Origin of the sequence: Mycobacterium sp. 94-17 (genome assembly GCF_035617725.1) — a bacterium.
Classification (GTDB): domain Bacteria; phylum Actinomycetota; class Actinomycetes; order Mycobacteriales; family Mycobacteriaceae; genus Mycobacterium.
Map to the genome: position 1 here is coordinate 1 of NZ_JAPIYN010000019.1, position 114,386 is coordinate 114,386.

Annotated in this window: 81 protein-coding genes, 5 tRNA genes and 3 pseudogenes; 64 read left to right on the forward strand and 25 right to left on the reverse strand. The window is 66.2% G+C overall.

Features of this window, described 5'->3' with window-relative positions; all coding sequences use genetic code 11:
- A pseudogene (locus OQ789_RS26040) lies at positions 1-154 on the forward strand (hypothetical protein); the annotation flags it as partial.
- Positions 155-378: 224 nt separating this feature from the next.
- Here the strand turns inward: OQ789_RS26040 and OQ789_RS19825 are convergent.
- Positions 379-1,845 (reverse strand): aldehyde dehydrogenase, encoded by a 1,467-nt coding sequence (locus tag OQ789_RS19825; RefSeq protein WP_324687822.1) that lies wholly within the window; start codon positions 1,843-1,845, stop codon positions 379-381.
- An 86-nt stretch (positions 1,846-1,931) separates the two neighbouring features.
- On the opposite strand from OQ789_RS19825, the gene OQ789_RS19830 reads away from it, so the two are divergent.
- Entirely contained in the window at positions 1,932-3,281 is a 1,350-nt protein-coding gene (locus OQ789_RS19830) for a secreted hydrolase (protein ID WP_324687823.1), read from the forward strand.
- On the opposite strand, the gene OQ789_RS19835 is transcribed toward OQ789_RS19830, so the two are convergent.
- Complete coding sequence (locus OQ789_RS19835) at positions 3,264-4,415, reverse strand: aromatic ring-hydroxylating oxygenase subunit alpha (protein WP_324687824.1); 1,152 nt, start codon at positions 4,413-4,415, stop codon at positions 3,264-3,266. The genes OQ789_RS19830 and OQ789_RS19835 overlap by 18 nt on opposite strands.
- Before the next feature lie 40 nt (positions 4,416-4,455).
- Here OQ789_RS19835 and OQ789_RS19840 point away from each other — a divergent pair, with 40 nt between their 5' ends.
- From OQ789_RS19840 to OQ789_RS19890, 11 genes are all read left to right on the forward strand, one after another.
- Positions 4,456-5,358, forward strand: coding sequence for a MerR family transcriptional regulator (locus tag OQ789_RS19840; RefSeq protein WP_324687825.1), 903 nt, complete (start codon positions 4,456-4,458; stop codon positions 5,356-5,358).
- A 60-nt stretch (positions 5,359-5,418) separates the two neighbouring features.
- Positions 5,419-6,141 carry a DUF1906 domain-containing protein gene (locus OQ789_RS19845; RefSeq protein WP_324687827.1) on the forward strand — a complete coding sequence of 241 codons (723 nt, stop codon included), beginning with the start codon at positions 5,419-5,421 and terminating at the stop codon, positions 6,139-6,141.
- 531 nt (positions 6,142-6,672) lie between these two features.
- Entirely contained in the window at positions 6,673-15,933 is a 9,261-nt protein-coding gene (locus OQ789_RS19850; protein WP_324687828.1) for a polyketide synthase, read from the forward strand.
- 127 nt (positions 15,934-16,060) lie between these two features.
- Complete coding sequence (locus OQ789_RS19855; RefSeq protein ID WP_324687829.1) at positions 16,061-16,459, forward strand: holo-ACP synthase; 399 nt, start codon at positions 16,061-16,063, stop codon at positions 16,457-16,459.
- A 63-nt stretch (positions 16,460-16,522) separates the two neighbouring features.
- Positions 16,523-17,848 (forward strand): dipeptidase, encoded by a 1,326-nt coding sequence (locus tag OQ789_RS19860; RefSeq protein WP_324687831.1) that lies wholly within the window; start codon positions 16,523-16,525, stop codon positions 17,846-17,848.
- 253 nt (positions 17,849-18,101) lie between these two features.
- The gene (locus tag OQ789_RS19865; RefSeq protein WP_324687832.1) at positions 18,102-19,868 is read left to right on the forward strand and encodes an NAD(P)/FAD-dependent oxidoreductase; all 1,767 of its coding nucleotides are present in this window, start codon (positions 18,102-18,104) and stop codon (positions 19,866-19,868) included.
- Positions 19,869-20,033: 165 nt separating this feature from the next.
- The gene (locus OQ789_RS19870; protein ID WP_324687833.1) at positions 20,034-25,583 is read left to right on the forward strand and encodes a type I polyketide synthase; all 5,550 of its coding nucleotides are present in this window, start codon (positions 20,034-20,036) and stop codon (positions 25,581-25,583) included.
- Positions 25,580-26,428, forward strand: coding sequence for an ABC transporter ATP-binding protein (locus tag OQ789_RS19875; protein ID WP_324687834.1), 849 nt, complete (start codon positions 25,580-25,582; stop codon positions 26,426-26,428). Before OQ789_RS19870 ends, OQ789_RS19875 begins: the two co-directional genes overlap by 4 nt.
- Positions 26,429-26,472: 44 nt before the next feature.
- The gene (locus OQ789_RS19880; RefSeq protein WP_324687909.1) at positions 26,473-27,291 is read left to right on the forward strand and encodes an ABC transporter permease; all 819 of its coding nucleotides are present in this window, start codon (positions 26,473-26,475) and stop codon (positions 27,289-27,291) included.
- Positions 27,292-27,300: 9 nt separating this feature from the next.
- Positions 27,301-28,656 carry a cation:proton antiporter gene (locus tag OQ789_RS19885; protein WP_324687835.1) on the forward strand — a complete coding sequence of 452 codons (1,356 nt, stop codon included), beginning with the start codon at positions 27,301-27,303 and terminating at the stop codon, positions 28,654-28,656.
- A gap of 237 nt (positions 28,657-28,893) precedes the next feature.
- Complete coding sequence (locus tag OQ789_RS19890; RefSeq protein WP_324687837.1) at positions 28,894-30,270, forward strand: cytochrome P450; 1,377 nt, start codon at positions 28,894-28,896, stop codon at positions 30,268-30,270.
- Between the two features lie 23 nt (positions 30,271-30,293).
- Here OQ789_RS19890 and OQ789_RS19895 read toward each other — a convergent pair.
- Positions 30,294-30,356, reverse strand: a pseudogene (locus tag OQ789_RS19895) (peroxiredoxin); the annotation flags it as partial.
- A 15-nt stretch (positions 30,357-30,371) separates the two neighbouring features.
- On the opposite strand from OQ789_RS19895, the gene OQ789_RS19900 reads away from it, so the two are divergent.
- Positions 30,372-32,018 (forward strand): recombinase family protein, encoded by a 1,647-nt coding sequence (locus OQ789_RS19900; RefSeq protein ID WP_324687838.1) that lies wholly within the window; start codon positions 30,372-30,374, stop codon positions 32,016-32,018.
- A 145-nt stretch (positions 32,019-32,163) separates the two neighbouring features.
- A complete protein-coding gene (locus OQ789_RS19905; RefSeq protein WP_324687839.1) occupies positions 32,164-33,141 on the forward strand; it encodes an AAA family ATPase in 978 nt (325 codons plus the stop codon).
- Between the two features lie 1,200 nt (positions 33,142-34,341).
- Here the strand turns inward: OQ789_RS19905 and OQ789_RS19910 are convergent.
- On the reverse strand, positions 34,342-34,932 hold the full coding sequence (locus OQ789_RS19910) for a recombinase family protein (protein ID WP_324687840.1): 591 nt from the start codon (positions 34,930-34,932) through the stop codon (positions 34,342-34,344).
- A 361-nt stretch (positions 34,933-35,293) separates the two neighbouring features.
- On the opposite strand from OQ789_RS19910, the gene OQ789_RS19915 reads away from it, so the two are divergent.
- The 5 genes from OQ789_RS19915 (at position 35,294) to OQ789_RS19935 (ending at position 42,750) form a co-directional block, all read left to right on the forward strand.
- Positions 35,294-35,995: a hypothetical protein gene (locus OQ789_RS19915; protein ID WP_324687841.1), complete on the forward strand. Its 702-nt coding sequence runs from the start codon at positions 35,294-35,296 to the stop codon at positions 35,993-35,995.
- A 636-nt stretch (positions 35,996-36,631) separates the two neighbouring features.
- The gene (locus OQ789_RS19920) at positions 36,632-39,226 is read left to right on the forward strand and encodes a type I restriction-modification enzyme R subunit C-terminal domain-containing protein (RefSeq protein ID WP_324687842.1); all 2,595 of its coding nucleotides are present in this window, start codon (positions 36,632-36,634) and stop codon (positions 39,224-39,226) included.
- Positions 39,223-40,665 (forward strand): class I SAM-dependent DNA methyltransferase, encoded by a 1,443-nt coding sequence (locus OQ789_RS19925; protein ID WP_324687843.1) that lies wholly within the window; start codon positions 39,223-39,225, stop codon positions 40,663-40,665. The genes OQ789_RS19920 and OQ789_RS19925 overlap by 4 nt, the downstream gene beginning before the upstream one ends.
- Positions 40,666-41,060: 395 nt before the next feature.
- Positions 41,061-42,038, forward strand: a complete 978-nt coding sequence (locus tag OQ789_RS19930; RefSeq protein ID WP_324687844.1) for a restriction endonuclease subunit S — start codon at positions 41,061-41,063, stop codon at positions 42,036-42,038.
- Positions 42,039-42,141: 103 nt separating this feature from the next.
- A complete protein-coding gene (locus OQ789_RS19935) occupies positions 42,142-42,750 on the forward strand; it encodes a hypothetical protein (RefSeq protein ID WP_324687845.1) in 609 nt (202 codons plus the stop codon).
- A 1,010-nt stretch (positions 42,751-43,760) separates the two neighbouring features.
- On the opposite strand, the gene OQ789_RS19940 is transcribed toward OQ789_RS19935, so the two are convergent.
- Positions 43,761-45,224, reverse strand: a complete 1,464-nt coding sequence (locus OQ789_RS19940; protein ID WP_324687846.1) for a metallophosphoesterase — start codon at positions 45,222-45,224, stop codon at positions 43,761-43,763.
- Positions 45,225-45,574: 350 nt separating this feature from the next.
- Here OQ789_RS19940 and OQ789_RS19945 point away from each other — a divergent pair, with 350 nt between their 5' ends.
- The gene (locus OQ789_RS19945; RefSeq protein WP_324687847.1) at positions 45,575-46,135 is read left to right on the forward strand and encodes a hypothetical protein; all 561 of its coding nucleotides are present in this window, start codon (positions 45,575-45,577) and stop codon (positions 46,133-46,135) included.
- Positions 46,136-46,165: 30 nt separating this feature from the next.
- The gene (locus OQ789_RS19950; protein WP_324687848.1) at positions 46,166-46,540 is read left to right on the forward strand and encodes a hypothetical protein; all 375 of its coding nucleotides are present in this window, start codon (positions 46,166-46,168) and stop codon (positions 46,538-46,540) included.
- 187 nt (positions 46,541-46,727) lie between these two features.
- On the opposite strand, the gene bcp is transcribed toward OQ789_RS19950, so the two are convergent.
- The gene (bcp, locus tag OQ789_RS19955) at positions 46,728-47,207 is read right to left on the reverse strand and encodes a thioredoxin-dependent thiol peroxidase (RefSeq protein WP_324687849.1); all 480 of its coding nucleotides are present in this window, start codon (positions 47,205-47,207) and stop codon (positions 46,728-46,730) included.
- 104 nt (positions 47,208-47,311) lie between these two features.
- Here bcp and OQ789_RS19960 point away from each other — a divergent pair, with 104 nt between their 5' ends.
- The gene (locus OQ789_RS19960; protein WP_324687910.1) at positions 47,312-47,539 is read left to right on the forward strand and encodes a DUF3618 domain-containing protein; all 228 of its coding nucleotides are present in this window, start codon (positions 47,312-47,314) and stop codon (positions 47,537-47,539) included.
- Here OQ789_RS19960 and OQ789_RS19965 read toward each other — a convergent pair.
- The 3 genes from OQ789_RS19965 to OQ789_RS19975 all read right to left on the reverse strand — a co-directional run bounded on the left by OQ789_RS19965 (position 47,526) and on the right by OQ789_RS19975 (position 51,307).
- Positions 47,526-49,265: a DUF3556 domain-containing protein gene (locus OQ789_RS19965; protein WP_324687850.1), complete on the reverse strand. Its 1,740-nt coding sequence runs from the start codon at positions 49,263-49,265 to the stop codon at positions 47,526-47,528. The genes OQ789_RS19960 and OQ789_RS19965 overlap by 14 nt on opposite strands.
- Before the next feature lie 490 nt (positions 49,266-49,755).
- Positions 49,756-49,828 (reverse strand) — tRNA-Lys (locus tag OQ789_RS19970).
- Between the two features lie 234 nt (positions 49,829-50,062).
- Complete coding sequence (locus tag OQ789_RS19975; RefSeq protein WP_324687851.1) at positions 50,063-51,307, reverse strand: GNAT family N-acetyltransferase; 1,245 nt, start codon at positions 51,305-51,307, stop codon at positions 50,063-50,065.
- Between the two features lie 329 nt (positions 51,308-51,636).
- Between OQ789_RS19975 and OQ789_RS19980 the strand changes: the two genes are divergently transcribed.
- The 4 genes from OQ789_RS19980 to OQ789_RS19995 all read left to right on the forward strand — a co-directional run bounded on the left by OQ789_RS19980 (position 51,637) and on the right by OQ789_RS19995 (position 54,680).
- Complete coding sequence (locus OQ789_RS19980; RefSeq protein ID WP_324687852.1) at positions 51,637-52,539, forward strand: DMT family transporter; 903 nt, start codon at positions 51,637-51,639, stop codon at positions 52,537-52,539.
- A gap of 187 nt (positions 52,540-52,726) precedes the next feature.
- Positions 52,727-53,923 (forward strand): L,D-transpeptidase, encoded by a 1,197-nt coding sequence (locus OQ789_RS19985; RefSeq protein ID WP_420716157.1) that lies wholly within the window; start codon positions 52,727-52,729, stop codon positions 53,921-53,923.
- Between the two features lie 130 nt (positions 53,924-54,053).
- The gene (locus tag OQ789_RS19990) at positions 54,054-54,179 is read left to right on the forward strand and encodes a hypothetical protein (protein WP_324687853.1); all 126 of its coding nucleotides are present in this window, start codon (positions 54,054-54,056) and stop codon (positions 54,177-54,179) included.
- Positions 54,180-54,362: 183 nt separating this feature from the next.
- Positions 54,363-54,680, forward strand: coding sequence for a CDGP domain-containing protein (locus tag OQ789_RS19995; protein ID WP_324687854.1), 318 nt, complete (start codon positions 54,363-54,365; stop codon positions 54,678-54,680).
- 65 nt (positions 54,681-54,745) lie between these two features.
- On the opposite strand, the gene OQ789_RS20000 is transcribed toward OQ789_RS19995, so the two are convergent.
- The 4 genes from OQ789_RS20000 to orn all read right to left on the reverse strand — a co-directional run bounded on the left by OQ789_RS20000 (position 54,746) and on the right by orn (position 56,883).
- Complete coding sequence (locus tag OQ789_RS20000; protein ID WP_324687855.1) at positions 54,746-55,084, reverse strand: DUF732 domain-containing protein; 339 nt, start codon at positions 55,082-55,084, stop codon at positions 54,746-54,748.
- Positions 55,085-55,600: 516 nt separating this feature from the next.
- Complete coding sequence (locus tag OQ789_RS20005; RefSeq protein WP_324687857.1) at positions 55,601-55,999, reverse strand: hypothetical protein; 399 nt, start codon at positions 55,997-55,999, stop codon at positions 55,601-55,603.
- A 105-nt stretch (positions 56,000-56,104) separates the two neighbouring features.
- Positions 56,105-56,180: transfer RNA gene (locus tag OQ789_RS20010), tRNA-His, on the reverse strand.
- Positions 56,181-56,235: 55 nt separating this feature from the next.
- Entirely contained in the window at positions 56,236-56,883 is a 648-nt protein-coding gene (gene orn, locus OQ789_RS20015; protein ID WP_324687859.1) for an oligoribonuclease, read from the reverse strand.
- Positions 56,884-57,054: 171 nt separating this feature from the next.
- On the opposite strand from orn, the gene OQ789_RS20020 reads away from it, so the two are divergent.
- Positions 57,055-58,602: a helicase HerA-like domain-containing protein gene (locus OQ789_RS20020; protein WP_324687860.1), complete on the forward strand. Its 1,548-nt coding sequence runs from the start codon at positions 57,055-57,057 to the stop codon at positions 58,600-58,602.
- A gap of 3 nt (positions 58,603-58,605) precedes the next feature.
- Here the strand turns inward: OQ789_RS20020 and cmrA are convergent, their stop codons facing one another.
- On the reverse strand, positions 58,606-59,412 hold the full coding sequence (gene cmrA, locus OQ789_RS20025; protein ID WP_324687861.1) for a mycolate reductase: 807 nt from the start codon (positions 59,410-59,412) through the stop codon (positions 58,606-58,608).
- Positions 59,413-59,481: 69 nt separating this feature from the next.
- Between cmrA and OQ789_RS20030 the strand changes: the two genes are divergently transcribed.
- Positions 59,482-60,831 (forward strand): MFS transporter, encoded by a 1,350-nt coding sequence (locus OQ789_RS20030; protein ID WP_324687862.1) that lies wholly within the window; start codon positions 59,482-59,484, stop codon positions 60,829-60,831.
- 4 nt (positions 60,832-60,835) lie between these two features.
- On the opposite strand, the gene OQ789_RS20035 is transcribed toward OQ789_RS20030, so the two are convergent.
- On the reverse strand, positions 60,836-61,615 hold the full coding sequence (locus tag OQ789_RS20035) for an MmpS family transport accessory protein (RefSeq protein WP_324687863.1): 780 nt from the start codon (positions 61,613-61,615) through the stop codon (positions 60,836-60,838).
- Between the two features lie 63 nt (positions 61,616-61,678).
- Positions 61,679-62,335, reverse strand: a complete 657-nt coding sequence (locus OQ789_RS20040; RefSeq protein WP_324687864.1) for a TetR/AcrR family transcriptional regulator — start codon at positions 62,333-62,335, stop codon at positions 61,679-61,681.
- A 186-nt stretch (positions 62,336-62,521) separates the two neighbouring features.
- On the opposite strand from OQ789_RS20040, the gene OQ789_RS20045 reads away from it, so the two are divergent.
- From OQ789_RS20045 to OQ789_RS20080, 8 genes are all read left to right on the forward strand, one after another.
- On the forward strand, positions 62,522-64,120 hold the full coding sequence (locus tag OQ789_RS20045; protein WP_420716158.1) for a carboxyl transferase domain-containing protein: 1,599 nt from the start codon (positions 62,522-62,524) through the stop codon (positions 64,118-64,120).
- A gap of 5 nt (positions 64,121-64,125) precedes the next feature.
- On the forward strand, positions 64,126-66,141 hold the full coding sequence (locus tag OQ789_RS20050; protein WP_324687865.1) for an acetyl/propionyl/methylcrotonyl-CoA carboxylase subunit alpha: 2,016 nt from the start codon (positions 64,126-64,128) through the stop codon (positions 66,139-66,141).
- Positions 66,138-67,304 carry an acyl-CoA dehydrogenase family protein gene (locus OQ789_RS20055; protein ID WP_324687866.1) on the forward strand — a complete coding sequence of 389 codons (1,167 nt, stop codon included), beginning with the start codon at positions 66,138-66,140 and terminating at the stop codon, positions 67,302-67,304. Before OQ789_RS20050 ends, OQ789_RS20055 begins: the two co-directional genes overlap by 4 nt.
- Entirely contained in the window at positions 67,301-67,810 is a 510-nt protein-coding gene (locus OQ789_RS20060; protein ID WP_324687868.1) for a MaoC family dehydratase, read from the forward strand. Before OQ789_RS20055 ends, OQ789_RS20060 begins: the two co-directional genes overlap by 4 nt.
- On the forward strand, positions 67,807-68,628 hold the full coding sequence (locus OQ789_RS20065) for a CoA ester lyase (protein WP_324687870.1): 822 nt from the start codon (positions 67,807-67,809) through the stop codon (positions 68,626-68,628). Before OQ789_RS20060 ends, OQ789_RS20065 begins: the two co-directional genes overlap by 4 nt.
- 253 nt (positions 68,629-68,881) lie before the next feature.
- Positions 68,882-69,955: a pyruvate dehydrogenase (acetyl-transferring) E1 component subunit alpha gene (gene pdhA, locus OQ789_RS20070; RefSeq protein ID WP_324687872.1), complete on the forward strand. Its 1,074-nt coding sequence runs from the start codon at positions 68,882-68,884 to the stop codon at positions 69,953-69,955.
- Positions 69,956-69,964: 9 nt separating this feature from the next.
- On the forward strand, positions 69,965-71,020 hold the full coding sequence (gene bkdB / locus OQ789_RS20075) for a 3-methyl-2-oxobutanoate dehydrogenase subunit beta (RefSeq protein WP_324687873.1): 1,056 nt from the start codon (positions 69,965-69,967) through the stop codon (positions 71,018-71,020).
- Complete coding sequence (locus OQ789_RS20080) at positions 71,017-72,183, forward strand: dihydrolipoamide acetyltransferase family protein (RefSeq protein WP_324687874.1); 1,167 nt, start codon at positions 71,017-71,019, stop codon at positions 72,181-72,183. The genes bkdB and OQ789_RS20080 overlap by 4 nt, the downstream gene beginning before the upstream one ends.
- A 111-nt stretch (positions 72,184-72,294) precedes the next feature.
- Here the strand turns inward: OQ789_RS20080 and OQ789_RS20085 are convergent, their stop codons facing one another.
- From OQ789_RS20085 to OQ789_RS20095, 3 genes are all read right to left on the reverse strand, one after another.
- Complete coding sequence (locus OQ789_RS20085; RefSeq protein WP_324687875.1) at positions 72,295-73,065, reverse strand: enoyl-CoA hydratase; 771 nt, start codon at positions 73,063-73,065, stop codon at positions 72,295-72,297.
- A gap of 218 nt (positions 73,066-73,283) precedes the next feature.
- Positions 73,284-73,967 carry a cutinase family protein gene (locus OQ789_RS20090; RefSeq protein ID WP_324687876.1) on the reverse strand — a complete coding sequence of 228 codons (684 nt, stop codon included), beginning with the start codon at positions 73,965-73,967 and terminating at the stop codon, positions 73,284-73,286.
- A gap of 76 nt (positions 73,968-74,043) precedes the next feature.
- Positions 74,044-74,117: transfer RNA gene (locus OQ789_RS20095), tRNA-Arg, on the reverse strand.
- 186 nt (positions 74,118-74,303) lie between these two features.
- Between OQ789_RS20095 and OQ789_RS20100 the strand changes: the two genes are divergently transcribed.
- The 10 genes from OQ789_RS20100 to OQ789_RS20145 all read left to right on the forward strand — a co-directional run bounded on the left by OQ789_RS20100 (position 74,304) and on the right by OQ789_RS20145 (position 91,766).
- On the forward strand, positions 74,304-75,551 hold the full coding sequence (locus tag OQ789_RS20100; RefSeq protein ID WP_324687877.1) for an alpha/beta hydrolase: 1,248 nt from the start codon (positions 74,304-74,306) through the stop codon (positions 75,549-75,551).
- A 136-nt stretch (positions 75,552-75,687) separates the two neighbouring features.
- The gene (locus OQ789_RS20105) at positions 75,688-77,157 is read left to right on the forward strand and encodes a wax ester/triacylglycerol synthase family O-acyltransferase (RefSeq protein WP_324687879.1); all 1,470 of its coding nucleotides are present in this window, start codon (positions 75,688-75,690) and stop codon (positions 77,155-77,157) included.
- Positions 77,158-77,210: 53 nt separating this feature from the next.
- A complete protein-coding gene (locus tag OQ789_RS20110) occupies positions 77,211-78,947 on the forward strand; it encodes an HAD-IB family hydrolase (RefSeq protein ID WP_420716159.1) in 1,737 nt (578 codons plus the stop codon).
- The gene (locus OQ789_RS20115) at positions 78,944-81,298 is read left to right on the forward strand and encodes a glycerol-3-phosphate 1-O-acyltransferase (protein WP_324687882.1); all 2,355 of its coding nucleotides are present in this window, start codon (positions 78,944-78,946) and stop codon (positions 81,296-81,298) included. Before OQ789_RS20110 ends, OQ789_RS20115 begins: the two co-directional genes overlap by 4 nt.
- Positions 81,299-81,326: 28 nt before the next feature.
- Entirely contained in the window at positions 81,327-83,393 is a 2,067-nt protein-coding gene (locus OQ789_RS20120; protein ID WP_324687884.1) for a cytochrome c oxidase assembly protein, read from the forward strand.
- A gap of 135 nt (positions 83,394-83,528) precedes the next feature.
- Positions 83,529-84,011: a single-stranded DNA-binding protein gene (locus OQ789_RS20125; protein ID WP_324687885.1), complete on the forward strand. Its 483-nt coding sequence runs from the start codon at positions 83,529-83,531 to the stop codon at positions 84,009-84,011.
- 80 nt (positions 84,012-84,091) lie between these two features.
- Positions 84,092-85,768 carry an energy-dependent translational throttle protein EttA gene (ettA, locus tag OQ789_RS20130; RefSeq protein ID WP_324687886.1) on the forward strand — a complete coding sequence of 559 codons (1,677 nt, stop codon included), beginning with the start codon at positions 84,092-84,094 and terminating at the stop codon, positions 85,766-85,768.
- A gap of 78 nt (positions 85,769-85,846) precedes the next feature.
- Positions 85,847-90,697 (forward strand): NAD-glutamate dehydrogenase, encoded by a 4,851-nt coding sequence (locus OQ789_RS20135; protein WP_324687887.1) that lies wholly within the window; start codon positions 85,847-85,849, stop codon positions 90,695-90,697.
- Positions 90,694-91,107 carry a thioesterase family protein gene (locus tag OQ789_RS20140; protein ID WP_324687888.1) on the forward strand — a complete coding sequence of 138 codons (414 nt, stop codon included), beginning with the start codon at positions 90,694-90,696 and terminating at the stop codon, positions 91,105-91,107. The genes OQ789_RS20135 and OQ789_RS20140 overlap by 4 nt, the downstream gene beginning before the upstream one ends.
- Positions 91,095-91,766: a hypothetical protein gene (locus OQ789_RS20145; RefSeq protein ID WP_324687890.1), complete on the forward strand. Its 672-nt coding sequence runs from the start codon at positions 91,095-91,097 to the stop codon at positions 91,764-91,766. Before OQ789_RS20140 ends, OQ789_RS20145 begins: the two co-directional genes overlap by 13 nt.
- Before the next feature lie 81 nt (positions 91,767-91,847).
- On the opposite strand, the gene OQ789_RS20150 is transcribed toward OQ789_RS20145, so the two are convergent.
- The 3 genes from OQ789_RS20150 to OQ789_RS20160 form a co-directional block, all read right to left on the reverse strand.
- A complete protein-coding gene (locus OQ789_RS20150) occupies positions 91,848-92,864 on the reverse strand; it encodes a pyridine nucleotide-disulfide oxidoreductase (RefSeq protein WP_324687913.1) in 1,017 nt (338 codons plus the stop codon).
- An 86-nt stretch (positions 92,865-92,950) separates the two neighbouring features.
- Positions 92,951-94,516, reverse strand: a complete 1,566-nt coding sequence (locus OQ789_RS20155) for a glycoside hydrolase family 13 protein (protein WP_324687891.1) — start codon at positions 94,514-94,516, stop codon at positions 92,951-92,953.
- 39 nt (positions 94,517-94,555) lie between these two features.
- Entirely contained in the window at positions 94,556-94,951 is a 396-nt protein-coding gene (locus OQ789_RS20160) for a globin (protein ID WP_324687893.1), read from the reverse strand.
- Positions 94,952-95,094: 143 nt separating this feature from the next.
- Here OQ789_RS20160 and OQ789_RS20165 point away from each other — a divergent pair, with 143 nt between their 5' ends.
- The 3 genes from OQ789_RS20165 to OQ789_RS20175 all read left to right on the forward strand — a co-directional run bounded on the left by OQ789_RS20165 (position 95,095) and on the right by OQ789_RS20175 (position 96,491).
- Positions 95,095-95,742, forward strand: a complete 648-nt coding sequence (locus tag OQ789_RS20165; protein ID WP_324687894.1) for an HNH endonuclease — start codon at positions 95,095-95,097, stop codon at positions 95,740-95,742.
- A 67-nt stretch (positions 95,743-95,809) separates the two neighbouring features.
- The gene (locus OQ789_RS20170; RefSeq protein ID WP_324687914.1) at positions 95,810-96,037 is read left to right on the forward strand and encodes a hypothetical protein; all 228 of its coding nucleotides are present in this window, start codon (positions 95,810-95,812) and stop codon (positions 96,035-96,037) included.
- Positions 96,024-96,491, forward strand: coding sequence for a DUF5130 domain-containing protein (locus OQ789_RS20175; RefSeq protein ID WP_324687895.1), 468 nt, complete (start codon positions 96,024-96,026; stop codon positions 96,489-96,491). The genes OQ789_RS20170 and OQ789_RS20175 overlap by 14 nt, the downstream gene beginning before the upstream one ends.
- A 27-nt stretch (positions 96,492-96,518) precedes the next feature.
- Here the strand turns inward: OQ789_RS20175 and pepN are convergent, their stop codons facing one another.
- On the reverse strand, positions 96,519-99,107 hold the full coding sequence (gene pepN / locus OQ789_RS20180) for an aminopeptidase N (protein ID WP_324687896.1): 2,589 nt from the start codon (positions 99,105-99,107) through the stop codon (positions 96,519-96,521).
- A 99-nt stretch (positions 99,108-99,206) separates the two neighbouring features.
- On the opposite strand from pepN, the gene OQ789_RS20185 reads away from it, so the two are divergent.
- From OQ789_RS20185 to OQ789_RS20200, 4 genes are all read left to right on the forward strand, one after another.
- Positions 99,207-99,830 carry a DsbA family protein gene (locus OQ789_RS20185; RefSeq protein WP_324687897.1) on the forward strand — a complete coding sequence of 208 codons (624 nt, stop codon included), beginning with the start codon at positions 99,207-99,209 and terminating at the stop codon, positions 99,828-99,830.
- Positions 99,831-99,898: 68 nt separating this feature from the next.
- On the forward strand, positions 99,899-100,378 hold the full coding sequence (locus OQ789_RS20190) for a ribose-5-phosphate isomerase (RefSeq protein ID WP_324687899.1): 480 nt from the start codon (positions 99,899-99,901) through the stop codon (positions 100,376-100,378).
- Positions 100,379-100,395: 17 nt separating this feature from the next.
- Complete coding sequence (locus OQ789_RS20195) at positions 100,396-101,202, forward strand: Fpg/Nei family DNA glycosylase (protein ID WP_324687900.1); 807 nt, start codon at positions 100,396-100,398, stop codon at positions 101,200-101,202.
- 129 nt (positions 101,203-101,331) lie between these two features.
- The gene (locus OQ789_RS20200) at positions 101,332-101,646 is read left to right on the forward strand and encodes a hypothetical protein (RefSeq protein WP_324687901.1); all 315 of its coding nucleotides are present in this window, start codon (positions 101,332-101,334) and stop codon (positions 101,644-101,646) included.
- 66 nt (positions 101,647-101,712) lie between these two features.
- Here the strand turns inward: OQ789_RS20200 and OQ789_RS20205 are convergent, their stop codons facing one another.
- Positions 101,713-102,903, reverse strand: coding sequence for a serine hydrolase domain-containing protein (locus OQ789_RS20205; RefSeq protein ID WP_324687902.1), 1,191 nt, complete (start codon positions 102,901-102,903; stop codon positions 101,713-101,715).
- A gap of 32 nt (positions 102,904-102,935) precedes the next feature.
- Positions 102,936-103,006 (reverse strand) — tRNA-Gly (locus OQ789_RS20210).
- Positions 103,007-103,154: 148 nt separating this feature from the next.
- Between OQ789_RS20210 and OQ789_RS20215 the strand changes: the two genes are divergently transcribed.
- The 10 genes and pseudogenes from OQ789_RS20215 to OQ789_RS20260 form a co-directional block, all read left to right on the forward strand.
- Positions 103,155-103,231: transfer RNA gene (locus OQ789_RS20215), tRNA-Pro, on the forward strand.
- 67 nt (positions 103,232-103,298) lie between these two features.
- The gene (tig, locus tag OQ789_RS20220) at positions 103,299-104,711 is read left to right on the forward strand and encodes a trigger factor (RefSeq protein WP_324687903.1); all 1,413 of its coding nucleotides are present in this window, start codon (positions 103,299-103,301) and stop codon (positions 104,709-104,711) included.
- A gap of 126 nt (positions 104,712-104,837) precedes the next feature.
- Positions 104,838-105,428, forward strand: a complete 591-nt coding sequence (locus OQ789_RS20225) for an ATP-dependent Clp protease proteolytic subunit (RefSeq protein WP_324687916.1) — start codon at positions 104,838-104,840, stop codon at positions 105,426-105,428.
- Positions 105,425-106,069 carry an ATP-dependent CLP protease proteolytic subunit ClpP2 gene (gene clpP2 / locus OQ789_RS20230; protein WP_324687904.1) on the forward strand — a complete coding sequence of 215 codons (645 nt, stop codon included), beginning with the start codon at positions 105,425-105,427 and terminating at the stop codon, positions 106,067-106,069. Before OQ789_RS20225 ends, clpP2 begins: the two co-directional genes overlap by 4 nt.
- Positions 106,070-106,538: 469 nt before the next feature.
- Entirely contained in the window at positions 106,539-107,819 is a 1,281-nt protein-coding gene (gene clpX, locus OQ789_RS20235; RefSeq protein ID WP_064953001.1) for an ATP-dependent Clp protease ATP-binding subunit ClpX, read from the forward strand.
- Between the two features lie 22 nt (positions 107,820-107,841).
- A complete protein-coding gene (locus OQ789_RS20240) occupies positions 107,842-109,062 on the forward strand; it encodes an MFS transporter (protein ID WP_324687918.1) in 1,221 nt (406 codons plus the stop codon).
- Between the two features lie 292 nt (positions 109,063-109,354).
- On the forward strand, positions 109,355-111,310 hold the full coding sequence (locus OQ789_RS20245; RefSeq protein WP_324687919.1) for a 2-oxoacid:acceptor oxidoreductase subunit alpha: 1,956 nt from the start codon (positions 109,355-109,357) through the stop codon (positions 111,308-111,310).
- Positions 111,311-111,362: 52 nt separating this feature from the next.
- Positions 111,363-112,454 carry a 2-oxoacid:ferredoxin oxidoreductase subunit beta gene (locus OQ789_RS20250; RefSeq protein ID WP_324687907.1) on the forward strand — a complete coding sequence of 364 codons (1,092 nt, stop codon included), beginning with the start codon at positions 111,363-111,365 and terminating at the stop codon, positions 112,452-112,454.
- 1 nt (position 112,455) lies between these two features.
- The gene (mobA, locus tag OQ789_RS20255) at positions 112,456-113,073 is read left to right on the forward strand and encodes a molybdenum cofactor guanylyltransferase (RefSeq protein WP_324687908.1); all 618 of its coding nucleotides are present in this window, start codon (positions 112,456-112,458) and stop codon (positions 113,071-113,073) included.
- 1,075 nt (positions 113,074-114,148) lie between these two features.
- Positions 114,149-114,386 (forward strand): annotated as a pseudogene (locus OQ789_RS20260) (resuscitation-promoting factor rpfE); the annotation flags it as partial.

A 114,386-nucleotide genomic window follows, 5' to 3' on the forward strand; every position in this document is an offset into this window, starting at 1 on the left:
GCTGGTGACCGACGATGACGGCCGGGTGCTGAGCCCGGGATCGCTGGCGCGTCCACCCACCCAGCCCCCGCCCGCGGGGGCGCCGTGCCCGGGGCCTACCGGCGAACGCGCCCAATGGTGGTGGTATCAACCCTTCCAACCCCAACCGCCCCCGCTAGCGGGCACTACCGCCACCGCATCGATGTCCAAACATGGCGGGGCACTGAAGAATTCGAGATGGCAGTCATACCCCGCGAGCCCCCAAGACCGCTCATCAACACCCACCGTGGCGTTGCCTCCGAAATATTCGATGCGCCGGTGAGGGTGAACAACGAAAGCGACTCGCCGGCAATGCTTTTGGCGGCGCAGGGCCGTGACCCACCGTCGACAGCGGAAACGCTACAGCGGCGGGAGCTGGCCCCTGCAGATCAGCGTCTGCAACTCGACGTATTCGTCCAGTCCTTCGGGGCCGAACTCGCGGCCGATGCCGGACTGCTTGAAGCCGCCGAACGGTGCGCCGATGTCGAGGGTGTACATGTTGATGCCATAGGTTCCGGTGCGGACGGCGGCAGCGACATCCAGGCCGTGCTGGATATCGGCCGTCCACACCGAACCGGCCAGGCCGTAGTCGGTCTCGTTCGCGATGCGGATCGCGTCGTCCTCGTCGCGGTAACGCAGCACCGTCAGCACCGGACCGAAGATCTCCTCCCGGGCAATCCGCATCTCGTTGGTGGCGTCGGCGAACAGCGTCGGCTGCACATACCAGCCGCGCTCGGACGGACTCTGTTCCCCACCGAGGACCACGCGGGCGCCCTCGCTGCGGCCCGACTTGATGTAGTCCTGGACGCGGCGCTGTTGCCGTTGCGCCACAAGGGGTCCGATGTCCGTCGACTCGTCGGCCGGGTCACCGACATTCAGCGCCGACATCATGCCGGCCAGCGCATCGACGAACTCGTCGTGCTTGCGGTCGCTGACCAGTATCCGGGTCTGCGCGACGCAGGCCTGCCCGTTGTTCATCAGCCCGGCGGACTTCAGGCCGGCGACCGTCTTGTTGATGTCGGCGTCGTCGAGGATGATCGCCGCGGACTTGCCGCCCAGCTCCAGGCTCACCCGTTTGAGCTGCTCGCCGCACAGGGCGGCGATCCGCCGGCCGACGGCACTGGAACCGGTGAACGCGATCTTGTCCACCCCTCGGTGGCGCACCAGCGCCTCGCCGATCTCGGCGCCGCCGGGCAGCACCGACACCACGCCTTCGGGCAGCCCGATCTGCTCGATCATCTCGGCCAACCACAAAGCGTCCAAAGGTGTTTCGGGGGCGGGCTTGATAATCACCGTGCAGCCCGCGATCAGCGCCGGGATCAGCTTGGGCATGATCAAAAACTGGGGCACGTTCCACGGCACGATCGCCCCCACCACCCCGACGGGGGCCCTGCGCAGATGCACTTCTCCGAGCGCACCCTGGCGGCGTTCCTCCCACGGGAACTCGCGGGCGGCGGCCAGCGTGAGGTGGATCAGCGCCGCGGCGGCGGCCCCCTGGCCCATCCGGCTGAAGCTGCGCGGCGACCCCATCTCGTCGGTGATGAGATCGGCCATCTCGTCGGCGTGACCACCGTAGATCCCGGCGAGCTGTTCGACCTTTTCCATCCGCTCGGCATGGCTCAGCCGTGGCCACGGACCGTGATCGAAGGCGCGTCGCGCGGCGGCCACGGCGGCCTCGACGTCCTCGGGGCCGGCGACCTGGACATGCCCGACCGGTTCTTCGGAGTGCGGGGAGATCACGGCGAGCTGCTGGGGATTGGCGGGCTTGCGCCACTGGCCCCCGACGAACAGCTCGTTGTAGGAGCGATGGCGGGAAGTCTCTGTCATCGGGGCGCTTCCTCGGGGGGGATCGGACCGTGACCGCGAATTTGCTATTCACGCTAACATAGCGAAAAAAGCAGCGAAGGCCCGATATGACCAGCGATTGGCGCAGTTACCCGTTTCAGTTGGTGCCCGGGGACACCCAATTGGATTTTCCCGCGGCCGAGGGCGAACATCCCGGCCAGGAGTCGGACACCTGGTTCATCGCGGGGCAGCTCGATGCCGCCGAGACCGATCGATCGTTTGCCTTCCTGACCATCTTCAACAAGAACCGGCCCGGGGGGACGTTCGTTGCGGACTTCTACACGATGGCCCTGTTCGATCTCGACACCGGTGATTACGGCACCTTCACCGATTACGACATGCCGCCGGCGAACATGGAGCCGGGTGCCCAGCGCAAGCTGACGATGGCGCTGGGCCATCTCGACATCAGCTACCACAGCAGCGCGGGCACCGCCTCGTGGACGACCAGCCGCGGCGGTGACGGCGAGCTGCTGCCCTACACCTACCGGGTCAGCCTGGTCGGAACAGATCACTCCGGGCTGTCCATGCGGCTGGATCTCGCCGTAACACCAACGCGCGCACCGACACCGGTGGGCGCCTCGACGTACAACGGCAAGATCGTCTGCTTCGGCCAGAGCGACACCTATTCGTATTTCCAGACGGGCATGGCGATGACCGGCACCCTGCGCTGGGGAGACGTGATCCAGCAGGTGTCCGGGACCAGCGGGCACGTCGATCGGCAGTGGTTCCCCAAGTACGCCGGCGGCGGGGGATCCGGCGGCGACCCGCGGGCCAGGTCACACGAATGGCGCACGATCAACTTCGACAACGGTGTCGACTTGAGCATCTGGCGCCAGTTCGACCGCGCCAACGGCAATGCGCTGCAGCCGTTTACCGGTATCACGACAAGCCACCCGGACCCCGCGATCGCGCCGGAATGCGCCGAGGACCTCGAGGTCACGGTCAGCAGCTACGTGCGATGGCCGGAGGCCGTCCGGCCCCTGGTGCGACCCCCCGCATCGGCCAGATACCTGCCCGACCGACACCGAATAACCTGTCCCACACTGCAACTGGACCTCGTCGGGGAGCCGCTGGTGCCCGCGCCGGCCCACGGGCTGCCGATCGAGTACATGGAGGGCCCGTATCGCTACCACGGCACCATGTGGGGGAAACCGGTGACGGGCTTCGCGTTCAACGAACGCTCGCTGGCCCTGTACCGGGATTGGGAACTCGTCGACGTGCTTTGCACCATCGTCGGGAACCTGACCCCGCCGCAGCCCGAGTTGCAGACCAGGGTGGATCGGGTCGCGCCGCTGCTCGCGGCCGGCCGGCGCGCGGATGCCGTCGACCTGCTGCTCGGCTTGGCGCGCGTCGAAAACGACACGCTGGCACAACTTGTCGACGATCTGATCGCGGTGCTGTCAGCCGACGCCGGCTGACTGTTCCAGCGCCCGGGTCCACGTGATGTGGCGATGCTGCAAGCCGGGCTCGTTGCGGCCGAACACCAGGTGGTCGCGGACCCCGGACTCGAGACTGGCCTGCAGCCCCTCGACCAGTCGGTAGTCCTCGTCGCGCACGGTGGCGTGCGCGTAGTCGAACACGGCCTGGGCCCCGGCGGCCATCGATTCGTCGGTGAGGTCCTGCGGGGTTGCGTTCTGATGCACGGTGATTGACCTGCCGGGCCGGTCCGCCGGGTAGACCCGGAACAGCTCGCCGTTGGCGATGGTCACCGACAGCACGATGTTGGGGAACAACGCATAGATCACCACCATGTTGTGGAATGGATTCCACTGGTCCTCGGGCGCGTCGTCGAGCTCGCGGATGGTGTTGAGCGGGAAGATCAGCCGGTGGTGCGGGCCATAGGAGTCGAACACCGTGCAGTTGCTGCGTGCGATCGTGGCGAAGGTCTGCTGATGGACGGTGGCGAAATGGTAGTTCTCGGCGAAGGTGTCGATCGCCAGCTTCCAGTTGATGGGGGAGTCCAGCACCTTCTCGCCGAGCGGGGACCAGCGCCCGACGCCCCACGAGTCGAGTTCCTCGGCGAGCGGGCCCAGGTGTGTGGCCACGTCCAGCGTCGCGCCGGGATCCAATGCCACCCAGAGGAATCCAGCGAATTCGGTGGCCGGCAGTTCGGTCAGGCCGTCGGACTTGACGGCCACGTCCGGGAATCCCTCGCGTCCCGGCAGCGAGACCAGGCGTCCGGTGTTGTCGTACGTCCAGGCATGGTAGGGGCAGGTGAACCGTTTGGCGGTGCCGCATCCCGTCACCACTTGCGACTGGCGGTGCAGGCAGACGTTGTCGAACGCTTTGACCGTTCCCGCTGCCGTTCTGGTCAGCAGGATGGACCGTCCCATCACCGTCTTGGTGCAATACGCACCCGGGGCGGGTAGTTCGGAGACGTAGCCAACCAACTGCGGGCTGGCCAGCAGCATGGCCCGATCCCGGTGATGCCGCTCGACATCCGTGTAGTCGCGCGCGTCGACCGTGTGCTGGGCCGGAGCGAGGTCGGTGGTCTTGTCGCGCGCCAACTTCAATGCGCGCCGCGTCAGGTCGATGAGCTGCTCGTGTTCCATGTGCCCAGTACAGACCTTGCGATAGTTGTAAGGTCAAGGGGTGGCTGAGCAGTTGCTGATCGGCGACGTCACCGCCTTGACCGGCATCGCCTCCGGCCGCATTCGCCATTACGAGAAAATCGGATTGCTGCGCGCGCAACACCTTTCCAACGGCTATCGGGTGTTCGGCGTCGAGCAGGTGCTCGACTTGTTGCGCATCGACCTGATGCGCAGCCTCGGGGTGGGCATCAACGACATCCAGCGGCTGATCGAAGGCGGCCACGGCACCCTGGCCGGCCTGCTCGACGAGCACCGCGCTCTGCTGGCGCAGCAACGGGACCGGCTCGACCGGCTGATCCAAGCCTTGGACCAAGCCCGCGCCGCCACCGCGTGCGGCGACGCGGACCTGAACGAAGACATCCTGCGCCGGCTGGCGACGACGCACCGCGACAGCATCGGCTTGATCGGGCGGCTCAGCGCCCCGCTGCCGGCGCCTCTCGCCGCGATGTACGCCGAATTGTTCGACGAGTGGCACCTGCCGGTCCCCGTATTGTTCGGGCAGATGGTGTTGCCGACCGCCGCCAGCACCCTGCTGTCGCAACTGGCCGAGACCCCGGGCCGCGAGGAGCTGTTCGGCCGGCTGCGCAGCCTGGCCGCCGAGGTGACCGCGCTGGGCGAAGACGATTCCGCGGCTCGAGAGCTCGCGTGCGGGTGGATCGACCAGCAGTTGGCGGACCCGTTGCCCGACGACGTGGTCGGCGTGCTGCGGGAAGTGCAACCGCTACTGCAGTATGACCCGGTGATCGTGCAGGGATTTCGCGCCTGGGCGGAATCGATCAGCCCGGCGGCCGCCCACTTCATCGAGGAGATCGGCGTCCAGACCGCTCGGCGCGGATTGGAAGCCCTGAGCGTCATCGTGCTGCCCGAGGTGAAGCCGCTTCAAACGGACGATGCGGCACTGTGATGCACATGTAACCGATGTGGCCAATGTGTCATATGAGGTTTCTGTCGTACCCTGTGGCTTGTGCCATCCGTTTCGCGACGTGAACTGCTCAAATTCGCGGCCGCGACCCCGGGCCTGCTCGGTCTGGGCGTCGCCGGCGCCTCGGTGAGCGCCGCGCCGGCGTCGGCGTCGCTCGGCACCCTGCTCGACTATGCGGCAGGCGTCATTCCGGCCAGCCAGATCAGGGCCGCCGGTGCCGTGGGTTCTATCCGGTACGTGTCGGACCGCCGTCCCGGTGGCAACTGGATGCTGGGCAAGCCGATTCAAGTCTCCGAGGCGCGCGACCTCAACAGCAGCGGGCTGAAGATCGTGTCCTGCTACCAGTACGGCAAGGCCAGCAGCGCGGACTGGCTGGGCGGCGCCAAAGCCGGCCTGCAGCACGCGCAGCGCGGGATGCAGCTGCACGCCGCCGCCGGCGGGCCGGCCACTGCGCCCATTTACGCCTCGATCGACGACGACCCCTCCTACGAGCAGTACAAAAGCCAGGTGGCGCCCTACCTGCGCTCCTGGGAATCGGTGATCGGTCATCAGCGCACAGGCGTGTACGCCAATTCGAAGACAATCGACTGGGCGCTGCACGACGGATTGGGCGCCTATTTCTGGCAGCACAACTGGGGCTCACCCAAGGGATACGCCCACCCGGCGGCCAATTTGCACCAGGTTGAGATCGACAAACGCAGCGTCGGGGGGGTCGGCGTGGACATCAACGAGATCCTCAAGCCCCAGTTCGGCCAGTGGGCGTAGTGGCCGGTGCCGTCTGGCCGTCCCGTCGGGACGCGGACTCTTAAAAACTCCAGCAAACACTTGTTCGCTCGTTGTCCGGCTGCGCCCTGGCGGGCGATCGCCGTCAGTAGCGGTCGGCGTTGCCGCGACGGCGCTCACCGACCAAAAATTTTTATATAACGATTCGATAACAAGACTGCCTTGATCTGCGCAGTTATAGCTACTCGACCGTAACCACCTGCACGCAGCGGGTTTGTGAATCGGGTCCGTGCCGCGGATGAAACCGGGTGTTACCCAGGACACGGTTACCCATGCGTAGAACTCACCAGTAACCGATCAGCACGCAAAACAACGGCCGATCCTTATGACACTCTTAGTACAGCCGATGGGGTTCGTCGCGCCGCACAACAGCGCCCGAGCGGTCTGACGACGACACACCGGCCAGCCGTTTCCCGGCTGTGATTCGACGCGGAATCGACAGAACCCCGCCCGGCGGTGGTGACCCCGCCAGACGAACGAGACCTGAAGACGCATACAGGGGAGATAGACAAAGTGACGATTCACGAGCACGACCGGGTGTCCGCCGACCGCGGCGGGCAGGGTCCGCACGGGGGTAGGGGCCCGCAAGCCGGAGACACCCACGCTCTTGTCGACCGCCTGACGTCCGGCGAACCCTACGCGGTGGCCTTCGGCGGCCAGGGCAGCGCCTGGCTGGAGACCCTCGAAGAACTGGTGTCGGCGGCCGGCGTCGAGTCCGAACTGGCAACGCTCGTCGGCGAGGTCAGCCTGCTGCTCGAGCCGGTGGCCAACGAGCTCGTCGTGGTGCGCCCGATCGGCTTCGAGCCGCTGTCGTGGGTGCGCGCGCTGGCGGCCGAAGACCCGGTCCCTTCGGACAAGCACCTGACGTCGGCCGCCGTGTCGATTCCGGGCGTGCTGCTCACCCAGATCGCGGCCGTGCGGGCGCTGGCACGCCAGGGCATGGACCTCAAGGCGACACCGCCGGTGGCCGTCGCCGGACACTCCCAGGGCGTGCTCGCCGTCGAGGCGCTGAAGGCGGGGGGTGCGCGCGACGTCGAGCTGCTCGCGATGGCCCAGCTGATCGGTGCGGCCGGGACGCTGGTGGCCCGTCGGCGCGGCATCTCGGTGCTTGGCGACCGCCCGCCCATGGTGTCGGTCACCAACGCCGATCCCGACCGCATCGGCCGGCTGCTCGACGAGTTCGCGCTGGACGTGCGCACCGTGCTGCCGCCCGTCTTGTCCATCCGCAACGGCCGCCGCTCGGTGGTCATCACCGGCACCCCGGAGCAGCTGTCCCGCTTCGAGCTCTACTGCCAGCAGATCTCTGAGAAGGAAGAAGCCGACCGCAAGAGCAAGCTGCGCGGCGGCGACGTCTTTGCGCCGGTGTTCGATCCGGTGCAGGTCGAGGTGGGCTTCCACACGCCCCGGTTGGCCGACGGTATCGGCATCGTCGGCGGCTGGGCCGAGAAGGTCGGCCTGGACGTCGAGTTGGCCCGGCAACTGACCGAGTCGATCCTGGTGCGCCCGGTGGACTGGGTGGAGGAGATCAGCCGAGTCAACGACGCAGGCGCTCGCTGGATCCTCGATCTGGGACCTGGCGACATCCTGACCCGGCTGACCGCGCCGGTGATCCGCGGCCTCGGTGTGGGCATCGTGCCCGCGGCGACCCGCGGCGGGCAGCGCAACCTCTTCACCGTCGGCGCCGTCCCGGAGGTGGCGCGGGCGTGGTCCGGCTACGCGCCGACGCTGGTTCGGCTGCCCGACGGCAGGGTCAAGCTCTCCACGAAGTTCACCAGGCTGACCGGCCGCTCGCCGATCCTGCTGGCCGGCATGACGCCGACCACCGTCGATGCCGCGATCGTCGCCGCGGCGGCCAACGCCGGGCACTGGGCCGAACTCGCCGGCGGCGGGCAGGTCACCGAGGAGATCTTCGCCGACCGCGTCACCCAGCTGGACGGCCTGCTCGAGGACGGACGTACCTACCAGTTCAACGCGCTGTTCCTGGACCCGTACCTGTGGAAGCTGCAGGTCGGCGGCAAGCGCCTGGTCCAGAAGGCGCGCCAGTCGGGCGCGGCCATCGACGGTCTGGTGATCAGCGCAGGCATTCCCGACCTGGAGGAGGCCGTCGAGCTGATCGAGGAGCTGGGCGAGGTCGGCATCAGTCACGTCGTCTTCAAGCCCGGCACCGTCGAGCAGATCCGCTCGGTCATCCGCATCGCGACCGAGGTGTCCACCAAGCCGGTGATCGCGCACATCGAGGGTGGACGCGCCGGCGGCCACCACTCCTGGGAAGACCTCGACGACCTGCTGCTGGCGACCTACTCCGAGTTGCGGTCGCGCTCCAACATCACCGTCTGCGTCGGTGGCGGCATCGGCACCCCCGAGCGTGCGGCCGAATACCTTTCCGGGCGTTGGGCTCAGGCCTACGGCTTCCCGTTGATGCCTATCGACGGCATCCTGGTCGGCACCGCGGCGATGGCGACGCTGGAGTCCACCACGTCGCCGTCGGTCAAGCAGATGCTGGTCGAGACCCAAGGCACCGAGCATTGGATCGGCGCCGGAAAAGCCGTGGGCGGCATGGCTTCCAGCCGCAGCCAGCTGGGTGCGGACATCCACGAGATCGACAACAGCGCCTCGCGTTGCGGCCGGCTGCTCGACGAGGTCGCCGGTGACGCGGACGCCGTCGCGGAGCGTCGCGACGAGATCATCGCGGCGATGGCCAACACCGCCAAGCCGTACTTCGGCGACGTCGCGGAGATGACCTACCTGCAGTGGCTGCGGCGCTACGTCGAATTGTGCATCGGCGACGGCGATTCCACTGCGGACACCGCGTCGCCGGGCAGCCCGTGGCTGGCCGACACCTGGCGTGACCGTTTCCAACAGATGTTGCAGCGCGCCGAAGCGCGGCTGGCTGCACAGGATTTCGGTCCCGTCGAGACGCTGTACGACGACGACGGGCTGCTGGAGAACCCCGAGGCGGCAATCGATCTGCTGCTGGACCGCTATCCCGACGCCGAGACCGTGCAGCTGCACCCCGCGGACGTCCCGTTCTTCGTTACGCTGTGCAAGACGCTGGGCAAGCCGGTCAACTTCGTGCCGGTGATCGACAAGGACGTAAGGCGTTGGTGGCGCAGCGATTCGCTGTGGCAGGCGCACGATGCCCGTTACGACGCCGATCAGGTGTGCATCATTCCGGGTACCGCGGCCGTGGCCGGCATTACCCGGATGGACGAGCCCGTCGGTGAACTGCTGGACCGCTTCGAGCAGGCGGCCATCGACGAGGCGCTCGCCGCCGGACTGGAGCCGGTGGCCGTCGCGTCACGCCGGACCGGCCGCGCCGACGTCACCGGGCCGCTGGCCATCGTGCTGGATGCCCCGGATGTCCGGTGGGCCGGCCGCACCGCGACCAACCCGGTCCACCGCATCGCCGACCCCTCGGACTGGCTGGTGCACGACGGGCCCGAGAGCCGTCGCGCCACGCATTCGTCCACCGGGGCCCAGCTTCGGCTCGACGGCGACCGCGTCGTGCTCAGCGTCCCCGTGTCAGGCACCTGGATCGATATCCCATTCACGTTGCCGCCCAACACCGTTGACGGTGCCACCCCGGTGGTCTCCACCGAGGACGCCGCCACGGCCATGCGTGCGGTGCTGGCCATCGCCGCCGGGGCCGACGGGCCGGAGTTCCTCCCTGCGGTCACCGACGGGACGGCCACGGTCACGGTGGATTTCGACCCCGAGCGGGTCGCGGACCACACCGGTGTCACGGCCACCTTCGGAGAACCGTTGGCGCCCAGCCTCACCACCGTGCCCGACGCGCTCGTCGGGGCGTGCTGGCCCGCCGTCTTCTCGGCGATCGGCGCGGCCGCCACCGACGCCGGCGTTCCGGTCGTCGAGGGCCTGCTGAGCCTGGTGCATCTCGACCACGCCGCGCACATGACCGGCACGCTGCCGAAGGTGCGGTCGCAATTGCGAATCTTCGCAACGGCTTCGGTGGCCATCGACACGGACATGGGGCGCGTCGTCCCGGTCTCGGTCACGATCACCGACACCGACGGTCAGGTGATCGCCACGCTCGACGAGCGTTTCGCCATCCTGGGGCGCACCGGCGGCGCCGAACTCGGGGACCCGGTGCGCGCCGGCGGTGCGGTTTCGCAGAACGCGACCGATACCCCGCGTCGGCGCCGCCGTGACGTCACGCTCACCGCGCCGGTCGACATGCGTCCGTTCGCGGTGGTCTCCGGCGACCACAACCCCATCCACACCGACCGGGTCGCCGCGTTGTTGGCCGGCCTGGAATCGCCGATCGTGCACGGCATGTGGCTGTCGGCCGCCGCCCAGCACGCGGTGACCGCCACCGACGGTCAGGCCCGCCCGCCGGCGCGGCTGATCGGCTGGACCGCGCGCTTCCTGGGCATGGTGCGTCCCGGCGACGAGGTCGCGTTCCGCGTCGACCGGGTCGGAATCGACCAGGGCGCCGAGGTTTTGGAGGTCGCCGCCCGGATCGGATCGGATCTGGTGATGTCGGCGACGGCACGCCTGGCGGCCCCGCACACCGTCTACGCATTCCCCGGGCAGGGCATTCAGCACAAGGGCATGGGCATGGACGTCCGGGCCCGGTCCAAGGCCGCCCGCAAGGTGTGGGACAAAGCCGACAAGTTCACCCGCGACACCCTGGGCTTCTCGGTTCTGCACGTGGTGCGCGACAACCCGACCAGCATCATCGCCAGCGGGGTGCACTACAACCACCCCGAGGGTGTGCTGTACCTGACGCAGTTCACCCAGGTCGCGATGGCCACGGTGGCCGCGGCGCAGGTCGCCGAGATGCGCGAGCAGGGTGCCTTCGTCGAAGACGCGATCGCCTGCGGTCACTCCGTCGGCGAGTACACCGCGCTGGCCTGCGTGACCGGCATCTACGAGCTGGAAGCCTTGCTGGAGACGGTGTTTCACCGCGGATCGAAGATGCACGACATCGTGCCCCGCGACGAGCTGGGCCGGTCCAACTATCGGCTGGCGGCCATTCGGCCCTCGCAGATCGACCTGCCCGACGACGAGGTTCCCGGGTTTGTGGCCGGAATCGCCGCGAGCACCGGAGAATTCCTGGAGATCGTCAACTTCAACCTGCGCGGGTCGCAGTACGCGATCGCCGGCACGGTGCGCGGCCTCGACGCTCTCGAGGAAGAGGTGGAGCGGCGGCGCAAGATCACCGGCGGCAAGCGCTCGTTCATCCTGGTACCCGGCATCGACGTGCCGTTCCACTCGCGCGTCCTGCGCGTCGGTGTGGCGGAGTTCCGGCGGTCGCTCGATCGAGTCATGCCGCGCGACAAGGACCCTGACGTCATCATCGGGCGCTACATCCCCAACCTGGTGCCGCGTCCGTTCAACCTGGACCGCGACTTCATCCAGGAGATCCGCGACCTGGTGCCGGCCGAGCCGCTCGACCCGATCCTCGCCGACTACGACACCTGGCTCGCCGAGCGCCGGATCGAGCTGGCCCGCACCGTCCTCATCGAGCTGCTGGCATGGCAATTCGCCAGCCCGGTGCGCTGGATCGAAACCCAGGACCTGCTGTTCACCGAAGAGGCCGCCGGCGGCCTGGGTGTGGAGCGGTTCGTCGAGATCGGGGTGAAGTCCGCACCGACCGTCGCGGGCCTGGCCACCAACACGCTCAAGCTACCCGAATACGCCCATAGCACAGTGGAAGTGCTCAACACCGAACGCGACGCGGCGGTGTTGTTCGCCACCGACACCGACCCCGAGCCGGAGCCTGAGGAGGAGCCGGAAGCACCCGCGGAAAGCGCATCGGCGCCGGAAGCGGCGGCGGCCACCCCGGCTCCCGCCGCCGCGCCCGCCGCGCCGTCGGGGGCGGCCCGGCCGGACGACATCGGATTCGACGCCGCGGATGCCACGCTGGCGCTGGTTGCACTGTCGGCCAAGATGCGTATCGATCAAATCGAGGAGCTGGACTCCATCGAATCCATCACCGACGGGGCGTCGTCGCGGCGCAACCAGTTGCTGGTGGACCTGGGCTCGGAGCTGAACCTGGGCGCCATCGACGGCGCCGCCGAAGCCGACCTGGCCGGGCTGCGCGCGCAGGTGACCAAGCTGGCACGCACCTATAAACCTTATGGCCCAGTGCTTTCCGACGCGATCAACGACCAGCTGCGTACGGTGCTGGGGCCCTCGGGTAAGCGGCCCGCGGCCATCGCCGAGCGGGTGAAGAAGACCTGGGAGCTCGGCGAGGGTTGGGCCAAGCACGTCACGGTCGAGGTCGCGCTGGGAACCCGGGAGGGGGCCAGTGTGCGGGGCGGCGTCATGGGCCACCTGCACGAGGGCGCGCTGGCCGACGCGGCCTCCGTCGACAAGGTGATCGACGCCGCGGTGGCGTCCGTGGCCGCGCGTCATGGCATCGCGGTGGCGCTGCCGTCGGCGGGCGGCGGTGGCGGAGGCGCGACCGTCGACGCCGCCGCACTCGGCGAATTCACCGAACAGATCACCGGCCGCGACGGCGTGCTGGCCTCGGCGGCCCGCCTGGTGCTCAACCAGCTGGGCCTCGACGACCCGGTGGGCGTCTCGCCGGCGGCGACCGATGCCGAGCTCATCGACCTGGTCACCGCCGAGCTCGGCGCCGACTGGCCCCGTCTGGTCTCGCCGGTGTTCGAGCCGAAGCAGGCCGTGCTGTTCGACGACCGGTGGGCCAGCGCGCGTGAAGACCTGGTCAGGCTCTGGCTCACCGACGAGGGCGACATCGACGCCCGCTGGCTGGAGCTGTCCGAAAGGTTCGAGGGCGCAGGCCATGTCGTGGCCACGCAGGCCACCTGGTGGCAGGGCAAGGCCCTGTCCGCGGGCCGGCAGATCCACGCGTCGCTGTACGGTCGCATCGCGGCCGGCGCCGAGAACCCGGACCCGGGCCCGTGCAGCAGCGAAGTCGCCGTGGTGACGGGTGCATCCAAGGGCTCGATCGCCGCGTCGGTCGTGGCGCGACTGCTCGACGGCGGCGCCACCGTCATCGCCACGACGTCCAAGCTGGACGACGAGCGGCTGGCGTTCTACCGCGGGCTCTACCGCGACCACGCCCGATTCGGGGCGGCGCTGTGGGTGGTCGCGGCCAACATGGCGTCCTACTCCGACATCGACGCACTGGTCGAGTGGGTGGGCACGGAGCAGACGGAAAGCCTTGGGCCACAGTCGATTCACATCAAGGACGCGCAGACTCCGACGCTGCTGTTCCCGTTTGCCGCACCGCGGGTCGCGGGCGACCTGTCCGACGCGGGCTCTCGCTCCGAGATGGAGATGAAGGTGCTGCTGTGGGCGGTGCAGCGGTTGATCGGCGGCCTGTCGAAGATCGGTGCCGAGCGAGACATCGCGTCGCGGCTGCACGTGGTGCTGCCGGGTTCGCCGAACCGTGGAATGTTCGGCGGTGACGGAGCTTACGGGGAAGCGAAGTCGGCGCTGGACGCCCTGGTGAGCCGCTGGCACGCCGAATCGTCGTGGGCGTCCCGGGTCAGCCTGGCGCACGCGCTGATCGGGTGGACCCGCGGCACCGGGCTGATGGGCCACAACGACGCCATCGTCGACGCGGTCGAGGAGGCCGGCGTCACGACGTACTCAACCGAGGAGATGGCGGCAATGTTGCTGTCGCTCTGCGACATCGAGTCCAAGGTCGCCGCCGCCAACGCTCCGATCAAGGCCGACCTGACCGGCGGGCTGGCCGAGGCCAACCTCGACATGGCCGAGCTGGCCGCCAGGGCCCGCGAGCAAGCCGCGTCGACATCGGACGACGAGGCCGAGGCCGGTGCGACCGAGGGCACCATCGCCGCGCTGCCGTCCCCGCCGCGTGGCTTCTCCCCGGCACCACCGCCGGCGTGGGCGGACCTCGACGTCGACCCGGCCGACCTGGTGGTGATCGTCGGCGGCGCCGAACTCGGGCCGTGCGGCTCGTCGCGCACCCGGTTCGAGATGGAGGTGGACAACGAACTCTCGGCGGCGGGTGTCCTGGAGCTGGCCTGGACCACCGGCCTGATCCGCTGGGAGGACGACCCCCAACCCGGTTGGTACGACGTCGAATCCGGCGATCTGGTCGACGAGTCCGAACTGGTCGAGCGCTACCACGACATCGTGGTCGAGCGGGTGGGCGTCCGCGAGTTCGTCGACGACGGCGCGATCGATCCCGATCACGCGTCGCCGCTGCTGGTTTCGGTGTACCTGGAGAAGGACTTCGCCTTCGTGGTGTCCTCGGAGGCCGACGCGCGCGCCTTCGTCGAGTTCGATCCGGAGCACACGGTCATCCGGCCGGTGCCCGACTCCAGCGACTGGCAGGTGATCCGCAAGGCGGGTACCGAGATCCGGGTGCCGCGAAAGACCAAGCTGTCGCGTGTCGTCGGTGCGCAGATCCCCACCGGGTTCGATCCGACCGTCTTCGGCATCAGCCAGGACATGGCCAGCTCGATCGACCGGGTGGCGCTGTGGAACATCGTCGCGACCGTCGACGCGTTCCTGTCCTCGGGATTCACGCCGGCCGAGTTGATGCGGTGGGTGCACCCGGGCCTGGTGGCCAGCACCCAGGGCACCGGTATGGGCGGCATGACGTCAATGCAGACGATGTACCACGGCAACCTGCTCGGCCGCAGTAAGCCCAACGACATCCTGCAGGAAGTTCTGCCGAATGTTGTTGCCGCACATGTTATTCAGAGCTATGTCGGAAGCTACGGCGCGATGATCCACCCGGTCGGCGCGTGCGCGACGGCGGCGGTGTCGGTCGAGGAGGGCGTCGACAAGATCCGCCTCGGCAAGGCCGAGCTGGTGGTGGCGGGCGGCTTCGACGACCTGACGCTGGAGGCCATCATCGGTTTCGGTGATATGGCGGCCACCGCCGACACCGGCATGATGCGCGGCCGGGGCATCCACGACTCGAAGTTCTCCCGGCCCAACGACCGCCGTCGGCTCGGGTTCGTCGAAGCTCAGGGCGGCGGCACCATCCTGCTGGCGCGCGGCGACCTGGCCCTCAAGATGGGCCTGCCGGTGCTGGCCGTGGTGGCCTACGCGCAGTCGTTCGCCGACGGCGTGCACACCTCGATCCCGGCTCCGGGACTGGGCGCGCTGGGCGCCGCTCGTGGCGGGAAGGATTCGGTGCTGGCGCGGTCGCTGGCCAGGCTCGGGGTGGGCGCCGACGACGTCGCGGTGATCTCCAAGCACGACACCTCGACGCTGGCCAACGACCCCAACGAGACCGAACTGCACGAGCGGCTCGCCGACTCGCTCGGCCGTTCCGAGGGCGCTCCGCTGTTCGTGGTATCGCAGAAGAGCCTCACCGGGCACGCCAAGGGCGGCGCGGCGGTCTTCCAGATGATGGGGCTGTGCCAGATGCTGCGCGACGGGGTGATCCCGCCCAACCGCAGCCTGGACTGCGTCGACGACGAACTGGCCGGCTCGGCCCACTTCGTGTGGGTGCGCGACACCCTGCGGCTGGGGGAGAAGTTCCCGCTCAAGGCGGGACTGCTGACCAGCCTTGGGTTCGGTCACGTTTCCGGGTTGGTCGCGCTGGTGCACCCGCAGGCCTTCGTCGCGGCGCTCGATCCGGAGCAGCGTGCGGACTACCGGCGGCGCGCGGACGCTCGCCTGCTGGCCGGTCAGCGACGGCTCGCCTCGGCGATCGCCGGCGGCGCGCCGATGTACGAGCGGCCGCCGAGCCGTCGCTTCGACACAGAGGTGCCGGAGAAGCGTCAGGAGGCGGCGATGCTGCTGAACCCGGGTTCGCGCCTGGGCGAAGGCGGCGCCTACCAGGTCCCCGCCGGATGACCTCGGCCAATGGGCGGCCTTGCCCGGGCAGGCGGGAGGCGGCCCGGCCCCGGACCGTTTCCCGCGACCGGGCGTCGGCGCGGACCGCATCGTTGCCGGCCGCGGCCATCCGTTAGCCTGGCGACCCATGGGGATTGTCGGTGTGGGGATCGATCTCGTCTCCATTCCTGATTTCGCCGAGCAGGTCGACCAGCCGGGCACCGTCTTCTCCGAGACGTTCACCCCGGGCGAGCGCCGCGACGCCTCGGACAAGAGTTCGTCGGCGGCGCGTCACCTGGCGGCCCGCTGGGCCGCGAAGGAGGCCGTGATCAAGGCCTGGTCGGGATCGCGGTTCGCTCAGCGTCCGGTGCTGCCGGAGGACATCCACCGCGACATCGAGGTGGTCACCGACATGTGGGGGCGCCCACGGGTCCGGCTGAGCGGCGACATCGCCAAACACCTGGCCGACGTGATCATTCACGTGTCGCTGACGCACGAAGGGGAAATGGCCGCCGCGGTGGCCATTTTGGAGACGACGACCGAATAGCCTGGCGGCCCGCGTCCGTCGCGCCGGCGGGACGCTCGACGCGAAGGGATTAGCCTCGAGGGCATGAGCGAGCTGGTTGAGCGCGTGCGCGAGGTGCTGCCGTCGGTGCGCCGTGATTTGGAAGACCTGGTGCGCATCGAATCGGTGTGGGCCGATCCCCACCGCCGCGACGAGGTTCATCGCAGCGCGCGGGCCGTCGCGGATCTGTTGTCGCAGGCCGGTTTCGGTGACGTGCAGATCGTCAGCGAAGGGGGAGCCCCGGCGGTCATCGCCCGCCATCCCGCGCCCCCCGGTGCGCCGACCGTGCTGCTCTACGCACACCACGATGTGCAGCCCGAAGGCGACCGCAGCCAATGGGTATCGCCGCCCTTCGAGCCCACCGAGCGCGACGGCCGGCTCTACGGGCGCGGGGCCGCCGACGACAAGGCTGGTATCGCAACACATTTGGCCGCGTTTCGGGCGCACGGCGGTGCGCCGCCGGTGGGCGTGACGGTCTTCGTCGAGGGGGAGGAGGAGTCCGGGTCGCCGTCTCTTGGCCGACTGCTGGCCGCCCACCGCGACGCGCTCGCCGCCGACGTGATCGTCATCGCCGATTCGGACAACTGGAGCACCGAGGTTCCGGCCCTGACGGTGACGCTGCGCGGCCTGGTCGACTGCGTCGTCGAGGTCGCCACGCTCGACCACGGTCTGCACTCGGGCATTTGGGGCGGCGTGGTGCCCGACGCGCTGAGCGCCCTGGTGCGACTGTTGGCCGGCCTGCACGACGACGACGGCAACGTGGCGGTCGCGGGATTACACGAAAGCAGTTCCGCGGCAGTCGATTATCCGCCCGAACGGGTGCGCGCCGACTCCGGCCTGCTGGACGGGGTGTCCGAGATCGGCTCGGGTTCGGCGCCGCAGCGGCTGTGGGCCAAACCCGCGATCACGGTGATCGGTATCGACACCACACCCGTCGAGAAAGCGTCGAACACCCTCATCCCGCGGGCCAGGGCCAAGATCAGCATGCGCGTCGCGCCGGGAGGTGACGCCGCCGCGCACCTGGACGCCTTGACCGACCACCTGCACCGGCACGCACCCTGGGGTGCACACGTACGCGTCACCCGCGGCGACATCGGGGAGTCGTACGCCATCGACGCCACCGGCAGCGTCTACGACGCCGCGCGGGACGCGTTCCGGCGGGGCTGGGGCACCGATCCGATCGACATGGGCATGGGCGGGTCGATCCCGTTCATCGCCGAGTTCGCTGAGGCGTTCCCCCAGGCGAAGATCCTCGTCACCGGCGTGGAGGATCCCGCGACCCAGGCCCACAGCATCAACGAGAGCCTGCATCTGGGCGTGCTGGAACGGGCGGCCGTCGCCGAAGCGCTGCTGCTGGCCAACCTGGCCTGAAACGCAAGACCGGAGAATTCAGCGGCATTTCATACCTAGACAGACCAGGATAGCCGGACAATAGCGTGGGCGTCTGGCCACGACGTTCGATAGTACATGAAATGTACTCTGCAGCAAAGCATTTGACCGCTCACTTAACCAGCGGCCCTCGTTGCCGAAGCGCTATCCCGATCCGCTTGCCAGCCCTCCCATTTAGTGTAACCTGCTTAATTATTAAGTAAGTGAATCGTTGGGCGTTGCAAGGGGTGGACGTGTGGACGTGCGGGCGCAGCTGTCGCAGTTGAGCTCGGACGCGCGCGAGAGCGTGGCGGCCAGGATCAAGAGCCGGCTGGAAGACGAGAGCCCCGCCACCGATCACGACGTCGCAATACTGGGCGGCGGCGTCGCGGGCCTCACGCTGGCGCTGGAAATTCGCGGCGCACGCCCGCAGACGCGAGTCCTCGTCGTTTCGCCGAGGTCGCATCCGGTGCCGGAGATCACCCACACGGTCGGCGAGTCGACGGTGGAGGTTTCCGCCCACTACCTGCGGGATCGGCTCGGGTTGGGCGACCATCTGCAGAACGCGCAAATTCGCAAGATGGGTTTGCGAATGTTTTTCTCGGCCGAGGGAAATACGGACATCGCCCGACGTCCGGAGCTCGGCAGTTCGGTCTTCATACCTCAGGTGACGTATCAGATCGACCGCGGCAGGCTGGAGAACGAGCTACACCGGCGGTGCCGTTCCGCGGGCATCGAAATCGTCTGCGGGCGAGCGGTATCCCTTGACGGCGAACCCGGGGTCCGCCCACACGTCGTTTCCGTGCAAAGCGGTGGCACGGTCGGGCCCACGACGGCTCGTTGGGTCGTCGACGCATCGGGACGAAACCGGATCCTGCCGCGGCGGTTGGGCCTGACACGGCCCAACGAGCATCACTGCAATGCGGTGTGGCTGCGCGTTGCGGCTGAATTGGACATCGGCCAGTGGAGCGACGAACCGGGCTGGCAAGCGCGCCTGTTGGAGGGCGATCGTGCGCTATCGACGAATCACCTTATGGGTGAAGGCTATTGGGTTTGGCTGATCCGGCTCCCGTCGGGGTCTACCAGCGTCGGCATCGTTGCCGACCCCGCTTCCCACGAGTTCGGCCGCTTCAACACACTGGCCAGAGCCCGGTCGTGGCTCGCCGAACACGAGCCACAGTGCGCCGCGGTCCTGACAGAGCACGAAGACCTGATCAAAGACTTCAAGGTGATGAAGAACTACAGCCACGGCGTGGCAAAAGCTTTCGACGGCCGTGAGCGGTGGTGCCTCACCGGGGATTCCGGAGTATTTCTCGATCCGTTGTATTCGTCGGGACTCGATCTCATCGCGATAGGCAACGGCCTGATCACCGACCTCGTCACCCGCGACCTCGACGGTGAAGACGTTGTGGCACGAGCCGGCATCAGCGACTCGCTGTTTCGCAGCCTGACCGACATGTGGCTTGCCGTGTACTGCAACCAGTACCCCCTGATGGGCTCGCCCACCGTGATGTCGGCCAAGGTGATCTGGGATATCGCCTTCTATTGGGGATTCATCGGACTGCTCTACAGAAACGGTCGCTTCGTCAGCGTCGCCGACGACTCGCAGGTCGTGCCACACCTGAAAGGCCTGATCAGCCTGAGCAATCGCACGCAGAAATTCTTCCGGGAATGGGCCGTCGTCGAAACGCCGCAGCCGTCAAGGGGATTCCTCGACTTGTACTCACCGTTTAATTTCATGGCGACCCTCCACACCGCGATGATGTTCGAAACCCCGGATTTCGCCGCACAATTCGACGCGAACACGCGGCTGCTGCGTCAGCTGGCGGGCCAGCTGGTGGAGACGGTGATCTCGGAAAAGTGCGATGACTTCGCCGACGATGCCGCCATGAGGCAGGTGCAGGCCTGGCAACGCGACGATCTCCTGCGCGAGCTCCGATCGATTTACCGTCACGAGCAGACCACCAACCCGATTCGCCATGACTGGATTCTTGGCGCGGCACCCGCACTAGAAGCAACTTGACCCGAAGCAGAATGGTCCGCGGCCGGTGCTGACTGTCGAAATTCACGAACTCACCGGCGCGGCGTCGTTCGAGCATCCCTCGGTGACGTGCCCGAGGGGCCGAGACTTTGGGCGCGGCGCGCACCGACATGCGCCCGTGCGGCGCGGCCGGGCGAAAGGATGAACATGGGCGACGCACACGCAACCCGCGAGCCCTTGGCGATCGTCGGAATCGGGTGCCACTTTCCGGGCGGGGCCTACACGCCGCAAGGCTATTGGGACCTGCTGTCCGGTGAAATCGACGCCACGGGCACAGTGCCTGAGACGCGATGGAACGCCATGAAATACTACGACCCCAACCCGTCGAAAGTCGGCAAGATGGTCACCCGCCGGGGCGGGTTCCTGGCCAAGATCGATCAATTCGACCCGCAGTTCTTCGGTATCTCGCCGCGCGAGGCGAACCTGATCGATCCGCAGCAGCGCCTGTTGCTGCAGACCACGTGGGAGGCGCTGGAAGACGGTGGGATTCCCGCGGACAGCCTCGCCGGGACGGACGTCGGCGTCTTCGTCGGGGGCTTCACCCTCGACTACCAACTTCTGCAAAACCGGGGCCGCGCCAGCCGTTACCAATTCAAAAGCCATTCCGCCACCGGGATGATGATGACGATGCTGGCCAACCGGATCTCGTTCGCCTTCGACTTCCGCGGCCCGAGTATGACCGTCGACACGGCGTGCTCGAGTTCGCTTGTCGCGGTGCACCTTGCGGCGCTGAGCATTTGGAACGGTGAGTGCGGATTGGCGCTGGCCGGCGGCGTCAACATCATGATCGGACCCAACACGACCATCGCCGAATCGAAGAGCGGATTTCTCAGCCCGGACGGGCGCTGCAAGGCCTTTGACGACGCCGCTGACGGTTACGCGCGCGGGGAAGGTGGCGCGGTCGTCGTCATCAAGCCGCTGGCGCGGGCGCTGGCCGACGGCGATGACATCTACGCCGAGATTCTCGGCACCGCGGTGTCACAGGACGGGCACACCGACGGCATCACCGTTCCGAGTGCCGACGCGCAAGAGGCGGCAATCCGTACGGCGCTGCGCAGAGCGCGCGTCCGGCCCGATGACGTCGGCTACGTGGAGGCGCACGGCACCGGAACGCCGCTGGGCGATCCGATCGAGGTCCGCGCGCTGGCCAATGCACTCGCCACGGACCGCCCGGCTACCGATCCGCTGCTGATCGGATCGGTGAAAACCAACATCGGCCATCTCGAGGCCGGCGCGGGCATCGCCGGACTGATCAAAGCGGCGCTGGTGCTCAAACACGCCTACATCCCGGCCAATCTGCATCTGCGGAATCCGATTCCCTTGCCCACCCAGGGAATTGAGATTCCAGGCGCGGGTCGGCCGTTTCCCGACGGCAAGCGGCGCATCGCGGGGGTCAACTCCTTCGGCTTCGGTGGCACCAACGCCCACGTCGTGCTGGCCGAGCCACCGGAGGTCGGTCGCGACGATACGCCGGATACCAGTCAGTCGCTGCCGCTGGCGGTGCTGCCGATCTCGGCGCGCACCGAAGAGGCGCTGGCGGCGGCGGCCGGCCGATTGGCCGAGCACGTGAGCGCCAACCCCGGCCTCACACTGCGCGACCTCGGCTATACCCTCGGCCGGCGGCGCTCGCACCTGAATTTTCGTCGTGCGGTCGTCGCGGGCGGCGTTGCCGAAGCGCGAGACCGGCTCAAGGCCCTCGCCGACAGCGACCGCACCCCCGCGGGCCGGACCCCACAGACCGCGCCCAAGTTGGCATTCGTCTGTACCGGGATGGGCCCGCAGTGGTGGAAGATGTGCCGAGGACTGCTCGACGTCTATCCCGCCTTCACCGACAGCATCGTGCGCAGTGATCGCGAGCTGTCCCGCCACACGGACTGGTCGTTGCTCGACGAGCTCCGCACCGACGAAACCCGTTCTCGGATGGCGGAAACGAACGTCGCGCAGCCGGCCAACTTCGCCGTTCAGATAGCGCTTGCGGAGCAGCTCAAAGAGTTCGGCGTCCGCCCGGACGCCGTCGTCGGGCACAGCGCCGGTGAGGTGGCCGCCCACTATCTGGCCGATCTGCTGACGTTCGAACAGGCGATCCAGGTCATCTATCACCGGAGTCGCCTGCAGCAGCGCACCAGCGGACTGGGCCGCATGCTTGCCGTCGGCCTGGGCGCCGCAGAGCTCATCGAGGCGCTCGGCGACGAAACGTTGGACGGCGGAGGGGTATCCATCGCCGCCGTCAACAGCCCGTCGGCCGTTACCGTCGCGGGCGACAGCGAGGCGCTGAGCGACATCGCCCGCCAACTCCACGAACTCGGGGTTTTCCACCGCTTCCTCGCCGGGACGGTGCCATACCACACGCATTACATGGACATGGTCCGCGACGACCTGCACGACGCGCTGCAGGGGCTCTCGTCCCGGGCCGCGACGATCCCGCTTTATTCCACCGTGACCGGCGAACGGCTCGACAGATACGCCGCCGGTGCCGCCTACTGGTGGCAAAACACCCGCACAACAGTACTTTTCGAGCCCGCGATCAGCCGGATGGTCGAGGAGGGCTACACCCACTTCGTCGAGCTGGGGCCGCATCCCGTGCTGGCAGCGTCCATTGCCGAGACCGCGGTGGCTCACCAGGCCGACGTGGTCACCGTGGCGACCCAGCGCCGCGGCGATGACGACAGCCGCACCCTGATGAATTGCGTTGCCGCACTGCACTGTCACGGCCACCCGGTGCAGTGGGATGCCCTATACCCCCCACGGGAGGCACGACTGCTCAAGCTCCCGACATACCCCTGGCAGTCCAAGAGATATTGGAACGAGACCCAGGAGGCCGCGGAGGACCTGCATTACAGTCCGGTGCATCCGCTGCTTGGACAACCGGTGAGCACGGTGCATCCCACCTGGGAAGTCGAGCTGAGCACCGCCGGCATCCCCTTCCTCGCCGATCACCAGGTGCAGGGCAGCGTGCTGGTGCCCGGGGCGGTGTACATCGAAATGGCCCTGGCGGCCGGGCAAGAGGCCTACGGGTCAACCGCCCACCGGGTGGACAATCTGACGCTGCGACGCGCCCTCATCCTCGAAGACACCTGCGACCCCATCCTCAGGACGACGCTGAACCAGGACACCGGCGCGCTCGAATTCGCCGCATTCACCGCAACAGCCGACGGGGATCTGAAGTGGACGATAACGGCGACCGCAGAACTCAACGCGCTGCCGCCCGGCCCGCCCGGCCCGCCCGGCCCCGGGGATGTCCCGGATGGTGGGGGAGACGTCACCACGATCGACGGCGAAGGCTTCTATGCCCGCACCCGGGCCGTCGGCCTGGCGTACGGCGACGCGTTCCAGACCGTCACCGGGGTCGCCGCCGGATCCGGGTGGGCGACGGCCCGCATCGCGATCCCCGCGAAGCTCGCCGGTGACGTCGACGGGTACCGCTTCCACCCCGCACTCATCGACGGTGCCTTTCAAACACTGCTCGGCACACCACGGTTCGGGCACGACACCAACCAAAGCCCCTACCTTCCTGTGCGGGTCCGGCAATGCGCCGTATACCGCCCGCCGGAAGACGGCATGACCGTCCACGTGCGCGTCGTATCGGCCGGCGATGAGGAGATCGAAAGCGACATCACGATTTCGGACCAGGACGGGCGGCCGCTGGTCGTCATCAACGGCTTCGTGGTGCAATCCCTCAGCGCGGCAACGCGCATGTCGCCCGAGCGGGTCGACAAGGGACTCTACGAAATCGACTGGGTCTCCCATGCGCACGCCCAGCAGGATCAACGGGACAAGCCCACCGCGGCCGACGGGTCGTCGTGGCTCATCTTCGTCGATGCCACCGGCACCGGGGCGGCGCTCGCACAGACGATGCGCCGCACCGGTCAGCGAGTCCGAACGGTCGAGCATCGAGCCGTTGACGTCCTGACAGAGGTCGACGGCGGGTACACGCTGAACCCGCGACGCCCCGAGCAACTGCATCAGCTGCTCCGAACCAACCTGGAAAGCGGCCTCACCGGCATCATCGACTGCTGGCCGATCGACATGTGCCGGTCCGCTAGCCCGGATGACGATGAAACGAACGACCGCATAGGCCTTTTCACGGCCCTGCATCTGGCGAAGGCCCTTGCGGACACCGACAACGCTCAGCCGCGCCTCTACCTGGTCACCGCCAACGCGCAACCGGTGCTTCGAACCGAAGCGCTTGCCGTCGAGCAGGCGGCCATCTGGGGGCTCGGCCGGGTGATAGGCCACCAGGAACTGGTCAAGTGCTGGGGCGGACTCATCGACATCGACGGCGGCGACCGCCTGGAAACGGCCGCGCGCATCTGCGGGCACGTCCTCGGCGACGAACCCGAAGACCAGATCGCCATCCGCGGCCGCACCACGTTTGTCCCGCGGCTCCGCCCGAGCGCCGGCCTCACGAAAGCGTTCCCCACTAAGCTCACCCCTGACGCCACCTACGTCGTGACCGGCGGTGCGGGTGCCCTGGGCCGCACGGTCGCGACGTACCTTGCCGAACGGGGCGCGCGGCACATCACCTTGCTGTGCCGAAGCGGAATCCCGCCGCGGGACCACTGGGCATCCCTACCTCGCGAACACAGGCATCACCCAACCGTTGACACGATCCGGCAGATCGAACAGCTGGGTGCGTGCGTGAGCACCGCCAATGTGGACATCACCGACGCCGACCAGGTGCAGACCTGGTTGTGCAACCACCTCCGGGAAGGGGGCCGACCGGTTCGTGGAATCATCCACGCCGCCGGTTTGGTCGACGATCAACTTCTGGTGAACATGAACGAAGCCGCCTTCAGCAACGTGCTGGCACCCAAGATCGCCGGAACCCGCGTGCTGCACGACACGTTCCGGGACCAGGAGTTGGAATTCTTCGTCATGTTCGGCTCGGCCGGATCTGTCATCGCATCGCCCGGTCAGGCGAACTACGCCGCGGCCAACGCCTTCCTGGACGCCTTCGCACATTACCGGCAGGCCGAGGGACTGCCCGCCCTCACGATCGGGTGGGGTCCCTGGTCGGTGGGCATGGTCGAAGAACTCAAGCTGGAAAAGATCTACGCCCAGCGGGGGATAGAACTGATCACGCCCGCGGCCGGAACCCAGATCCTCGACCGGCTCATCAACCAGGCGCCGCCCCACGTCGTCGCCATCAGCGCCGACTGGACGCTGGCCCGCCGCGTCGGACTCGTCGGGCAGTTGCCGCCGATGTTCTGCGAACTCGGAACCGCCGACGCGTCGTCGGATGACACCGATGCGCCACCGTCCATACTCGACACGCTCGCCCAATGCCCGGAGGGCGAGAGGCTCGACATGGTCGGGCGCCTCGTCCGCCAGATCGTCTCCGGGGTCTTCGAGGTTGGCGCTTCCGAAATCGGGCCCGACGAGGCGCTCGACGATCTCGGCCTGGACTCAATGATGGCAATGGATTTCAGGGCCAGAATCGGTGCGATCTTCGCGATAGACCTGCCGGTGCTGGAACTGCTCAGGGGCGTCAGCGTCAACTCGCTGGCCGCCCGGATACTCGGCGAGCTGCAACCCGGCGGCGACCCGCCCCCGTCCGTCGAACGTCGATCGGAACCCGCCGCAGGTGAAGAGCTCGACCTATTGCTGGAGCAGGCGTCCGATGCCGACCTCCGCGAAGTGCTGGCCGATCTGGAAAGTCCGGTGGGCGAGCGGGAAAGCAGGGGGGCGCAGTCTTGAGTCCGGATCCACCCGGCGCGGTGCACGTTCGAGGTTTGTCGAAGGCCTACGGACAGCTGCGTGCGGTGCGGGACCTGGACCTCGACGTCGAGGACGGTGAGATTTTCGCGATCCTCGGGCCGAACGGTGCGGGCAAGTCGACGACCATCGAAATCCTCGAGGGCCACCGGAAACGCGATTCCGGGCACGTGCGGGTGCTGGGCGAGGACCCCGGCGTGGCGGGGCGGAGCTGGCGCGCCAAGATCGGCATAGTGCTGCAGGAGGCCAGCGACTCCGGCATGCTGACGGTGTCGGAGACCGTGCAGATCTTCACGAAATGCTATGGGAAATCACGTGTTCCGGAGGAAACGCTCGAACTTGTGGGGCTCGTCGCTGTTTCCGGAACGAGGGTGAAGAGCCTTTCGGGGGGGCAGCGACGCAGGCTGGACGTCGCTCTCGGCATCATCGGCATGCCCGAACTGCTCTTCTTGGACGAGCCGACGACAGGCTTCGATCCAGACGCCAGACGCCGATTCTGGGACCTCATCAGGCTGTTGGCACGCGACGGCACCACCATCCTGTTGACCACCCACTACCTGGACGAAGCCGCCGCGCTGGCCGACCGGGTGGCAGTCCTCGCCGGCGGCAGCGTGGTGGCGGTGGACTCGCCGGCAAGACTCACCGAATACGTGAACTCCGCCGCGACGGTCCGCTGGGTAGAGGGAGGCCGGGTCCACGTGGAGCAGACGGATCACCCCACCGAGCTGATCCGGCGGCGGTCGGGGGACGGGGCGGAACTGGCTCAGCTCACGGTCTCCCGCCCGACACTCGAAGACGCGTATCTTCAGCTGATCGGCCACACATGATGGGCGTGCATCGCGGCGAAAGCGCCTCAGCCGCACCGCCGCCCATCGAAGCCGCCGACGTGGAGCCGGCGCTCCCGTCCCCGTTGCGGATCGGGTTGTCGCGAGTGGTGCCCGAGCTGAAGATGTTCTACCGCCGGCCGGAACAGGTGGTGCTCACGTTTTCGATGCCTGCGGTGATCGGCATTCTGCTGGGTTCGATCTTTTCGGCGAAACTGCCGAATAGCGAGACCAGCACCGGCGCCGTGATCGCGGCGAGCATCCTGGCTTACGGGATTCTCTCGACGTCATTCATCAACCTGGGTATCAGCATCGCCGCCGACCGCGAAAGCGGCGCGCTGCGACGGCTGCGCGGGACGCCGACAGCCGCGTCGTCGTACTTCATCGGAAAGATCGCCCTGGTTGCCGTCGCCAGCCTCGCCGAGGCGGTTGTTCTCTTGTCGGCGGGCGTGTTTGTCTTCAAACTGCATTTGCCGACAACGGGATTCGGATGGTTCATCCTGGCCTGGGTGTTCATCCTGGGCATCGTCAGCTGCTCATTGCTGGGCATCTTCGTCAGCAACTTGGCGAGTAACGCGGTGTCGGCCGCGGTCATCACCAACGGACCGGGGGTGGCCCTGCAATTCGTTTCGGGCACATACGTTCCGCTCGTCGCGTTGCCTACGTGGATGTTGACCCTCGGCTCGGTGTTCCCGGTCAAGTGGATGGCCCAGGGGTTCCGGTCGGTGCTGCTGCCGCCGGACATGGCCGCGTTCGAACCGGCCGGCAGCTGGGAACACTGGCAGACGTTTTTGATCCTGACGGCGTGGAGCATCGGTGGATTGATCGCCTGCCTCACGGTTTTTCGTTGGTCGGACACGAAGTAGGAAGCCACGATGCCTTCCCTGCTCGCCATCACGTCGCACTTCTTCCTTCAGGTCGCGTTCATCCTGCTCACCTATCGCCTGCTCTGGCCGTTGTTTCGCCGGTTGGGTCAGGTGCAGGTGGTCGCGATCATGGTGGCCGGATTCGTGCTCGGCCCTTCGGTTCTGGGGTGGATATGGCCGGCGGGGCAGCGGTGGCTGTTCCCCACGAAGCTGACGATCGGCGCCGAGAGTTTCACCCATCCGAACCTCACGGCGATCTACGTCGTCGGCCAACTCGGGCTGGTGCTCTACATGTTTCTGGTGGGCGCGTCGTTGAAGCTGGACATCCTGGGCGCACATCTGCGGCAGGCCGGTGCCACGTCGGCCGCCGGGATCGGTATTCCCCTGATCCTCGGGGGTATCACCGGATGGTTGATGGTCAGCCTCGGCGGCTATTTCACCGGCAAGGTCGCGCACTGGCAAGGTGGCCTGTTCGTCGCCTCCGCCGTAGCCATTACGGCATTTCCCATGTTGGCGTGGATTGTCTACGACTCCGGATTACTCAACACCCGACTGGGCACGATGTCGTTGTCATGCGCCGCCATTGACGACGCATGCTCGTGGATCCTGTTGGCCACACTGGTGGCCACGGCGAAGGGAAGTGTGTCCGGTGCGGTGCTGGCCATCGGCGGCGGGTTCGCCTACCTGCTGTTCATGGTCGTCATCGGTCGCCCGCTGCTCGCCAGATTGGAAACGTGGACGCCGCGCGGCTCCGCCGTCGAGCGCACCGGCGGAGTGCCGATCGCGCATCTGTCCATGGTCCTTCTGGTGGTGCTGACCGCGAGCTGGTTCACCGACCTGGTCGGAATCTATTCCGTTTTCGGCGCTTTCGTGGCCGGTGCCGTGATGCCCCGCGGCGCCCTGCTCGATGCGCTCCGAGATCGGTTCGAGCCGCTGGTGGCATACCTGTTGGTTCCGGCGTTCTTCATCTACTCGGGACTGAATACTCAGCTCAGCCTGATCCTCGACGGACCGACGCTCGTCATGGCGATCGCCGTGCTCGTGGTCTCGTTCGCCGCGAAGTTCGCGGCCATCGGACTGACCGCGCGTTGGCAGGGCATGAGCTGGAACGAATCCGGCGCGATGGGCGCGCTCGCGAACGCGCGCGGCCTGATGGAGCTGATTCTGATCAACATCGGATTGACGGCGGGACTGATCACCGGCAAGACCTACACCATCCTGGCGCTCATGACGATCATCACCACGTTCGTCGCCACCCCGCTGCAGCGGGTGTTCGAGCGCCGCCTGAAAAGGTCGGGATCCGTGTTCGGGCCCTCGGGCGAGGAACCATACCGCGACGTGATTGGCAGTCCCGGGCCGCAGTGACCGGTCAGACCGACGGGTCGCGGCGCAGCTTGGCGACGTGGCCGGTCGCCTCACGCGAGTCTCACCAACGAGGGCCTGCATCAGGGCGTGCCCGAACGCGCGCCACCGCCGAAGCACTGCGGCTGGCCGGCAAACCTGGGCTGGAGCGAAACTCGACCCCCAGATTGCCTATGTAGACCGGTCGTCTCGCCGCATACTGCTTTTACGCGCATCCACTCGTCAGCGGGAGACGCCACTGTGAGCACGGAGAACACCCTCACCGGCAAGGCAGCTGAGGCCGGCAGGACCAACCGCTACCACTTTGATCGCCACACCCCGGAGTACCGCGAGCGGTTCACCGCGATCACCGAGGAAATGCACGCCAGGTGCCCGGTGGCGTGGACCGACACCTACAACGGGCACTGGGTGGCCGCGGGCAACCGGGAAGTCTTTGAGCTCGCTCGATGTCCGCACGTATCCAACGACCACGACGTCACCGGTGAAGGCACCGGTTATAAGGGCATCACGATCCCCACGTTGCCGCAGGGCACCGGAGTCCGTGGCGGCATGCTCGAGATGGACGAACCCGAGCACTCCGCCTACCGCAGCATTCTCAACCCCTACCTGTCGCCGGCAGCCGTCAAGCGCTGGAAGCCATTTGTCGACGAGATCGTGCGGGCAAGCATCGACGAGAAGATCGAAGTCGGGCGGATCGACTTCGTCGACGACCTCGCGAACGTCGTGCCCGCCGTCCTGACTCTGGCGATGATGGGCGTTCCGTTGAAGAAGTGGCAGCTCTATTGCGAGCCGGCCCACGCCGGTGTTTATACCCCGGCCGATTCCCCAGACGCCCCAAGGGTTTTGGAGCAGACGTTGGCGATGGGGATGGACCTGTTCAACCACCTTCTCGAGATTCGGCAGAACCCGCGCCCCGGCATAGTCGACGCATTGGCAAGGTTGAAGATTGATGGCGAACCCGCGCCCGACGCCGAACTGCTCGGAATGCTCGGCCTGATCATCGGCGGAGGTTTCGACACGACGACCGCGCTGACCGCGCACGCGCTCGAATGGCTGGCCGAAAACCCGGAGCAGCGTGAACTGCTGACGCGCGAATCGGAAACGCTGCTCGATTCGGCGACCGAGGAATTTCTGCGTTACTTCACGCCTGCTCCCGGCGACGGGCGCACGATCGCCGCCGACCTCGAAATTGCGGGCACCCAGTTCAGGGAGGGCGATCGCCTGTGGCTGTCGTGGGCCATGGCGAACCGCGACCCCGCGGTGTTCCCCGATCCGAATCGACTCGACCTAGGCCGAAAGAACAACCGGCACTTCAGCTTCGGGCTCGGCATCCACCGCTGTATCGGCTCCAACGTCGCGCGTGTGGTGTTCAAGTCGATGCTGATGGCGGTGCTCGAGCGGATGCCCGACTACCGCTGCGACCCCGAGGGCACCGTGCACTATCCGACGATCGGCGTAATCCAGGGCATGCAGCACCTTCCGGCCACTTTCACACCCGGCGGACGGCTCGGACCGGGGATCGACGAGACGCTGGAGAAGCTGCAGCGGGTTTGCGACGAACAAGGAATAGCCCGGCCAATCACCGAATACCACCAGGCAGCCGTCATCGGTGACTGACGCGTTCGGTCGGTCCTGCGCGGCTACACCGAAAGGTCGCGCCGCAGTTTAGCGACGTGACCGGTCGCCTTCACGTTGTACTGGGCTGTACTTTAGACAACATGCCAAAGCCGCTCCGCGCTGTCGTCGGCGCCCGCGTCTCCCACCTGGACGACGACAAAGACAACACCCGCAAGGTATCCCACCTGGCGCAGACGGAAGAGGGGGAGCGGTGGGCGCAGGCCCACGGCTATACCATCGTTGGGCGATTCGAGGACTTGGGAATCTCTGCCGGGAAGACGACGCCGTTCGAGCGTCCAGACCTGGGCAAGTGGCTTGCCCCGGAGCGTTTGCACGAATGGGACGTACTGGTGTTCTCAAAGATTGACCGAGCGTTTCGCTCGACTAATGACTGTGTCGAGTTCGCCAAGTGGACGAAAGCCAACCGCAAGATTCTGGCGTTCGCCGGGGATGGTGTGGTTCTGGATTACCTGCACCCGAAGAAGGACTCGCTGGACCAGATGATGTCCGAGTTCTTCATCTACGTAGGGTCGTTCTTCGCGGCGATAGAGCTGTCACGGTTCAAGACACGAGCGACGGACCGGCTCGACTATCTGCGGATGACCGACCGGGTGAGCCACGGCGTACCACCGCTGGGCTATCGGACCGCTCCGCATCCCAGCGGCAAGGGGAAGGCGCTAGAGCGCGACCCCGAAGGGTACAAACTCCTGCACGAGATTAAGGCCAAGCTCGTAGACGAGCACGAGTCGTTGACCAGCATTGTCAGGTGGCTGAATGAGCAGGGTAGGTTCTCGAACGTCTCGAAGGCCCGAGGCGGTGGGAAGCGGTGGTCTGTCACCACGCTCAAGCGGACGTTAATGTCGCAGCGGACACAGGGATTTCGGGTGATGGCGGTCTTCGAGCCTGCCCCCACCGAAGTCAACCCCGACCGAAAGTTACGGACGGGGGAGAAGCTGGTCCTCGATACCGAGGGTCAGCCCATACGGATGGCCGAACCAACGTTCTCCGACGAGGATTGGAGACGCATACAAGCGGCTCTCGGAGACCGCACCGCTAGCGGTAAAGCACGCCAGATGACGCCGAATCCTCTTGCGGGTATCGGGTACTGCGTATGTGGACGCGCGCTGGCCCTGCACCGAAGGAGATCGTCCAGCGGGAAGCTGCACACCTACGTCCGTTGTGGAGGCGGTTCGCTGGACGGCTGCCGTGGTGCGATACGGCTCGACGAAGTCGAAGCAGTGCTCGAAGACCAGTTCCTGGAAGCTTACGGCGACCGCGAGATGACCAAGCTTGTGTTCATTCCAGGGGAGGATCGCAGCGTAGAACTGGCGCAGTCAGAGCAATCCCTTGAACGGCTGCGTTGGGAGTCGGATAACGGTCTGGTGGATGACGAGGACCTTTACAGGTCCCGGTTGACCGCGCTGGTCACCCGTAAGAAGGAACTGACCGCCGAGACTGTCATCCCGGCTCGTTGGGAGCCAATCGGCACCGGGAGGACGTACCGGGAGCTGTGGAGCGACCCTGAGACTGACCGCAGACAGGTTCTACGGGACTCGAAGATCCGATTCGTTTTGCACTGTCTGCCGCCCGGATCGACCGGCCAGACGAAGGTGTTGTTCAAAGAGATCCAGGTCCCGAACGGCTGGCCCGAGCCGGTTCTTACCGAGGAGCAGCAGCAGATCAGGGATGCGCTGGCCCACGGTGGCGGAGCGAGGTGGACGGCGGAGGGTTGGGTTCCGACGACATGACGGCCAATGACGTTTAAGGCATAACCTTTGCGCGGGACCGCTCACTTGACGACTCGAGAGAACATCCTCACCGCGAATCCGAGTTGCTGAAAGGCAGTTGGCCTCTTGATTGAATCGAGTGGATCGACACGACAGGACGGACACATTGAACCGCTACATCGATGACGATGGCTACCTGACCCCTGAGGGGGAGATGAGCTATCTCCGCTTCCGCGCAGGTGCAAGAACGATCAGGGAAGTACTTGAGTCGGCAGGGCCGGACTGGCTCATCGATGAGTGGCTAGTCTCGTCGGCCACTATGGTCACCGGCCAACCAGAGTGCGGAAAATCCTCCCTAGTAGCCAGCATGGCGGCAGCGGTATCACGACGCGATGCGTGGCTTGGCGCAGAGGTTTCGACCTCCAGGACCGGTCCTGTGGCAATCGTGGTAACGGATCCGTCCGATGAGATCCAGTGGGCCAAGAAGGCCGTCGAACTTGGCGTAGATAACTGGGAGATCATCAGATTTTCGCCAGAGCGATGGGGAGCAATCGAGGAGCTAGCCACATCCATGGAGTGCCCCCTGCTGGTGTTCGACAACATCACCGGTGCAATCGAGGAGGGAACGATCAATGAAGCGGATCCAAATGCGATCCTTCGGCCACTGGGGCTGATCATCGCGGAAGGCACTCCGGTCGTGGTCATTCACCACAGCGACAAAAGTGGTCGCAGAGACCCGATGGGGCCGACCGCTTACAAAGCTTGGCGGCGGCACGGTATTCACATAACCGGTAGCGGGGAGCGTCGGACACTCACCCGTGAAGGTAACTTCGGTCGCTTTCCCGATGTAGTCGTCCACGGCACCGCTCGCGGGGCCGCCGTTGAGTACAAGCTGGCAGAGGTCCAACCCACGCCGAAGTCGAACAGGTCACCCGATCGGCTCGACGACAACGCAGAGATTGCCCACTGGGTGGTCGACAAATGCCAGGGCGTAAGCATGAACCAAGTAGCGGATCGGATCGCGAGAGAGTTTCCCGGGATTAAGGCTTCCACCCGGCGCCAACACTTGCTCAAAGGACCGTTGTCCAAGATGCTCAGCCGGGCCTCAAAAGGTGGTAGCACCGTATGGTCGCTGAAAAGGTAACTGCAGGTCAGGGGTGGTAGTGTGCTACTACCACTTAGCCATGTTTCTGCTGGTCAAGGTGGTAGTGGTAGCCCCCTATAGAACCTCCCTATCGGTCGGTTCTTACCCCCACTCGACCCGTATCGGCAGATGCGGGGAGAGAAAGAGACCAAGGGACGACGGAGGAGGGAGTGAATCGACCGACCGACCGAGGACCGATAGATCGAGCGCCTGGGCGGGCGCTCTCCAACTCCAAGAGGGCCTGGAGGCCCCACACCGGAAGGCCCTCGCCTGGTGGCTCGGTCCTTCTCTCGGAGGGCGGGGCCGGAAGAGCCCCGACCCGACCAGAAGAGGTCGGAAACCTCGCTTCGGGCTCGGTCTCCTATTTCGGAGAGGTCGTAGACCTCGCGATTGGCTCGGTCTTTCCCTAGAGGGATCGCTCATATAGCGATCCCGACAAAGAGCCGCCAGAAGCGGCTCATAACCCATTCGGGATCGCGAACGCGATCCTGGGGCGAGCCCCAGTCGGAGGGGGCTCGCAACCGGTAGAGGTCAAAGGCCTCGCCCTGGCGGGCTCGGTCTTCTCCTGAGGGGGGAGAAGGGACTCCGAAAGCGTCCCGACGACCCCGGCCCCTGTTCTCTATCGAAGACAGGTACATCTTCTCAGCGAACACGAACCGGAAGCGAGCCCCCATGAGAGGGGCTCGCAACAGTCGGCAGCGCCATGGGAGGCGCTGCCTTCTAAGGGGAGAGCGGTCTTTTGTGGACTTCGTCCCGACAAAGGCTAGCTACGAAGGGGAAGAACTCATGCGTCAGTTGGGTTCGATCTAGCTGATCATGTGCCGCACGACTGGGCACTCGATTATGCAAATCTAGAGGGCCGGGAAGGGGCTCGTTGACCAGATACAGTCTGGGGCATGGGGTATCTATGCGACCTCGACAAGCCCAACCTCACAGAGCAACGGTTGTTCGAGTACCTACGCTACGACGAAGAAGTTCCGGTGACCCGGCGCTCTATCAAGTACGCCGTAATGCGACGTGAAATTGTTCCCACGAAAATCGGTCGATGCAATTACTTCTCGAAGCGTGACGGACTCGACTGGATTAGATCCCGCAGGCGCTGTTAAGTCACTCGACTCGAAGGCAGTTCCAGAAGTTGTCGTCTCGCGGTTGCTGCGTCGAGATCTGAGGTATGGGCTGTAATCAGCGCTCCTTGGTGACCTAGCCTGCGAGCACGCGGTAGATGGTCGCCCTGCTAACCCCCATTGTCGCTGCAATCGTTCCTGCTGATTCGCCGCTGGCGTGCATGCGTTGGGCTAGGGCGGATTTCTTGTCGTCGAGCGCCCTGGGCCGTCCGATGTTTTGGCCACGCGCCCGCCGCGCCTCACGGGCCGCCGCACGGCGTTCGCGACCTAACTCAAGTTCTAACTCGGCCAAGCTCGCCAGCACTCCTGCCACCATCCGGCCTGTAGCGTTCGAGGTGTCGATGCCTTCACGGAGGGACCGGAGAACGATTCCGCGCTCGCCGAGTTCGCGAATAGTCGTCATAACCTCAGCCGCGTTGCGGCCCAAGCGGTCTATGCCGACTACGACAATGGCATCACCTTCGCGGGCGTAGTCCAGGAGCGCAGCTAGACCGGGTCGATGCTCACGCGTCGAGGTTCCCGAGAGTTTGTCTGAGTAGACCCGGCTGGCGTCGACACCCGCTGCGATTAATGCATCGACTTGTTGGTCGAGCGACTGATGACCCGTACTGACTCGGGCGTAGCCGAGTTGGGTTCCGGTCGCGGCGGGAGCGGTGATCGTTGCCATGCAATAAGTGTCTCATAAGTCTCATAACGTGTAAATTTGAGATGGCGCTTTTGAGGCATATTTTGAGACATGGCGGGCTGGCAGTTTATAAGCGGCAGTCAACCTCAGCCATCCTGTCTCAAATCATTAGATCTGAGATTGCGTCGAGAAGCAGCGTGCTGTCGGGCGGCTTGACGGCTACGAGCCGTGGTGTTGCAGCCAGTCAGCGAAGGTCCTCTGGCTCCGGCCACGATTATCTTCTCGATTACAGCCCGCTTGTCGACCCACCGACGCACAATACGAGCCGACATTGGGTGGCCCCACACTGGAAGGAGTTGACCATGCAAGATTTCCGCGCGGCAGCGCACGGATTCAGGCTGCGATGACGGCGACCGAACTAGCCGCCGTGCTATTCGGCGATGATGGGCCGCCCGACCGTGAAGAGCTACTCGATCAGGGATTCACTCGCGACCCGTCGATCATCAAGAACGCACTGCCTGATAGCCGCTTATGGCCTCAGGAATTCGACGCTTTACCAATTAGTCACGGGCGCATCAGGATTGACCGGAGGCTAGTGTTCACCACCGCCGAGCGCGCTGTCCTCAACCCAAACGATGATTGGGCGGCAGCACAACTTCACGCCGCGGCAGCTGTGTGGGGAGCGAAACCCGGCGCGATCACATACCGTGCGTTTAGGCCGCTCTCAAACAGTGAAGCCCCTGAACGGCTCAAAAAGGCCTTGGCGCTCGTTCGAGGCGAGGGCGCGCTCAGCGCATACAAGGCGATGTTGGGGCCAAAGGGGCGACTGAATCTTCCTTACCTAGCCTCATCCTTTTTTACCAAGTTTCTGTACTTCGCCGGATGGGATGCCAAATCGCACAGGTTGATGCCTCAACCCCTGATCATGGACGACGACGTCATTGAAGCTCTCAACACGCTGACGGAAGAACCTTGGCAGAGGGAATCGGTCGCTGATTACGAGCGGTACATCGAACTTGCGCGGCAAGTCGCGTACGAAGCCAACACATCTGCAGATGTTGTTGAATGGCGCTTGTGGGGGTGGGGCCGTGGCCAGCTCAGATGACCATGCCACCTCAGATGATGGGGATACAGAGGACACTCGGCAAGCGAGTAGATGGTGTGTCGGAGCCGCAGCATCCTCAGTCCGCCTCACTAGCTGGCGCCGTGCGGAGTGCCAGTTCGTCGGACACCACTGTTCCAGGCAGCGCCCGCCGCGTCCGGCACGCGCCCGCTGCACCCCCACGGGGGTATACCCCCGCCGCCGCCTGATTGACCGGCTCGTTATGTGGGTGCCCGATCATGTACGGGTTTTGGGGTTCGCGACCCCCACTCGGTTCCGCTCCGGCTCCAAAGACCAAGCTGGTCACCTGAGGAGCTTGCTAGGACTGTGCCCTCCATCTCACTTCTATGCGATCGGGTTGTGCGAACATCCTTCGCGCGAAGGCTCAGCAATCCACTCCGAGCGGTAGTCTGCTTCATTTAGGCTCGCATTCGTGGCCGACCACACCTGCTTCCTTCTCGAGACTTTTGCTGCGTACGTGTGTTCCTGCGCCATCTAATCGACGACGACTATTAGCAATGAAGGTGACCTTGCTGCACTCCAAGGCAACAGATGGAGACTGAGTCAAATACTCGGAAGCAACGTATTGATCCGAGGCTAACCGCAGCGGGATGGACCGTCACGCCCTTCGACTCTTCGATGCTTAACACCATCTCAGCGGAGAAGGCGGTAGAGGAGTGGCCTACTGAATTAGGTCCCGCCGACTACGTTCTCACCGGACGGGGGCGTCTTGTTGGTGTCGTGGAGGCTAAGAAGGTCGCGAGTGGTCCGCAGGGGGTACTGCCCCAGGCGGAGCGTTATGCCCGGGCCATCCCAAGCGATGTGCGGTATCAGGGAAAATTCGGAGTGCCGTTCCTCTACTCGACCAACGGCGAGGAAATTTGGTTTCACGATGTCCGGGAGCCGCTGAATCGCTCGCGAATAGTGTCAGGGTTTCACACCCCCGAAGCTTTGCGGGAGCTCGTGAAGCGAGATGTCGACGCTGAGATGTCGGCGTTGCGGAGGATCCCGGTGCGCGAGGGGATTCGTCCCTACCAGGTCGAGGCGAACACGGCCATCGAACAGGCGATCGCCGATCGGCACCGCAAGATGCTGGTGACGATGGCGACAGGCACCGGCAAGACCTTAATGACCGTCAACGAGATCTACCGGCTGATGAAGTCCGGTGTGGCACGACGGGTGCTGTTCCTCGTCGACCGCCGCGCGCTGGCCGCTCAGACGGTTCGCGCGTTCGCCAGCTTCGAGGCCGAGCCAGGACTGAAGTTCGACAAGATCTATCCGGTTTACTCTCAACACTTCCAGCAGAACGACTTCGGCAAGGACGAAAAGTTTGACCCGAGCGTCATGCCGAACTCGCTACTCACTGATCCGAAGCTCGGGGACGCATTCGTCTACGTGTCGACCATCCAGCGCATGAGCATTAACCTCTTCGGACGCGAGGCCGGAATTCGCTTCGGCGAAGTTGACGGTGGCGATGAGGATGCCGACGCGCTCAACATCCCAATTCACTCTTTCGACCTGATCGTCGCCGACGAGTGCCACCGCGGTTATTCAGCTAAGGAGTTTTCAGTCTGGCGCAATACGCTTGACTGGTTCGATGCCGTCAAGATCGGCCTGACCGCCACACCGGCGGCGCATACGATGGCCTACTTCGAACATCTTGTTTATCGGTATGACTACGAACGAGCTGTCCGCGAGGGCTACCTGGTTGATTACGACGTGGTCCGGATCTACAGCGACGTACGGATGAACGGCCTATTCCTCAACGAGGGGGAGCAGGTTGACCAAGTGGACCCGGATACCGGAGTACGACAGCTAGATCTCTTGGAAGACGAGCGAGCCTTCGATGCTTCGCAGGTGGAGCGCAGCATCACCGCCCCCGACTCGAACCGTAAAATTCTGGAGGAGATCAGGCGCTACGCCGAAGCGCATGAAGCCGAAACGGGCCGATTCCCAAAGACACTCGTCTTCGCAGCCAACGACCTGCCCCACACGTCCCACGCCGACCAGCTCGTAGCTCTCGGGCGCGACATCTTTGGCCGCGGTGAGGCGTTGGTTGCAAAGATTACCGGCCGTGTAGACCGCCCATTGCAGAAGATCCGCGAATTTCGTAACCGGCCGAATCCGAAAATTGTTGTCACCGTGGATCTTCTCACTACGGGAGTTGATATTCCGGACCTTGAGTTTCTGGTATTCCTGCGACCGGTTAAGTCCCGCATCCTGTTCGAGCAGATGCTAGGCCGTGGCACGCGCCGCTCGACCGACCTACTGCCGCCCAAAACGAACTTCGTTGTGTTCGACTGCTTTGACGGCACCCTGATTGAATATTTCCGCAAGACGACTGGGATGACCGTCGAGCCGCCCGAGGGTGACGGCAAACCGATCCGCCAGATCATCGAGGAGATCTGGCAGAACCGAGATCGCGATTACAACACCCGAAGGTTGGTCAAGCGACTGCAGCGCATCGACAAGAACATGAGCGGTGACGCCCGGGACTTGTTCGCCCGTTTCATTGCGGATGGCGACATTGGCCGCTTGGCTGAGGAGCTGCCCGCCAAGCTGCGCGGCGACTTCGGTAGTACGTTGAAGATCCTCCGCGATGAGGACTTCCTCAGGCTCCTCACTGATTACCCCCGCGCCGAGCGCACCTTCATCGTGGCTCCAGGTGTAAGTGACCGCGTTGGGTCGGAATGGCTCATTAAGGCGGGTATCGGCAAGGAATACCGGCCTGAAGACTACCTACAGCTGTTCCAACAATTCATCGAGGAGCACTCGGAGGAGATCCGAGCTGTTGGAATCTTGCTATCGCGTCCCCAGGACTGGGGCGCCGATGCGTTGCGTGAGTTACGCGAAAAGCTCGCTCTAGCACCGGAACACTTCACTGAGGCTAACTTGCAACGAGCGTTCCAGACCGCACACCACAAGGCACTTGTCGACATCATATCGATGGTCAAAAGAGCCGCCATGGAAACGGCACCACTGCTAACCGCCGAAGAGCGGGTTGACGTCGCATTCGCGCGCGTTACAGCCAATCGAAAGCTGACCGATGAGCAGGCAAAGTGGATGGAACACATCCGGCACCACCTCGTACAGAACCTTTCGATAGAACGGGAAGATTTCGCGGACATACCTGTGCTCGCCGATCGCGGGGGGTGGGGCCGTGCCAACCGAACCTTCGACGGGCAGCTCGCTGAGCTGCTCGACCAATTGAATGAGGAGCTCGTCGCCGCATGACCGATGTTGTAGGAAGACTTTGGGGGTTTTGCCACGTCCTACGGCATGACGGGATTGACTACGGCGACTACATCGAACAGCTGACGTATCTGCTGTTTATCAAGATGGCTGACGAGCGTGGCATCGATTTACCAGCTCAGACCAACTGGCCGTATTTGCGCAGGCAGAGCGGTACGGACTTACTGGACGTCTACGTCGAGGCTCTCCGCATCTTGGGTAAAGAGCGGGGCATCCTTGGCGACATTTTCAGCGGGTCGCAGAGCCGGTTCGCCAACCCAGTCAACCTAGCCAAGCTGATCGGCCTGATCGACGAGACTGAGTGGACCTCGATCGACACCGACATCAAGGCGGCGGTGTTCGAGGGGCTTCTCGAAAAGGCCGCCAGCGAAAGCAAAAAGGGCGCAGGCCAGTACTTCACGCCGCGACTGCTTATTCAGAGCATGGTGCGCTGCATCAAGCCTGATCCACGGGCTAGCAAAGATTTCACCATCGACGACCCCGCCTGTGGCACTGGCGGATTTTTGGTTGCCGCCTACGAGTGGCTCAAGGACCAAACCGTTGGCGGTGCTCTTGACCGTGAGACTGCTCGCCGCGTCCGAACCAGCACCTACTTCGGTCAGGATTTCGTGCCTCGACCGCGCCGACTGGCACTGATGAATCTTTACCTGCACCAGGTCGAACCGCACATCTCGCTCACCGACTCCATCTACGAAGTTCCTAGCAGTCATCGCTACGACATCGTGCTGACGAATCCGCCGTTTGGTACCAAGGGTGGCAGTCAGGCACCAGACCGCGAAGACTTCGTCATCCAGACCCGCAATAAGCAGCTCAACTTCATCCAGCACGTCCTCACGATCCTCAAGCACGGTGGACGAGCGGCCGTCGTGGTTCCCGACAACGTGCTCTTCGCTGAGCAGGCCGGTGAAGTGTTCCAGGTTCTCATGGAGGATTGCGACGTCCATACCGTGCTGCGTTGTCCGCGCGGCACTTTCAGTCCTTACACCGCAGGAACCAAGACTTACGTCATCTTCTTCACCAAGGGCTCCCCGACTGAGCGAACATGGATCTACGACGCTCGGGCCAACGTCCCAAAGATAACCAAAAAGAGTCGGCCGTTAACCGCCAAGCATTTCGGCGAATTTGAGAAGTGTTACGGCGAGGACCCCAACGGACGTCGCACGCGCTCAGAAGCTGACTCGGCTGAAGGGCGCTGGCGCTGCTTCTCTCTCGACGAGATCAAGGAAAAGTATTATAAGCTCGATGCTTTCAAGTGGATCCGCGACGAGGAACTCGATGATCCCGATGAGTTCCCCGAGCCGGAGGAACTGATCACCGAGGCGATGGAGGAGCTCCGGCTCGCTCTAGATGGCCTTGCCAACATCCAGCATCTCCTTGAAGGCAACGGCATTGAAGGCAACGGCAATGGAGGCGGCCTGTGACGGCCGCAAGTTCTCCATCCCAGGACGTCACACTGTCCCAGCTATTGAGCGATGGTGTGTTCGTTGACGGCGACTGGGTAGAATCGGCGGACCAAGATCCGCATGGCGATGTTCGGTTAATTCAACTCGCTGACATCGGTGACGGCGTGTTTCGCGACCGGTCGTCTCGCTTCCTGACACGTAGCAAGGCCAAGGAGCTCCGCTGCACGTTCCTCGAACCCGGTGATGTCCTCGTGGCTCGGATGCCGGAGCCACTGGGCCGTGCGTGCATCTTCCCTGGTGTAGGACAACCTGCTGTAACTGCCGTCGATGTTTGCATCCTTCGGCCTAATCCGAAGAGAGTACGACCCGAGTGGCTAGTCAAAGCCATTAACGCGCCCGGGTTTCGAGAATCAATGCAGGAGTTCGTCCGCGGAACCACGCGTCAACGGATCTCGCGCAAAAACCTCGGTACGTTGCGGCTGACCGTTCCCGACATCGAAGAGCAGCTCGCAATCGCAGAATCCGTCGAGCGACTCGATGTTAGGCGCGAAGACGCGGCAAGCCATGCCAACTCTGCTCGCCGCGCAATGGCGCGGTTCCGTCACGCCATCCTGGTCGCGGCCTGCTCTGGCCGCCTAACCGCTGACTGGCGCGAGGTACAGCACGGCGGTGGGCCGGTTGCCGAATCTTTAGTGGCGGAAGCGACGCGACGACGTGGGGAAGTGTGCCGCAAGGCTGCAGTCCTTCCAGCAGACATCGATAACAGCGCTGAGATACCGCCTTCATGGAGGCTCGTGAGCCTCGATGCGATCACAACGAGAATCACTAGCGGCTCCCGGGACTGGTCTAAGTACTACGGACGGGGGCGCGGAACCTTCGTGATGGCGCAAAATGTTCGACCGGGGGCCCTCGACTGGTCCTTCCGGCAGCTGGTCGATCCTCCGCCCGACGATCCGAGTCGCAATCGATCCCAGATCCAGAAAGGTGATTTGCTCATCACGATCGTTGGAGCTAACACAGGTGACGTAGGAACCGTGGTCGATGACCGCCCGGAGCACTTCGTCTGCCAGAGCGTTGCGTTGGCACGACCTGCCGTTCCCGAATGTTCTGCTTATCTGAACCTTTGGTTCAGCTCGCTCCAGCATGGCCAACATTATTTTGCCGATTGCATTTATGGTGAAGGGCGGCCCCATCTCAGCTTCGATCAGCTCCGTGCAACCCCCATCGCGTTACCTCCTCTCGAAGAGCAACGAGAAATCGTAATAAAAGCCGAAGCCCTCCTTGATGCCGCGAATGAACTCAGTCAGCGGATTGATGCTGCCGAACATCGCGTCGGGCAATGCAAGCAGGCGATTCTAGCCAAGGCATTTCGTGGAGAGCTCTCCACGTGAAAATGGCGCGATGGCCTCTCGCCGCGAATCTCGACGGCGACTCGATTAGCCGAGTTGCGGTCGCTAGGGGGAGGCGTCCGATAAGGCGGAGAAGAACGAGTGTATGAACGTCGGTGACGAGTGGATCTATCGGGCAAGAACTTACAGCCGTTCTGAACGCGTCAAGATTGTGGGCATTGAGAAGCGGAAACAGACCACTCGTGTAGACATCGAGTTCCTCGACGGGAGCAAAGTCGGTATGCGCGAGAACGTTCCGGCTGCCCGACTGCCCCGGCCATGGAGCGAGGTTTCCGCATACGACGAACTTATGGCCAACTGGCAACGCCTCGGTGAGGCTTCCCTCGATGAAACCGAGGAGTGGGCGGTCGAAGAGGTATTCTCAGTCCTGATCCCGGAACACGTTGCGACATATTATGACTCGCTCGTCAAAAATGGGGCAACAGTGCGGGATAGGGCAGCGCTGGAGGAGATCATTCGGCGGCCGCTCGTTGGTGTCCTTGAGCGGGTCGACTGGTTTGAACATGACGGTGTCACCGAACTGTGCGCCGACGGAACATTATTGATCGCTGAATACGCTTGCCGTGCCAACCCAGTTCCAGTGCTGGACAAGGTTATGGCGAGTGAGGCCGAGGCACGGGAGCACTGTAAGCGCGGCCGCGAATACAGGGGCTTGGACGGTGACGAGCGGACGTCAACGCCCGAGTGGGAGTAAAGGTGGTACCGGAAACGTGTGCGGCCCTATCACGAGCTGCTGCGGCATTGGTGCGGCCACCGATCGGTAACGTTCTATGAACGTCTAACTGCGGCAGAAGCCGAGGTTAGGCGACTCGACATCCTCCTGGCCAAGTTGATCGACAGGCTCAAACACTATGGGGACACGATTCATGCCGACATCTACGAGCGCGAACACAACGACGAGCCCGTAACTCCTGAATCGGTCCGGCCCGTCGTTGATCGTCCTCTGGCACCGTGGGAGCTGCCAGTCCGCGAGATCCCAACGCCGCGGCGTCGCTGGTGGTAGTGAAGCGCAGCCGCACGGCTCCCGGAAGTACCGCGAAATTGACTATTTCTTGTGGTCGGCGCTCCGACGGTGATTGTGACGGCAAGTGATCTTGAAGCCCAGGCCGTGGCGTCAATCGTCCGCTGAGCTATCGGTGCACCCTTTCTGCTCGGTCGTCCGATGGCACTTGGTTATCGCGGCTGCTTAGTTGCTGGCCGGGTTTCGGGGGCCTGAACCAGATAAACGGGCGATGGCCTAGTAGGCAGGTGCCCCAGGGAGCGTCCCGCGCCCCAGCAGTATCTCGATCGCTCGTGCGACCCCGCTCGCCCCGAACTGAGCGTCGATTATTGGGACGCCTTGTTGCTCAAACGGGCCGGTGAAGTATTTGTCCACAGCAGCGATGACCAACGGCAGTCCCATCTGTTGCGCTAGGGATGCCTCTGTGGGTATCGCTTGGCTACGCCCAACGAATATCGCAACCACCCCGTTGGCGTTGGCGAGGCGTTGAGCTGCGTTAATCCAGGCTGCGCGAGGATCGCGCTCCTGGGCGATGGGCAACGATAATTCGACGTCGAATTCGCGGGCCGACCGGATGGCCGCGCCGTAAATTTCAGCTACGAGGGGACTAATATCCGGTCTCCGGAAAGTGAGCGGGCCCCCGAATTTGTAATCGTTGGGCTGCCTGGGATGCAGTAATTGAGGCCCGATCACTGCAATGCGGGTCATTGCTCGACCTGCTCCCGTTGTGCATAGATGAACAGGTCTGCTTCATAATCGTCTTCCCAGGTGACTGACGCTTGAATGAGCATGGAGTTGTAGTAGGCGAAAGCGGCGCGGAACTGGGGCGCGTAATCTTTGTTCAGTTCATACACAGCGTGGTTGGGGCCTGCCGACCAGCGGACCGATTTAATTTGCGTGGGCTCAACATTTTTTGGCGGCCGATGGTATCGAAGCTCGACGATAGCTTCGGAGACCTGGCCCGGCGTTAAGTTCGGTCGGACCGCAAGGATGGGGAAAACGCCGCGGTTGAGTCCGTACTCCTTTGTTCGGCGGGACTCATAGAATTGATCCTCATCCGCTACGAACGAGCGCCATGGCGGCACGTTCCCGGAGAAGATCCGATCTGGGGAGAACGATCGGTCGTCGCGGGAAATTTCCCGCCAGGTCCAATTTGTGGGGATCAGCGGCACCCCCCTATTGTTCGTCCGGATGAGCTGGCGAGTCTCAACGCGACACCGGTACTGTCGTGCGTCAGGCAGCCATTTGACCTCGATTCGGTTGTAGCAATTGATTGGCGGGCGATCATCGGAAAGTTCATTGCTCGATGCGGAGCCACCACATACGACGAATATTGGGTACGGCGGTTTACTTTCTTGCGCGGACAATGAGTCCTCAGTAAACGTGAACGGCACATGTTTGTGGCCGTGCAAAAGTAAATGAAATCGATAATGGCGGAGGATCCGCAATAGGCGTACACCGTTGTGGATTGAGTCGTACCCCCGGCCGGGCTCTGCGAGGTCTGGGATGAGAATCGGATGGTGGTGGACAAGTGCGATCTTGATGCACGACTTGAAGACTTCACGATTAAGCTTTTCAAGATCGGAAAGCTGCGTGTTCAAATGGTCCAGAGCGCTTATGCTCACTCGACCTCGATGCGTGTCAGGGGTGTTTTTCTCGACAAATGCAGCGGAGTTTACTTCGGCGATTATTACGCCGTGTGATTCGATGAGGTCAGCTCGGACCCGAGCATCGCGCTGGTTATGGCTCCAGTCGTCGTATTCACCGCGGAGTTCGGTTAGGAATTGGCCCCATGGCCTCATCCTGTCTTCCCTCTCGTTTTTCTCCCAGAGGACGTCATGATTACCCGGTACGACAGACAATGGTCCGAGGGCTGTAGCGCCGTCGCAAAGTGCCTTGCAAAACCCTCGAGCCAGGTTGAACTCGTCCCCTGACGCTATCTCGGTCAAGTCGCCAGTTATGCAGACGATCTGGGGTGCTTCGCCTTCGACGCTCGCTAGGTCCTCGCGGATCGACTCCGCGAGCGTCGGGAAGCCATCTCCGCCCACGTAGTCACCCGCGGCTGTTATCTCGCCGCCGAATCGATGGTGATTCCCGAAGTGAATGTCGGACAGGTGAATGATCCTCAGCGACCGGCCACTTGGCACGGGCTCTTTGGGTTCCGCCACTCGTCGTATGTTAGTCCCCGTCTGCCCCCGAATCGTTGGATTTCCACTGCCCGATGCGTGCCCGAGATGCGAAGGCGCGACCGCGCGGCAGGCTGGAAAGCACCGGGTCAAACGTCGAGGCCCTACCAGATATTCTCCGCTGTCTGGCGTGGACATCGCCCCGTGTTACTGCGTAAATGCTGATAAACGATTGCGGCTGAATCGCTGCCGTCAACCGGCCACAGGCGGACACAACTTGGGACGAGGCTCGTACAGCCCGACACCGGCGAGGCAGCCAGCGGAATGATCCGGCGATAACGGACGGCGCGGCTCACCCCGGCACGTCGGTTCTTGCTGGCAAAATCGCAGCTGTGGCGGATCTCGACACCGACGACGAGGACTCAGCTACGGGCCTGTGGATATGGACTTCCGTGCTGTTACTCGCCACGGTTGGGTTTATCGCGCTCGGCGTCCTGTCTGCGCGTGGGCGGCAACCGAGCCCGACCGAGAACCTGCTCATGTCGGTGATCTTGACCGCTATATCGGTGGGCGCCGGATGGGCGTTAGCAGCGCTGGTCGACCGCACGAAAGCGAAGCGTGAGAAGCGCAGCGCAGCAGCACGAAAAGCCCGAGAGCAGCAGGAGATTCAACGAAACGCCCTTTCCTCCGTCCGCAGGATATTCAACCTGATGGATGGTTTCGGCCGTATCGAAGGATTGGCGCTCAGTGCCGTCCAAGAAGATCCAGCACCCACACCAAAGGCCGAAATGCTGACCATATTCCGTGTCATCGCCGAAAACGCTCGAACCCAACGTGAGCAGGCAAGGCACTCAATCCAAGATTGGCGCTACTTCGCGCCTGACGCCATAGACGAGGAGTACTCGCGTCTACGGGCCTCGCGTGAACAGACAGTCGAGGAGGACCCCGAATGAGCCGTCCGTACGATGCAGGGAGTACAGCGAATGCCTGATGCCGAACGCGGACAAGTCGCACGAGTTATTAACTCTGGCCGACTAGTCATCAACCGTGGTGCCAAACACGGCGTTAAACCAGGTTGGATATATGCCGTACTGCGGCCAGAGAACGAAGTCATCGTCGATCCTGAAACCAATGAAGTTCTCGGCGAGCTAGAGCTGGAAAAGATCAGGGTTAGGGTCGTCGAGGTTTACGACAGCATGAGTGTTGCTGCGCCATTCCGGAAGCTATTGACTGGTGGCGGAGCGGACATCTTCGGCCCGCAGAAGGAAGTGCCCGAACGTATCGATGTCAAAGACGTTCCTAGGGTCGACAAGACGGTCTATACAAGCGATCCCGTCAAGCTGGTTGACAGAGGCTGATTAACTTCTTGGCCATGTGATGGATAGAACCCGCAGGGCGACAACGAGCCGCTCGGCGCCCAAATGGCCCGATCGAACGCCTCGTTCGAAGAGCTGTTCCCATGTACGTTGCGGCATGATCTGACGCTATCCCAGGCCAGCAACAACGGAATGGTCTAGCACCCTTCGCTTTCCGCCGAATCAACGCTCAACGCGACCTGGCGATAATCTTCTGGATACCTATTGTCGTATGTGCAGCCTTCACGTTGTACTGCGCGACCTCGATCTTGCCCTTCTCGTCCACCACGAACGTCGACCGGATCACCCCGGTGACGGTCTTTCCGTACATCTGCTTCTCGCCGTAGGCGCCATACGCCGTCAGCACTTTGCGGTCGGGATCGGACAGCAGCGGGAAGGTAAGGCCCTCGGCGTCACGGAACTTGGCCAGTTTCTCCGGCTTGTCGGGGGAGATGCCGACCACGTCGAGGCCGGCACCGTTGAGCTCGGCCAGGCTGTCCCGAAAGTCGCATGCCTGCTTGGTGCATCCCGGTGTCGACGCGGCCGGGTAGAAGTAGACGACGACGCGACGCCCCTTGAAGTCGGCCAGCTTGACCGTCTTGCCGTCGGCGTCGGGCAGGCTGAAGGAGGGTGCTTTGTCGCCGGGCGCAAGCCGCGTGGTCTCGGTCAACGTGGGTCCCTTTCTGTTCACCGGGGCGTTGGGGTTATCGCCAGCTGATCTAGGGTAGTTCGGGCAGGTGCATGAGCCGGACAGCGGGCGACTTGGAGGACACAGTGGCGGACCGGGACCCCGAAGCCATCAAGCAGGACATCGACCTCGCCCGTGACCAGCTGGCGGCCACCGTCGACTCGCTCGCCGAGCGGGCCAATCCCCGGCGCCTCGCCGACGACCTCAAGGTCCGGGTGATCGGGTTCGTGCAGAAGCCCGCGGTGCTGGCGTCGCTGGCCGGCGTGGGGGCCATCGTCGTGGTGGTGGCCGTGCGCCGGGTCAGGAATCGGTGACGCGACCGGCCTGCGCGTACACCGGAATGTCGTCGGCCCACGGCTGGTTGGTGGCCATGTCGTCGACGTCGCAGTAGCCGCGTTCGAATTCGCCCGTCGCGGCATCGACCAGCCGGTACTCCTGGCGCTGGAGGTGGATGGGCTGGGCGTCGAGGATTACCACCCGAACCTCGCCCGGCTCGAACCCGCACCGCTGCTGCAGCGCCTCGATCAGGCACTCGTTGTGCATGTGGCCGTCGCCGAAGTTCCAGCCAAGAACCATTGCGCAGACATTCTCGCCTTCGCAGAGGTTGTAGGAGGCCTCGTCGTAGCCCGCCAACGCGCGGTGTACCAGCGTGTAAAGCGCGCGCCCGTGCGTGTTCATCCCTCGGAAGGCGTAGGCAAGATGAATGGGCACCAGGGTTTCTTCTTTGGTTTTGTACAGACGCTCGAGCTGTAGGTGATACATCGGGCCCAGCGCGCGGGAGGCGGTGCGGATCTTCTCGTCGGCCGACGGCTTGACGCACCACACCGTGGTGTCCCAGTTGCCGGCGTAGTACCGCATGCCGGGCAGAAAGGACACCTTGCGCGGATAGATGTTGCCCAGGACGACGGTGCCTGCGATCACCGCGAACAGGAGGGCGATCGGCACCGGGTGGGTGATGTCCGCCAGACCCAGGCGCGCATGCGCGACGAACAGCCACAGCACCCCGAAGATCATGAACACGTTCCACTCCAGCGGCACGCCCATCGGGAAGGCCAGCAGGATATTGAGGTGGAACACGATCATCACAAACGCCGCGATGGCCGTCGGCCAGCCGCCGTGTGAGAAGAAGAGCACCAGCGGCACCAGACCCTCGACGGCGGTGGAGAAGTGCGCGATGAAGCCGGCCAACGCGCTGGGCCGCAAATCATCCGGATGGTGCTTGAACATCGACCGCTTGAGCGGGCCAGAGGGGATGAACGGATTGTTCGCCAGCATGGTCGAGATCACGAACGGGAAGTGTTTGTTGAGCTTGGAGGTCGCCGCGCCCAGCCAGATCACCATGAACACGACCTTGGCCCCGACGATGACGTCGGCTCCGGCGAACAGAAACGCCAGCGCCAGCGGCGCATACACCTCGGCGCGCGCGGCCAAAAAGATCACCTTGTCGCGCACGCTGAGCACGGCCAGCACCGCCAGAATCGCTGCGGTCCGCCACCACGGCAGCATGCCAATCGTGGTGTCCAGAGCGGGGATTGGCCCGCCACCGTCGGATATCAGCGCCGAGACCAGCAGCACCAACAACGCGCCGTAGAGCAACGCGTCGAACACGCTGCGGTTGCTGCCGCGGGTCAACGGCACCCGGGCAGGCCAGGGCGGCAATCGAATGGTGCCCGGTCGCAACCAATACAGGATCGAGCCCATCGGCGGGAAGTATCGCCCGGCCAACGGCCCGAAGCAGCAGCCGAGGCCGACGACCTCGAAGAGCATCGTGTACAGCACGGCCTTCTGGAACACGATCGGCTCCGACCACCACGCGCCGACCTCGGTGAAGCCGCCGATGCCGGAGGTCGACCACGCGAAGAGCCAGCCGCCCAGGACGTAGAGCGCGACCTTCACGCCGTACATCACGGGCATCACCAGTGGGGTGCCGAAGCCGTGTTCGGCGATGTGGCGCGCCATCGGGACGATCCGTTCGGCACGCGTGCCCTTGCTCCACTCGGCCATGTCCACAACGGGCAGGTTGGGCTGGATGAACCCCATTGCGGCTCCTTCGACGCGGCCTGTCTCGAGGCGACCCGTCGGCGCTGACGGCGCCGATCGATGTCAGCAAGAAATTACCTGCAGGAGGGCCGTCTGCGGTGGGATACGGAGGCAAATTGTTCGCGCGATCCGGGTAGCCGCGCCGCCTGCCGCCTGCGTGGCTCTGGCCGGCGCCGGCGGTTCGGCTACTCCCAGCCAGGTGGGTCGTTTTCGGCCATGTAGGCCCCCCGTGCGGCGCGGAAACCGCCGGTTGAGACCGCATGGACCCGATACTCGCAGCGGACATCGATGCCGGCGTGGAAGTGGCCGTCGTGGGCTGCACCCACTGGAGCTCAGTCTTCTAGAAGGTCCCCTCTGAAAAACTGCGTCACAGTGATCGTGGGCACCCGGGACGCGCCGGAGGACGGATTCGTGGACGGTTACCACCCACCGGGCGAGCCCGAAACTGACATGATGACGCCACCAGATACTGACATATCCGGTGGCGTTGTGCGCCGTCAGGGTTTCGAACCCCGGACCCGCTGATTAAGAGTCAGCTGCTCTACCAACTGAGCTAACGGCGCGTGTGGTCGACCGAGACCGCGTACGCGACAATAACAAACGTTGCGCCGCAGAGCGAAATCCCGACCTCGCCCCAGGGTAGCCGCGCCCGCCGAGTGATCGCGTCGCGCACTCGGGCTTGCCGCGTCGCACAATGGCCGCTTGCCGGCGAACCATCGCGGTGGGCCGCGACGCCGCTCGCCTTGCCAGGTTGGGTTCGCATGACGAAAATGATTGTGATGCAACGCATTTGCTGGTCATAGCAGGGTGCCGCAGAAGGGCGACCGCTCGGTGCGCAAGGCGGCGTCCAGCTCGCTAAGCGCTCCCCGGCGGACTTCGCCGATGCGGTTCGCGCGGGCAAGCTGGGAAGCCGAATGCGCGCCCATGTAGATGGTGGCCAGGTCGGCCAGGCCGATCTCGATGTCCGGGGCACCGTCATGCGGCGTGCACTTCCCGACGCCGTCACGAATCCGCAGCGCAAAGCGGCCGCCCGCCAGGCCGAGCGGGTCTGTGACGTCCAGCACGATGTCGGCATCGGCGGCGTAGCTGCGCGCGCCGAGCGTTTCGGGGACGTCGTTGATGCGCACCCACAGGAAGTCGCTCACACCCTGGGATTCGGCGGCGCGTTGGTCGACGAGTTTGAGCGGCAGCGGATCGTCAGCCGGCACGGCGATCTCTACGCGATAGAACATCTCCAGCACCAGCAGCGTCTGCAGGAGCTCGCTGTGCGCTTCGTCGGTGATGGGGCAGAAGTCTTCGACGACCACGGTGCCCAGCGGCGGGCGGAACGCGTGTTGTTGGGATCCGACCACCCGGTACGTCAGGAAGCCGTCGGGATGGGTGGTGTAGTGAAGCGCAGATCCGTTGCCGCGCTGGTTCGGTCGATCGTCCAGGTAATCGTCCCACCACGCGTCGTCCCGGGATATCGCGCCATTGGTTGCGGCACACCACCGTTCGTAGATCTCGGGCACGAGCCGCTTCGCTTCGGCGGCGTTGACCTCACGTGCCCGGATCCGGCTCGGCGGGATACGCAACTTCGCGAAGCGGCGATCAATGGAGTAGGTGTGGCTGTAGCTCGACACGCCCGCCCCGAACCCGTCATACATCGCGGTCTGCGTCGGAACGCCGCAGACGATCGGATAGCCGCGGTCCAAGAGTATCCCAAGCCCTTTGGCGCTCAGCTGTGCCCAGAGCCCCTTGCCCTGATGCGTCGACGCGACCGCAATCATCGTCAGCCACGCCACCCGCAAGTTGCCACCGGGCACGGTGAGCCGCGAACGGTAGATGATGGACGTTCCCACCAGATTTGGATGCTCCGGGTCGGAGGCATCCTCGGCGATGAGAATGTCGTCGAGGCTGACGCGGCGTCTCCATGCCTCGAGATCCTCCGGTCCCACCGGATCGCCGAAAGTCCGAGCCTGGTTCTCGAAGACCGCCTGCCAGTCGTTTTCGGTGGGATGCCGAACGTTGGTGCCGTCGTCGGTAGCGTCCTCGCGGTCCATTTCACATCCAATCTGCTTGTAGCCCAGGCGAAACGGCACTGCGCACCCCGAATCGAGTCCTCGACGCGCTGTTAGGTTCGATACCCGAGTCCGAGACGGCCAAACCTCGATCCACGGATCGAAGGCCACGCCCCGCCACCAGGGGTTTGTCTGGGCGATTCCCTATCGTGGGTCAACCGGCACGGTTCCGGGTAGGCGATAGGCCATGTTGGGAAGCAATCGCCAGGATTGAGATCGCCTGCCGCATCATCGCGACGGTCGTGCCGGTCCCTGCCCCGGTGATTTCCGATGGAGGGCACGCCGCCGGAGAACGTCATGGAGAAACCCTTATGGCCCACACGCAAATCGCGGCACTGCTGGCACTGAGCTCCGCGCTCTGCGTGGCGATCGGCGACGTGCTGCAGCAGCGCGCGGCACACTGCATGGCCGACCCGACGGTGGGTCCCGTCGAATTGCTCGCCGGCCTGCTGCGCAACCAACGGTGGTGGTGGGGCACGCTGCTTCTGGTGGCGAGCATCGGATTACAGGCCGCGGCGCTCGGTACGGGCTCGGTGCTCTTGGTGCAGGCGCTGCTGATGTCGTCGGTTTTGTTCGCGCTGCCCGCCAACGCCAGATTTTCGAACCGCACCGTGACCGGCGGCGAATGGGTCTGGGCCGCTGTGCTTACGGCGGCGGTGATCGTGGTCGTCGTCGTCGGCAACCCGCAGGCCGGTCACACGAGCGCGTCGCTGCGAACCTGGGCCGCGGTGGCCGCGGTGCTCGGGCCGCTGCTGGCCGGCTGCGTGATCGTCGGCCGGATGCGGGGCCGCGCCGTGGCCGCGGCGTTGTTCGCCTTCGCGTCCGGGTCGTTGTGGGGTGTTTTCGCGGTGCTCGCCAAAGAGGTCGTCGCCCGCCTCGGCGACGGCGCGGGCGCGCTGACCCGGACCCCGGAGCTTTACGCCTGCGTTCTGATGGCGCTGGGGGGCGTGGTGTGGAGTCAGTCCGCGTTTCGGGCGGGCCCGTTGACCGCGTCGATGCCGACCCTGCAGATGTCGCAGCCGGTGGTGGCGGCGGTGCTCGGCGTCGTGGTCCTCGGCGAGACGCTGAACACGGGCGGCGCGGGGGTGATCGCCCTGGTGGTGGCGGCGTTGGTGATGACGGCTGCGATCGTCAAACTCGCGCGCGTGGAGGCCGTCAGCACCCGCGACAGGATCGAGGCACGGTGCGACGGCCAGGCCGGCGTGCCGGTGTAGCCGGCTCCGCCGCCGGCGCCATCGCCGTCGGGACTGCGCTTGAATGACGAATTCATTGCGGTGCTGACACCGATCGGCCGCCCCGCCTCGCGCGCGCATTCGAGTGTCGGAACGAGCCATTAGAATGCCTTCAGCTACCTCACTGGTCAGCGGTGACCAACTGGAGAATCATATGGAAGGTCACTGGATGGCGCATTTGCTGAGACGAAGATTATGGCTGGTGATCGCGATTGTTGTGATTGCCATGTTCGGCGCCGGATGCAACAGCGACCACGCGGCGGCGCCCGCGACGGCCATCTTCGACAAGGGCACTCCACTGGCCGACCTGCTGGTGCCCAAGGTCACCGCCTCGGTGACCGACGGCGCGGTCGGTGTGACGGTGGACGCGCCGGTGACGGTGACCGTCGCCGACGGCGTGCTCGCCTCGGTCACCATGGTCAACGAGAACGGCAGGTCGATCAGTGGGCTGTTGAGTCCCGACGGCCTGCGTTGGTCGACCACCGAGCAGCTCGGCTACAACAGGCGTTACACGCTGAATGTGAAGGCGACCGGTCTGGGCGGCGCGACCAGCAAGCAGATGGCGTTCGAGACCAGTTCGCCCGCGCACCTCACCATGCCGTACGTCAGCCCGGCCGATGGCGAGGTAGTGGGCATCGGCGAGCCGGTGGCGATCCGCTTCGACGAGAACATCGCGAACCGGGCCGCGGCCCAGAAGGCCGTCAACATCACCACCAACCCCCCGGTGGAGGGTGCGTTCTACTGGCTGAGCAACCGCGAGGTCCGTTGGCGCCCAGAGCATTTCTGGAAGCCGGGAACCACCATCGACGTGGCGGTCAACACCTATGGCGTGGACCTGGGCGACGGCATGTTCGGCGAGGACAACGTCAAGACGCACTTCACCATCGGTGACGAGGTGATCTCGACGGCCGACGACACCACGAAGCAGGTGACCGTGCGGGTCAACGGCGAAGTCGTCAGGACCATGCCAACGTCGATGGGCAAGGACAGCACCCCAACGGCCAACGGCGTCTACATCATTGGAGCGCGGTTCAAACACATCATCATGGATTCTTCGACCTATGGCGTTCCGGTCAACTCGCCCAACGGGTATCGCACCGAAGTCGACTGGGCCACGCAGATGTCCTACAGCGGCGTCTTCGTGCATTCGGCGCCGTGGTCGGTGGGTGCCCAGGGCCACACCAACACCAGTCACGGATGCCTCAACGTGAGTCCCGGCAACGCCCAGTGGTTCTACGATCACAGCAAGAGCGGCGACATCGTCGAGGTGGTGCACACGGTCGGGCCGACGCTGTCGGGGATCGAGGGGCTGGGCGACTGGAACATCCCTTGGGCGCAATGGAAAGCGGGCAACGCCGACACCTGACGGCTCTGCCGGCCGCGGGCCTTCGGCGGTTTGCGCGTTTACTGAACACGCGTCCAAATGAGCGATAGCATCAGCTATCCAGGCGCCAGTTCGCCGCCGCGGTTATCTCACCAGCAGAAGGGTGTGACCGATGAATGCCAAGAAAATCCTGAAAGCTGTCGCACTCGCCATCGTGGCGACCGGCGTGATGCTGGGATCGTCGGGCTGCATAACCATCACGGCGCCCGCCGGAGGCGGCGGCTTTCACGCGATGTAGCTCTCGCGCGACGCGGGGGACATCGTGCGTGTCACTGCGGCGATCCGGGCTCGGCTGATCGCATCGCCTCAGTGATGGCATCCGTGCGGGAAACCTTGTGCGGCAAGGGCGCACGGCCGTCCGGGACATCTATCGGGCTGCTTTCGTGTGGCAGCTCCCGCGGCGGTGGCTTATCGTTCGGAGATGAAGGTGACCAGGGGCCTGCTGATGGCTGCCCTCGCCGCATCGTCGATCGCCGTCGAGGGTGCCGCCACAGTGCTGACCGCACCACCGGCCCGGGCGGGGTGCATCTCGATCGACGCCCAGAACACCTACTGCGACGAACCAGTCGCGCCCGACGGGACCTGGCAGCGGTGCCACCAGAATTCCGGCTACCCCGTCTTCTGGGGCGGCTGGAATTACAGGTGGAAGCCGCCGAGCAACACCTGCTATCGGGTGGACCCCGCCAAGCCGTGGCCGTCGCTGCCGATCGGGCAGCCACAGTTTCACGTCGACGACTGAGGCTCGTCAAGATTTGCGGACGGGATCAGCTGTGCTGCAAACACTTTCGTTGTATCGCCAGCGCGTCATGGACACAGATCGTTGACGGAGTCGTTGACGAAGTCGCTGGCCTGTTGAGGGCTGAGCCCGCCTCTGCCCAGCCTGGCGTCGGAGGTCTGCAGCACGGTTTGCTTCAGCTCTCGCACATCCACGCCCGCCCATACTTGTTGGCAAATCTCCTGGCCCACTTGAACTAACGTCGCGTCACCCCCGTCGACGTCATGGATGCCATCGCCGTGCAGGTCTTTGAGAAAAGAGGCAACGTCAGCATGAGCCGGGCCGGCCCAGACGACCCCGGCGACCACCGCGCCACTTGTCAGCGCCAGGCCCAGAACCCGCCGCCCATAGCGCTTCAGCGCCGCCACAATTCCTTCTCCTTTCCAGCGCGACCGGAGCGGATTGGACGACCAACCCCGGCAACCTCCGCGCCGCGCTCCGCAACCAGGGGCCAAAGCCCTTGGCATGATCGGGGATGGCAGTTTAACCCCGTCCGGCTGTGCAAAACCTTCGAATTTCGTCAGATTCCGCTGCCCGATGCACCGGTTGACGCAGACACGCCCCGTCGCGCCCTTCGCGGGTCGGAACCACTCGGCCGATGGGTTCTGCGGATATGACAGGCTGATGCACAGGATCGCCCTTGATGTATTCGTTCGTCGTGGAGTTGATCCGGCGAGTCGCATTCCAGCTCCTGAGAGACGTGATCGACGGATTCGGAGTCACGCCGGACTCAATTCAGAATCGCGCTATTTTCGATTGGCGGATCTTTTGGAACATCTGTGTTCGGCGTCGCGCCATTGGTAGCCAATTGGGCGCATGCTGGTTTGCGCAATCACTGCACACGCGTCAAAAGGCGCGGTAGCATCAGCCAATCGGGCCAGTAGTTATCTCCACCTATCTCCACCAGCAGGAAGGTGTGAACGATGAGCGCCAAGAAAATCCTGAAAGCCCTCGCACTTGCGATAGTGGCGACCGGAGTGATGTTCGGATCCTCGGGCTGCATAACGATCACAGCGCCCGTCCCCGGCGCAGCCGAGAAATAACCCGCCGGCCTCGACGCCGGGGATATTTGCTTGTTTCTCAGTGCGGTGATTCGGGTCAGTTAACCGCATCGCCTGACTGAGAAATCGCCGGGCGAAAAAGCCGCGCTTACATTCGCCTCGTACACCGTGGTTGGCGGCGAGCCCGCGATATTGCCCGCGATATTGCCATCGCCGCGCGCGCGTAAATAGCAGCGATGGCATCAGCTGGCCGGACGTGTGACCAATGGCGATGTCTGCCATCGTGTCTTCTGCAGTGCTTAAGCCGGGGGCGTCGTCCCGGCAGTAGCCTGACAAGTCCCTACCAAAACGAGAAGGTCAGAGGGGCTGAATGCCACCTCTGACCTGTGGGGTGAGTGACGGGACTCGAACCCGCGACATTCAGGATCACAACCTGACGCTCTACCAACTGAACTACACCCACCACGACCACGCGCCGACCGATGCATGCTGACGGTCCACGAGCGGCGACGTCGATACTAACCGGTCGGCGGCGCGCCGGCCGAATCACTTATCCCCGGTTCGTGTTTTTCGCCGGTCAGGGCGGCAGCCACCGCCTCGATTTCGCTGGTAGACGGCCCCGGCGGCGCGACGAAGGCGGTCTGCCGGTAGAACTGCAACTCGCGGATGGACTCGTGGATGTCGGCCAGCGCACGGTGGGCGAGCCCCTTCGCGGGCTGCCCGAAGTAGATCCGCGGGTACCAGCGCCGGCAGAGTTCTTTGATCGAGCTCACATCGATCATCCGGTAGTGCAGGAACGCGTCCAGGGCGGGCATGTCGCGCACGATGAAGGCGCGGTCGGTGGCGATGGAATTGCCGGCCAGCGGCGCCGTCCGCGGTTGCTTGACGTGTTCGCCGATGTAACCCAGCACCATCGCCTCGGCGGTGGCCAGGTCGACGGTGGATGTCCGCACCTCGTCGGTCAGCCCGGAGCGCGTGTGCATTTCGGTGACCACGTCGCCCATCGCCGCGAGCGCGGCGTCGTCGGCATGGATCACCACGTCGACTCCCTCGCCGAGGATGTTCAAATCGGCGTCGGTCACCAGCGCCGCGATCTCAATCAGCTTGTCCGAACCCAGATCAAGCCCGGTCATCTCGCAGTCGATCCACACCAATTCGTCTCGCACAGCGCTCAGACTAGTTGTGATGGCAAGTGCGCCGGAGCCGGGCGCGGCGGGTCGCCGCCTCGGACCCAGGCCCGGGAGGCGCGCGCGCCCTCGCTCCCGGATGAGCCGGAGAAGTAGGGTGAGCCTTGTCGACCTGCATGCCGAACCATCCGGGAAGAGGGGCACAGCACGATGACCGATTCAGCGGCCGCGACGCGGATCGCCGACGGCTACGCCGTCGACGGCCAGGCACTGGAACTGGGCACGGTCGTCATCGACGGCACGGCCGATCCGGCGGCCCAGATCCGTATACCGCTGGCCACCATCAACAGGCACGGCCTGGTGGCCGGCGCGACGGGAACCGGGAAGACCAAGACGCTGCAACTGATCGCCGAACAGCTCAGCGCGGCGGGTGTGCCCGTGCTGATGGCCGACGTGAAGGGTGACCTGTCCGGGCTGTCCCAACCGGGGGATGGCAACGACAAGACGGCGGCACGCGCCGAGGACACCGGTGACGACTGGAAGGCCTCCGCGTTCCCGGTCGAGTTCTTGTCGTTGGGCACCAACGGAATCGGCGTGCCGATACGAGCGACCGTCGACAGCTTCGGTCCCGTTCTGCTGTCAAAAGTGCTGGGGCTCAATGCCACCCAAGAGTCCACGCTGGGCCTGATCTTCCATTGGGCGAAGGACCAGGGCAGGCGGCTGGTCACCACCGACGACCTGCGCGGCGCCATCGGCTACCTGACCAGCGACGAGGGCAAGGAAGCCCTTAAATCGCTGGGCGGCGTGTCGGCGACGACGGCCGGCGTCATCCTGCGGGCGCTGGTGAACCTCGACGCCGAGGGCGGCGACACGTTCTTTGGCGAGCCCAAGCTCGACCCGAACGATCTGCTGCGCAACGACGGTCAGGGCCAGGGCATCATCTCGCTGCTGGAGTTCACCGGTCAGTCCGTGCGGCCGGTCATCTTCTCCACGTTCCTGATGTGGCTGCTCGCCGACCTGTACACGCAACTGCCCGAGGTCGGCGACATCGACAAACCCAAGCTGGTGTTCTTCTTCGACGAGGCGCACCTGCTGTTCGCCGACGCCTCGAAGGCCTTCCTCGAGCAGGTCGAGCAGACCGTCAAGCTGATCCGCTCCAAGGGGGTCGGGGTGTTCTTCTGCACCCAGCTGCCGACGGACATCCCCAACGACATCCTGTCTCAGCTCGGCGCGCGAATTCAGCACGCGTTGCGGGCGTTTACCCCCGACGACCAGAAGGCCCTGAGCAGGACCGTCCGCACCTACCCGAAAACTGATGTCTACGACCTGGAGTCGGCGCTGACGTCGCTGGGGATCGGCGAGGCGGTGGTCACCGTGTTGTCCGAGAAGGGTGCGCCGACACCGGTCGCGTGGACCCGGATGCGGGTACCGCGCTCGCTGATGGCGTCGATCGGCGAGGACAAAATCAAGGACGCGGCGAAAAACTCAACGCTGCAGACGAAATACGGGCAGACGGTTCCCCAACCCGCGCAGCCCCAACCCGGCGCGCAAGGCCAACCCGGGGCGCCGCAGGCCCGGCCCGACTACCTGCCGGTCCCGCCGAATGAGTCGGTTCCACCGATGCCGGAACCGGCGGAGCCGAAGGGCCCGGCGGTGTGGGAGGAAGTGCTGAACAATTCGGCGGTGAAGAGCGGCATCAACACGGTGTTACGCGAGGTCGTGAAGAACATGTTCGGCGGCCGGGGCCGCCGGAGGTAAGGCCTATCCGCCGCCGAGCCTCTTGTAGAACGCGCCCACGATGGGCGCCACGATGGAGCGCGGACCGTACCCGCTGGCCACCGACATGGCCTTCGACGTCAAACCCGGAACGACGCGCATCTTGTTGCGTGCCAACGCATCCAGCGATACCCGCGCGGTGTGCTCGGTCGAGATCCACAGGAAGTCCGGCACCAGCCGCTCCACGAGCGAGGCCTCGGCGTCGTCGGGCAAATCGGTCCGTACCGGGCCCGGCGCCAGCAGCGTCACGTGGACGCCCGACCCGCGCAGCTCGCCGCGCAGCGATTCGCTGAAGGTGTTGGCGAACGCCTTGGTGGCCGCGTAGGTGGCGTTGTATGGGATCGGCGAATTGCCCGCCGCCGAACCGGAAATCAAGATGCCGCCCGCGCCGCGCTCGACCATTCCCGGCAGTACCGCCAACGTAAGGTCGTGCACCCCAAGGACATTGAGCTGCAGCTGGGCTTTTTCGCCGGCCGGATCGAGCGTGGCGACCGGACCGAAGGTCGCGGTGCCCGCGTTGGCGCACAGGATCGAGATGGGGCGGGCGGCCAGCTCGTCGCACAACTTCGCGCGTTCGCCCGGGTCGGCCAGGTCGGCGGGGCGCACGTCGACGGTGACGCCGTACCTGTCGGTCAGGCGCGCGGCCAGGCCCTTGAGCAGGTCTTCGCGGCGGGCGGTGACGATCAGGTGGTGTCCGCGCGCGGCGAGTTCGGTGGCGAGCGCCTCACCGATGTTCTGCGACGCCCCGGTGACAACGGCGCGCGCCTCGGGGCTGGGTGCGGGTAGCGGCATGGGCCAATCGTAGACAGCGGGCCAAGCGCGGCACGCAGCCGATCGCGGGCGCCTAATAGAGTGCCGGGAATGAGCCGGCCGGAGTCGCGTTCCGCCGCCCCCGCGCGATCGCGGGTGGTGGCTTGGGCGCTGTGGGACTGCGGCTCGACGGGTCTGAACGCGATCGTGGCGACGTTCGTCTTCTCCGTCTACCTGACCAGCAGCGTCGGGGTGGGTATCGGGGGCGCCACCACGCCGGCCAGCTGGCTGGGCCGTGCGGCGGCCATCGCCGGACTGACCGTCGCCGTGCTCGCACCCGCCGTCGGCGTCTGGGTGGAGTCTCCGCATCGCAGACGGGTGGCGCTGAGCGTGCTGACGGCCGCGGCGGTGACGTTGACCTGCTCGATGTACTTCATCCACGACCGCCCCGGCTACCTGTGGGCGGGTCTGGTGCTCCTCGGGGCGACGGCGGCCTGCGGCGACTTGGCCAGCGTGCCGTACAACGCGATGCTGCGTCAGCTCTCGACACCGCAGACCGCGGGGCGAATATCCGGGTTCGGCTGGGCCGCCGGATATGTCGGGAGCGTTCTGCTCCTGCTGGTGGTCTACACCGGGTTCATCTCCGGATCCGGCACCGGGCCCGACGCGACACGTGGCCTGCTGCGAGTTCCCTTGCGGGACGGGCTTTATGTCCGCGAGGCGATGGTGGTGGCCGCGATTTGGCTCGCGGTGCTGGCGCTGCCGTTGCTGTTCGTCGCGCACCGGCTGACCGAATCGGGGGAGTCGCACGGCCCGACGAGCATGCTGGGCGGCTACCGCAAGCTGTGGACCGAGATCACCGCGGAATGGCGGCGCGACCGCAATCTGGTCTACTTCCTGATCGCCAGTGCGCTCTTCCGGGACGGGCTGGCGGCGATCTTCGGGTTCGGCGCGGTGCTCGGCGTCAACGTGTATGGCATCTCGCAGGCCAACGTGCTGATCTTCGGGGTGGCCGCCAGCGTGATCGCTGCGGTGGGCGCCGTGCTGGGCGGGTTCGTCGACCACCGCGTCGGATCGAAGCCCGTCATCGTGGCGTCGCTGTTCGCGATCATCGTGCTGGGGCTGACGTTGATGGCGCTGTCCGGGCCGGTGGCCTTCTGGGTCTGCGGGCTGCTGCTGTGCTTGTTCATCGGGCCGTCGCAGTCGTCGTCGCGCGCCTTGCTGCTGCAGATGGCCAAGCACGGCGGCGAAGGGGTCGCGTTCGGTCTCTACACCATGACCGGGCGGGCGGTGGCGTTCGTGGCGCCGTGGCTGTTCTCGGTGTTCGTCGACGCCTTCGGCGCCGTGCGGGCCGGCCTGGGCGGAATTTCGGTGGTGCTGATCGTCGGGCTGGTGGCGATGCTGGCCGTCCGGGTTCCGCTGCGCACCGCGCTGGTGGCCGACCCCGCCGACCCGTCCTAGCGGTTCAGCCGCGCGCGTCGCAAATCGTCAGACCACCACCGAGGCGCTTGCTCATCAGCACCCCGTCGATAGTGAGCGTGCAGGTGACGTCGTGGCCGATGTTGACGATCGTGACGTTGGCCGGATGGGCAGCCGACTTCGACAGGCTCACCTCCTTGCTCCACGGCAGCGCGACGTTGAACTCGGTCTGAATGAGGCCGCCGGTATCGATGTACATGATGCTGATCGCGCGACCCTCACCCGTGACGGTGTAGACGACGTCTTGCATCGCCGCCGGCGCGGTCGTCTCGGACGGCGGCTCGGGCACGCTGGTCGGCGGTATCGGCGCCGGAATGAGCGACGGTAACCTGTGCGTCGACGTCGTCGGGGCCTCCGTGCTGGGCTCCGGCATGGCCGGCAGCGGCGGGACTGCGGTCTGGGTCTTGATCGCGTCGTTCGCCAGGGCCAGCGCAATCACCAACGCGACCACCAGCAGCACGGCGGCGCCGGCGCCGATCCACAACCATCGCGGCGACTTCGGGCCGCCGGGCGGCGGCGCGGCGGTGCCCGGCGGCAGCTCGCCCGGCGGGGGAAGGTCGTGCTGCCAGTACGCCGGCAGCGGCTTGGTGGTGTTCGCCTCATTCGGGGCGGGTGCCCACGGCGAAATCGGGCCGCCATAGCTTTGTGTGTAGTAGGGCGTCTGGTCGGCGTACGCGGGATCGGCGGAGGGCGAGTACCTCGGCTGCTGCGACCCCGGCTGCGATGTGGGAAACCGCTCGGTGGGACGTGAATCGTTCATGTCCACCTCATGGCTTGCAGGGTACCTGGACTCGGCGCTGACGGCCTGAGTCAGCTTACGGCCTGAAGGTCAGGGGCATTGATTTCCGGCCGCGAGTGCGGCCACCGTCATCGCCCGCATGACGGTGCGCGACCGCGCCGCGCGCGCGGACCTGCCGCGCACGGTGTCGGGGGACTTCATGCTGTGCGGTGTCGAATTGAGCAGGCCGAACACGGCGTGCGCGGTCAGCCGGGCGTCGGCCTCGGCCAGCTCGGGGTTGAGCTCCCGCAGCGCCGCCACCCAGACCTCGACGTATTGACGCTGGGACTTGCGCACCTGCCTTGCCGCGGCCTCGGGCAAATACGCGAGATCGCGATCCTGGATGCGGATGAGGTCGGGCTCGTTGAAGACGAAGTCCAGATGGAAGTCGATCAGCCCGTCGAGTGCGACGGCCGCATCGGTGCCGTCGGCCTGCACCTGCCGGGCACCGGCGAGCAACCGGGTGCTGATGCCCACCAGCAACTCGACCAGCAGCGACTCCTTGTTCGGGAAATGGCGGTAGATGGCCGGGCCGCTCACCCCGGCGGACGCGCCGATGTCTTCCAGCCGCACCGCGAGGAATCCGCGTTCGGCAAACAGTCGCTCGGCGGCGGCCAGCAGTTGCAGCCGGCGGTCGGACTTCAATTGGCTCCGGCGATTTGGGGTGTCGGCGGGACCGGCCTGGCCCTCGGAGGCGGACGCTGTCATGACGAACCCCCGTCTGGTCAATTGGCCCTAACGTAGCACGGGTTATTCGCGATTAACTCGCCAATGTAGCGGGGTGCGGTGCTCCCTGGACCGGCAACGGTGGCAATGGTATTCTCACCCCCTGAGTTAATCAGCATTAACTCAAAACCGCCCCGACCGCACGACGGCAAGGAGGCTGCTGCGGCGATGGACAACGTGGTGAGCTGGCCCGCCAAGGCCGAGGCGTCTTTCTCCGACGAACACCGCCGGCTGGTCGGCGAGTTGAATGCCAAGCTGGCGGCTGCCGCCCTGGGCGGCAACCAGCGCGCACGCGAACGTCACGTCAGCCGCGGCAAGTTGTTGCCCCGCGAACGGGTGGACCGCCTCCTCGACCCGGGCAGCCCGTTTTTGGAGCTCGCACCGCTGGCCGCCGACGGCATGTACGGCGACGAGTCGCCGGGAGCGGGCATCATCACCGGCGTCGGCCGCGTGTCGGACCGCGAGTGCGTGATCGTCGCCAACGACGCGACGGTCAAGGGCGGCACCTACTACCCGATGACGGTGAAAAAGCACCTGCGCGCCCAAGAGGTGGCCCTGCAGAATCGGCTGCCGTGCATCTACCTGGTGGACTCCGGGGGGGCCTTTTTACCGCGGCAGGACGAGGTCTTCCCCGATCGCGAGCATTTCGGCCGCATCTTCTACAACCAAGCGACCATGAGCGCCCGGAAGATCCCGCAGGTCGCGGCGGTGCTGGGCTCGTGCACGGCCGGCGGCGCCTACGTGCCGGCGATGAGCGATGAGGCCGTCATCGTCCGCGAGCAGGGCACGATCTTCCTGGGCGGTCCGCCCCTGGTCAAGGCTGCGACCGGCGAGATCGTGACGGCCGAGGACCTCGGCGGCGGCGACCTGCATTCCCGGGTCTCCGGCGTCACCGACCACCTCGCCGACGACGACGAGCACGCCCTGCGGATCGTGCGCGCGATCGCGGCCACGTTCGGCCCGCGCCAGCCCAGTCCGTGGGACGTGCGGCCCCCGGTGGCGCCCACCTGCAAACAGACCGAGCTCTACGACGTGGTGCCGCCCGATCCGCGGGTGCCCTACGACGTGCGCGAGGTGGTCGTGCGGCTGGTCGACGGCGGCGAATTCAGCGAATTCAAGGCCAACTACGGCAAGACGCTGGTGACCGCTTTCGCCCACATCCATGGCCACCCGGTGGGCATCGTGGCCAACAATGGCGTGCTGTTCAGCGAATCCGCGTTGAAGGGTGCGCATTTCATCGAGCTGTGCGACAAACGCAAAATCCCGCTGCTGTTTCTGCAGAACATCGCCGGCTTCATGGTCGGCCGCGACTACGAGGCCGGCGGCATCGCCAAGCATGGCGCCAAGATGGTCACCGCCGTGGCCTGCGCCCGGGTGCCGAAGCTGACCGTCGTGATCGGGGGATCCTATGGGGCGGGCAATTATTCGATGTGCGGCCGGGCCTATTCGCCACGCTTCCTGTGGATGTGGCCGAACGCCCGGATCTCGGTGATGGGCGGCGAACAGGCCGCATCGGTGCTGGCGACCGTGCGCGGTGAGCAACTCGCCGGTGCCGGCAAACCGTGGTCGGCCGACGAGGAAGAGGCGTTCAAGGCGCCCATTCGCGAGCAGTACGAAAGCCAGGGCAACCCCTATTACTCCACGGCTCGGCTGTGGGATGATGGGATCATCGACCCCGCCGACACCAGAACCTTTGTTGGGCTTGCTCTTTCGGTGTGCGCACAAGCACCGTTGGAGCCGGTCTCCTACGGCGTCTTCCGGATGTGAGTGCAGTGTTCGAAACCGTCCTAGTGGCCAACCGTGGCGAGATCGCGGTACGGGTGATCCGCACGCTGCGCCGGCTGGGCATCCGTTCGGTCGCCGTCTACAGCGATCCCGACGCCGGCGCACGGCACGTGCTCGAAGCCGACGAAGCGGTGCGGCTGGGACCCGCCGCGGCCCGCGAGAGTTATCTGAATATCGACAAGGTCGTCGAGGCGGCGACGCGCACCGGGTCCCAGGCGATCCACCCGGGGTACGGATTCCTTTCCGAGAACGCCGATTTCGCCGCCGCCTGCGAGCGGGCCGGGCTGGTGTTCTTGGGGCCGCCGGCGCGGGCGATCCAGGTGATGGGCGACAAGATCACCGCAAAGAACGCGGTCGCCGCGTTCGACGTCCCGGTGGTTCCCGGTGTGGCCAAGCCCGGCCTGAGCGACGACGAACTTGTCGCGGCCGCGGACGACGTCGGGTACCCGGTGCTGATCAAACCGTCGGCGGGCGGCGGCGGCAAGGGCATGCGGTTGGTGGACGAGCCGGGCAGGCTGCGCGAGGCGCTGGTGGGGGCGCGGCGCGAGGCCGCGTCGTCGTTCGGCGACGACACCCTGTTCCTGGAACGATTCGTGTTGCGGCCCAGGCACATCGAGGTGCAGGTGCTCGCGGACACGCACGGCAACGTCGTGCACCTCGGTGAGCGTGAGTGCAGCCTGCAGCGCCGCCATCAGAAGGTCATCGAGGAGGCGCCCTCGCCGTTGCTCGACGAGGCGACGCGGGCCCGCATCGGGGCGGCCGCCTGCAACACCGCACGCAGCGTCGACTATGTCGGCGCGGGCACGGTCGAGTTCATCGTCTCCGCGGCCCGGCCCGACGAGTTCTTCTTCATGGAGATGAATACCCGCCTGCAGGTTGAGCATCCGGTGACCGAGGCGATCACCGGGCTGGACCTGGTCGAGTGGCAGCTGCGGGTGGCCGCAGGCGAGAAGCTGGCCCTGGCTCAGGACGACATCGAATTGCGCGGGCACGCGATCGAGGCCCGGGTGTATGCCGAGGATCCGGCGCGCGGCTTCCTGCCCACCGGCGGGCGGGTGCTGCAGGTTTCTGAACCGTCGGGGGAGGGCGTGCGGGTCGACTCGTCGCTGCTGGCCGGCACGCTGGTCGGCAGCGACTACGACCCGATGCTGAGCAAGGTGATCGCCCACGGAGCCGACCGCGCCGAGGCGCTGGCGAAGCTGGACCGGGCGTTGAGCCGAACCGCGATCCTGGGTGTGCAGACCAACATCGAATTCCTGCGGTTCCTGCTCGCCGACGAGCGGGTGCGGGCGGGCGACTTGGACACCGCGCTGCTGGACGAGCGGTTGGCGGCCTTCGCGCCGCTGCCGGCGCCCGACGACGTGCTCGCGGCGGCCGGGCTCTACCGGCAATCGGCCCTGACGTTGCGGGCCCGCCGCTTTCCGGGCAATCCCTGGGCGGCGCCGACGGGCTGGCGGGTCGGCGGTAACCCGGCGCCGGTTCGCACCGACATGCGCACCGCGCTGCGCAGCGAGACGGTCTCGGTGCGGGGATTGCCCGATGCCGCCACGGTGCAGCTCGGTGACGGCGAAACCCATTCCGCCGCAGCTCAAGTCGAGCCGACGCGGATGAGCGTGACGCTGGACGGTGTACGTCGGGACTACCACTGGGCCGAAGCCGACCGGCACCTGTGGATCGCCGACGAGCGAGGAACCTGGCACCTGCGTGAAGCCGAGGAAAACACCATTCATCGCGCCGCCGGCGCCGCACGGGCCGAGATCGTCAGCCCGATGCCCGGCAGCGTGATCGCCGTTCAGGCATCCTCGGGCACCGCCGTTTCCGAGGGCGACGTGGTGGTCGTCGTCGAGGCGATGAAAATGGAACATTCGCTTGCCGCAACGATTTCCGGCCGGGTGGAGGTACTGGTCTCCGTCGGTGATCAGGTGACGGTGGACCAGGTGCTGGCCCGACTGGCACCCGAAGAGTCCGGTGCGGCAGCCGATTCGAGTGAGGACGCGTCATGACCACATCCATCACCGCGGGAACATTACCCAAGGAATACCAGGACCTGCGCGACACGGTCGCCGAGTTCGCGCGCACCGTGGTCGCCCCGGTGTCGGCCAAACACGATGAGGAACACAGCTTCCCGTACGAGGTCGTCGCCAAGATGGGGGAGATGGGCCTGTTCGGCCTGCCCTTCCCCGAGGAGTACGGCGGCATGGGCGGTGACTACTTCGCCCTGTCGCTGGCGCTCGAGGAACTCGGCAAGGTCGACCAGTCGGTGGCGATCACCCTGGAGGCCGGCGCCAGCCTCGGCGCCATGCCCATCTACCGGTTCGGCACCGAAGAGCAGAAGCGGAAGTGGCTGCCGGACTTGACCGCCGGCCGCGCGCTGGCCGGCTTCGGGCTCACCGAAGCCGGGGCCGGCTCGGACGCCGGGGGAACCCGGACCACGGCCCGGCTCGACAACGGCGACTGGGTGATCAACGGCGGCAAGCAATTCATCACCAACTCCGGCACCGACATCACCTCGCTGGTCACCGTCACCGCCGTCACCGGAACCGCCGCGAACGGCAAGAAAAAGATCTCGTCGATCATCGTGCCGAGCGGCACACCCGGATTCACGGTCGAACCCGTGTACAGCAAGGTCGGCTGGAATGCCTCGGACACGCACCCGTTGAGCTTCGACGATGTCCGCGTCCCGGAGGAGAACCTGTTGGGTGCGAGGGGCACCGGCTACGCGGGTTTCCTGTCGATCCTGGACGAGGGTCGCATCGCGATCGCCGCGCTGGCGACCGGGGCGGCGCAGGGCTGCGTCGACGAAAGCGTCAAATACGCCAAGGAACGCCAGGCGTTCGGCCAGCCGATCGGTGCCTACCAAGCGATCAGCTTCAAGATCGCGCGGATGGAGGCGCGGGCCCACGTCGCGCGCACCGCCTACTACGACGCGGCGGCAAAGATGTTGGCAGGCAAGCCCTTCAAGAAGGAGGCGGCAATCGCGAAGATGACCGCCTCGGAAGCGGCGATGGACAACGCGCGCGACGCAACCCAGATCCACGGCGGCTACGGCTTCATGAACGAATATCCGGTGGCGCGGCACTACCGCGACAGCAAGATCCTCGAGATCGGCGAAGGGACTACCGAAGTGCAGTTGATGCTCATCGCGCGATCGCTGGGCGTGTCATGAGCGCACCCCACCGGGAGGGCAAGTCGATTGTCCAGCGCGGCTTGTGGTTTGAGGAATTCGAGATCGACACCACCTACCGGCACCGGCCCGGCCGCACCGTCACCGAGGCCGACAACGTCTTGTTCACCACGCTCACCATGAACACCCAGTCGCTGCACCTCGACGCCGCCTGGGCCGCCGAGCAGCCAGGGTTTCGGGGTGAGCGACTGGTGAACTCGATGTTCACCCTCTCCACACTGGTCGGGCTGTCGGTGTCGCAGCTGACGCTCGGCACCATCGTTGCCAACCTGGGCTTCTCCGAGGTGTCCTTCCCCAAGCCCGTCTTCCACGGCGACACCCTGTACGCGGAGACGGTGTGCACGGGCAAGCGTGAATCGAAGAGCCGGCCCGGCGAAGGCATCGTCACCCTCGAGCACACCGGACGTAACCAGCACGGCGACGTCGTCGCGCGCGCGGTGCGCACCACGCTGGTGCAGAAGCGTCCCGGCAACGAGGAGGACAGGTGAATCTGCACGCCGCCGGTCCCGGATGGCTGTTCTGCCCCGCCGACCGCCCCGAGCGTTTCGCCAAGGCCGCCGCTGCCGCCGATGTGGTGATCCTCGACCTCGAGGACGGCGTAGCCGAGGCGGACAAGCCCGCGGCGCGCAAGGCGCTGCAGGAGACTCCGCTGGACCCCGAGCGCACCGTGGTGCGGGTCAACGCGGCGGACACCGCGCAATATCCCCTCGATCTCGAAGCCCTGGCCGGCACGGCATACACGACGGTGATGCTGTCCAAGACCGAATCGGCCGCGCAGGTGACGGCGCTGGCGCCACGGGAGGTGATCGCACTGCTGGAGACGCCGCGCGGTGCGGTGTTCGCCACGGAGATCGCGGCGGCACCGGGCACCGTGGCGGTGATGTGGGGCGCCGAGGACCTGGTCGCCACGCTCGGAGGCAGCTCAAGCCGCAAGGCCGACGGCAGCTACCGCGACGTCGCCCATCATGTGCGGTCGACGGCCCTGCTCACCGCGTCCACCTTCGGTCGCGTCGCGCTCGACGCGGTGCACCTGGACATCCGGGACCTCGACGGCCTGCGGGAGGAGGCCGAGGACGCCGTCGCGCTGGGCTTCGGCGGAACGGTGTGCATCCACCCCAGCCAGATCCCGGTGGTGCGCGAGGCGTATCGCCCCAGCGAGGAGCGACTGGACTGGGCGCGACGGGTGCTGACGGCGGCGCGATCCGAGCGCGGAGTCTTCGCGTTCGAGGGGCAGATGGTCGACTCGCCGGTGCTCAAGCACGCGCACATGACGTTGCGCAGGGCGGGTGTGAGCGCCCCCGAGTGAGGGCCGTCCGTCCACCCGGACGACGTCGCGGTGCCGATGCGCGACACGCTGCGCCGTCTTCGCAATCAGCCCGGTCTCTTCTTCTTTGAGCGCATAATGGTGAGTACGTCAGTGTCGCGGCGAGCGAAGTCTTTCGTGTAACTGACGAACGTTCTCCGCTCGCGCAGGCCCCGGCCGTGTGTCGGGACCGGCTGTGGCCCAAGGGTCGCCGCGCGGCACCGGGCGGGAGAGGCGGTGTGCGCAGGTGTCTTCGATGCCGATGACTGTCGATCTCGAGCCGGTGCGACTCGTCGCGCCGGATGGGTCCCCGACGCCCGAAAACCGCTACGGCCGTGAGCTTCCCGACGAGACACTCTGCTGGCTCTACGAGATGATGGTGGTCACCCGCGAGGTCGACGGCGAGTTCGTCAACCTCAAGCGACAGGGAGAGCTCGGGCTGTTCGCTTCCTGCCGCGGTCAGGAAGCCGCGCAGGTTGGTGCCACGGCGTGCCTGCGCAAGACCGACTGGCTATTTCCCCAATACCGGGAGCTCGGAGCATTTTTTGTGCGCGGCATCCCGCCCGGACACGTGGGGGCCGCCTGGCGCGGAACCTGGCACGGCGGAATGGATTTCACCAAGAAGTGCTGCGCCCCGCTGGCGATTCCGATCGGCACTCAGACCCTGCACGCCGTAGGGGCGGCGATGGCCGCTCAACGCCTGGGTGAGGATTCGGTGACGGTGGCATTCCTGGGCGACGGCGCCACCAGTGTGGGAGACGTGCACGAGGCACTCAACTTCGCCGCCGTGTTCACCACGCCCTGCGTGTTCTTCGTGCAGAACAACCACTGGGCGATCTCGATGCCGGTATCCAGACAGACCGCCGCGCCGTCGCTGGCGCACAAGGCGATTGGTTACGGCATGCCCGGGATCCGGGTGGACGGCAACGACGTGCTGGCCTGCTATGCGGTGACCGCCGAGGCCGCCGCCCGGGCCCGCGCCGGTGCCGGTCCGACATTGATCGAGGCGGTCACCTACCGGTTGGGTCCGCACACCACGTCCGATGATCCGAGTCGATACCGGACGCAGGAGGAAGTCGACCGCTGGGCGGCGCTGGATCCGATCGCGCGGTACCGCAGCTATTTGCAGCGCAAGGGCCTGTGGTCGGAACGGTTGCAGGGGCGGGTTGCTTGCCGCGCGAAGCGGATGCGCGCCGAACTGCGCGACGCGGTCTTTGACGCGCCCGATTTCGACGTCGACGAGGTGTTCACGTCGGTGTACGCCGACATCACCCCGGAACTCCAGGCGCAGCGGCGCCTGCTGCGGGCCGAACTCGACCGAATCGATTGAGGGGCGACCATGACCCAGCTCGCCGATCGTCCCGTCGGTCACGACGAAACACCCGCCGCGGCCGCGCAGAACGTCGCGCCCGGCGCGCAGTCGCTGACCATGGTGCAGGCGCTCAACCGCGCCCTGCACGACGCGATGGTCGCCGACGACCGGGTACTGGTGTTCGGCGAGGACGTCTCGGTCGAGGGAGGAGTGTTCCGGGTGACCGAGGGACTGGCCGCGGCATTTGGCGAGAGCCGCTGCTTCGACACGCCGCTGGCGGAGTCGGCCATCATCGGCATCGCGGTGGGCCTGGCATTGCGCGGGTTCGTCCCGGTTCCCGAGATCCAGTTCGACGGGTTTTCCTATCCCGCTTTCGATCAGGTGGTCAGCCACCTGGCGAAGTACCGTACCCGCACCCGCGGCGAAATCAACATGCCGGTGACGGTGCGCATCCCGTCATTCGGGGGAATCGGTGCCGCCGAATGTCATTCGGATTCCACCGAGTCGTACTGGGCGCACACCGCCGGTCTGAAGGTGGTGGTGCCGTCCGGCCCGGCCGACGCGTATTGGCTGTTGCGTCACGCGATCACCTGCCCGGACCCGGTTATGTTCTTGGAGCCCAAACGCCGGTATCAGGGTCGCGGGCTGGTCGATACCAGCCGTCCCGAACCGCCGATCGGGCGGGCGATGGTGCGCCGGCCGGGCACCGACGTAACCGTCCTGACCTATGGCAGCCTGGTCGGCACCGCGGTTGTTACCGCCGAAGAGGCGCAGCGGCAACATGGTTGGAGTCTGGAGGTCATCGATCTGCGGTCCCTGGTGCCGCTGGACTTCGATACCGTCGCCGCGTCGATCCGCCGGACCGGGCGCTGCGTGGTCATGCACGAGGGCCCGCGAAGCCTCGGCTATGGGGCGAATTTGGCCGCCCGCATTCAAGAGGAGTTGTTCTACGAGCTGGAGGCGCCCGTGTTGCGGGCGTGCGGGTTCGACACCCCGTACCCGCCGGCCCGACTGGAGAAGTGTTGGCTGCCCGGCCCCGACCGGCTGCTGGACTGCGTTGAGCACGTGCTGGCGCAGCCATGAGCGACGGGCGGATCAAGTCGTTTCGGGTCCCCGATCTTGGCGAGGGACTCGAGGAAGTCACGGTGACGCAGTGGCACGTGGGGATGGGTGACGACGTCGAGCTCAATCAGGTGCTGTGCACGGTGGAGACCGCCAAGGCCGAAGTGGAGATCCCGAGCCCCTACGCCGGGCGGATCGTCGAAAGGAACGGTGCCGAAGGCGATGTGATCGGCGTGGGGGCGGTGCTGCTGAAGATCGACACCGCGCCGCACGGCGGTGACCTGCCTGCCGTCGAAACCGCGGTGCCGACATTGGTGGGTTACGGCGCCGACTCCGGCATCGACACCAGCCGACGCTCCCGCCGTCCGCTCGCCGCCCCGCCGGTGCGAAAACTGGCCAAAGAGTTGATGGTGGACCTCAACTCGGTGCAGCACGCCGACGCCATCATCACCCGCGACGATGTGCTGACGGCGGCTCGCGGAAACGGCAACGGCCCCGATGTCCGGCAGGTCCGGGGTGTACAGGCCCGGATGGCGGAGAAGATGGCGTTGTCGCACAAGGAGATTCCCGCGGCGAAGGTCGGCGTGCAGGCCGACTGCACCGAGTTGGTCCGGCTGGCGGACCGGTTCAGTTCGGCGGAGGGGACCATAACGCCCTTCGTGCTCATGTTGCGATTGCTGGTCATCGCGCTGAGCCACCACGAGCTGATGAACTCGACGTGGGTCGACTCGCCACAGGGGCCGCAGGTGCGTGTCGACCATCGTGTGCACCTGGGCATCGCCACGGCGACCGAACGGGGGTTGCTCGTCCCGGTGATCGCGGACGCACACCAAAAGACGACCCGCGAATTATCCAGCCGAGCAGCCGAATTGATCGCCGGCGCGCGGGAGGGCAGCCTGGGTCCGGGGGAGTTGCGGGGCTCCACGTTCACCGTCACCAATTTCGGGGCGCTCGGTGTGGACGACGGCGTGCCGGTGATCAATCATCCCGAAGCCGCCATCCTCGGCGTGGGTGCGATCAGGTCGCGGCCCGTGGTCGTGGGCACGCAGATCGTGGCGCGCCCGATGACGTCATTGACGTGTGTGTTCGACCATCGCATCGCCGACGGTGCGCAGGCAGCTCGATTCGTCTGCGAGCTAAGGGATCTGATCGAGACGCCCGAAACCGCACTGCTGGATTTGTGATCCCCGCCTCGCCGTCGCCAGACATAGACTGTTGCGACGCCCGGCGGCTGTCGTGTGCGTATTTTTACGTGTCGCGGGACGGCATAGGGGCCGTGAGCAACGCGAGACGCCTTACCTGCGTTGTGCCGCGGCCAAACGCCGTGCGAAGTCAGGGGATTGGATGGACTGGGACTGCGGCCCCAGCTCGGCGCGCATGGCGACCTGATGCTGCTCGTTGTCCAGCGACCCGGGACTGGCGGTAGCGCGCATGGTGGCCTTGGTCGCCAGCACCACTTCGCGTGGCGCCGCCGCCGGGCCCGCGGCCAGTTCCAGCGCCGCGGCGACGGGATCCTCGGCCACGCACAGCGCCAAGCCGTGCTGCACGGCGGCATCGGCGTCGAAGCGCATGCCGAACAGCAGGGCCGCCCGGGCGACTTGCGGGCCGACCGCCCGCTGCAGCATCCACGTCGCACCGCCGCCGGGGTGCAGCCCCAACTTCTGGAATCGCGCGTCGAACACGGCGGCTGGTCCGGCGATGCGCACGTCGGCCGCCAGGGCCAAATTCAGGCCTGCGCCCACCGCCGCGCCGTTGACAGCGGCAATGGTGGGCAGCCGGCAGCTGCCGACGGCCATAAAGCCGTCATAAAGCTGCCGCAGGCCCGTCTCGGCCGCTCCACCTCCGGCGGCGCCGAGGGCGCTGAGATCGGCGCCCGCGCAGAAAGCCTTGCCCGCCCCGGTGATCACCACGGCATGGACGTCGGGGTCGGCTTCGGCCCGTTCGACGGCTGCGCGCAGCTGCCCCGACGACTCGGCGCTGACCGCGTTGCGCCGATCGGGATCGTTGACCGTGATGAGCGCGACGCGGTTGCTGACCTTGAAAAGGATCGATTCGGACTGGGCCATCGGTTACCTCCGGCTTCGCGTGTAGCAGCGTCACGGGCGAGGTAAGACTACTTCGCTGCCACATCCGCCACTCGGTCACCGTCCCGCCACCATGAGGTGAGTTTCGAACGCGATAGCAGATGCGCTAGCGAGTTAGGGAAGTTGGTAGCGCAATTGCCGCCCTGTAACCTCGATAAGCCAAGTGGTACAACGCTTTTCGATGCCCTGAAGACGCTGTATCACAGCCGGCCGGCCACGAAAGTGGCGGCCTGACCGGGCATTCCCGATCCCTGGTACGACAGGTCCGCTGCTGAGAACAACTCGTCATGCGATGGCAGCGCCAGCGGGCCGCCCGGCGTGCACACCGGATCGCCGGGCGCACACAGGTCGATGGCCTTCGCCCCGTACCACGGGCTGACCACGCTCACCGGTGCCCCCAGATACCGGTCCGACGGATTCCCGAACAGGGCGAGCGCGGCGACATGGTCCGCCTCGTCCGCCGTCAGTATCTGAGGATTCAAGCCGGCGATCGATGCCTGGGCGATGGTGATCAGATCGATCACCATCGCGCCCTGGGAGTATCCGCCGAGCACCAGTTTGGTCTTGGGGCAGTTCGCCACCATGGATTGAACGTGGGCGTGCGCGTCGCCGGCGCCCGCGGACGCGGACGGGGCGAAATCCTCACCGGCGGGGTAGTCGACCGCGTACACCCCGAGGGACCGGCCCCCGATCTGGGAACGCAGGGAGTCGATGAATGCCTGTCCGACCCCACCCACGCCGGGCGGCTCGGCGGTGCCGCGGGCGAACGTCACCTCGACGTCGGGGCAGGGTGCGGCGGACGCGGAATTCAGTGGGCAGAGCAGCGTCGCCCAGGTTGTCAACACCGCGACGCCCAGCGAAGGCGCTGATCGGCGGGCGTTCACGCTCCAGATGCTAGTCCACGTTCTGTTGAACAGGGCGCGCCGAGATCCGCAGGCCAACTGATCGCTTCGTATCCGGTGCCCCCGGCACGACTCGAACGTGCGACCTAGGGATTAGAAGGCCCTTGCTCTATCCACCTGAGCTACGGAGGCAATGTGCAGGTCAGTCTAACCAACCGAGCCCGCCGACCCGACGCGCCGCCGCCACACAGACGAAAACCCTTACCGCGCCGCAATTATCGGTTATGGTGGGGACCCTCGACACACGCACTACACCGGCCCGTCACGGGCCGTTAACCGCAACGAGGCGTGTGCCTACCGTCGAGAGGTGACGTCGCAATGAGCGTGACCATCAATCAGGCTTCGCCCTGCGCGTGGGCGGGAGCCCAGGCGGCGCGCCTGGTGGCCGAAGCCCGGGATGTCTATCGGCTCGGCAACCTGGTGCTGCGCGGCGGGCCGTTCGCGCTGGGCTGCTTCGCCGGCTGGCTGTTCACGGAGTTTCCGCCGCACGTGGTGACCGGGCACGCGCTGTCGCGGGTCGGGCACCCGTCCGTCGGCCGGTTTGGGACGACGTGGGCCGCCCAGCGGGCGGACCGAACCCTCACGGCCGCCTTGGAGGAGTCCTTCGGCCCCGAGTTTCGCGAGCAGGTATGTCACCCCGCCGCCGTGGGGGCCCTGTGCGCCCCGCGCGGTCGCCGGTTGAGCCGGCCCGGGCCGCACCGCCGCTACGCGGCGCAGACCTCCGGCATCTCCTACGGTCCGAGCCCGCGCGACAACCTGCTCGACATCTGGCGCCGCGATGACCTGGCTCCCGGATGCCGGGCTCCGGTGCTGATCCAGGTCCCGGGTGGGGCGTGGGCGCTGAACGGCAGGCGCCCGCAGGCCTACACGCTGATGAGTCGAATGGTCCAGCTCGGCTGGATCTGCGTCTCGATCGACTACAGCAAGAGCCCGCGCGCGACCTTTCCCACCCACCTCGTCGACGTGAAACGGGCGATCGCCTGGGTACGGGAGAATATCGCCGATTACGGCGGCGACCCCGACTTCATCGCGATCACCGGCGGCTCGGCGGGCGGGCACCTGGCCTCCCTGGCGGCGCTTACCCCGAATGACCCCGTGTTCCAACCGGGCTTCGAAGATGCCGACACCGGGGTGCAAGCGGTGGCGCCCTACTACGGCGTCTACGACTTCACCGACGTCGAGAACATGAACTCCCTGATGTTGCCGTTCCTCGAACACTTCGTGATGAAGGTCCGCTATGCCGACCAGCCGGAGCGCTTCGCGGCGGCGTCACCGGTTTCCTACGTGCACGCCGACGCGCCGCCCTTCTTCGTGCTGCACGGCGAGAAGGACGAATTGGTGCCCAGCGGCCAGGCCCGCGCTTTCTGCGAGTCGCTGCGCGCGGCCGGGGCGGCCACGGTGGCCCACGCCGAACTCGTCAACGCGCATCACGCTTTCGACATCACCCCGACGGTTAGGTCGCGGCTCGCCGCTGACGCCGTCGCCGATTTCCTCGGTGTTGTCTACGGCCGGCGCGTCAGCGCGCTCCTGGATTCGCTGCCGCTGTCGGCCACCTCGGCCGGCTGAGCCCCGGGCGCCGGTAGCCGCGGCTCCTTTCACCAGCGCGGTAACCCGACTAGCGTTGGATGGACCATCGGGTTGGCAGGTCCAAGGCAGGAGGCTTGATCGACGGTGACAAGGTTGGCGCATCGAGCTGATGACCATGGCTGAGTCCGTCGAGGCGATAAAGTTGTCCGACGAACTCGGGCCGGTCGACTACCTAATGCACCGGGGAGAGGCGAACCCCCGCACCCGGTCCGGGATCATGGCGCTGGAGCTTCTGGACGCGACGCCGGAATGGGAACGGTTCCGCACCCGATTCGAGAGTGCGTCGCGACGGGTGCTGCGGCTGCGGCAAAAGGTCGTCGTGCCGACGTTGCCGACGGCGGCTCCGCGCTGGGTGGTCGACCCCGACTTCAACCTGGATTTCCACGTGCGACGGGTGCGGGTGTCCGAACCCGGCACGCTGCGTGAGGTATTCGACCTCGCGGAGGTCATCCTGCAGTCGCCGATGGACATCTCCCGGCCGCTGTGGACGGCCACCCTGGTCGAGGGCCTGGCCGACGGAAAGGCCGCGACGCTGCTGCATGTCAGCCACGCCGTCACCGACGGTGTGGGCGGCGTCCAGATGTTCGCCGAGATCTACGACCTCGAGCGCAATCCGCCGGCCAAGGCGGCGCTGCCGGTGCCCGTCCCGCAGGACCTCACGCCCAACGATCTGATGCGCAAGGGCATCAACCACCTGCCCTTCGCCGTCGTCGGCGGCGTCATGAACGCGGTGTCCGGCGCGGTGTCGGCGGCCGGGCGCGCGGTGCTGGAACCGACGGCCACCGTGTCGGGGATCGTCGGGTACGCCGTGTCAGGCATGCGGGTGCTCAACCGGGCGGCCGAGCCGTCGCCGCTGCTGCGGCGGCGCAGCCTGGCCACGCGCAGCGAGGCGATCGACATCCCGCTCGCCGACCTGCACAAGGCGGCGAAGGCCGGTGGCGGGTCGATCAACGACGCCTACCTCGCCGGGCTCTGCGGCGCCCTGCGCCGCTACCACGAGGCGTTCGGCGTGCCGATCAAGACCTTGCCGATGGCGGTGCCGGTCAATCTGCGGGCCGACGCCGATACGGCCGGCGGCAACCGCTTCACGGGCGTCAACCTCGCGGCGCCGATCGGTACGGCCGACCCCGTCTCCCGGATGAAAAAGATCCGCGCTCAGATGACGCAGCGCCGCGACGAGCCCGCGATGAACATCGTCGGTTCGATCGCCCCGGTACTCAGCGTCCTGCCGACCGCGGTGCTCGAAGGGATCACCGGCTCGGTGATCGGCTCCGACGTGCAGGCCAGCAACGTCCCGGTCTTCCCGGGCGACACCTACATCGCAGGCGCAAAGATCTTGCGGCAATACGGTATTGGTCCGCTGCCCGGAGTGGCGATGATGGTGGTGCTGATTTCGCGCGGCGGGTGGTGCACCATCACCGTGCGCTACGACAGGGCCTCGGTGCGAGACGAGGCGTTGTTCGCCCGATGCCTGCTCGAAGGCTTCGACGAGATCCTGGCGCTGGCCGGCGACCCGCCACCGCGGGCGGTGCCCGCCTCGTTCGGCGAACCGGACGTGTCCTCGCGATCGGCGGCGGGCTCGTGAGCGCCTCGAAGGACCAGCCCGACGACCGCGGCGCCGCCAACGCCGGGCAGGACATGCGGTTGCCCGGCTCGGTGGCCGAGATCATGGCCAGCCCCGCCGGCGCCAAGATCGGTGCGTTCTTCGACCTGGACGGAACGTTGGTCGCCGGATTCACCGCGCTCATCCTGACTCAGGAGCGGCTGCTGCGCCGCGACATGGGTGTGGGGGAGCTGCTCGGCATGGTGCAGGCCGGCCTGAGCCACACCCTGGGTCGTATCGAGTTCGAGGACCTGATCGGCAAGGCCGCCGCCGCGCTGACCGGGCGAGTGCTCGACGACCTGGAAGAGATCGGCGAGCGGATGTTCATTCAGCGTATCGAGTCGCGGATCTACCCGGAGATGCGCGAGCTGGTGCGCGCCCACATGGCCCGCGGCCACACCGTGGTGCTCAGCTCGTCGGCGCTGACCATTCAGGTCAACCCGGTCGCGCGTTTCCTCGGCATCCCGAACATGCTCACCAACAAGTTCGCGATCACCGAAGACGGGTTGCTCACCGGCGACGTCGAGAAGCCGATCTTGTGGGGTCCGGGCAAAGCCGCTGCGGTGCAACGCTTTGCGGCCGAGCACGACATCGACCTCAAGGACAGCTACTTCTACGCCGACGGTGACGAGGACGTCGCGTTGATGTATCTGGTCGGCAATCCGCGGCCGACGAATCCCGAAGGCAAGATGGCCGCGGTGGCCAAGCGCCGCGGCTGGCCGATCCTGCGATTCAGCAGCCGGGGCCCGGTGGGCCTGCGACGGCAGCTGCGGACGCTGGCCGGCTTCGGCTCGATGTTCCCGGTTGCCGCCGGCGCGGTGGGCATCGGCGTGCTGACCCGCAACCGGCGCCGCGGCGTCAACTTCTTCACCTCCAACTTCTCCCAGTTGTCGCTGGCGATCGCCGGCGTGCACCTCAACGTCATCGGCAGGGAAAACCTCACCGCGCAGCGCCCGGCGGTGTTTATCTTCAACCACCGCAATCAGGTTGACCCGGTCATCACCGGCGCGCTGGTGCGCGACGACTGGGTCGGTGTGGGCAAGAAGGAGCTGCAGAAAGATCCCGTCATGGGCACGCTCGGCAGGCTGCTGGACGGCGTGTTCATCGACCGCGATGATCAGGCCGCCGCGGTGGAGACCCTGCATGAGGTCGAAGACCGTGCGCGCCGGGGCCTTTCGATCGTGATCGCGCCGGAGGGCACCCGGGTCGACACGACCGAGGTCGGCCCGTTCAAGAAGGGGCCGTTCCGGATTGCCATGGCCGCGGGCATCCCGATCGTGCCGATCGTGATCCGCAACGCCGAGCTGGTCGCCGCCCGCAACTCGACCGTGATCAACCCCGGCACCGTCGACGTCGCGGTGTTCCCGCCGATCTCGGTGCGGGACTGGACGCTTGACACGCTGACGGAGCGCATCGCCGAGGTACGCCGGCTGTACCTGGACACGCTCGCCAACTGGCCCGTCGACGAACTGCCCGAGGTCAACCTGGGTCGGGCAGGCACAGCACCCGCGAAGAAGGCCCCGGCCAAGAAGGCGCCCGCCAAGAAGGCCGCCGCCAAGAAGGCTGCCGCCAAGAAAGTCCCCGCCAAGAAAGTCCCCGCCAAGAAGGCACCGGCGAAGAAGTCCGCCGCGAAGAAGTCCGCGGCCAAGGCGCAGCCCAAGGCGCCGCATGAATCGCAGGCCGCCCTCAAAGACGGTGAGGCGCAACGACCTTCGCCCCAGGTGGCGGTGAACACCGCGCCGCCGGAATCGCCACCCCGAGGGCGTCCGTGACCGAACCGGCCGCAGATAGCAGCGCGGTTCTTGCCGGACCAGACTCGCTGGTATTGGCGTCGATGTCCTCGCCGGTCGAGAGGGAACTGGTGATCGCGTGGATGGAACAACAAAGCGTCGCCCATCCGGGCGGGGATTTCGGCCTGGTGACATTGCCGCCGCTGGACGCGCCGCCGGCGGCGCTGACGGCCCTCGCCGACCAGCTCGAATCCGGCGAAGACCGTTCGATTGTGCCGGTGCGGGTGTTCTGGCTGCCGGATCCGGATCGCGGTCGGGTCGCCAAGCTGGCCGGGCTGCTCCCCGGCCGGGATCCTTACCACCCCAACCAACGTCGGCAAGAGCAGATCGTGCGCAGTGCGCCCCGGCGCGCCCGGGTGGTGGCCGGTGAGGCCGCCACCGTCTGCGAACTCCGCCGGCAATGGCGCGATACCACCGTCGCCGAAGACAAGTACGACTTCGCCCAATTCGTGATCCGCCGCGCGATCTTGGCGTTGGAACGCGTCGAGTACCGGATCCTCGGACCGCAGTACAAGTCGCCGCGGCTGGTGAAGCCGGAGATTCTGGCGTCCAACAGGTTTCGCGCCGGCCTGGCCAAAATCCCCGGCGCCACCGTCGACGAGGCCGGAACGATGCTCGACGAACTCGCCACCGGGTGGAGCCGGGCCTCGGTCGACCTGGTGTCGGTCCTCGGCAGGATGCTCAGCCGCGGTTTCGATCGCGAGATCGACTACGACGCGTATCAGGTTGCGGCGATGCGCAACGCCCTGGAAGCCCACCCGGCGGTGCTGTTGTTCTCGCACCGGTCCTATATCGACGGCGCCGTCGTGCCGGTCGCCATGCAGGAGAACCGGTTGCCGCCGGTGCACGTGTTCGCCGGCATCAACCTGTCGTTCGGCGCGATGGGCCCGTTGCTGCGGCGTTCGGGTGTGATCTTCATCCGCCGCAACATCGGCAACAATGCGCTCTACAAATACGTGCTGCGCGAATACGTCGGCTACATCGTCGAGAAGCGGTTCAACCTGAGCTGGTCGATCGAGGGCACCCGCTCGCGCACCGGGAAGATGCTGCCGCCCAAGCTCGGCCTGCTGGCCTACGTCGCGGACGCCTATCTGGACGGCCGCAGCGAAGACATTCTGCTGCAACCCGTCTCGATCAGCTTCGACCAGCTGCACGAGACCGCCGAATACGCCGCCTATGCCCGCGGCGGCGAGAAGACACCCGAAGGCGTCGGCTGGCTGTACAACTTCATCCGCGCGCAGGGCGAACGCAACTACGGCAAGATCTACGTCCGACTCCCCGAAGCCGTGTCGATGCGTCAATACCTGGGTGCACCGCACGGCGCGCTGGCGCAAGACCCGGATGCGAAACGACTTGCGCTGCAGAAGATGTCGTTCGAAGTCGCCTGGCGGATCCTGCAGGCGACACCCGTGACGGCGACGGGTCTGGTATGCGCACTGCTGCTCACCACCCGGGGCGCGGCGTTGACGCTCGGCCAGCTGCACCACACCCTGCAGGACTCGCTGGACTACCTGGAACGCAAACAGAATCCGATGTCCACCAGCGCGTTGCGGCTGCGTACGCACGACGGCGTGCGCGCGGCGGTCGACGCACTGTCCAACGGCCACCCGATCACCCGGGTGGACGGCGGGCGGGAATCGGTGTGGCGCATCGCCCCCGAAGACCAGCACGCCGCGGCGTTCTACCGCAACTCGGTGATCCACGCCTTCCTGGAGACCTCGATCGTCGAACTCGCGCTGGCGCACGCCCGCAACGCCGGCGGTGACCGGATGGAGGCATTCTGGGCCCAGGCGATGCGGCTGCGCGATCTGCTGAAGTTCGACTTCTACTTCGCGGACTCGTCGACATTCCGCGACAACATCGCCGAAGAGATGGCGTGGCACAACAATTGGGAAGCCCACGTCGCCGCCGGCGGCGACGAGATCGACGCGCTGTTGTTCGCCAAGCGGCCGCTGATGGCCGAAGCGATGTTGCGGGTGTTCTTCGAGGCCTACGAGATCGTCGCCGACGTGCTGCGCGACGCGCCTGCCGACACCGGCCACAAGGAACTGACCGACCTGGCGCTGGGCGTCGGCCGGCAGTATGTGGCGCAGACCCGGGTCCGCAGTAGCGAATCGGTGTCCACGCTGCTGTTCGCCACCGCGCGCCAGGTGGTCGACGACCAGAACCTGATCGCGCCCGCCCCGGACCTGGCGGAAAGGCGGGCCGCCTTCCTGCGCGAGCTGCGCGACATCTTGGGGGACTTCAACTACGTCGGGCAGATCGCCCGCGAACAGTTCGTGGCCCGGGAGGCCAAGGCGCGCCAGGATCTCCTGGACCACCAGACTCGGTAGCCGTCCGGCCCGCCCATACCCTGTACAGATGACCGTCGCCCAGCCCGCAGGCACGGCCGCGACCGACGCCGCCGGCCGGCGCCGCGCGCCGGTGTGGCCGGTCCTGGCCGGGGTGGCCGTGCTGGCGGGCTGCACGGCCGCGGGCATCGGGGCGCTCTCGGTGGCCAGCGCACTGACCGTGACGGGTTTGCCGGACCCGGGCCAGGTGACCACGCTGGGGCTGCCGTTCGTCCGGGCCGCGGGTGAGATCGCCGCGGTGCTCGCGGTCGGGTCGTTTCTGTTCGCCGCGTTTCTGGTGCCGCCGCAGCGCAGCGGTGTCCTCGACGCCGACGGCTATCGGGCACTGCGGCTCGGGACGGTGGCGTCGGGGGCGTGGGCGGTGTGCGCCGCGCTGTTGGTTCCGCTGACCATCTCCGACGTGTCCGGCCATCCCGTCGCCGACATTCCCCCGATGCGGATGTGGTCGTTGGCGGGCCTGATCACCAACGCCTCGGCCTGGCGTTGGACCGCGATCCTGGCCGCGGTGATCACGCTGGCGAGCCTGCCGGTGCTGCGCTGGTCGTGGACGCCGGTGCTGGCCGCCGCATCGGTGACGACGCTGATCCCGCTGGGGCTGACGGGCCACTCGTCGGCCGGCGGCTCGCACGACCTGGCCACCAACGGCCTGCTCATTCACTTGGTCGCCGCCAGCCTGTGGGCCGGCGGCCTGCTCGCCCTGCTCGCCCACGCCCTGCGCGGTGGTGCCCACCTCGGGCTGGCCGTCCGGCGTTTCTCGGTACTCGCGCTGTGGTGCTGGGTCGCGATGGCCGTGAGTGGACTGGTCAACGCCCTGGTGCGCATCCAACCGTCCGACATGTTCAGCACCGGCTATGGCCGGCTGGTCACCGCCAAGTTCGTCGCGCTGTGCCTGCTGGGCGGGCTCGGCTGGCGCCAGCGTCGCGTGAGTGTGGCTGCGCTGCAAGCGAATCCGCGTCCGGCGCACGCACGTGGTGCGCTGCTGCGGCTGACGCTGGTCGAGGCCGCCGTTTTCGGCCTCACGTTCGGTGTCGCCGTCGGCTTGGGCCGCACCCCGCCACCGCCCCCGCCGTCCCGGCTGCCGTCGATACCCGAAGCCGAGATCGGCTACGACTTCGACGGGCCGCCCACCGTGGCGCGCCTCCTGTTCGACTGGCGGTTCGACCTGATCTTCGGCTCGGCCGCCGTGGTCTTCGCCGCCGTGTATGTTGCGGCGCTGGTGCGGCTGCGCCGCCGTGGCGACAGGTGGCCGCCCGGGCGGACCGTCTCCTGGCTGCTCGGCTGCCTGGTGTTGCTGTTCGTCACGTCGTCGGGCGTCGGGCGCTACATGCCGGCGATGTTCAGCATGCACATGGTGGTTCACATGTGCCTGTCGATGCTGATCCCGATCCTGTTGGTGCTCGGCGCCCCGGTCACCCTGGCCCTGCGGGCGCTGCCCCCGGCCGGCCGTGACGACCCGCCGGGCATGCGCGAATGGCTGTTGGCCGCGCTGCACAGCCGCTTGTCCCGCTTCCTCACCAACCCGGTGGTGGCCACCGTGCTCTTCGTCGCCGGCTTCTACGGGCTGTACCTGTCGAACCTCTTCGACACCACTGCGAGCAGCCACGCCGGACACCTGGCCATGAACGTGCACTTTCTGCTGAGCGGTTACCTGTTCTATTGGGTGGTGATCGGGGTGGACCCGACCCCGCGACCGATCCCGCCGCTGGCGAAGGTGGCCGTGGTGTTCGCATCGCTGCCGCTGCACGCCTTCTTCGGCGTGGTCCTGATGGGCACCAAGAAGGTGCTCGGCGGCGACTATTACCGCTCGCTCGGGCTGAGCTGGCACACCGACCTGCTGGGCGATCAGCGCCTGGGCGGGGGCATCGCCTGGGCGGCGGGGGAGTTCCCGCTGGTGATCGTGATGCTCGCGCTGCTCATCCAGTGGGCCCGCAGCGACCGGCGCACCGCCACGCGGCTGGACCGGGCCGCCGACCGCGACGACGACGCCGAGCTGGTGGCCTACAACGCGATGCTGGCCCAGCTGGCCCGGGGCGAGACGCCCACGCCGTCCGGCCAGACCTCCGCCGATTCCGACTGATCCACAGTCCCGGTTTCTTCCACAGCGACGACCGGCCCGGCCGCTTTCGGCGACTTTTCCCACAGCGTCCGTCGGTGACGCCGCGCTTACTGGTGCCATCGAGTCACTAGCAGGCAATCGAGAAGGGATCAGCCCATGTTTGAGACACCACTGACGGTCGTCGGCCACATCGTCAACAACCCGGAACGCCGACAGGTCGGCACCCAGGAGGTCATGAAGTTCCGCGTCGCCAGCAATTCCCGGCGGCGCACGGCCGACGGCGGCTGGGAGCCGGGCAACTCGCTGTTCATCAACGTCAATTGCTGGGGCAAATTGGTCACCGGCGTGGGGGCGGCCCTGGGCAAGGGCGCGCCGGTGATCGTGGTGGGACACGTCTACACCAGTGAGTACGAAGACCGCGACGGCAACCGCCGCTCGTCGCTGGAGATGCGCGCGACCTCGGTTGGACCCGATGTGTCCCGCGCGATCGTGCGCATCGAGCGGCCGGGCTACACCGGCCCGTCCGCCGGCGACGCCAGCACGCCCCCGACGGATACGGCCGACGCCGCTGGTGAGGACGCCGATTCCGGCGACGGCGCCGAGTCCGCCGAGACGGGACCGCTGCCGCTGTCGGCTTAGCTGCGGGGATCGGCCCCCCGCTCGGTGCCTAGGATGGTCCGCGAGAACTCTCTCAAAGACCAGAAAGGCACAACCCCGGCATGGCTGAGTTCATCTACACGATGAAGAAGGTCCGCAAGGCGCACGGCGACAAGGTGATCCTGGACGACGTCACGTTGAGCTTCTATCCAGGCGCCAAGATCGGTGTCGTCGGGCCCAACGGCGCCGGCAAGTCGAGCGTCTTGCGGATCATGGCGGGGCTGGACAAGCCGAACAACGGTGATGCCTTCCTGGCCAACGACGCGACCGTCGGCATCCTGCTGCAGGAGCCGCCGCTGAACGAGGAGAAGACCGTTCGGGGCAACGTCGAAGAGGGCCTGGGCGAGATCAAGGTCAAGCTCGACCGGTTCAACGAGGTCGCCGAGTTGATGGCGACCGACTACTCCGACGAGTTGATGGAGGAGATGGGCCGGCTGCAGGAGGAGCTCGACCACGCCGACGCGTGGGACCTGGATTCGCAGCTGGAACAGGCGATGGACGCGCTGCGCTGCCCCCCGCCCGACGAGCCCGTGACCACACTGTCCGGCGGTGAACGCCGCCGGGTCGCGCTGTGCAAGCTGTTGCTGAGCAAGCCCGACCTGCTGCTCCTCGACGAGCCCACCAACCACCTGGACGCCGAGAGCGTCCAGTGGCTCGAGCAACATCTCGCGTCCTACGCGGGCGCGATCCTGGCGGTCACCCACGACCGGTACTTCCTGGACAACGTCGCCGAATGGATCCTGGAACTGGACCGCGGCCGCGCCTACCCGTACGAGGGCAACTATTCCACGTACCTGGAGAAGAAGGCCGAGCGGCTCGCGGTGCAGGGGCGCAAGGACGCCAAGCTGCAGAAGCGGTTGACCGAGGAGCTGGCGTGGGTGCGCTCCGGGGCCAAGGCGCGCCAGGCCAAGAGCAAGTCGCGGCTGCAGCGCTACGAGGAGATGGCCGCCGAGGCCGAGAAGACGCGCAAGCTCGACTTCGAGGAGATCCAGATCCCGGTCGGTCCGCGACTGGGCAACGTGGTGGTCGAGGTCGACCACCTCGACAAAGGCTACGACGGGCGTACCCTGATCAAGGACCTGTCCTTCACCCTGCCGCGCAACGGCATCGTCGGTGTGATCGGACCCAACGGGGTCGGGAAGACCACGCTGTTCAAAACCATCGTCGGTCTCGAGCAGCCCGACAGCGGCACCGTCAAGGTCGGCGAGACCGTCAAGCTCAGCTACGTCGACCAGAGCCGCGGCGGGATCGATCCCAAAAAGAATGTGTGGGAAGTCGTCTCCGACGGCCTGGACCACATCATCGTCGGGCAGACCGAGGTGCCGTCGCGCGCCTACGTGTCGGCGTTCGGGTTCAAGGGGCCGGATCAACAGAAGCCGGCCGGCGTGCTCTCCGGTGGCGAGCGCAACAGGCTCAACCTCGCGCTGACGCTCAAGCAGGGCGGAAACCTCATCCTGCTCGACGAGCCCACCAACGACCTCGACGTCGAAACGCTGAGTTCGCTGGAAAACGCCCTCGAACAATTCCCCGGCTGCGCGGTGGTGATCTCGCACGACCGCTGGTTCCTGGACCGCACCTGCACCCACATCCTGGCCTGGGAGGGTGACGACGACAACGAGGCCAAGTGGTTCTGGTTCGAGGGCAACTTCGGCGCATACGAGGAGAACAAGATCGAGCGGCTCGGTGCCGAGGCGGCACGGCCGCACCGGGTGACCCACCGCAAGCTCACACGCGACTAGTGTCGGCTCTGCCCCCCACCGGCACGGAACGGGGCGACCGAGCGCACTGACAACCGTCGCCAGTTGGGAGCCATCGGCATGACGATCGATCCCGAAGCCAGACAAGATCTCGAGCCGTGGACGACCTTCACCGAACAGCAGGACATTCCCGACTGGATCTCGAAAGCCTACGTAGAGAGCTACCGCGGCCCGCATAGCGACGAGTCGACCGGCGCGGAAACCGGACCCGTCGACCTCAGCGTGCCGGCGTCGATCGTGAGCCGGGCGATGCTGGGCGCGCACTATCGCCTCGGACTGCACCGGCCCGACGGCGAGAGCCGCGTCGCGGTGTACCCGGCGGAAGACCCCACCGGGTTCGGGCCCGCCCTTCAGGTCGTCACCGATCACGGCGTCATGCTGATGGACTCCGTCACCGTGCTGCTGCACCGGCTCGGAATCCCGTACACGGCGATCATGACGCCGGTGTTCGACGTCAAGCGCGGTCCCGAGGGCGACCTGCTGGGCGTCGAGGCGACATCCCAAGGCGCATCGCAATACACCGGCGAGGCGTGGATACACGTGCAGCTGGCGCCGTCGGTGGACAGCAAGGCGCTCGCGGAGCTCGAACGGCTGCTGCCCAAGGTGCTGGCCGACGTTCAACAGGTCGCCAGCGACGCGTCTGATCTGATCGCCACGCTGAACGATCTGGCCGCCCGCGTCGAGGCCAACGCCGGGGACCGCTTCTCGGCGCCTGACCGCGACGACGTCGCGGCGCTGCTGCGCTGGCTGGGCAACGGCAACTTCCTGCTGCTCGGCTACCAGCGCTGCCACGTGCACGACGGGCAGGTCTCCGGCGACGGGACACCCGGCCTGGGCGTCCTGCGCACCCGCACCGGCTCACGCCCGCGCCTGACCGACGACGACAGACTGCTGGTGCTGGCGCAGTCCGTGGTGGGCAGCTACCTGCGCTACGGCGCCTATCCGTATGCCATCGCGGTTCGCGAATACGTGGACGGCGCCGTGATCGAGCACCGCTTCGTCGGCCTGTTCACGGTGGCCGCGATGAACGCCGATGTCCTGGATATTCCCATGATTTCGCGCCGTGTCCGGGATGCGCTGGCGATGGCCGACGGTGACCCGATACACCCGGGCCAGCTGCTGCTCGACGTCATCCAGACCGTTCCGCGCTCCGAGCTGTTCACGCTCAGCGCCGAGCGACTGCTGGCGATGGCCAAGGCGGTGCTGGATTTGGGACCGCAACGAAACGCGTTGCTGTTCCTGCGCGCCGACCGCCTGCAGTATTTCGTTTCCTGCCTGGTGTACCTGCCGCGGGACCGCTACACCACGGCGGTGCGGCTGCAGATCGAAGACATCCTGGTTCACGAATTCGGCGGCACCCGACTGGAATTCACCGCCCGGGTCAGCGAATCACCTTGGGCGCTGATGCATTTCATGGTTCGCCTGCCGTCCAGTGGGCCCGGCGAGGCGCCGGTCGACGTTTCAGAAGACAACCGGATCCGCATTCAGGCGCTGCTGAGCGAAGCCGCGCGCACCTGGACCGACCGGCTGATCGCCGCGGCCGCGGAGGGCTCCGTGGGCCACGCCGACATCGAGTACTACGGCGCGGCCTTCCCCGAGGTCTACAAGCAGGCCGTCACCCCGGCCGACGCCATCGGCCACATCGCCATCATCAATGAGCTGCAGGATAACTCGGTCAAGCTGGTGTTCATCGAAGGCGAGGATCAGACCGCTCAGCTGACCTGGTTCCTGGGCGGGCGCACCGCGTCGCTGAGCCAGCTGTTGCCGATGCTGCAGAGCATGGGCGTGGTGGTGCTCGAGGAGCACCCCTTCACCGTCAACAGGTCCGACGGGCTGCCGGTGTGGATCTATCAGTTCAAGATCTCCCCGCACCCGACCATCCGGCTGGCCTCGACACCGGCCGAGCGCGATGCGATGGCCGAGCGGTTCGCCGACGCGGTCACCGCGATCTGGCACGGCCGCCTCGAGGTCGACCGGTTCAACGAGCTGGTGATGCGCGCGAGCCTGCGATGGCAGCAGGTCGTGCTGTTGCGCGCCTACGCAAAGTATCTGCGGCAGGCCAACTTTCCCTACAGTCAGTCCTACATCGAAGCGGTGCTCAACGAGCACTCATCGACCGCACGATCGCTGGTCGCCCTCTTCGAGGCGCTGTTCGACCCCGACCCCGATTCCGCGGCGAATCGCGATGCACAGGCCGCCGCCGCTGCAGTCGCCGCCGACATCGACGCGCTGGTGAGCCTGGATACCGACCGCATTCTGCGTGCCTTCGCCTCCCTGGTGCAAGCCACACTGCGCACCAATTACTTTGTCACGCTTGATGGTTCGGCCCGGGTGCGCAACGTGCTGGCGATCAAGCTGGACGCCCAGTTGGTCGACGAGCTGCCACTGCCGCGCCCCAAATACGAGATCTTCGTCTACTCGCCCCGGGTAGAAGGCGTGCACCTGCGGTTCGGGCCGGTGGCCCGCGGCGGCCTGCGCTGGTCGGACCGTCGAGACGACTTCCGCACCGAAATCCTGGGCCTGGTCAAGGCGCAAGCCGTCAAGAACGCCGTCATCGTGCCGGTGGGCGCCAAGGGCGGATTCGTCCTCAAACGGCCGCCGCTGCCCACCGGCGACGCGGCCGCCGATCGCCAAGCCACCCGCGCCGAGGGCGTCGCCTGCTATCAGCTCTTCATCTCCGGCCTGCTCGACGTCACCGACAATGTCGACCATGCGAGCGGAAAGGTCAGCCCGCCACCGGAAGTCGTTCGGCGCGACGGTGACGACGCCTACCTGGTGGTCGCGGCGGACAAGGGCACCGCCACCTTCTCCGACATCGCCAACGACGTCGCGAAGTCCTACGGATTCTGGCTGGGTGACGCGTTCGCCTCCGGTGGGTCCGTCGGCTACGACCACAAGGCCATGGGCATCACCGCCAAGGGCGCATGGGAGGCCGTCAAGCGGCACTTCGGGGAGATGGGCGTCGACACCCAGACCGAGGACTTCACCGTGGTGGGGATCGGCGACATGAGCGGCGACGTCTTCGGCAACGGCATGCTGCTGAGCAAGCACATCAGGCTGCTCGCCGCCTTCGACCACCGGCACATCTTCGTCGACCCCGATCCGGACGCCGCGAGATCGTGGGAGGAACGTCGACGGATGTTCGACCTGCCGCGGTCCAGCTGGGAGGATTACGACGCGTCCTTGATCAGTGCGGGCGGCGGCGTGTACAGCCGTGAGCACAAGGCGATTCCGGTCAGCCCGCAGGTTCGCGATGCGTTGGGCATCGAGGGACCGGACCAGGGGGTGATCGAGGTGACGCCGCCCAACCTGATCAAGGCGATTCTGCAGGCGCCGGTGGATCTGCTGTTCAACGGGGGCATCGGCACCTACATCAAGGCGGAGTCCGAATCCGACGCCGACGTGGGTGACCGCGCCAACGATCCGGTGCGGGTGAACGGAAGCCAGGTGCACGCCAAGGTGATTGGCGAAGGTGGCAATCTCGGGGTGACCGCGCTGGGCCGCGTCGAATTCGACCTGGCGGGTGGCCGGATCAACACCGACGCCATGGACAACTCGGCCGGTGTGGACTGTTCGGACCACGAGGTCAACATCAAGATCCTGATCGACTCACTGGTCACCGCGGGCAAGGTCAGGCCGCAGGAGCGCAAAGCGCTGCTGGAGTCGATGACCGACGAGGTCGCGCGCCTGGTGCTCACGGACAACGCCGATCAGAACGACCTGATCGGCACCAGCCGGGCGAACGCGGCCAGCCTGCTGCCGGTGCACGCCAGACTGATTCAGGACCTGGTCGACAGGCGTGGCATGGACCGTGACCTGGAAGCGCTGCCCTCGGAGAAGGAGATCGCGCGGCGGGCGGAGGCCGGGATCGGTCTCACCTCGCCGGAGATGTGCACCCTGATGGCGCACGTGAAGCTGGGGCTCAAGGAGGAGATGCTCGAGACGGAGCTGACCGAGCAGGACGTGTTCGCCTCCCGGCTTCCGCTGTACTTCCCGAAACCGTTGCGGGAGCGCTTCACTCAGGAGATCCGCGCGCATCAGCTGCGCCGCGAGATCGTCACGACCATGCTGATCAACGACCTGGTGGACACGGCAGGCATCAGTTACGCGTTCAGGATCGTCGAAGACGTCGGTGTCGGTCCCGTCGACGCGGTGCGCACCTACGTCGCCACCGACGCGATATTCAGCGTGGGCGAGACGTGGCGGAGCATCCGTGCGGCGAATCTTGCTGTTGCCCTGTCGGATCGGCTGACCCTGGACATCCGGCGGCTGATCGACCGCGCCGGACGCTGGCTGCTCAACTACCGTCCGCAGCCGCTGGCGGTCGGCGCCGAGATCAACCGGTTCGCCGCCAAGGTCCAGGCGCTGACACCGCACATGTCGGAGTGGCTGCGCGGCGACGACAAGGCCATCGTCGAAAAGGAAGCCGCCGAATTCACCTCCCAGGGCGCACCCGAAGACCTCGCCTATTCGGTGGCCGCCGGGCTCTACCGCTTCAGCCTGCTCGACATCATCGACATCGGCGACATCAACGACATCGACGCCGCCGAGGTCGCCGACACCTACTTCGCGCTCATGGACTGGCTCGGCACCGACGGACTCTTGACCGCGGTATCCCAACTGCCGCGACGGGACCGCTGGCACTCCCTGGCGCGCTTGGCGATTCGCGACGACATCTATGCTTCGTTGCGTTCGCTGTGCTTCGATGTGCTCGCCGTGGGGGAGCCGGACGAAAGTGGTGAAGAGAAGATCGCCGAGTGGGAACACCTGAGTGCCTCACGGATCGAGCGGGCCCGCCGCACACTTATCGAAATCCAGGAGACCGGAAGCAAGGACCTCGCGACGCTGTCCGTCGCCGCGCGGCAAATCCGCCGCATGACCCGCACCAGCGGAAGAGGATCGTCAAGTTGAGCGTCGGCTTCGTCGCGCCCGTGCCAGTGCGCTGGTCGGACATCGACATGTATCAGCACATCAACCACGCCACCATGGTCACGATCCTGGAGGAGGCGCGGGTGCAGTTCCTGCGCGAGGCCTTCGAGGTCGACATCACCACCATCGGGTTGCTCATCGCCGAGGTCAAGGTGACCTACAAAGGCCAGCTGCGCCTGGTGGATTCGCCGCTTCAGGTCACCATGTGGACCAAGCGGTTGCGCGCGGTCGACTTCACGCTCGGCTACGAGGTGCGTTCGGTCACCGCGGATCCGGAGTCGAAGCCCGCCGTCATCGCCGAGTCGCAATTGGCCGCCGTCCATATCGAGGAGCAGCGGCTGGTGCGCCTCTCGCCACAACATCGGGAGTATCTGCAACGGTGGATCAGGTAGCCGACCGAGGACTATGGCTGGGAGCGGACTCCCGGGACGCGCATCGCGCGGATCTGGCGGCGTTCGTCGACCGCGCGCTGCGGCTTGACGACGCCGCGATCATCCGATTCCGGACCCGGTCCCCGGGGCTGCTGACGGCTTGGGTCGCAACGGGTTTCGACGTGCTGGCGAGCAGGATAGTAGTCGGCGAGGTACGGCCCGGCGATCTGTCGGTGGGCGCGGACACCCTGGCGCGCGGCCTATCCGCGATGGATGCCTCCGGTTACGTCGATCCCGGCTTCGCGATGGATTCGGCATGGCGGGGCGCGTTGCCGCCGGATTCCGGCTTCACCCACCTCGAGGACATACCCGCCCGGGTGGTTCTTGACCTGGCGCAGCGCGGTGCGCAACTTGCCAAGCAGCACGGCAGTTCGCATGGCCCACCGGTTTCGCTGCTCGACCAAGAGGTCATTCAGGTCAGCTCGGCCGACGTGCAGGTCGGGCTGCCGATGCGCTGCGTGTTCGCCCTGACCGCGATGGGTTTTCTGCCGCAGTCACCCGACGCGGTCGACACCGACGAATTGATCCGGGTCCGGATACTGCCGACGTGGTTGCGGGTGGACGCCCGGTTCGGTTCGGTGTACCGTCGCCGCGGCGATCAGGCGCTGCTGCTGGGCTGACGGGGCCGCCGCGGGCGATTCCCGAAACGGAATCAGGCTGAGTTTAAAGGCGGTCGGCGACCGGGGCCCGCCGGCGGAGGCCTACGGGCCGTAGCGCAGCCACAGCGGCAGGACGGCGTCCAGATAGTCCATGAATTTCTTCAGTCCGACCCGGAACTGCCCGTACCCGTACGGGTCTTCGGCGTACTGAGGGAACGCGATGCCCACCCCGAACAGGCCGGGGGCCAGGATCCCGTTGGTGGGGTTGTAGTCCAGCCGGCCCCACTGCGGCGTCTCGGGCAATGTCCTGCGCTCGAAGCCGACGGTGTAGACGACGCGGTCGCACTGCTCGAGTTTCTCGGCTGCTTCCGGGCCGGACCCCCAGCACCGCTCGAGGCGCTCGGGAAGCACCCCGTCGATGTTCTCCCGCGCCCAGGCGGCCGCGTGGCCCTTCAGCCCGGTGTCGTCGAACAGGATCCAATCGTCAAAATAGACAGCGTATTTCAGTGGGCTCCGATAGAAGTTGACGATGCGCTCGACGGGGTGGCGCAACAGGTTCGGCAGCACGATCATCGACGAGTGCGACGAGCCGAACACCGCGACCGTCGCGCCCTCGAGGGATTCGGCGGCCAGCTTGTCGGGGTCCAGGGCGACCCGGACGGGGATCTCCCGCAGGCCGGGGTGGCAAAGCTTTTTGGGATCTGCGCCGACGGCCAGGACCACGTTCGCCGAGGAGATGCTGGCTTGCTCCGTCTCGACCCGCCACCGTCTGTTCTGAAGGAACAGCGCGGTGGCCGTCGTCGTGAGGGAGTCGACCTGCTCACGCAGCTGTTCGGTGATCCACACCAGGGGTTCGGCGACCAGGCCCAGGACGCAGGTCTCCTGCGGGTCGATCTCCCTGAGCGGCATGGGCGGCGCCTCGGAGAAGCGAAATGCCTTGGAGCCGTTGAAGTATTCGAGAAAGAGGGCGACGTGGGTGTTGCTCGATACCGAGCGCCACTTCTGGCCGATATCGCCGGCTGCGAAGGCCGGGTCGATCCAGGCGATCCGCTCGGCCGCGACTCCGTGATCCAGCAGCCTTCCCACCGCGGCGATGCCCGCCGGCCCGGCGCCGATCACCGTCCACTCGTAGGAAGCCATCCATTACATATAGAGCAGTCGGCCGCAAAATGCTCACCGTCACTCCGGCGGCGCGGGCGGGCCGCCTACACCAGCCAGGCCGCGCAATCCGGAGGCAGTTTGCCCTCGAGCAGGGGTGCATTCGCCAGGATCAGCTCGCCCGCCGGCAGGGGCATCGGCGATGCGCCGCTGTTGAGCGCGCAGACCAGTCCGCCCGCACGCCGGAAGATCACCGCATCGTCGGTCGCGTCCAGCCATTCGATGCCCCCGCCGCCGAATTCCGCGCGGCGCTTGCGCAATTCGAGTGCGCGCCGGAAGAACGACAAGGTGGAGTCGGGGTCGCCGCTCTGCTTCTCGACGGTCAGCGCCGCCCATTCCGGCGGCATCGGCAGCCACGTCTGCATCGACGACGAGAACCCGAACGGGGGCGTGTCACCCGACCACGGGATCGGCACCCGGCACCTGTCGCGGCCACGCTCGGTGTGCCCGGAGCGCTCCCACGTCGGGTCCTGCAGCACCTCGTCGGGCAGGTGGACGTCGGGCAGCCCCAGTTCCTCGCCGTTGTAGATGAACACCGCGCCGGGCAGGGCGAGCATCACCATGGCCATCGCGCGGGCGCGGCGCAGCCCGGCCTCGCCGTCGCCGTAGCGGGTGACCTCCCGGCCGACGTCATGGTTGGACAGCGTCCAGGTGGGCACCGCGCTCTGCAGGGCGGTGGCGGCCAGCGAGTTTTGGATCGCGTCGCGGATCTCGTCCGCGTCGAAGTCGATCTTGGTCAGCCGGAAGTTGAACCCCAGGTGCAGTTCGTCGGGCCGCAGATACTCCGCCCAGCGGACGTTGTCGGTGACCCAGACCTCGCCGACGGTGACCGCCCCCGGATAGTCGTTGACCACCCGGCGGATGTCGCGGTGGATGTCATGCACCCGCGGATTGTTGAAGCGCGGGTCATCGTCGGTGTGGCTCAACACCTTGGACTCGACCGCGGGTGAATCCGGCAGGCCCGCCGGCTTGGCCATGCCGTGCGCCACGTCGATCCGGAAGCCGTCCACGCCGCGTTCGAGCCAGAAGCGCAGCGTCTTCTCGAAGTCGTCGAAGACGTCCGGGTGCTCCCAGTTCAGGTCGGGCTGTTCGGCGTCGAAAAGGTGCAGATACCACTTGCCGGGGCTGCCGTCGGGTTCGACCACCCGTGTCCAGGCCGGGCCGCCGAACACCGAGGTCCAGTTGTTGGGCGGCAGCTCACCGAGGTCGCCGCGGCCGTCGCGGAAGAAGTAGCGCTGCCGCGCGTCGGTGCCGGGGCCGGCGGCCAGTGCCGCCTGGAACCACGGATGCTCCGAGCTGGTGTGGTTGGGCACCACGTCCATGGTGACCTTCACACCCCGCCGGTGTGCCGCGGCGATCAGTCGCTCGATGGCGGCCATCCCGCCGAACAGCGGGTCGATGTCGCGCGGGTCGGCGACGTCGTAGCCGTGGTCGGCCATCGGCGACACGGTGACCGGGTTGAGCCAGATGGCGTCCACGCCCAGTCGCACCAGGTGGTCCAGCCGGGCCGTCACCCCGTCCAGATCACCGACGCCGTCGCCGTCACTGTCGGCGAACGACCTCGGATACACTTGATAGAACACCGCGCTTGACCACCACGGCTTGGAGTCCATTCCACCCCGCTTCGTTTCGTGGGCCGACAGGATTCGCCCTCACAACGGTGAGTTGACGAGTGAGTGGGCGGCCATTTCCAGATAGTCGAGCAACTCGCGGCGGTGTTCGTCGTCGAGCGTCTGCGCGTCGATCGACGCGACGGCCGTGTGCATGCACCGGAGCCACGCGTCACGCGCCAGGGGAGTGATCCGGAACGGCACGTGACGCATCCGCAGCCGGGGGTGTCCGCGCCGGTCGGAGTAGGTGCGCGGGCCACCCCAGTACTGCTCGAGGAACATCCGCAGGCGTTCTTCGGCGCCCTCGAGATCGTCGAGCGGATACAGCTCACGCAGGATCTCGTCCTCGGGAACCTGAGCGTAAAAGTGGGAGACGATCGCGCGGAAGGTGTCCGCGCCGCCGACCGCCTCGTAGAACGACTCTGCTACCTGATCCATCGCCGTCCATTGTGGTGCATCCCCGCGACGCCGCGCGGCGCCGACCCGACCCATGCCTTGCCGTTCACCGGATCGACACGGCGTTCACCTGCAATAGGGGTGCGATCGCCCGCGAATCATGGTGGACTGTTCGCGGAGGATCTATGGCGCAGGGCAAAAGACGCCGCAGCCACCGCGGTCAGGTGGGCGCGGCAGGGTTGACCGGGCCCACAACCGTGTCGTCGCTGCACAGTGTTGATATCCATCCACCCGCCCGTTCGGAGAGCGCTTCCATCTGGAGTCGCAGGCGGGTCCTGCTGCTGAATTCCACCTACGAGCCGCTCACCGCGCTGCCGATGCGCCGCGCGATCGTCATGGTGATCTGTGGCAAGGCCGACGTGGTCCACCACGATCCGGCCGGGCCCGTCATCCACTCGGCGACCAGCTCGATCGTGGTGCCCTCGGTGATCCAGCTGCGCTCCTACGTCCGCGTGCCCTACCGGGCGCGCGTACCGATGACCCGTGCGGCGCTGATGCACCGCGACCGGTTCTGCTGCGCCTACTGCGGGGCGAAGGCGGACACCGTCGACCACGTGCTGCCGCGCAGCCGCGGCGGCGACCACTCCTGGGAGAATTGCGTCGCGTGCTGCTCGAACTGCAACCATCGCAAGGGCGACAAGCTGCTCAGCGAGCTCGGCTGGGCGCTGCGCCGCCCGCCGCTGCCGCCGACCGGCCAGCACTGGCGGCTGCTGTCGACGGTCAAGGAACTGGATCCGGCCTGGGCCCGATATCTCGGCGAGGGCGCGGCCTGATCGACAATCCGCGGTCCGGTCGCGCCGACGGATCGATTCGTGGGATACGGTTTGCGTCGTGAGCGTTATGCAAATCCACCTGATCTTCATCGGAATACCTCTGTTGCTGGTGGCGACGCTGTCGGTGCTGATCTGGTCCCACAAGGGCCCGCACCCGACGGCCTACAAGCTCGGTGAGGATTGGACGCATCCGCCGATCCTGTGGGCCGCCACCGGCGAAGACGTCGGCCACGCCCACGGCGGACACGGCACGTCGGAATTCTCAGTTGGAGGTGGCGCCAGTGGCACGTGGTGAGGTCGCGACGAAGGAACCCGCCGAGCTGCCGCACGGTTGGGTGATCACCACCAGCGGGCGCGTCTCGGGCGTCACCGAGCCCGGCGAACTGTCGGTGCGTTTCCCGTTTTCGACCAAAGACCTGGTCGCCATCGACGACGCGCTGAAATTCGGCTCCCGCGCCTCCAAGACGCGCTTCGCAATCTACCTGGGCGACCTGGGCAGCGACACCGCCGCGCGGGCCCGCGAGATACTCGCCGACGTGCCGACGCCGGACAACGCGGTGCTGCTGGCAGTCTCGCCCGGCCAGAAGGCCATCGAGGTGGTCTACGGCACGCAGGTTCGCGGCCGGGGCGCCGAGTCGGCCGCGCCGCTGGGGGTCGCCGCCGCGTCGTCGGCCTTCGAGCGGGGCGACCTGGTCGACGGGCTGGTCAGCGCGATTCGCGTGCTGAGCGCCGGGATTTCACCGGCCTGACCCCGGTCGGGCTCAGTCGCTCCCGGCTCAGCCCGGATCGGCGTCGAATAGGCGCGCCCGCAACGAACGCTTCACTCCGGCCTGGCCCTCGAGCACCAGGCGGCGCAGCGCGGCGGGCACCTCGGGGTCGGACAGGAAGTCGTCGGCGGCGGCGACGCCGTCGTCGCTGATGTTCCAGTGCGGGTACAGACCGACCACCACCGTCTGGGCCACTTCGCTGGACCGGCGCTCCCAGACTCCGGAGATCGCCTCGAAGTAGCGCGAGGTGAACGGCGCGAGCAACTCGGCCTGCCCCACGGGGGCGAAGCCCGCGATGATCGAGCGGGCGGTGATGTTGGCCAGGGTGTCGTCCTCGATCACCGTCGCCCAGGCCGCCTCCTTGACCTGCAGCTGCGGCCGTGCCGTCGCGGCCTGAGCGCCGTGGCGCTTGCCGGCGGCGGTCGGGTCGCGCTGGATCTCGGCGTCGATGAATGGCGTCGCGGGCCCGTCGGAGTCGACGCGGCCCGCGCCGGCCAGCGCCGTCACGATTCGCCACCGCAGGTCAGTGTCGATGTCGAGGCCGGCCAGTTCCAACTCGGCGGGGTCGCGGTCGAGCAGCTCCGCCAGGGTCACCACGTGACCGGTCGACAGCACAGACGAGCACAGCGTGTTGACGAAGGCGAGCTGGTGATCCGACCCGGGCTCCGCGCCGCGGGCCAGCTCCAGCAGCCGGTCGGCGAACTGCGGCCAGCCGTGCTCGCGCGCCCAGCCCTGCTCGGCGTAGGAGCTCAATGCCGTCTGCGCCTGCAGCAGCAGCCGCTGGGCCACGCCCACCTCGGACTCGGCGTGCAGGCCGCCCATCACCAGGGACACGAAGTCGCGGGCCCGCAGTTCGGCCTCGCGCGTCATCTCCCAGGCGGCCGACCAGACCAGCGAGCGCGGCAGCGGATCGGCGATGTCGGCGATGCGGTCCAGCGCGGTGCGCAGCGACTCGGCGTCCAGCCGCAGCGAGCAATACGTCAGGTCATCATCGTTGACCAGCACCAGCTGACCGCGCGAAACACCAGCCAGCGCAGGAACTTCCGTGACGGCACCTTCGACGTCGAGCTCCTCGCGGTGCACCCGCACCAGCTTTCCGGTTCCGTCCGAATTCTCTGAGTCGTAGATCCCGACCGCCAGCCGGTGCACCCGGGTTTCGCCGGCGCCCGGCGCGGCGCCACTCTGGGCCACCGCGAAGCGGGTGAACGCGCCGCTCGCGTCCACGTCGAAATCCGGTCGCAGCGTGTTCAGCCCGGTCGTCTTCAGCCACTGGCTGCCCCAGTCGGACAGGTCGCGGCCGGACGCCTGCTCCAGGGCGGTGATCAGGTCGCTGAACGTCGCATTGCCGAACGCGTGGGTGCGGAAGTAGTCGCGCAGCCCGGCCAGGAAGTGCTCCAGCCCGACGTAGGCGACGAGCTGCTTGAGCACCGATGCGCCCTTGGCGTAGGTGATGCCGTCGAAGTTCACCTCGACCGCGGCCAGGTCGGGGATGTCGGCGGCGATCGGGTGCGTGGACGGCAGCTGGTCCTGGCGGTAGGCCCACGACTTCTCGACGGTCGCGAACGTCGTCCAGGCCTCGGCGAATTCGGTTGCCTCGCTTTGGCATAACACCGAGGCAAAGGTCGCGAACGACTCGTTCAGCCACAGGTCGTCCCACCAGGCCATGGTGACCAGATCGCCGAACCACATGTGCGCCATCTCGTGCAGCACGGTCTCGGCGCGCCTCTCGTAGGAGGCGCGGGTGACCTTGCTGCGGAAGACATAGTCCTCGAGGAATGTCACCGCGCCGGCGTTTTCCATTGCGCCGGCGTTGAATTCGGGGACGAACAGCTGATCGTACTTCCCGAACGCGTACGGCAGTCCAAAGTTCTTGTGGTAGAAGCCGAATCCCTGCTTCGTCTGGGTGAACAGCCGCTCGGCGTCCATGTGCCGGGCCAGCGAGGTCCGGCAGAAGATGCCCAGCGGTATTTCGCCGTGCTCGTCGGTGTAGGTGTCGTTCCACTCGGCGTACGGGCCGGCGATCAGGGCGACCAGATAGGTGCTCATCCGTGGCGTGGTGGCGAACGTGTGCAGGCCCTCGTTCACCGAGACCGACGCGCCGTTGGAGATCACCTTCCACTGCGCGGGCGCGGTCACTCGCACGTCGAACGTCGCCTTGAGGTCGGGCTGGTCGAAGCAGGCGAACATGCGTTTGGCATCGGCGGTTTCGAACTGCGAGTACAGATAGACCTCGTTGTCGACCGGGTCGACGAACCGGTGCAGCCCCTCGCCGGTGTTGGAGTAGCGGCAGTCCGCGTCGACCACGACGACGTTGCGGTCGGCCAGCCCGCGCAGCGGGATGCCGGTCGACTCGTCGTAGCCGGAGACGTCCAGATCGCGCCCGTTGAGGGTGGCGCTGCGGATGGTGTCGGCGGCGATGTCGATGACCGAGTCGGCGCCGGCGAGCGCATCGAACACCACCGTGCTGACCGAGCGGAAGGTCCGTTCGCCGGGGGCGCCGGAGCCGTCGGTGAGATCGAGGTCGATCTGATAGCTGGCGACGGTGATCAGCGCGGCGCGTTCGACGGCTTGTTCGCGGGTGAGGTTGGGAAGAGCCACGCATCCAACTTACGGGTCACGCAAATCGGGAACAGGACGCAGACGCCTACGGTTGTGCAGATCAGACTTTTCTGCCGTTCACCGTCGAAAGGATCCGCCATGCCCGATACCGCCGCCGCGAACAACAAGGCCGATTTCTGGTTCGATCCGCTGTGTCCCTGGGCATGGATCACCTCGCGCTGGATCCTCGAGGTGAAGAAGGTTCGCGACATCGACGTGAACTTTCACGTGATGAGCCTGGCGGTGCTCAACGAAAACCGCGAAGACCTGCCGGAGAACTACCGGGAGAACATGAAGCGGGCCTGGGGCCCGGTGCGGGTGGCGATCGCCGCGGAGCAGGCCCACGGCGCACAGGTGCTGCAGCCGCTGTACACCGCGATGGGAACGCGGATCCACAACGAGGGCAACAAAGAGCTCGACGACGTGATCAAGCTGGCGCTGGCCGATGTGGGCCTGCCGGCCGAGTTGGCCGAGGCCGCGAACAGCGATGAGTACGACGAGGCGGTGCGCAAGAGCCACCACGCCGGCATGGACGCGGTGGGCGACGACGTCGGCACACCGACCATCCACGTGAACGACGTGGCGTTCTTCGGGCCGGTGCTCTCCAAGATTCCGCGCGGTGAGGAGGCGGGCAAGCTGTGGGACGCCTCGGTCGCGTTCGCCTCCTACCCGCACTTCTTCGAGCTCAAGCGCAGTCGCACCGAGAAGCCCGAGTTCGACTAGACCGGCGTCGGCGATCCGCCGCGATCGCCGACGCCGGCTCGGCGGGTGGCTGTGTAAGGATTGCGGGCATGCGCGTCTACCTCGGCTCTGACCACGCCGGATTCGAGCTCAAGCAGCAGATCATCGAGCATCTTGAAAAGTCCGGGCACGAGCCGATCGACTGCGGCGCCTTCGGCTACGACGCCGACGACGATTACCCCGCCTTCTGCATCGCCGCCGCGACACGCACCGTGGCCGACCCGGGCAGCCTGGGCCTGGTGCTGGGCGGGTCGGGCAACGGCGAGCAGATCGCCGCCAACAAGGTCCCCGGCGCCCGCTGCGCGCTGGCCTGGAGCGAGGAAACGGCGGCACTGGCCCGCGAACACAACAACGCCCAGCTGATCGGCATCGGCGGCCGCATGCACACCGTCGCCGAGGCGCTGGCCATCGTCGACGCCTTCTTGACCACGCCATGGTCGAAAGCCGAACGCCACCAACGACGTATCGACATACTCGCCGAATACGAACGCACCCACCAGCCCCCGCCGGTCCCCGGCGCGGCGGGTTAGGCCGGAAAGGTCTGCGCGTGCCCGAAGGGCATACATTGCACCGGCTGGCCCGGCTGCACCAACGCCGTTACGCCGGTGCCCCCGTCGCGGTGTCCAGCCCGCAGGGCCGCTTCGCCGACTCGGCCGCGCTGGTCGACGGCCGGGTGCTGCGGCGCACCAGCGCGTGGGGCAAGCACCTGTTCCACCACTACGCGGGCGGCCCGATCGTGCACGTGCATCTCGGGCTGTACGGCGCCTTCACCGAGTGGGAGCGGCCCGGCGACGGGGCGTTTCCCGACGCGGTCGGCCAGGTGCGGATGCGCATGGTCGGCGCCGGGTACGGCACCGATCTGCGTGGCCCGACGGTGTGCGAAGTGATCGACGAAGGCCAGGTGGGAGATGTCCTGGCCAGGCTGGGCCCCGACCCGCTGCGCAGCGACGCCGACCCGTCGTGGGCGTGGAAGCGGATTGCCAAGTCCCGCAGGCCGATTGGCGCGCTGCTGATGGACCAGACGGTGATGGCCGGGGTGGGCAACGTCTACCGCAGCGAGTTGCTTTTCCGCCACGGGATCGACCCGTTCCGGCCCGGCCGTGACGTCGGCGAGGACGAGTTCGACGCGGCTTGGGCCGATCTGGTCGCGCTGATGAAGGTCGGGTTGCGGCGCGGCAAGATCATCGTGGTGCGCCCCGAACACGACCACGGCGCGCCGTCCTACCGGCCCGATCGCCCCCGCACCTACGTGTACCGGCGTGCCGGCGAACCCTGCCGCGTGTCGGGCGACCCGATCCGCACGACGGTGCTGGAGGGACGAAACGTGTTCTGGTGCCCGACCTGCCAGAACTGACCGTTTCAGGCCCTGCGGGGAGCGGCGCGACGCTGATTGACAGGAAACTCTCAGCTCGAAACACTGGCGCCGATTGTTTAGCCAAAGCATCGACGCGGGTAGGAATGCCGTGTGAAAACTCTTCCATGTTTGGCCGCAACGGCTCTCGCAATCGGCGGGCTGGGTTTGGCGGGCCTGGGCGTCGCAACTTCGGCGCAGGCGCAGCCCGGACCCTTCCCGCAGTGGTGTCCGGGTGAGTTCTGGGACCCGGGCTGGGGCAACAACTGGGACTGGAACAACTGCCACGACTGGCATCACGAGGGCTGGGGCCCGGGCGGGCCCGGTGGCCCGGGCGGGCCCGGTGGCCCGGGCTGGGGTCCGGGCGGCCCGCCGCCCCCGGGCGGGCCCGGTGGCCCGGGCTGGGGTCCGGGCGGCCCGCCGCCGCCTCCCGGCTGGCACCCCTGATCCGATCAGTCACTTAACGCGAACGCGCCCTGCCCTCACCCGGCAGGGCGCGTTCGCGTCCGAGCGTTAGCTGACTCCCAGCACGGAGTAGACCTCGTTGGACAGGGCCAGACTGCGGGGGTCGGCGTTGGCCTTGGTGGGGTCGAAGTGATTGGCCACATACCCGTAGCCGATGTGGTGCTCGAGGTCGACGAACCCGAACGAACCGCCCAGGCCGCCGTGGCCGAATATCCGCGGGTTGGGCCCGTTGACGCACCGCTGGTTGAGCATGTAACCCAAACCCCATCCGTGGTCGGCGACCCGCGGCCCCAGCACCAGGTCGGTGTCCAGCCCGCCCCGGCAGACCCGCACCAGGTCCATGTGCTCGCGGCTGAGCACCTTTTCCTGGGCGAGCGCGTTGTAGAACGTCGCCAGTCCGAGGGCCGAGACCTGCCCGTTGGTGCCGGGGAACTCGAGTTCGCGCCACAGAGTGAGGTCGTGGGAGCCCAGTTCGTCGTCGGGGGCGAAACCCATCGAGATGGACAGGCCCGCCTTCGGGTGTTCAGTCAGGCTGGCCGGGTAGCCGGGCGCATTCGCGTCGGCCAGCAGGTCGCGGGCGTGCGGCTTGTTCACCCGCTCGGCGCAGCGGTACTGCTCGCTCAGCGGCAACCCGATGTGGACGTCGGCGCCGAACGGTTCGGCGATCTCGGTGCGCAGGTACTGGCCGATGGTCCGGCCCGTCACCCGGCGGAACACCTCGCCCATGATGAAACCGAAAGTGGTCATGTGATAGCCCTGCGCAGTGTCCGGCTCCCACCACGGCTCGGCGGCAGCCAGTTGTTCGCAGACGTAGTCCCAGTCGGCGACCTGCTCCCACCGCAGCCGGGTGCGGGGGCCGATCACGCCGGATCGGTGGCTCATCACCATCGCCAGCGTGATGTCTTGTTTGCCCGCCTGGCCGAACTCGGGCCAGTAGCGGGCCACCGGCGCCTGCAGGTCCAGCTCGCCTCGGTCGGCGAGCTGGTGCACGCAGGTGGCCGACAGGCCCTTGGTGCCGGACAGCACCGTGGTCAGGGTGTCCTGCTGCCATGACCGGGTACGAGCCGCGTCGGCCCAGCCACCCCACAGGTCGACGACCAGAGTCCCGTCAACCCACACGGCGACCGCCGCGCCGACTTCGTCGCCCAGCGTGAAATTGCGCTCGAACGCGTCGCGAACTCCGGCGAAGTCCGACGCGCACGAGCCGTGGATGGACACGTCGGTCGTCGGGTCGCTCATGGCGCCTCTCTGTCGAGCAGATAGTTAGCCCGAGCGGGCGACGGGAATCGAACCCGCGTAGCTAGTTTGGAAGACTAGGGCTCTACCATTGAGCTACGCCCGCATGTGTTAGTCGAGCGTGACTGTAGCTGGCGACGAAGATCAAATCTAATCGACTCGATTTTGTGATCGCCCCGTGAGGTCGGCGACGTCGCAGCGAAGCCCGTGGCCAACCGGGTGTCGAGGGAGCCTTAGGATCATCGAGGTCAGCGCGGGGTGTAGCGCAGCTTGGTAGCGCATCCGCTTTGGGAGCGGAAGGCCGCAGGTTCAAATCCTGTCACCCCGACCAGCGCGCCGGCGCCGTGCCAGGCGCACGACCCACGACCACCGAGAACGAGCTACCGAGGAGCGCACCCGTGAAGAGCACCGTCGAGCAGTTGAGCCCCACCCGGGTGCGGATCAACGTGGAGGTCCCCTTCGCCGAACTCGAACCCGACTTTCAGCGCGCGTACAAGGAGCTGGCCCGCCAGGTGCGACTGCCCGGCTTCCGGCCGGGCAAGGCGCCGGCGAAGTTGCTGGAGGCGCGTTTCGGCCGCGAGGCGATGCTTGACCAGGTCGTCAACGAGGCGCTGCCGGCGCGCTACGGCCAGGCCGTCGCCGAATCAGAGGTGCACCCGCTGGGCCAGCCCGAGATCGAGGTCACCAAGAAGGAGTACGGCGAGGAGCTGGCCTTCACCGTCGAGGTGGACGTCCGCCCCAAGCTGACGCTGCCGGACCCCGGCGTGCTCAAGGTCTCGGTGGACCCGATCGAGGTCAGCGACGACGATGTGGAGGCAGAACTGCAGTCTCTGCGTGCCCGATTTGGCACCCTGACCGGGGTGGACCGTCCCGTCGCCGACGGCGACTTCGTCTCGATCGACCTGTCGGCCACCATCGACGGCGAGGAGGTTCCGGGCGCGGCCGCGCAGGGCCTCTCCCATGAGGTCGGCTCGGGCCGCCTCATCGCCGGCCTCGACGAAGCGCTGATCGGCTTGTCCGTCGACGAATCGAAGGAGTTCACCGCGGCGCTGGCGACCGGCGAGCACGCGGGCAAGGACGCGCAGGTGACCGTGACGGTCAGGTCGATCAAGCAGCGGGAGCTGCCCGAGCCCGACGACGAGTTCGCGCAACTGGCCAGCGAGTTCGACACCATCGACGAGCTGAAGGCCAACCTGCGCGAGCAGGTCGCGCGTACCAAGCGCGCCCAGCAAGCCGAAAACATTCGCGAGGCAGCCCTCGAAACGCTGCTCGAGCAGGTCGAGGTGCCGCTGCCCGAAGCGATCGTCAAGGCCCAGGTCGACAGCGCCCTGCACAACGCCCTGCACAGCCTCGACCACGACGAGTCCAGGCTCGAGGAAGTGCTGGCCCAGCAGGGCAAGTCTCGCGAGGAATTCGAGACCGAGACGCGTGAGGCCGCCGAGACGGACGTCAAGCGGCAGCTACTGCTGGACGCCTTGGCCGACGAGCTGAAGGTCCAGGTCGGCCAGGACGATCTGACCGAGCGCCTGGTGGCGACGTCGCGGCAATACGGCATCGAGCCCCAGCAACTGTTGGCCTACCTGCAGGAGAACAACCAGCTGCCGACCATGTTCGCCGATGTGCGCCGCGCGCTGGCCATCGCCGAGGTGATCCGGGCCGCGACCGTCACCGATACCGCCGGTAACGCCGTCGACACCAGTGAATTCTTCGGCAGGCGCGGGCAGGACGACGAGGCCGACCAGGCTGCCGCCGGCGCCGATGAGGACTCGGACGAGTCCGGCGAATCCGACGAGGCCGACGCCGAGAAGTGACGGGGATCGTGACGCTGTGAGCGAACGTGCCCGGTTCGGCGGTGCGTGGACGCGAAACGTCGCGCTCGGTTGGTTAGTGTCGGTTCAAACAGATTTGAGAAAGCAGGTAACCCAGTCGTGACTGACATGCGTTCGAACTCGGTGGGTCTGAACCTCACGGACTCGGTCTATGAGCGCTTGCTCTCCGAGCGCATCATCTTCCTGGGTTCGGAGGTGAATGACGAGGTCGCCAACCGGCTGTGCGCACAGATTCTGCTGCTCGCCGCCGAGGACGCGGACAAAGACATCAACCTCTACATCAACTCCCCGGGCGGATCGATCAGCGCCGGGATGGCGATCTACGACACCATGGTGCTGGCGCCGTGCAACATCGCCACCTACGCGATGGGCATGGCCGCCTCGATGGGTGAGTTCTTGCTGGCCGCCGGGACCAAGGGCAAGCGTTACGCGTTGCCGCACGCCCGCATCCTGATGCACCAGCCGCTCGGCGGCGTGACGGGAAGCGCCGCCGACATCGCCATCCAGGCCGAGCAGTTCCACGTCATCAAGAAGGAGATGTTCCGGCTCAACGCCGAGTTCACCGGCCAGTCGATCGAACGTATCGAAGCCGACTCCGACCGCGACCGCTGGTTCACCGCGCAGGAAGCCCTGGAGTACGGCTTCGTCGACCACATCATCACCCGCGCCGCCCACATCACCAATGGAGAAGCCCGATGAGTGCCCAGCACCCCGACACCCAGCCCCAGGCGCGCTACATCCTGCCGTCGTTCATCGAGCACTCCAGCTTCGGGATCAAGGAGTCCAATCCCTACAACAAGCTGTTCGAGGAACGCATCATCTTCCTCGGAGTCCAGGTCGACGACGCGTCGGCGAACGACATCATGGCGCAGCTGCTGGTGCTCGAGTCGCTCGACCCCGACCGCGACATCACCATGTACATCAACTCTCCCGGCGGCGGATTCACCTCGCTGATGGCGATTTACGACACCATGCAGTACGTGCGCGCCGACATTCAGACGGTCTGCCTCGGTCAGGCCGCGTCGGCCGCGGCGGTGCTGCTGGCCGCTGGCACCCCGGGCAAGCGCATGGCACTGCCCAACGCGCGGGTGCTCATCCACCAGCCGTCGCTGCAGGGCGTGATCCAGGGACAGTTCTCCGACCTGGAGATCCAGGCCGCCGAGATCGAGCGGATGCGCACGCTGATGGAGACCACGCTGGCCCGCCACACCGGCAAGGACGCCGCGACGGTCCGTAAGGACACCGACCGGGACAAGATCCTGACCGCCGACGAGGCCAAGGACTACGGGATCATCGACACCGTGCTGGAGTACCGCAAGCTGTCGGCACAAACCGCCTAGGCCCTTCCGCCGAGCGTGCTCGCACGGCGAATTTCCGCCCGGCCGATTTTTCGCCCTGGTTGCACGCTCGGCGCACGGCGCCGATCTCGTGCGGGGCGTCCGCGAGCCGGCGGGCCAGTCAAAGACCCCAGCCAAACCCACGCCGCCACTGTAGGGTGATTTCTTGGGGGGTCCGCCCCAGGCCTTGCGGTTATCGGCCTTGGGTTGGCACCTCCACTGCGAAGCTGAGTCGGAGGTCCGTGGGCCTCGGTTGCATCACGACCGCGACACGCCAAAGACACGTAAAGCGCGTCTTTGGCGAGCTACGGGCACCGTCTGGCTATATGTTTCATCAATACGGATGCGCATGAATACCACCGACGCGATTCGGCCCTTATGGTCGCGTCGGGCCCGATCCAACGGGTAGCGTCGGTAAATGCATGCGGGACAGGCACGACCAACGGCGAACAGGAAGTAGGCCCTCAGCACCATGGCGCGCATCGGAGACGGCGGTGACCTGCTGAAGTGCTCGTTCTGCGGGAAGAGCCAGAAGCAGGTCAAGAAGCTCATTGCTGGCCCCGGCGTGTACATCTGCGATGAGTGCATCGACCTCTGCAACGAGATCATCGAAGAGGAACTCGCCGACGCCGACGACGTCAAGCTTGACGAGCTGCCCAAGCCCATCGAGATCCGGGAGTTCCTGGAGGGATACGTCATCGGCCAGGACACCGCCAAGCGGACGCTGGCCGTCGCCGTCTACAACCACTACAAGCGGATTCAGGCCGGCGAGAAGGGCCGGGACTCTCGGCACGAGCCGGTCGAGCTGACCAAGTCCAATATCTTGATGCTCGGACCGACCGGTTGCGGCAAGACCTACCTGGCCCAAACGCTCGCCAAGATGCTCAACGTCCCGTTCGCCATCGCCGACGCCACCGCGCTGACCGAAGCCGGTTACGTCGGCGAGGACGTCGAGAACATCTTGCTCAAGCTGATCCAAGCCGCCGACTACGACGTCAAGCGCGCCGAGACCGGCATCATCTACATCGACGAGGTCGACAAGATCGCCCGCAAGAGCGAGAACCCGTCGATCACCCGCGACGTTTCTGGCGAGGGCGTCCAGCAGGCGCTGCTGAAGATTCTGGAGGGCACCCAGGCATCGGTTCCCCCGCAGGGTGGGCGCAAGCACCCGCACCAGGAGTTCATCCAGATCGACACCACCAACGTGCTGTTCATCGTCGCCGGGGCGTTCGCGGGCTTGGAGAAGATCATCTACGAGCGCGTCGGCAAGCGTGGTCTGGGCTTTGGCGCCGAGGTGCGCTCCAAGGCCGAGATCGACACCACCGATCACTTCGCCGAAGTGATGCCCGAAGACCTGATCAAGTTCGGCCTCATCCCCGAATTCATCGGGCGGTTGCCGGTGGTCGCCTCGGTCACCAATCTCGATCGCGAGTCGTTGGTCAAGATCCTGTCCGAGCCGAAGAATGCGCTGGTCAAGCAGTACACTCGCCTCTTCGAGATGGACAATGTGGAGCTGGAGTTCACCGACGACGCGCTCGAAGCGATCGCCGACCAGGCGATCCATCGCGGCACCGGGGCTCGTGGACTGCGGGCCATCATGGAAGAGGTTCTGCTGCCGGTGATGTATGACATCCCGAGCCGCGATGACGTCGCCAAGGTCGTGGTGACCAAGGAGACTGTCCAGGACAACGTGCTGCCGACGATCGTGCCGCGCAAGCCGTCCCGTTCCGAGCGTCGGGACAAGAGCGCCTAACTAGATCCTGGAGCGCACCGGCATTCCTCGTGACGCGGTTCCCCGGCGCCTTTCGCACGGCCTGGATCTGCTGAACTTCCTGCTGGCCGACGTTCGTGACGGCTTGGGCCCGTACCTGTCGATCTACCTGCTCCTCACCCACCACTGGGATCAAGGGTCGATCGGCTTCGTCATGGCGGTCGGGGGTATCGGAGCGATCGTCGCGCAAGGTCCGGCCGGCGCCTTGGTGGATAGAAGCACTGCCAAGCGTGCGCTGATCATCGGCGGCGCGTTGACGATCACCGTGGCGTCGGTGGCGATGCCATTGTTTCCAGGGTTCTATTCGGTCTCAGCGCTGCAGGCGCTCGCCGGGGTCGCCGGATCCGTCTTCGCCCCCGCGCTGGCCGCCATCACCCTGGGGCTCGTGGGCTCCCGTCGCTTCCCCCGGCGGATCGGCCGCAACGAGTCGTTCAACCACGCCGGAAATGCCTGCGCCGCGGCGATCACCAGCGGCCTGGCCTGCTTCTTCGGCCCGGTGGTGGTGTTCTGGGTGCTCGCCGCCATGGCGGTCGCCAGCGTGGTTGCGACACTGTGGATTCCGGGGGAGGCGATCGATCATGACGTTGCCCGGGGGATGGACCATGTCCCAGGAGGGCTGCACCAGAATCCGTCCGGGCTGACAACGCTGCTGGGCAATCGCAGGCTGGTCACCTTCGCCGTCACGGTCATCGCCTTCCACTTCGCCAATGCGGCCATGCTGCCGCTGGTCGGCCAGCTGCTTGCGCTGCACAACAGAGACGTCGGGACAGCCCTGATGGCAGGCTGCATCGTGGCCGCGCAAGTCGTCATGGTGCCGGTTGCCTATGTCGCCGGAGCCAAGGCCGATTCCTGGGGGCGAAAGCCGATCTTCCTGGCCGGATTCGCGGTGCTGGCCGCCCGTGGATTCCTCTACACATGCTCGGACAACACCTACTGGCTGGTCGGCGTGCAGTTGCTGGACGGCGTCGGAGCCGGCGTGTTCGGTGCTCTGTTTCCCCTGGTCGTGCAGGATGTGACGCACGGGAGCGGTCGTTTCAACGTCAGCTTGGGAGCGATAACGGCCGCGACGGGCGTTGGCGCCGCGGTATCCAACGCTGTCGCGGGCTCGATCGTGGTCGCGGGCGGCTACGACGCCGCGTTCGCCTTCCTGGGCACTTTGGCCGGGGCGGGTTTCGTGTTGTATCTGATCGCGATGCCGGAAACGGCGGTCACCGACCACGGGTAGCCGGGTCTATCGAAATAGCGGCGCCCGAAAGCGAACGGCGAATATTGGCTGGTCGACGTGACCAATAACACAGTTTGGTGGCGTACTCGCCAGTAGCCCCGACTGACTTCGCGTTTTGCCGGCAAACGCGCGGCGTGGGATGCATAAGAGACGGCCGTGCAACCCTCAAAGAAATGCCATAATTGATACCGGCAGTGACATAAATGCGCTCATGCGTTGAGGTCGCTCCGGCGGCGCGTACCTGGAACGTCGGCGGAGCGCCTGTCCGGTGAACAAAGTGGAGGGCAAAGACGTGGATCCGAACGGCAGCGGAGCCGGATCAGACTCACCGAATGGGGCTTCTGCCAACGGATCCAACCGTCAGCGTCTCGAACAAGTCGTCATTCGCTTCGCCGGGGATTCCGGTGACGGTATGCAGCTCACCGGGGATCGGTTCACCTCCGAGGCAGCGCTTTTCGGTAACGACCTGGCCACCCAGCCCAACTATCCCGCCGAGATTCGCGCTCCTGCAGGCACGCTGCCCGGGGTCTCGTCCTTCCAGATTCAGATCGCCGATTACGACATCCTGACTGCCGGTGACCGCCCCGATGTTCTCGTCGCGATGAATCCCGCTGCGCTCAAAGCCAATCTCGGCGATCTGCCCCGCGGTGGAATGGTGATCGCGAATTCCGACGAGTTCACCAAGCGCAACCTGACCAAGGTCGGCTACGTCACCAACCCGCTCGAGACCGACGAGTTGTCGGACTATGTGGTGCATTCCGTCGCGATGACCACGCTGACCCTGGGGGCCGTCGAGACGATCGGCGCCACCAAGAAGGACGGCCAGCGGGCCAAGAACATGTTCGCGCTCGGCCTGCTGTCGTGGATGTATGGGCGGCCCATCGAAACCAGCGAAAAATTCATCCGGGAGAAGTTCGCCCGCAAGCCCGAGGTCGCCGAGACCAACGTGCTGGCGCTCAAAGCGGGCTGGAACTACGGCGAAACGACCGAGGCTTTCGGCACCACCTACGAGGTGTCCCGGGCGACGCTGCCGTCGGGCGAATACCGCCAGATTTCGGGCAACACCGCGCTGGCGTACGGCATCGTGGCGGCCGGGCAGCTGGCCGACATTCCGGTCGTGCTCGGCAGCTACCCGATCACGCCGGCCTCCGACATCCTGCACGAGCTGTCCAAGCACAAGAACTTCAACGTGATGACCTTCCAGGCCGAGGACGAGATCGGTGGTATCTGCGCGGCGATCGGCGCCTCGTACGGCGGTGCGCTGGGCGTCACCACCACCTCCGGCCCTGGCATCTCGTTGAAGTCCGAAGCGCTCGGCCTGGCGGTGATGACCGAGTTGCCGTTGCTCGTTGTCGACGTGCAGCGCGGGGGCCCGTCGACCGGGCTGCCGACCAAGACCGAGCAGGCCGACCTGCTGCAGGCGTTGTTCGGCCGCAACGGCGAGTCACCGGTGGCGGTGTTGGCCCCGCGCTCGCCGTCGGACTGCTTCGAGACCGCACTCGAGGCGGCGCGCATCGCGGTGTCCTACCACACCCCGGTGATCGTGCTGTCCGACGGCGCGATCGCCAATGGGTCCGAGCCGTGGCGCATTCCGGACGTGAGCACGCTGCCCCCCATCATGCACACCTTCGCCAAGCCGGACGAACCCTTCCAGCCCTACGCGCGCGACCCGGAGACGCTGGCCCGGCAGTTCGCGGTACCCGGTACGCCCGGGCTCGAGCACCGCATCGGCGGGCTGGAGGCGGCGAACGGCTCGGGCAACATCTCCTACGAACCGGTCAACCACGACCTCATGGTCCGGTTGCGCCAGGCCAAGATCGACGGGATCGCGGTGCCCGACCTGGAGGTCGACGATCCGACCGGCGACGCCGAGCTGCTGCTGATCGGCTGGGGCAGCTCGTACGGCCCGATCGGTGAGGCCTGCCGGCGGGCACGGCGCAAGGGCATCAAGGTGGCGCACGCTCACTTGCGCTACCTCAACCCCTTCCCGGCCAACCTGGGCGAGGTGTTGCGGCGCTACCCGCAGGTGGTCGCGCCGGAAATGAACTTGGGTCAGCTGGCGTTCCTGCTGCGCGGCAAGTACCTGGTGGACGTTCAATCGGTCAGCAAGGTGCAGGGCGTTGCATTCCTGGCCGACGAGATCGGCCGCGTCATCCGCGCCGCGCTGGGCGGGACGCTGGCGGAGGTCGAAAACGACAAGACGATGGTCGCCAGGATGGCGGCAGCAACGGTGGGAGCCGACGCATGAGCTCAGCGGCCGGCGACCATGCAGAGCGAAGCGATGAGGAGGAGCGGCGCTCGTGACTGACCTGATCGGCAATTTGGCCGGCAAAGACCTCGGTGTCACCGCCAAGTTGACCAAGAACGACGGGGTCCCGACCACAGACCAACCGCAGAAGTCCAAGGACTTCACCAGCGACCAAGAGGTCCGCTGGTGCCCGGGCTGTGGGGACTACGTCATCCTGAACACCATCCGCAACTTCCTGCCCGACCTGGGGCTGCGGCGCGAGAACATCGTGTTCATCAGCGGCATCGGCTGCTCGAGCCGGTTCCCCTACTACCTCGAGACGTACGGCTTCCACTCGATTCACGGCCGCGCGCCGGCCATCGCCACCGGCCTGGCGCTGGCCCGCGAGGACCTCTCGGTGTGGGTGGTCACCGGCGACGGCGACGCGTTGTCGATCGGGGGTAATCACCTGATCCATGCGCTGCGCCGCAACGTCAACATCACCATCCTGCTGTTCAACAACCGGATCTACGGCTTGACCAAGGGTCAGTACTCGCCCACCTCGGAGGTTGGCAAGGTCACCAAGTCGACCCCGATGGGATCGCTGGACCACCCGTTCAACCCGGTCTCGTTGGCCCTGGGCGCCGAGGCGACCTTCGTCGGCCGCGCGCTGGACTCCGACCGCGCCGGCCTCACCGAGGTGCTGCGCGCCGCCGCCGGGCACCGGGGCGCCGCCGTCGTCGAGATCCTGCAGGACTGCCCGATCTTCAACGACGGCTCGTTCGACGCGCTGCGCAAGGAAGGCGCTGAGGAGCGGGTCATCAACGTCCGGCACGGCGAGCCAATTGTGTTCGGCGCCAACGGCGAATACTGCGTGGTGAAGTCTGGCTTCGGGCTGGACGTGGCCAAGACGGCCGACGTGTCGGTCGACGAGATCGTGGCGCACGACGCGCACAGCGACAACTCGGCCTACGCTTTCGCGCTGTCCCGGCTCTCGGACCAGAACCTCGAACACACCGTGCTGGGCATCTTCCGTGACATCAGCAGGCCCACCTACGACGATGCGGCCCGCTCGCAGGTCCAGGCGGCCCAGTCGGCGAAGCCGTTCGACTCGGCCGCGCTGCAATCGCTGTTGCGCGGGCGCGACACGTGGGCCGTCGACTGACGTGGGCGACCAGACACCCGACGCAGTCCAACGGGCCGTGCCACTGGCGGGGATAGTGTTGGCCGGCGGCGAGTCACGTCGCATGGGCCGCGACAAGGCCACGTTGCCCGGCCCGGGCGGCGCCGCCACGCTCCTCGAATACGTCACCGGGGTGATCGCGCAACGCTGCGAGCCGATTTTCGTGATGGCCGCGCCCGGGCAGCCGTTGCCGGCCGTGCAGGCGCAGGTCATCCGCGACGAGGTGCGCGGCCAGGGCCCGCTGCCGCCGACCGGCCGCGGGCTGCGGGCGGCCGCGCAGGCGGGCGCCCGGTATGCCTTCGTCTGCGCCGTCGACATGCCGCTTCTGTCCGCGGCATTGATCGACGACCTGATGCACCTGGCCACCGAGACCAGCGCCGAGATCGTGCTGCCGTGGGACGGTCGCAGCCACTACCTGGCCGCGCTGTATCGCACCGATCTGGCCGACCGGATCGACGGCCTGGTCGCCGGCGGCGCCCGCGCGATGCGCGCCTTGATCGACGCTTCCGACGCGCAGCAGATCGTTCTGCCGGAATCGCGCTTCCTGGCCAACGTCAACACGGAGAGCGACCTGCTGGCGTTGGCGCAGTCCCGGAGCTGACGGCCTGAGAGCCGGCCGGATCGCGCCGGCGAATTTGCTTGAGAGGTGAATTCGGCGGTGATTCGCGCCGCAATGCGCCATTCGAAATAGCCGTATTTCCAGTTGCTGATAGTGCAATTGTGCTGTGGCGGGACGCGTGCCGATTTGCCCATTCGGCCGCGGCACATCGTGATCTGTTGCGCCAGCGGTGATTTGAAGAAGTCAGCTGCGCATCCATCGGTTCGGCGCCGTTTGGCGCCTGGGACGTAATCACGAGAATTCGCCAATTTCAGCAAATTCGAGGTGTGGCGAGAACGGGTCTGCCCACCCCGATGGGTGGCGGATCCGGACGCGTTGCGCGGGGAGCTCAAGTTCGATCGATGTGGGTGAAAAACATTGCAAACAAGCATGGTTCAGTGAGAGATGTTGTCGGACAGGATGATACGCCGAACAGAAGCGAGATGGGCTGAATGGCACAGCCCCCGGCGATGGTCTGTTCGTGAATAAAACTGTGGCACTGCTGGATTCGATATAGCTCGCCTTGCCGATTTGCTGTGGCATTTGAGATTCGCGAAATGCGGGGTTGTCGGTAGCGTGCACCGCTCGCCGGGCCGCGGTTCGGATCCGTTGCGGCGCGGGTAAATCGCCTCCGGCCGTGCAAATAAACGTGCGCCAGCTCACAAAACGCAGGTGATTCGGCTCACCCTCTGGTGTTGCGCGCCGCGCGAGCGCTGATTCCGAAAAGGCCGGGGCGACCTGCGTAAACGGGCCCGCTACCGCGGCGTGATCGGCCTGTTACCGAAACGAGATACCCGAATTTCCAAGATGACGAACGCGCCGGGGTCTTCTACGGTCCCTGATAGCCCACAACGGGTTACGGAAGAGTAATCGAATAACTGAATCACGGACCCGCGTGCGAGCGGTGCCACGGACGGCGAAAGCCCGACCGTGGTCGGTGGGTAACACCCGCCGGGCAGACTTGGCCCGCCGCTGCCGTGCCTGACCCAGACGGCACGTTTCAAAGCAGGCATCAACCAACAGCTTCAGCCCACCTCGGTGGGCTTGCTTTGGCGCGCGCCCCGCGAAAGGAACAGATTTGAAGAACGTCCGAAAGACGCTCGTTCTTGCCGCGGTCACGGGCACGCTCGTGACCATCCCGTCGGCCACCGCACACGCGGACGATGCCCCAGTGGGCTTCGACCCCAACGTGCCGGCCGCCGGACCCGCTCCGGACGCTCCGCCGCCGCCGGCTCCGGACGCTCCGCCGCCGCCGGCTCCGGACGCGCCGCCGCCGCCGGCTCCCGACGCTCCGCCGCCGCCGGCTCCCGACGCTC

Excerpts from the sequence above, each read along its gene's own strand:
- OQ789_RS20045 (WP_420716158.1), top strand. The coding sequence starts at position 62,522 with ATGGACAACGTGGTGAGCTGGCCCGCCAAGGCCGAGGCGTCTTTCTCC.
- OQ789_RS20160 (WP_324687893.1), bottom strand. The coding sequence starts at position 94,951 with ATGGATCAGGTAGCAGAGTCGTTCTACGAGGCGGTCGGCGGCGCGGAC.
- OQ789_RS19920 (WP_324687842.1), top strand. The coding sequence starts at position 36,632 with ATGCTTAACACCATCTCAGCGGAGAAGGCGGTAGAGGAGTGGCCTACT.
- OQ789_RS19995 (WP_324687854.1), top strand. The coding sequence starts at position 54,363 with ATGAAGGTGACCAGGGGCCTGCTGATGGCTGCCCTCGCCGCATCGTCG.
- OQ789_RS19975 (WP_324687851.1), bottom strand. The coding sequence starts at position 51,307 with ATGGACCGCGAGGACGCTACCGACGACGGCACCAACGTTCGGCATCCC.
- OQ789_RS19835 (WP_324687824.1), bottom strand. The coding sequence starts at position 4,415 with ATGGAACACGAGCAGCTCATCGACCTGACGCGGCGCGCATTGAAGTTG.
- OQ789_RS20165 (WP_324687894.1), top strand. The coding sequence starts at position 95,095 with ATGGCGCAGGGCAAAAGACGCCGCAGCCACCGCGGTCAGGTGGGCGCG.
- OQ789_RS20125 (WP_324687885.1), top strand. The coding sequence starts at position 83,529 with ATGTTTGAGACACCACTGACGGTCGTCGGCCACATCGTCAACAACCCG.
- cmrA (WP_324687861.1), bottom strand. The coding sequence starts at position 59,412 with ATGCCGCTACCCGCACCCAGCCCCGAGGCGCGCGCCGTTGTCACCGGG.
- bkdB (WP_324687873.1), top strand. The coding sequence starts at position 69,965 with ATGACCCAGCTCGCCGATCGTCCCGTCGGTCACGACGAAACACCCGCC.
- OQ789_RS20040 (WP_324687864.1), bottom strand. The coding sequence starts at position 62,335 with ATGACAGCGTCCGCCTCCGAGGGCCAGGCCGGTCCCGCCGACACCCCA.
- OQ789_RS20185 (WP_324687897.1), top strand. The coding sequence starts at position 99,207 with ATGCCCGATACCGCCGCCGCGAACAACAAGGCCGATTTCTGGTTCGAT.
- OQ789_RS19855 (WP_324687829.1), top strand. The coding sequence starts at position 16,061 with ATGGGGATTGTCGGTGTGGGGATCGATCTCGTCTCCATTCCTGATTTC.
- OQ789_RS19825 (WP_324687822.1), bottom strand. The coding sequence starts at position 1,845 with ATGACAGAGACTTCCCGCCATCGCTCCTACAACGAGCTGTTCGTCGGG.
- OQ789_RS19885 (WP_324687835.1), top strand. The coding sequence starts at position 27,301 with ATGCCTTCCCTGCTCGCCATCACGTCGCACTTCTTCCTTCAGGTCGCG.
- OQ789_RS20055 (WP_324687866.1), top strand. The coding sequence starts at position 66,138 with ATGACCACATCCATCACCGCGGGAACATTACCCAAGGAATACCAGGAC.
- OQ789_RS20135 (WP_324687887.1), top strand. The coding sequence starts at position 85,847 with ATGACGATCGATCCCGAAGCCAGACAAGATCTCGAGCCGTGGACGACC.
- pdhA (WP_324687872.1), top strand. The coding sequence starts at position 68,882 with ATGCCGATGACTGTCGATCTCGAGCCGGTGCGACTCGTCGCGCCGGAT.
- OQ789_RS20120 (WP_324687884.1), top strand. The coding sequence starts at position 81,327 with ATGACCGTCGCCCAGCCCGCAGGCACGGCCGCGACCGACGCCGCCGGC.
- OQ789_RS20155 (WP_324687891.1), bottom strand. The coding sequence starts at position 94,516 with ATGGACTCCAAGCCGTGGTGGTCAAGCGCGGTGTTCTATCAAGTGTAT.
- OQ789_RS19985 (WP_420716157.1), top strand. The coding sequence starts at position 52,727 with ATGGCGCATTTGCTGAGACGAAGATTATGGCTGGTGATCGCGATTGTT.
- OQ789_RS19900 (WP_324687838.1), top strand. The coding sequence starts at position 30,372 with ATGCCAAAGCCGCTCCGCGCTGTCGTCGGCGCCCGCGTCTCCCACCTG.
- OQ789_RS19980 (WP_324687852.1), top strand. The coding sequence starts at position 51,637 with ATGGCCCACACGCAAATCGCGGCACTGCTGGCACTGAGCTCCGCGCTC.
- OQ789_RS20225 (WP_324687916.1), top strand. The coding sequence starts at position 104,838 with ATGCGTTCGAACTCGGTGGGTCTGAACCTCACGGACTCGGTCTATGAG.
- OQ789_RS19965 (WP_324687850.1), bottom strand. The coding sequence starts at position 49,265 with ATGGGGTTCATCCAGCCCAACCTGCCCGTTGTGGACATGGCCGAGTGG.
- clpP2 (WP_324687904.1), top strand. The coding sequence starts at position 105,425 with ATGAGTGCCCAGCACCCCGACACCCAGCCCCAGGCGCGCTACATCCTG.
- OQ789_RS19925 (WP_324687843.1), top strand. The coding sequence starts at position 39,223 with ATGACCGATGTTGTAGGAAGACTTTGGGGGTTTTGCCACGTCCTACGG.
- ettA (WP_324687886.1), top strand. The coding sequence starts at position 84,092 with ATGGCTGAGTTCATCTACACGATGAAGAAGGTCCGCAAGGCGCACGGC.
- OQ789_RS19915 (WP_324687841.1), top strand. The coding sequence starts at position 35,294 with ATGACGGCGACCGAACTAGCCGCCGTGCTATTCGGCGATGATGGGCCG.
- OQ789_RS20085 (WP_324687875.1), bottom strand. The coding sequence starts at position 73,065 with ATGGCCCAGTCCGAATCGATCCTTTTCAAGGTCAGCAACCGCGTCGCG.
- clpX (WP_064953001.1), top strand. The coding sequence starts at position 106,539 with ATGGCGCGCATCGGAGACGGCGGTGACCTGCTGAAGTGCTCGTTCTGC.
- OQ789_RS19950 (WP_324687848.1), top strand. The coding sequence starts at position 46,166 with ATGCCTGATGCCGAACGCGGACAAGTCGCACGAGTTATTAACTCTGGC.
- OQ789_RS19990 (WP_324687853.1), top strand. The coding sequence starts at position 54,054 with ATGAATGCCAAGAAAATCCTGAAAGCTGTCGCACTCGCCATCGTGGCG.
- OQ789_RS20100 (WP_324687877.1), top strand. The coding sequence starts at position 74,304 with ATGAGCGTGACCATCAATCAGGCTTCGCCCTGCGCGTGGGCGGGAGCC.
- OQ789_RS20205 (WP_324687902.1), bottom strand. The coding sequence starts at position 102,903 with ATGAGCGACCCGACGACCGACGTGTCCATCCACGGCTCGTGCGCGTCG.
- OQ789_RS19870 (WP_324687833.1), top strand. The coding sequence starts at position 20,034 with ATGGGCGACGCACACGCAACCCGCGAGCCCTTGGCGATCGTCGGAATC.
- OQ789_RS19910 (WP_324687840.1), bottom strand. The coding sequence starts at position 34,932 with ATGGCAACGATCACCGCTCCCGCCGCGACCGGAACCCAACTCGGCTAC.
- OQ789_RS19935 (WP_324687845.1), top strand. The coding sequence starts at position 42,142 with ATGAACGTCGGTGACGAGTGGATCTATCGGGCAAGAACTTACAGCCGT.
- OQ789_RS20030 (WP_324687862.1), top strand. The coding sequence starts at position 59,482 with ATGAGCCGGCCGGAGTCGCGTTCCGCCGCCCCCGCGCGATCGCGGGTG.
- OQ789_RS19930 (WP_324687844.1), top strand. The coding sequence starts at position 41,061 with ATGCAGGAGTTCGTCCGCGGAACCACGCGTCAACGGATCTCGCGCAAA.
- OQ789_RS19860 (WP_324687831.1), top strand. The coding sequence starts at position 16,523 with ATGAGCGAGCTGGTTGAGCGCGTGCGCGAGGTGCTGCCGTCGGTGCGC.
- OQ789_RS20080 (WP_324687874.1), top strand. The coding sequence starts at position 71,017 with ATGAGCGACGGGCGGATCAAGTCGTTTCGGGTCCCCGATCTTGGCGAG.
- OQ789_RS20190 (WP_324687899.1), top strand. The coding sequence starts at position 99,899 with ATGCGCGTCTACCTCGGCTCTGACCACGCCGGATTCGAGCTCAAGCAG.
- OQ789_RS20020 (WP_324687860.1), top strand. The coding sequence starts at position 57,055 with ATGACCGATTCAGCGGCCGCGACGCGGATCGCCGACGGCTACGCCGTC.
- OQ789_RS20170 (WP_324687914.1), top strand. The coding sequence starts at position 95,810 with ATGCAAATCCACCTGATCTTCATCGGAATACCTCTGTTGCTGGTGGCG.
- OQ789_RS19830 (WP_324687823.1), top strand. The coding sequence starts at position 1,932 with ATGACCAGCGATTGGCGCAGTTACCCGTTTCAGTTGGTGCCCGGGGAC.
- OQ789_RS20105 (WP_324687879.1), top strand. The coding sequence starts at position 75,688 with ATGGCTGAGTCCGTCGAGGCGATAAAGTTGTCCGACGAACTCGGGCCG.
- OQ789_RS20005 (WP_324687857.1), bottom strand. The coding sequence starts at position 55,999 with ATGGCAGACATCGCCATTGGTCACACGTCCGGCCAGCTGATGCCATCG.
- OQ789_RS20110 (WP_420716159.1), top strand. The coding sequence starts at position 77,211 with ATGCGGTTGCCCGGCTCGGTGGCCGAGATCATGGCCAGCCCCGCCGGC.
- OQ789_RS20060 (WP_324687868.1), top strand. The coding sequence starts at position 67,301 with ATGAGCGCACCCCACCGGGAGGGCAAGTCGATTGTCCAGCGCGGCTTG.